This is a genomic window from Pseudomonas sp. LPB4.O (assembly GCF_038383825.1).
Lineage (GTDB): Bacteria > Pseudomonadota > Gammaproteobacteria > Pseudomonadales > Pseudomonadaceae > Aquipseudomonas > Aquipseudomonas putida.
On the sequence record NZ_CP151298.1, the window covers coordinates 2,747,356 to 2,859,571 of the forward strand.

At 64.0% G+C, this 112,216-nt stretch carries 100 protein-coding genes and 1 riboswitch (2 of these 101 running past the window's edge); of the genes, 49 read left to right on the plus strand and 51 right to left on the minus strand.

Features of this window, described 5'->3' with window-relative positions; genetic code table 11:
- Positions 1–604 carry the 5' portion of a LysR family transcriptional regulator gene (locus MRBLPB4O_RS12285; RefSeq protein ID WP_341798647.1) on the minus strand. 326 nt of this gene lie to the left of the window's left edge, so the window shows 604 of its 930 coding nt (coding positions 1–604); its start codon is at positions 602–604; its stop codon lies beyond the left edge, outside the window.
- A 146-nt stretch (positions 605–750) separates the two neighbouring features.
- Between MRBLPB4O_RS12285 and MRBLPB4O_RS12290 the strand changes: the two genes are divergently transcribed.
- Genes MRBLPB4O_RS12290 through MRBLPB4O_RS12305 form a run of 4 tightly spaced genes read left to right on the plus strand, consistent with a single transcriptional unit; the run spans position 751 to position 4,538 of the window.
- On the plus strand, positions 751–1,578 hold the full coding sequence (locus MRBLPB4O_RS12290; RefSeq protein WP_341798648.1) for an amidohydrolase family protein: 828 nt from the start codon (positions 751–753) through the stop codon (positions 1,576–1,578).
- 40 nt (positions 1,579–1,618) lie between these two features.
- Entirely contained in the window at positions 1,619–2,968 is a 1,350-nt protein-coding gene (locus tag MRBLPB4O_RS12295) for an MFS transporter (RefSeq protein WP_049275925.1), read from the plus strand.
- Complete coding sequence (locus tag MRBLPB4O_RS12300) at positions 2,965–3,705, plus strand: SDR family NAD(P)-dependent oxidoreductase (protein ID WP_341798649.1); 741 nt, start codon at positions 2,965–2,967, stop codon at positions 3,703–3,705. Before MRBLPB4O_RS12295 ends, MRBLPB4O_RS12300 begins: the two co-directional genes overlap by 4 nt.
- On the plus strand, positions 3,702–4,538 hold the full coding sequence (locus MRBLPB4O_RS12305; protein ID WP_341798650.1) for a TIM barrel protein: 837 nt from the start codon (positions 3,702–3,704) through the stop codon (positions 4,536–4,538). The genes MRBLPB4O_RS12300 and MRBLPB4O_RS12305 overlap by 4 nt, the downstream gene beginning before the upstream one ends.
- Here the strand turns inward: MRBLPB4O_RS12305 and MRBLPB4O_RS12310 are convergent.
- Both MRBLPB4O_RS12310 and MRBLPB4O_RS12315 read right to left on the minus strand, forming a co-directional pair.
- Positions 4,529–4,945, minus strand: coding sequence for a RidA family protein (locus tag MRBLPB4O_RS12310; protein ID WP_341798651.1), 417 nt, complete (start codon positions 4,943–4,945; stop codon positions 4,529–4,531). The two genes, MRBLPB4O_RS12305 and MRBLPB4O_RS12310, sit on opposite strands and share 10 nt — an antisense overlap.
- Positions 4,945–6,264, minus strand: a complete 1,320-nt coding sequence (locus MRBLPB4O_RS12315) for an NAD(P)/FAD-dependent oxidoreductase (RefSeq protein ID WP_341798652.1) — start codon at positions 6,262–6,264, stop codon at positions 4,945–4,947. Before MRBLPB4O_RS12315 ends, MRBLPB4O_RS12310 begins: the two co-directional genes overlap by 1 nt.
- Before the next feature lie 532 nt (positions 6,265–6,796).
- Here MRBLPB4O_RS12315 and MRBLPB4O_RS12320 point away from each other — a divergent pair.
- Both MRBLPB4O_RS12320 and argE read left to right on the plus strand, forming a co-directional pair.
- Positions 6,797–7,474 (plus strand): DUF1028 domain-containing protein, encoded by a 678-nt coding sequence (locus tag MRBLPB4O_RS12320; RefSeq protein WP_341798653.1) that lies wholly within the window; start codon positions 6,797–6,799, stop codon positions 7,472–7,474.
- Positions 7,467–8,633 carry an acetylornithine deacetylase gene (argE, locus tag MRBLPB4O_RS12325; protein WP_341798654.1) on the plus strand — a complete coding sequence of 389 codons (1,167 nt, stop codon included), beginning with the start codon at positions 7,467–7,469 and terminating at the stop codon, positions 8,631–8,633. The genes MRBLPB4O_RS12320 and argE overlap by 8 nt, the downstream gene beginning before the upstream one ends.
- Positions 8,634–8,699: 66 nt before the next feature.
- Here the strand turns inward: argE and MRBLPB4O_RS12330 are convergent, their stop codons facing one another.
- The 3 genes from MRBLPB4O_RS12330 to MRBLPB4O_RS12340 form a co-directional block, all read right to left on the minus strand.
- A complete protein-coding gene (locus MRBLPB4O_RS12330) occupies positions 8,700–9,968 on the minus strand; it encodes a carbohydrate porin (RefSeq protein ID WP_016499341.1) in 1,269 nt (422 codons plus the stop codon).
- Between the two features lie 109 nt (positions 9,969–10,077).
- Complete coding sequence (locus MRBLPB4O_RS12335) at positions 10,078–12,495, minus strand: glucose/quinate/shikimate family membrane-bound PQQ-dependent dehydrogenase (protein ID WP_341798655.1); 2,418 nt, start codon at positions 12,493–12,495, stop codon at positions 10,078–10,080.
- Between the two features lie 220 nt (positions 12,496–12,715).
- A complete protein-coding gene (locus MRBLPB4O_RS12340; RefSeq protein ID WP_016499343.1) occupies positions 12,716–13,066 on the minus strand; it encodes a hypothetical protein in 351 nt (116 codons plus the stop codon).
- 116 nt (positions 13,067–13,182) lie between these two features.
- On the opposite strand from MRBLPB4O_RS12340, the gene MRBLPB4O_RS12345 reads away from it, so the two are divergent.
- The 3 genes from MRBLPB4O_RS12345 (at position 13,183) to MRBLPB4O_RS12355 (ending at position 15,875) form a co-directional block, all read left to right on the plus strand.
- Entirely contained in the window at positions 13,183–14,088 is a 906-nt protein-coding gene (locus tag MRBLPB4O_RS12345; protein WP_341798656.1) for a LysR family transcriptional regulator, read from the plus strand.
- A 105-nt stretch (positions 14,089–14,193) separates the two neighbouring features.
- Entirely contained in the window at positions 14,194–15,393 is a 1,200-nt protein-coding gene (locus MRBLPB4O_RS12350) for an MFS transporter (protein ID WP_341798657.1), read from the plus strand.
- A 311-nt stretch (positions 15,394–15,704) separates the two neighbouring features.
- The gene (locus tag MRBLPB4O_RS12355) at positions 15,705–15,875 is read left to right on the plus strand and encodes a hypothetical protein (RefSeq protein WP_341798658.1); all 171 of its coding nucleotides are present in this window, start codon (positions 15,705–15,707) and stop codon (positions 15,873–15,875) included.
- A gap of 45 nt (positions 15,876–15,920) precedes the next feature.
- On the opposite strand, the gene MRBLPB4O_RS12360 is transcribed toward MRBLPB4O_RS12355, so the two are convergent.
- Positions 15,921–16,532 carry a LysE family transporter gene (locus tag MRBLPB4O_RS12360; RefSeq protein WP_341798659.1) on the minus strand — a complete coding sequence of 204 codons (612 nt, stop codon included), beginning with the start codon at positions 16,530–16,532 and terminating at the stop codon, positions 15,921–15,923.
- A gap of 103 nt (positions 16,533–16,635) precedes the next feature.
- Between MRBLPB4O_RS12360 and MRBLPB4O_RS12365 the strand changes: the two genes are divergently transcribed.
- Positions 16,636–17,610, plus strand: coding sequence for a helix-turn-helix domain-containing protein (locus tag MRBLPB4O_RS12365; RefSeq protein ID WP_341798660.1), 975 nt, complete (start codon positions 16,636–16,638; stop codon positions 17,608–17,610).
- A gap of 13 nt (positions 17,611–17,623) precedes the next feature.
- Here MRBLPB4O_RS12365 and MRBLPB4O_RS12370 read toward each other — a convergent pair whose 3' ends face one another.
- The 7 genes from MRBLPB4O_RS12370 to MRBLPB4O_RS12400 all read right to left on the minus strand — a co-directional run bounded on the left by MRBLPB4O_RS12370 (position 17,624) and on the right by MRBLPB4O_RS12400 (position 25,460).
- Complete coding sequence (locus tag MRBLPB4O_RS12370) at positions 17,624–18,475, minus strand: CAP domain-containing protein (RefSeq protein WP_016499348.1); 852 nt, start codon at positions 18,473–18,475, stop codon at positions 17,624–17,626.
- A 206-nt stretch (positions 18,476–18,681) separates the two neighbouring features.
- Positions 18,682–19,293 (minus strand): cell wall hydrolase, encoded by a 612-nt coding sequence (locus MRBLPB4O_RS12375; RefSeq protein ID WP_341798661.1) that lies wholly within the window; start codon positions 19,291–19,293, stop codon positions 18,682–18,684.
- Positions 19,294–19,326: 33 nt separating this feature from the next.
- Positions 19,327–20,244 (minus strand): AEC family transporter, encoded by a 918-nt coding sequence (locus MRBLPB4O_RS12380; RefSeq protein WP_341798662.1) that lies wholly within the window; start codon positions 20,242–20,244, stop codon positions 19,327–19,329.
- 178 nt (positions 20,245–20,422) lie between these two features.
- Positions 20,423–21,286, minus strand: coding sequence for a LysR family transcriptional regulator (locus MRBLPB4O_RS12385; protein WP_341798663.1), 864 nt, complete (start codon positions 21,284–21,286; stop codon positions 20,423–20,425).
- 70 nt (positions 21,287–21,356) lie between these two features.
- Positions 21,357–22,205: an ABC transporter permease subunit gene (locus MRBLPB4O_RS12390; RefSeq protein ID WP_341798664.1), complete on the minus strand. Its 849-nt coding sequence runs from the start codon at positions 22,203–22,205 to the stop codon at positions 21,357–21,359.
- On the minus strand, positions 22,202–23,218 hold the full coding sequence (locus MRBLPB4O_RS12395) for an ABC transporter substrate-binding protein (protein WP_341798665.1): 1,017 nt from the start codon (positions 23,216–23,218) through the stop codon (positions 22,202–22,204). The genes MRBLPB4O_RS12390 and MRBLPB4O_RS12395 overlap by 4 nt, the downstream gene beginning before the upstream one ends.
- Before the next feature lie 97 nt (positions 23,219–23,315).
- On the minus strand, positions 23,316–25,460 hold the full coding sequence (locus tag MRBLPB4O_RS12400) for a methyl-accepting chemotaxis protein (protein ID WP_341798666.1): 2,145 nt from the start codon (positions 25,458–25,460) through the stop codon (positions 23,316–23,318).
- A 219-nt stretch (positions 25,461–25,679) separates the two neighbouring features.
- Here MRBLPB4O_RS12400 and MRBLPB4O_RS12405 point away from each other — a divergent pair, with 219 nt between their 5' ends.
- A complete protein-coding gene (locus tag MRBLPB4O_RS12405) occupies positions 25,680–26,999 on the plus strand; it encodes a Na+/H+ antiporter NhaC family protein (RefSeq protein ID WP_341798667.1) in 1,320 nt (439 codons plus the stop codon).
- Between the two features lie 12 nt (positions 27,000–27,011).
- Here MRBLPB4O_RS12405 and MRBLPB4O_RS12410 read toward each other — a convergent pair whose 3' ends face one another.
- The 3 genes from MRBLPB4O_RS12410 to MRBLPB4O_RS12420 form a co-directional block, all read right to left on the minus strand.
- Entirely contained in the window at positions 27,012–28,019 is a 1,008-nt protein-coding gene (locus MRBLPB4O_RS12410; RefSeq protein ID WP_341798668.1) for a FecR family protein, read from the minus strand.
- 364 nt (positions 28,020–28,383) lie between these two features.
- Complete coding sequence (locus MRBLPB4O_RS12415; protein WP_341798669.1) at positions 28,384–30,153, minus strand: acyl-CoA dehydrogenase C-terminal domain-containing protein; 1,770 nt, start codon at positions 30,151–30,153, stop codon at positions 28,384–28,386.
- A gap of 167 nt (positions 30,154–30,320) precedes the next feature.
- Positions 30,321–31,943: an acyl-CoA synthetase gene (locus MRBLPB4O_RS12420; protein ID WP_341798670.1), complete on the minus strand. Its 1,623-nt coding sequence runs from the start codon at positions 31,941–31,943 to the stop codon at positions 30,321–30,323.
- Positions 31,944–32,137: 194 nt separating this feature from the next.
- Between MRBLPB4O_RS12420 and MRBLPB4O_RS12425 the strand changes: the two genes are divergently transcribed.
- The 6 genes from MRBLPB4O_RS12425 to MRBLPB4O_RS12450 all read left to right on the plus strand — a co-directional run bounded on the left by MRBLPB4O_RS12425 (position 32,138) and on the right by MRBLPB4O_RS12450 (position 38,510).
- Positions 32,138–33,544: an ATP-binding protein gene (locus tag MRBLPB4O_RS12425; RefSeq protein ID WP_341798671.1), complete on the plus strand. Its 1,407-nt coding sequence runs from the start codon at positions 32,138–32,140 to the stop codon at positions 33,542–33,544.
- Between the two features lie 8 nt (positions 33,545–33,552).
- Positions 33,553–34,185, plus strand: a complete 633-nt coding sequence (locus MRBLPB4O_RS12430) for a response regulator (RefSeq protein ID WP_041168009.1) — start codon at positions 33,553–33,555, stop codon at positions 34,183–34,185.
- 244 nt (positions 34,186–34,429) lie between these two features.
- Positions 34,430–34,903, plus strand: a complete 474-nt coding sequence (locus tag MRBLPB4O_RS12435; RefSeq protein ID WP_016499362.1) for a MarR family transcriptional regulator — start codon at positions 34,430–34,432, stop codon at positions 34,901–34,903.
- Between the two features lie 30 nt (positions 34,904–34,933).
- Positions 34,934–36,127: an HlyD family efflux transporter periplasmic adaptor subunit gene (locus MRBLPB4O_RS12440; RefSeq protein ID WP_341798672.1), complete on the plus strand. Its 1,194-nt coding sequence runs from the start codon at positions 34,934–34,936 to the stop codon at positions 36,125–36,127.
- Positions 36,124–37,659, plus strand: coding sequence for a DHA2 family efflux MFS transporter permease subunit (locus MRBLPB4O_RS12445; protein WP_341798673.1), 1,536 nt, complete (start codon positions 36,124–36,126; stop codon positions 37,657–37,659). The genes MRBLPB4O_RS12440 and MRBLPB4O_RS12445 overlap by 4 nt, the downstream gene beginning before the upstream one ends.
- A 104-nt stretch (positions 37,660–37,763) precedes the next feature.
- Positions 37,764–38,510: an SDR family oxidoreductase gene (locus tag MRBLPB4O_RS12450; protein ID WP_341798674.1), complete on the plus strand. Its 747-nt coding sequence runs from the start codon at positions 37,764–37,766 to the stop codon at positions 38,508–38,510.
- Positions 38,511–38,519: 9 nt separating this feature from the next.
- On the opposite strand, the gene MRBLPB4O_RS12455 is transcribed toward MRBLPB4O_RS12450, so the two are convergent.
- From MRBLPB4O_RS12455 to MRBLPB4O_RS12475, 5 genes are all read right to left on the minus strand, one after another.
- The gene (locus tag MRBLPB4O_RS12455; protein WP_341798675.1) at positions 38,520–40,586 is read right to left on the minus strand and encodes a PAS domain-containing protein; all 2,067 of its coding nucleotides are present in this window, start codon (positions 40,584–40,586) and stop codon (positions 38,520–38,522) included.
- A gap of 63 nt (positions 40,587–40,649) precedes the next feature.
- Positions 40,650–42,305 carry an ATP-binding protein gene (locus tag MRBLPB4O_RS12460; protein WP_341798676.1) on the minus strand — a complete coding sequence of 552 codons (1,656 nt, stop codon included), beginning with the start codon at positions 42,303–42,305 and terminating at the stop codon, positions 40,650–40,652.
- A 57-nt stretch (positions 42,306–42,362) separates the two neighbouring features.
- Complete coding sequence (gene mapR / locus MRBLPB4O_RS12465) at positions 42,363–43,772, minus strand: GntR family transcriptional regulator MpaR (RefSeq protein WP_016499368.1); 1,410 nt, start codon at positions 43,770–43,772, stop codon at positions 42,363–42,365.
- A gap of 50 nt (positions 43,773–43,822) precedes the next feature.
- On the minus strand, positions 43,823–45,226 hold the full coding sequence (ccoG, locus tag MRBLPB4O_RS12470; protein WP_156858827.1) for a cytochrome c oxidase accessory protein CcoG: 1,404 nt from the start codon (positions 45,224–45,226) through the stop codon (positions 43,823–43,825).
- Between the two features lie 121 nt (positions 45,227–45,347).
- Positions 45,348–45,587: a DUF3203 family protein gene (locus tag MRBLPB4O_RS12475; protein ID WP_341798677.1), complete on the minus strand. Its 240-nt coding sequence runs from the start codon at positions 45,585–45,587 to the stop codon at positions 45,348–45,350.
- A 153-nt stretch (positions 45,588–45,740) separates the two neighbouring features.
- On the opposite strand from MRBLPB4O_RS12475, the gene MRBLPB4O_RS12480 reads away from it, so the two are divergent.
- The gene (locus MRBLPB4O_RS12480; RefSeq protein ID WP_341798678.1) at positions 45,741–46,259 is read left to right on the plus strand and encodes an MgtC/SapB family protein; all 519 of its coding nucleotides are present in this window, start codon (positions 45,741–45,743) and stop codon (positions 46,257–46,259) included.
- A gap of 529 nt (positions 46,260–46,788) precedes the next feature.
- Here the strand turns inward: MRBLPB4O_RS12480 and MRBLPB4O_RS12485 are convergent.
- The 3 genes from MRBLPB4O_RS12485 to MRBLPB4O_RS12495 all read right to left on the minus strand — a co-directional run bounded on the left by MRBLPB4O_RS12485 (position 46,789) and on the right by MRBLPB4O_RS12495 (position 49,086).
- Entirely contained in the window at positions 46,789–47,688 is a 900-nt protein-coding gene (locus MRBLPB4O_RS12485; protein ID WP_341798679.1) for a hydroxymethylglutaryl-CoA lyase, read from the minus strand.
- Between the two features lie 19 nt (positions 47,689–47,707).
- The gene (locus MRBLPB4O_RS12490) at positions 47,708–48,106 is read right to left on the minus strand and encodes a MerR family DNA-binding transcriptional regulator (RefSeq protein ID WP_016487404.1); all 399 of its coding nucleotides are present in this window, start codon (positions 48,104–48,106) and stop codon (positions 47,708–47,710) included.
- 101 nt (positions 48,107–48,207) lie between these two features.
- Positions 48,208–49,086 carry a helix-turn-helix domain-containing protein gene (locus tag MRBLPB4O_RS12495; protein WP_341798680.1) on the minus strand — a complete coding sequence of 293 codons (879 nt, stop codon included), beginning with the start codon at positions 49,084–49,086 and terminating at the stop codon, positions 48,208–48,210.
- A 172-nt stretch (positions 49,087–49,258) separates the two neighbouring features.
- On the opposite strand from MRBLPB4O_RS12495, the gene pobA reads away from it, so the two are divergent.
- A complete protein-coding gene (gene pobA / locus MRBLPB4O_RS12500) occupies positions 49,259–50,446 on the plus strand; it encodes a 4-hydroxybenzoate 3-monooxygenase (protein ID WP_341798681.1) in 1,188 nt (395 codons plus the stop codon).
- Between the two features lie 135 nt (positions 50,447–50,581).
- On the opposite strand, the gene MRBLPB4O_RS12505 is transcribed toward pobA, so the two are convergent.
- Positions 50,582–51,232: an ankyrin repeat domain-containing protein gene (locus MRBLPB4O_RS12505; RefSeq protein ID WP_341798682.1), complete on the minus strand. Its 651-nt coding sequence runs from the start codon at positions 51,230–51,232 to the stop codon at positions 50,582–50,584.
- A 115-nt stretch (positions 51,233–51,347) separates the two neighbouring features.
- Between MRBLPB4O_RS12505 and ggt the strand changes: the two genes are divergently transcribed.
- Positions 51,348–53,138, plus strand: a complete 1,791-nt coding sequence (gene ggt / locus MRBLPB4O_RS12510; RefSeq protein WP_341798683.1) for a gamma-glutamyltransferase — start codon at positions 51,348–51,350, stop codon at positions 53,136–53,138.
- A 44-nt stretch (positions 53,139–53,182) separates the two neighbouring features.
- Positions 53,183–54,064: a LysR substrate-binding domain-containing protein gene (locus MRBLPB4O_RS12515; RefSeq protein WP_341798684.1), complete on the plus strand. Its 882-nt coding sequence runs from the start codon at positions 53,183–53,185 to the stop codon at positions 54,062–54,064.
- Between the two features lie 87 nt (positions 54,065–54,151).
- Here the strand turns inward: MRBLPB4O_RS12515 and MRBLPB4O_RS12520 are convergent, their stop codons facing one another.
- Positions 54,152–55,060, minus strand: a complete 909-nt coding sequence (locus MRBLPB4O_RS12520) for an arginine deiminase-related protein (protein ID WP_341798685.1) — start codon at positions 55,058–55,060, stop codon at positions 54,152–54,154.
- A 71-nt stretch (positions 55,061–55,131) separates the two neighbouring features.
- A complete protein-coding gene (locus tag MRBLPB4O_RS12525) occupies positions 55,132–56,184 on the minus strand; it encodes an ornithine cyclodeaminase (protein WP_049276789.1) in 1,053 nt (350 codons plus the stop codon).
- A 191-nt stretch (positions 56,185–56,375) separates the two neighbouring features.
- Here MRBLPB4O_RS12525 and MRBLPB4O_RS12530 point away from each other — a divergent pair, with 191 nt between their 5' ends.
- Together MRBLPB4O_RS12530 and MRBLPB4O_RS12535 are read left to right on the plus strand one after the other, a co-directional pair.
- Entirely contained in the window at positions 56,376–56,798 is a 423-nt protein-coding gene (locus MRBLPB4O_RS12530) for an Lrp/AsnC family transcriptional regulator (protein ID WP_016499380.1), read from the plus strand.
- 343 nt (positions 56,799–57,141) lie between these two features.
- Positions 57,142–58,560 carry an amino acid permease gene (locus MRBLPB4O_RS12535; RefSeq protein ID WP_341798686.1) on the plus strand — a complete coding sequence of 473 codons (1,419 nt, stop codon included), beginning with the start codon at positions 57,142–57,144 and terminating at the stop codon, positions 58,558–58,560.
- A gap of 111 nt (positions 58,561–58,671) precedes the next feature.
- Here the strand turns inward: MRBLPB4O_RS12535 and MRBLPB4O_RS12540 are convergent, their stop codons facing one another.
- From MRBLPB4O_RS12540 to MRBLPB4O_RS12555, 4 genes are all read right to left on the minus strand, one after another.
- Complete coding sequence (locus MRBLPB4O_RS12540; RefSeq protein WP_028613046.1) at positions 58,672–59,271, minus strand: START domain-containing protein; 600 nt, start codon at positions 59,269–59,271, stop codon at positions 58,672–58,674.
- Positions 59,272–59,361: 90 nt separating this feature from the next.
- Positions 59,362–60,198, minus strand: a complete 837-nt coding sequence (locus MRBLPB4O_RS12545; protein ID WP_016499386.1) for a bifunctional allantoicase/(S)-ureidoglycine aminohydrolase — start codon at positions 60,196–60,198, stop codon at positions 59,362–59,364.
- Positions 60,199–60,304: 106 nt separating this feature from the next.
- Complete coding sequence (locus tag MRBLPB4O_RS12550) at positions 60,305–61,696, minus strand: LLM class flavin-dependent oxidoreductase (protein WP_341798687.1); 1,392 nt, start codon at positions 61,694–61,696, stop codon at positions 60,305–60,307.
- A 15-nt stretch (positions 61,697–61,711) separates the two neighbouring features.
- Positions 61,712–62,692, minus strand: a complete 981-nt coding sequence (locus tag MRBLPB4O_RS12555; RefSeq protein ID WP_341798688.1) for an aliphatic sulfonate ABC transporter substrate-binding protein — start codon at positions 62,690–62,692, stop codon at positions 61,712–61,714.
- Between the two features lie 195 nt (positions 62,693–62,887).
- On the opposite strand from MRBLPB4O_RS12555, the gene MRBLPB4O_RS12560 reads away from it, so the two are divergent.
- Positions 62,888–63,769: a hypothetical protein gene (locus tag MRBLPB4O_RS12560; protein WP_341798689.1), complete on the plus strand. Its 882-nt coding sequence runs from the start codon at positions 62,888–62,890 to the stop codon at positions 63,767–63,769.
- Here MRBLPB4O_RS12560 and MRBLPB4O_RS12565 read toward each other — a convergent pair.
- A complete protein-coding gene (locus tag MRBLPB4O_RS12565; protein WP_341798690.1) occupies positions 63,766–64,650 on the minus strand; it encodes a DMT family transporter in 885 nt (294 codons plus the stop codon). The two genes, MRBLPB4O_RS12560 and MRBLPB4O_RS12565, sit on opposite strands and share 4 nt — an antisense overlap.
- Before the next feature lie 170 nt (positions 64,651–64,820).
- Between MRBLPB4O_RS12565 and MRBLPB4O_RS12570 the strand changes: the two genes are divergently transcribed.
- Positions 64,821–65,492, plus strand: coding sequence for a TetR/AcrR family transcriptional regulator (locus MRBLPB4O_RS12570; RefSeq protein WP_016499391.1), 672 nt, complete (start codon positions 64,821–64,823; stop codon positions 65,490–65,492).
- Between the two features lie 7 nt (positions 65,493–65,499).
- Here the strand turns inward: MRBLPB4O_RS12570 and MRBLPB4O_RS12575 are convergent, their stop codons facing one another.
- Positions 65,500–66,507 carry a GlxA family transcriptional regulator gene (locus MRBLPB4O_RS12575; RefSeq protein WP_341798691.1) on the minus strand — a complete coding sequence of 336 codons (1,008 nt, stop codon included), beginning with the start codon at positions 66,505–66,507 and terminating at the stop codon, positions 65,500–65,502.
- A gap of 159 nt (positions 66,508–66,666) precedes the next feature.
- On the opposite strand from MRBLPB4O_RS12575, the gene MRBLPB4O_RS12580 reads away from it, so the two are divergent.
- Together MRBLPB4O_RS12580 and MRBLPB4O_RS12585 are read left to right on the plus strand one after the other, a co-directional pair.
- Positions 66,667–67,137: an FAD/FMN-containing dehydrogenase gene (locus tag MRBLPB4O_RS12580; RefSeq protein ID WP_341798692.1), complete on the plus strand. Its 471-nt coding sequence runs from the start codon at positions 66,667–66,669 to the stop codon at positions 67,135–67,137.
- Between the two features lie 112 nt (positions 67,138–67,249).
- On the plus strand, positions 67,250–67,462 hold the full coding sequence (locus tag MRBLPB4O_RS12585; protein ID WP_016499394.1) for a PLDc N-terminal domain-containing protein: 213 nt from the start codon (positions 67,250–67,252) through the stop codon (positions 67,460–67,462).
- A 44-nt stretch (positions 67,463–67,506) separates the two neighbouring features.
- On the opposite strand, the gene MRBLPB4O_RS12590 is transcribed toward MRBLPB4O_RS12585, so the two are convergent.
- Complete coding sequence (locus MRBLPB4O_RS12590) at positions 67,507–67,833, minus strand: hypothetical protein (protein WP_341798693.1); 327 nt, start codon at positions 67,831–67,833, stop codon at positions 67,507–67,509.
- 189 nt (positions 67,834–68,022) lie between these two features.
- On the opposite strand from MRBLPB4O_RS12590, the gene MRBLPB4O_RS12595 reads away from it, so the two are divergent.
- Positions 68,023–68,433: a RidA family protein gene (locus MRBLPB4O_RS12595; RefSeq protein ID WP_341798694.1), complete on the plus strand. Its 411-nt coding sequence runs from the start codon at positions 68,023–68,025 to the stop codon at positions 68,431–68,433.
- A 100-nt stretch (positions 68,434–68,533) separates the two neighbouring features.
- Positions 68,534–69,406, plus strand: coding sequence for a DMT family transporter (locus MRBLPB4O_RS12600; RefSeq protein WP_341798695.1), 873 nt, complete (start codon positions 68,534–68,536; stop codon positions 69,404–69,406).
- On the opposite strand, the gene MRBLPB4O_RS12605 is transcribed toward MRBLPB4O_RS12600, so the two are convergent.
- Together MRBLPB4O_RS12605 and MRBLPB4O_RS12610 are read right to left on the minus strand one after the other, a co-directional pair.
- Positions 69,403–70,122, minus strand: coding sequence for a TorF family putative porin (locus MRBLPB4O_RS12605; RefSeq protein ID WP_341798696.1), 720 nt, complete (start codon positions 70,120–70,122; stop codon positions 69,403–69,405). The two genes, MRBLPB4O_RS12600 and MRBLPB4O_RS12605, sit on opposite strands and share 4 nt — an antisense overlap.
- Positions 70,123–70,203: 81 nt before the next feature.
- Positions 70,204–70,455, minus strand: a complete 252-nt coding sequence (locus MRBLPB4O_RS12610; RefSeq protein ID WP_341798697.1) for a hypothetical protein — start codon at positions 70,453–70,455, stop codon at positions 70,204–70,206.
- A gap of 205 nt (positions 70,456–70,660) precedes the next feature.
- Here MRBLPB4O_RS12610 and MRBLPB4O_RS12615 point away from each other — a divergent pair, with 205 nt between their 5' ends.
- Together MRBLPB4O_RS12615 and MRBLPB4O_RS12620 are read left to right on the plus strand one after the other, a co-directional pair.
- Positions 70,661–72,040, plus strand: coding sequence for a DUF3300 domain-containing protein (locus tag MRBLPB4O_RS12615; RefSeq protein ID WP_341798698.1), 1,380 nt, complete (start codon positions 70,661–70,663; stop codon positions 72,038–72,040).
- Positions 72,037–72,930 (plus strand): DUF2950 domain-containing protein, encoded by an 894-nt coding sequence (locus MRBLPB4O_RS12620; protein WP_341798699.1) that lies wholly within the window; start codon positions 72,037–72,039, stop codon positions 72,928–72,930. The genes MRBLPB4O_RS12615 and MRBLPB4O_RS12620 overlap by 4 nt, the downstream gene beginning before the upstream one ends.
- 9 nt (positions 72,931–72,939) lie before the next feature.
- On the opposite strand, the gene MRBLPB4O_RS12625 is transcribed toward MRBLPB4O_RS12620, so the two are convergent.
- The 4 genes from MRBLPB4O_RS12625 to MRBLPB4O_RS12640 form a co-directional block, all read right to left on the minus strand.
- Complete coding sequence (locus tag MRBLPB4O_RS12625) at positions 72,940–73,896, minus strand: helix-turn-helix domain-containing protein (protein WP_341798700.1); 957 nt, start codon at positions 73,894–73,896, stop codon at positions 72,940–72,942.
- Between the two features lie 147 nt (positions 73,897–74,043).
- Complete coding sequence (locus tag MRBLPB4O_RS12630; RefSeq protein ID WP_341798701.1) at positions 74,044–76,128, minus strand: hydantoinase/oxoprolinase family protein; 2,085 nt, start codon at positions 76,126–76,128, stop codon at positions 74,044–74,046.
- Entirely contained in the window at positions 76,121–77,887 is a 1,767-nt protein-coding gene (locus tag MRBLPB4O_RS12635) for a hydantoinase B/oxoprolinase family protein (protein ID WP_341798702.1), read from the minus strand. Before MRBLPB4O_RS12635 ends, MRBLPB4O_RS12630 begins: the two co-directional genes overlap by 8 nt.
- Before the next feature lie 225 nt (positions 77,888–78,112).
- Complete coding sequence (locus MRBLPB4O_RS12640) at positions 78,113–78,967, minus strand: LysR family transcriptional regulator (RefSeq protein ID WP_341798703.1); 855 nt, start codon at positions 78,965–78,967, stop codon at positions 78,113–78,115.
- 92 nt (positions 78,968–79,059) lie between these two features.
- Between MRBLPB4O_RS12640 and MRBLPB4O_RS12645 the strand changes: the two genes are divergently transcribed.
- Positions 79,060–79,488, plus strand: a complete 429-nt coding sequence (locus MRBLPB4O_RS12645) for a multidrug/biocide efflux PACE transporter (protein WP_341798704.1) — start codon at positions 79,060–79,062, stop codon at positions 79,486–79,488.
- A gap of 138 nt (positions 79,489–79,626) precedes the next feature.
- Here the strand turns inward: MRBLPB4O_RS12645 and MRBLPB4O_RS12650 are convergent, their stop codons facing one another.
- The 4 genes from MRBLPB4O_RS12650 to MRBLPB4O_RS12665 form a co-directional block, all read right to left on the minus strand.
- Positions 79,627–80,646: a branched-chain amino acid aminotransferase gene (locus MRBLPB4O_RS12650; protein WP_341798705.1), complete on the minus strand. Its 1,020-nt coding sequence runs from the start codon at positions 80,644–80,646 to the stop codon at positions 79,627–79,629.
- Between the two features lie 233 nt (positions 80,647–80,879).
- Positions 80,880–82,457 (minus strand): ATP-binding cassette domain-containing protein, encoded by a 1,578-nt coding sequence (locus MRBLPB4O_RS12655; RefSeq protein ID WP_341798706.1) that lies wholly within the window; start codon positions 82,455–82,457, stop codon positions 80,880–80,882.
- 226 nt (positions 82,458–82,683) lie between these two features.
- Positions 82,684–83,043 (minus strand): hypothetical protein, encoded by a 360-nt coding sequence (locus tag MRBLPB4O_RS12660; RefSeq protein ID WP_341798707.1) that lies wholly within the window; start codon positions 83,041–83,043, stop codon positions 82,684–82,686.
- Positions 83,040–83,417, minus strand: coding sequence for a glyoxalase superfamily protein (locus MRBLPB4O_RS12665; RefSeq protein WP_341798708.1), 378 nt, complete (start codon positions 83,415–83,417; stop codon positions 83,040–83,042). The genes MRBLPB4O_RS12660 and MRBLPB4O_RS12665 overlap by 4 nt, the downstream gene beginning before the upstream one ends.
- Positions 83,418–83,518: 101 nt before the next feature.
- Positions 83,519–83,735, plus strand: a riboswitch (cobalamin riboswitch).
- 99 nt (positions 83,736–83,834) lie between these two features.
- Between MRBLPB4O_RS12665 and cobW the strand changes: the two genes are divergently transcribed.
- The 4 genes from cobW (at position 83,835) to MRBLPB4O_RS12685 (ending at position 90,359) form a co-directional block, all read left to right on the plus strand.
- Positions 83,835–84,902, plus strand: a complete 1,068-nt coding sequence (cobW, locus tag MRBLPB4O_RS12670) for a cobalamin biosynthesis protein CobW (protein WP_016487376.1) — start codon at positions 83,835–83,837, stop codon at positions 84,900–84,902.
- 3 nt (positions 84,903–84,905) lie between these two features.
- The gene (gene cobN, locus MRBLPB4O_RS12675) at positions 84,906–88,667 is read left to right on the plus strand and encodes a cobaltochelatase subunit CobN (RefSeq protein WP_341798709.1); all 3,762 of its coding nucleotides are present in this window, start codon (positions 84,906–84,908) and stop codon (positions 88,665–88,667) included.
- Between the two features lies 1 nt (position 88,668).
- Positions 88,669–89,691 carry an AAA family ATPase gene (locus MRBLPB4O_RS12680; protein ID WP_341798710.1) on the plus strand — a complete coding sequence of 341 codons (1,023 nt, stop codon included), beginning with the start codon at positions 88,669–88,671 and terminating at the stop codon, positions 89,689–89,691.
- A 101-nt stretch (positions 89,692–89,792) separates the two neighbouring features.
- Positions 89,793–90,359, plus strand: a complete 567-nt coding sequence (locus tag MRBLPB4O_RS12685; protein ID WP_341798879.1) for a VWA domain-containing protein — start codon at positions 89,793–89,795, stop codon at positions 90,357–90,359.
- Between the two features lie 106 nt (positions 90,360–90,465).
- Here MRBLPB4O_RS12685 and MRBLPB4O_RS12690 read toward each other — a convergent pair whose 3' ends face one another.
- Positions 90,466–90,732, minus strand: coding sequence for a hypothetical protein (locus MRBLPB4O_RS12690; RefSeq protein ID WP_258651723.1), 267 nt, complete (start codon positions 90,730–90,732; stop codon positions 90,466–90,468).
- A 341-nt stretch (positions 90,733–91,073) separates the two neighbouring features.
- Between MRBLPB4O_RS12690 and MRBLPB4O_RS12695 the strand changes: the two genes are divergently transcribed.
- Entirely contained in the window at positions 91,074–92,399 is a 1,326-nt protein-coding gene (locus MRBLPB4O_RS12695) for a sigma-54 dependent transcriptional regulator (RefSeq protein WP_341798711.1), read from the plus strand.
- 16 nt (positions 92,400–92,415) lie between these two features.
- On the opposite strand, the gene MRBLPB4O_RS12700 is transcribed toward MRBLPB4O_RS12695, so the two are convergent.
- Both MRBLPB4O_RS12700 and MRBLPB4O_RS12705 read right to left on the minus strand, forming a co-directional pair.
- Positions 92,416–94,416: a U32 family peptidase gene (locus tag MRBLPB4O_RS12700; protein ID WP_341798712.1), complete on the minus strand. Its 2,001-nt coding sequence runs from the start codon at positions 94,414–94,416 to the stop codon at positions 92,416–92,418.
- Between the two features lie 205 nt (positions 94,417–94,621).
- Positions 94,622–95,002: a RidA family protein gene (locus MRBLPB4O_RS12705; protein WP_016499416.1), complete on the minus strand. Its 381-nt coding sequence runs from the start codon at positions 95,000–95,002 to the stop codon at positions 94,622–94,624.
- A 137-nt stretch (positions 95,003–95,139) separates the two neighbouring features.
- Here MRBLPB4O_RS12705 and MRBLPB4O_RS12710 point away from each other — a divergent pair, with 137 nt between their 5' ends.
- Positions 95,140–95,832, plus strand: coding sequence for a tRNA (adenine(22)-N(1))-methyltransferase TrmK (locus MRBLPB4O_RS12710; RefSeq protein ID WP_341798713.1), 693 nt, complete (start codon positions 95,140–95,142; stop codon positions 95,830–95,832).
- Between the two features lies 1 nt (position 95,833).
- Here the strand turns inward: MRBLPB4O_RS12710 and MRBLPB4O_RS12715 are convergent, their stop codons facing one another.
- Positions 95,834–96,094, minus strand: coding sequence for a DUF2790 domain-containing protein (locus MRBLPB4O_RS12715; RefSeq protein WP_016499435.1), 261 nt, complete (start codon positions 96,092–96,094; stop codon positions 95,834–95,836).
- A 126-nt stretch (positions 96,095–96,220) separates the two neighbouring features.
- On the opposite strand from MRBLPB4O_RS12715, the gene MRBLPB4O_RS12720 reads away from it, so the two are divergent.
- Complete coding sequence (locus tag MRBLPB4O_RS12720) at positions 96,221–97,153, plus strand: LysR family transcriptional regulator (protein ID WP_016499436.1); 933 nt, start codon at positions 96,221–96,223, stop codon at positions 97,151–97,153.
- A gap of 74 nt (positions 97,154–97,227) precedes the next feature.
- Here the strand turns inward: MRBLPB4O_RS12720 and MRBLPB4O_RS12725 are convergent, their stop codons facing one another.
- Positions 97,228–98,379, minus strand: coding sequence for an acyl-CoA dehydrogenase family protein (locus MRBLPB4O_RS12725; RefSeq protein WP_341798714.1), 1,152 nt, complete (start codon positions 98,377–98,379; stop codon positions 97,228–97,230).
- 16 nt (positions 98,380–98,395) lie between these two features.
- Positions 98,396–99,466, minus strand: coding sequence for an enoyl-CoA hydratase/isomerase family protein (locus MRBLPB4O_RS12730; RefSeq protein ID WP_341798715.1), 1,071 nt, complete (start codon positions 99,464–99,466; stop codon positions 98,396–98,398).
- A 255-nt stretch (positions 99,467–99,721) separates the two neighbouring features.
- Here MRBLPB4O_RS12730 and mdcA point away from each other — a divergent pair, with 255 nt between their 5' ends.
- From mdcA to mnxG, 10 genes are all read left to right on the plus strand, one after another.
- Positions 99,722–101,383 (plus strand): malonate decarboxylase subunit alpha, encoded by a 1,662-nt coding sequence (gene mdcA / locus MRBLPB4O_RS12735; RefSeq protein ID WP_341798716.1) that lies wholly within the window; start codon positions 99,722–99,724, stop codon positions 101,381–101,383.
- Positions 101,383–102,282, plus strand: coding sequence for a triphosphoribosyl-dephospho-CoA synthase (locus MRBLPB4O_RS12740; protein ID WP_341798717.1), 900 nt, complete (start codon positions 101,383–101,385; stop codon positions 102,280–102,282). Before mdcA ends, MRBLPB4O_RS12740 begins: the two co-directional genes overlap by 1 nt.
- A 1-nt stretch (position 102,283) precedes the next feature.
- Complete coding sequence (locus MRBLPB4O_RS12745) at positions 102,284–102,583, plus strand: malonate decarboxylase subunit delta (protein ID WP_028613842.1); 300 nt, start codon at positions 102,284–102,286, stop codon at positions 102,581–102,583.
- Positions 102,576–103,424 (plus strand): biotin-independent malonate decarboxylase subunit beta, encoded by an 849-nt coding sequence (locus MRBLPB4O_RS12750; protein ID WP_341798718.1) that lies wholly within the window; start codon positions 102,576–102,578, stop codon positions 103,422–103,424. The genes MRBLPB4O_RS12745 and MRBLPB4O_RS12750 overlap by 8 nt, the downstream gene beginning before the upstream one ends.
- The gene (gene mdcE / locus MRBLPB4O_RS12755; protein WP_341798719.1) at positions 103,421–104,212 is read left to right on the plus strand and encodes a biotin-independent malonate decarboxylase subunit gamma; all 792 of its coding nucleotides are present in this window, start codon (positions 103,421–103,423) and stop codon (positions 104,210–104,212) included. Before MRBLPB4O_RS12750 ends, mdcE begins: the two co-directional genes overlap by 4 nt.
- Before the next feature lies 1 nt (position 104,213).
- Positions 104,214–104,828: a malonate decarboxylase holo-ACP synthase gene (locus MRBLPB4O_RS12760; protein WP_341798720.1), complete on the plus strand. Its 615-nt coding sequence runs from the start codon at positions 104,214–104,216 to the stop codon at positions 104,826–104,828.
- Positions 104,825–105,745, plus strand: a complete 921-nt coding sequence (mdcH, locus tag MRBLPB4O_RS12765; RefSeq protein WP_341798721.1) for a malonate decarboxylase subunit epsilon — start codon at positions 104,825–104,827, stop codon at positions 105,743–105,745. Before MRBLPB4O_RS12760 ends, mdcH begins: the two co-directional genes overlap by 4 nt.
- Positions 105,746–105,821: 76 nt before the next feature.
- A complete protein-coding gene (madL, locus tag MRBLPB4O_RS12770; protein WP_341798722.1) occupies positions 105,822–106,244 on the plus strand; it encodes a malonate transporter subunit MadL in 423 nt (140 codons plus the stop codon).
- Between the two features lie 2 nt (positions 106,245–106,246).
- Positions 106,247–107,011 (plus strand): malonate transporter subunit MadM, encoded by a 765-nt coding sequence (madM, locus tag MRBLPB4O_RS12775; protein ID WP_341798723.1) that lies wholly within the window; start codon positions 106,247–106,249, stop codon positions 107,009–107,011.
- A 448-nt stretch (positions 107,012–107,459) separates the two neighbouring features.
- Positions 107,460–112,216 carry the 5' portion of a manganese-oxidizing multicopper oxidase MnxG gene (mnxG, locus tag MRBLPB4O_RS12780; protein WP_341798724.1) on the plus strand. The gene runs 1,093 nt beyond the window's last position, so only the first 4,757 of its 5,850 coding nucleotides appear in the window; it begins with the start codon at positions 107,460–107,462; the stop codon falls past the right edge of the window.

The following is a 112,216-nucleotide window of genomic DNA, read 5'->3' on the forward strand; positions in this document are numbered from 1 at the left end:
CTTCCAGTTGTTGCAAGGTCAGCGAGGTATGCCCGGCCAACGCGTGCTCGGGTGGCATCACCACCACCATGCGCCCGCGCATGAAGGCCTGCGAATGCAGGTGATCGTGTACCACAGGCAGGGCGGCAATCGACAGGTCGACCTTTTTCGACAGGATCTGGTTGGGCATCTCGCCCATCAGCGAGGTTTGCCACTCGATGTTCAGCGAAGGCGCCTCACGCTTGAGCTGGGCCAGGGCAATCGGGATCACCACCGTCGACAGCGAGGCGCTGCACGAGATGCGCAGCTTGCGGTGGCCGCCCGCGCCCAGTGACAGGGCGCATTCGTTGACCTCTAGCGCTGCCTGGTACACCCGCTCGACTTCGCGGAACAGCACCTGCGCCTCGGCCGTGGGCACCAGGCGGTTGTTGATGCGCTCGAACAGGCGGTAGCTCAAACGCCCCTCGATGTACTGGATCAGCTTGCTGACGGCCGGCTGCGACACGTACAGCAGCTTGGCCGCCGCGCTGATCGAGCCGGTCAGCATCACCGCACGGAACACTTCCATGTGCCGCAGCTTGAACACCATGGGGCTTGCGTCTGCGCCTTCGTTGCCAAGCAGCATATCTATTACCTTCGGTTATGGTCTTTGCCATCTGGGTATGAGCGCCAAACCTGGCCACGCAGTATCGTTAACCCAGCCAAATTGCCCTTGCGGCGCACAATAACAAGATCTGAAGGCAAGCGCAGTGGCGCTGCCGGGAGTGCTGCGTGAACATCTTTGACGAACCGAAGATCGATTGCCATAACCATTTGTTTGACCCCGCCCGTTTCCCTTACCACCCCGACGCACCCTATGCCCCCTCCGGCCAGGAAGTCGCCACCCAGGAACAGTTCACCCGGGTGATGGACACCTATGGCGTGCAACATGCCTTGCTGGTGGGCCCCAACAGCGGCTACCACACCGACAACCGCTGCCTGCTGCATGCCTTGGCCACCGGGCAAGGGCGGTTCAAGGGCGTGGCGGTGGTCGAGGTGGATATCCAGCTCGATGCGCTGGCTGCGCTGCAGGCGCAAGGGGTGGTCGGTGTCGCCTTCAATCCCGCGCTGTACGGGGTAGCCAGCCTCAAGGACGTTGACGGCCTGTTGGGCAAGCTTGCCGAGCTCGACCTGTTCGCCCAGGTGCAGGTGTGCGAAGACCAACTGCTTGAACTGCGTAGCCTGCTTCAGGGCTCGCGTGCACGCTTGCTGATCGACCATTGCGGCCGGCCGGACGTGGCGGCTGGCGTGCAGCAGCCGGGCTTCCAGGCGCTACTGCAACTGGCTGACAGTGGCCGCGCCAGCGTCAAGCTGTCTGGCATGCAGAAGTTCGCGGCGGCCGATGCGTTGCTGGAGCAAAGCCGTGCCTACGTGCACGCCTTGCTCGAAGCCTTCGGCGCGGATGCCTGCGTGTGGGGCTCGGATTGGCCGTTCATTCGCCAGCGCTCGCGGGTGGACTACGGCCCGTTGCTGAAACTGGCCGAGCGCCTGATGCCGGATGCCCGGCTGCGCCAGGCAGTGATGTGGGACACCCCACGACGTCTGTTCGGGTTCGCCTAGAACCCCGTTTTGCCATTCCAATAACAAGAGAGCAACCGTCATGAACACTGAACAGAACGCCAGCCTCGGGGTGTTTGACACCCCGGCACGCGCGCAGCAACGCACCCGCACCCGCTTCATGATCCTGGCGCTGATATCGGGCGGCACCATGATCAACTACCTCGACCGCAGCGTGATGGGCATTGCCGCGCCCAGCATCAGTGCCGACCTGGGCCTGAACGCGGCGATGATGGGGGTGATTTTTTCTGCCTTCTCGTGGACCTACGCTGCCGCGCAGATCCCCGGTGGCATCCTCATCGACCGGTTGGGCACCAAGCTCACCTACTGGCTGGCACTGACGTTGTGGTCGCTGTTCACCGGCCTGCAAGGGCTGGCTCAGGGCTTTCTGTCGTTGCTGGGCATGCGCTTTCTGGTGGGCATGACCGAAGCACCGTGTTTCCCTACCAACAGCCGGGTAGTGGCTACCTGGTTCCCGCAGAGTGAGCGGGCCAGGGCGACCGGTATCTACACCTTTGCCGAATACACCGGGCTGGCGTTCCTGACGCCGCTGTTGTTCTGGGTGCTGCATGCCTATGGCTGGCGCTTTCTGCTGCTGGCCGTGGGCCTGATGGGCATCCTCTATGGCCTGGTGTGGTGGCGCAAGTACCACGAGCCGCACGAGTCGACCACCGCCAACCAGGCCGAACTCGACTACATCGCCGCCGGTGGCGGGGTGGTCGATGGCGGGCAGAAAGCCACCCAGTTCCGTTGGTCGCAGATCCCGGCGCTGCTCAAGCACCGCAACATGCTGGGCATCTGCCTGGGGCAGTTCGCCTGCAACTCTACCAACGTGTTCTTCCTCACATGGTTCCCCACCTACCTGGTGACCGAGCGGCATATGCCCTGGCTCAAGGTCGGCTGGGTGGCGGTGCTGCCGTTCATTGCCGCTTCGCTGGGCACACTGGTCGGCGGCTGGCTGTCTGACGCCTTGCTGCGCCGTGGCTATTCGCTGAACGTGGCGCGCAAGCTGCCGGTAATTGCCGGGCTGCTTACTGCTTCGGTGATCGTGCTGGCCAACTACGTCGAGTCCGACGCGCTGGTCATCACCATCCTGTGCATCGCCTATTTCGCCCAGGGCATGTCGGCGCTGGCCTGGATGATCGTGTCCGATATCGCCCCCAAAGGTTTGCTGGGCCTCAGTGGTGGCCTGTTCAACCTGTTTGCCAACGCGGCGGGCATCGTTACCCCCCTTACCATCGGTATCATCGTTTCGATGACTGGCTCGTTCGTCTGGGCCCTGGCGTTCGTGTCGTCGATCACCGTGCTGGGGGCGCTGTGCTACCTGTTCATGGTCAGCGACCTGCGTCGCTTGCCGGAAATTCCTTCTGTCGAAAATGGAGCTAAACAATGAGCCAGTACCTGCAAGGCCAGACCGCAATCGTGACCGGTGGCATGCGTGGCATCGGCCTGGCAATCGCCCAGCGCCTGCATACGGCCGGCGCCCAAGTGGTGATCTGGGACCTCGCTGTCGACGGCTGGGACAGCGTGGAAAACGGCTTTGAACCGGTGCTGCGCCAGGCGGTCGATGTGTCGTCGCTGGCCTCGGTCGAGGCGGCTTTTGCCGAGACGCTGGCGCGCTTGGGCCAAATACAGATACTGGTCAACAATGCCGGCATCAACGGCCCGGTGGTGGCGTCGTGGGATTACCCGCCAGAGGCCTGGGACAAAGTCATCGCCATCGACCTGAACGGTGTGTTCTATTGCTGCCGCACCGCCATCCCGCACATGCGTGAACGTGGCTACGGGCGCATCGTCAATATCGCCTCCATGGCCGGCAAGGATGGCGTGCAGTACATCTCGGCGTATTCGGCCGCCAAGGCCGGGGTCATCGCCTTCACCAAGGCGGCGGCCAAGGAGCTGGCGCAGGACGGTGTGCTGCTCAACTGCGTGGCACCGGCCATGGTCGAGACGCCGCTGATGGCCGAGATGACAGCGGAACACATTGCCGCGAGCAAGGCCAAGATCCCCATGGGGCGCTTCCTCAAGGCCGAGGAGATCGCCAATATGGTCAGCTGGATTGCCGGGCCCGAGTGCAGCTTTACCACCGGCTTTGTCTTCGACCTCAGTGGTGGGAGGGCGACCTATTGACTGGCCTGGGCGTGGCGCACCTGACGGCGCTGCAACTGGCGCCGGCGAGGCTGGTACGCGAGGCCCGCCGCGCCGGGTTCAGTGCGGTGGGGCTGCGCCTGCACCCGGTGATGGCGGGTGCACTGGCCTACCCGGTTGCGGCCGGTAGCCAGGCAATGCGAGAGCTGCGGGCGGTGCTGGATGGGGAAGGCGTGCGGGTGACGGACATCGAGTTCGTCTCGCTGACGGCGCAAACCCGGGTGGCTGATTACCAGGCGCTGTTAGCTGCAGGTGCCGAGCTGGGCGCGTTGAGCCTGACAGTGTCCGGCGACGATGAGGATGAGGATGTTGCGCGGCTGACCGGCAACTTTGCAGCGCTGTGTGAAATGGCGCGTGGCCATGGCCTGCGTGTGGACCTGGAGTTCATGCGCTGGCGGCCGGTGGGCACTTTGCAACAGGCTTGCGCGGTGGTGACGGGGGCGGGGCAGGCCAACAGTGGCGTGCTGGTCGATGCCTTGCACCTGTTCCGCTCCGGTGGCCAGGTGGCCGACATCGGCGCAGTCGACCCGCATTTGCTGCGTGCGGTGCAACTGTGTGATGCACCGATGCTGGCGCCTGCAGAAGCGCTGATTATCCCGGAAGCGCGCGAGGGCCGCTTGCTGCCGGGCGAAGGGCAGCTGCCGCTGGCAGCGTTGCTGGCGGCGTTGCCGGAGGACGTGGACATCAGTGTGGAGGTGCCGTGCGCCGGCTTGCCCGCCGAGCAGCGGCTGCAAGCGGCGGCACAGGTAACCCACGCCTGGCTGCACGGCAGGCGACCTGTGTCACCCGCTGTGCAGGTTGCCGGTCACGCCTGATCCGGGACCACGGCGATCACGTCGATCTCCATCAGCCACTCGGCCTGAGCCAATCCGGCGACCACCAGCCCGGTGGAGATCGGGAACACGCCCTTCAGCCACTTGCCCACTTCCTTGTACACCGGCTCGCGGAAGCGTGGGTCGGTGATATAGGTGGTGGTCTTGACGATGTGCGACAGGTCGGAGCCCGCTTCTTCAAGCAGTTGCTTGACGTTCTTCATCGCCTGTTCGGTCTGCGCCTGGGGGTTACCCAGGCCCACCAGCTTGCCTTCGAAGTCGGTGCCGACCTGGCCGCGCACATAGATGGTATTACCGGCCCGCACGGCCTGGCACAGGTCGTTGTCCAGGGTCTGGTTGGGGTAGGTTTCCTTGGTGTTGAACATGCGGATGCGAGTATGGGTAGGCATCAGTGGGCTCCGAGGGTGCTGACGTTGCTGATCGTGTTGGTTTGCTGTTCATCCGCCTCGCGCTGTTCGCGGTCGCGGTAGGCCAGGTAGGTGCGTTGCGTGGCAATGTGGCCGGCGACGTGCTTGGCGTCGTGCCACACGCCCCAGATGAACGACGAACCACGGCGCGACAACCACGGCAGGCCCAGGAAGTACACGCCAGGCTCGCGGGCTACGCCGCGCTGGTGCTGGGGCTTGCCGTTGGCGTCGAAGGTGTCCACCTGCAGCCAGCTGAAGTCCACGCCGTAACCGGTGGCCCAGATGATGCTGGTGACGCCGGCCTTGGCCAGGTCCAGCTCGCGCAGCGGGTTGCTCATGCAGGCCGGGTCTGGCAGGCGTGTGCGGGCCTCGGGTTCTTTCGGCAAGTCCAGGCCGTTGCTTTCGATGTAGGCGTCGGCGGCATCCAGCAGGGCCAGGTAGTTTTCATCGCCGCGGTTGATGTTCTCCACCAGGTTGTCCTGGAAACGCGCCACGCCGTTCTCGAACGACTGGGTAAGGCCGACCAGGGTCATGCCTTGATGGGCGAGGGCACGGAAGTCCACGGTGTGGCCGCCACGGGCGCCGCTGACGGCGATGGTGACGTGCTCGCGACCGGGCTTGGCGATTTCTGCATCCCACTCACCCAGCACACCCAGCCACCAGCAGAAATCGCGGTTGCGGTAGGCCCGTGGCGGGCGGTCGTGGGCACCGACCGACAGGTACACCTGGCGGCCTGCGCGCATCAGTTCTTCGGCAATCTGCACGCCGGAGGAGCCTGCGCCCACCACCAGCACTGCGCCCTCAGGCAACTGCCCAGGGTTGAAGTAGGCGGCGGAGTGGATCTGGTGCAGGTTGCTGTCTTTCGGGGCGATGGCCGGGATCACCGGCTTCTGGAACGGGCCGGTGGCAGCGACCACACGGTTGGCGCGGATCACCCCTTCATTGGTTTCGATGGTGAAGCCAGGGCGGTCGCTGTTGCGCACCACGCGCTTCACTTCGATGCCGGTGCGTACTGGCAGGTTGTACTTGCGTACGTACTGCTCGAAGTAGTCGGCCACTTGGTCCTTGCCCGCGAAGGCGTCGGCGTCGAGGTTGAATTCCAGGCCTGGGAAGCGGTCGTGCCAGACCGGGCCGTTGGCCACCAGCGAGTCCCAGCGGCCGGTGCGCCAGGCCTCGGCGATGCGGTTGCGCTCCAGCACCAGGTGCGGCACTCCAAGCTTGTTCAGGTGTTCGCTCATGGCCACGCCGGCCTGGCCGGCGCCGACGACGAGCGTGTCGATTTCGAGGTTGTTCAGTGTCATGTCCGAGCCCTTGTTCAGGCGGTTTTTGTAAGGTCGGTTTGGAGGACCGCCGTTGCCTGGAGCCAGACTAGGGATGCTGCACAAATGGCGAAAATAGTATTTAGCTGGTGCTTGCCGATAAAACGGCGAAGGCCGTGGATTTTGTGGTGTGTAGTGTGTGTTGGCCCAGTGCATGTCTTGGTTAATGGGGTGGTGCAGAGATCGAGCGCCGCCCGCGCGGCGCTTCGCAGCACAAGGCTGCTCCTACATTTGTTTCAGGCCAATGATGCCTGCACCAACGCGCGCGACCGCCTTGTTTACTCGACACGACATTGAGGTGAACACCAAAGGGCCGCGCGCCTCGACCTCAGGATTAATTGGCCCGAAACAAATGTAGGAGCAGCCTTGTGCTGCGAAGCGCCGCGCGGGCGGCGCGCGATCTGGGCCACAGCAAAGTTTTTTCCTGCCTAACCCCTCGGAAAATGTTGGTTTCGTGGGCTAGAAGGTTGCGCCCAGAATGCCCTGCATCGCACAGGACAACAGGAGCATTACCATGACCTTCTCCATCATTGGGCGCTGCCAGGAAACCGGCCAGGTCGGCATCGCCATCAGTTCGTCGAGCATCGCCGTGGGCGCCCGTTGCCCTTGGGTACGTGCGGGTGTTGGCGCTGTTTCCACCCAGAACATCACCTTGCCGGCACTGGGCCCGCAGATTCTCGATGCCCTGGAGCAGGGCCAGTTGCCGCCTGCGGCTGCGCTGGACCGCGTACTGAGCGCCAATGGCTGGAGCGAGTACCGCCAGGTCACAGTGATCGACAGCCAAGGCCAGGTGGCACTGTTCACCGGTCGCGAGGCATTGGGCACGCACAATGCCGTGGCCGGTGAGCAATGCGCGGCGGCGGGTAACCTGTTGTCCTCGACCCGGGTGATCGAAGCGATGGTCCTGGCCTTTGAAGAGGCCAGTGGGCACCTGGCGGACCGCTTGCTGGCTGCCATGCATGCGGCGATGGCCGCAGGTGGCGAGGCCGGGCCGGTGCACTCGGCAGCGTTGAAGATCGCTGGCGAGCTAACCTGGCCATTGGTGGACCTGCGCGTGGACTGGGCCGATACCGACCCGATCGGTGTGCTTGATGGCCTGTGGCAGGCGTACCGCCCGCAGATGCAGGATTACGTTACCCGCGCGCTGAACCCGACGGCCGCGCCCAGCTACGGGGTGCCGGGCGATGAGTGATTTTGCCAGCCGCGCGCTGCTGGCCCGGCTGGTCGGCTTTGCCACGGTCAGCCGGGACTCCAACCTTGAGCTGATCGGCTTTATCCGTGATTACCTGGCCGAGCAGGGGGTGGAAAGCGAACTGTTCCACAACCCGGAGCGCACCAAAGCCAACCTGTTCGCCACCATCGGCCCCCAGAGCGTTGGCGGCGTGGTGCTGTCGGGGCACACCGATGTGGTGCCGGTGGACGGCCAGGCCTGGACCGTCGAGCCGTTTGCCCTGAGCGAACGTAACGGGCGCCTGTATGGCCGCGGCACGGCTGACATGAAAGGCTTCATCGCCTCGGTGCTGGCAGCCGTGCCCGCGTTCCTTGCCCAGCCGTTGCACACGCCGGTGCACCTGGCATTCTCCTATGACGAGGAAGTGGGTTGCCTGGGTGTCCGCTCGATGCTGGCCGCGCTCGAACAGCGCCCGCACAAGCCACGCCTGTGCCTGATTGGCGAACCTACCGGGCTCAAACCGGTGCTGGGGCACAAGGGCAAACTGGCGATGCGCTGCCAGGTGCAGGGTGCGGCCTGCCATTCGGCGTATGCGCCGTACGGGGTGAATGCCATCGAGTATGCGGCGAAGCTGATCGGCAAGTTGGGTGACATCGGTGACGCGCTGGCATTGCCGGCGCATCACGACGCGCGCTTCGACCCACCGTTCTCCACGGTGCAGACCGGGGTGATCAAAGGGGGTAGGGCGCTGAATATCGTGCCGGCAGAGTGTGAGTTCGATTTCGAAGTGCGCGCGCTGCCAGGGTTCGAAGCGCAGGCAGTGGCCGACCAGTTGCAGACCTATGCAGAGGCCGAGCTGCTGCCCCGCATGCGCAAGGTCGATGCCGCCAGTGACATTCGCCTGCAACCGTTGAGTGCGTACCCTGGGCTTGCGACATCGGCAGACAGCGAGGCGGCGCGGCTGGTGGCGCTGCTCAGTGGCACGGATGAATTCGGTACGGTGGCGTTTGGCACCGAAGGCGGGTTGTTCGACCAGGCCGGGATCCCGACCGTGGTATGCGGGCCTGGCAGCATGGACCAGGGGCACAAGCCGGATGAATTCGTCAGTGTCGAGCAGTTACGGGGGTGTGATGCCATGCTGCTGAGGTTGGTGGATTACCTGCGGCAGGCTCACGTCTGACAGGGTAAAGAACGTATGCAGGAGCGACCTTGTGTCGCTCCTGCAGGGATCGGTGTCTGCTTCAGGTTAGAAGCTGGCCTTGACCTGCAGGCCAACCACCAACGCGTTGTCGATCTTCTTCCCCGAGAACGCCCCCGGCTCGATGATGTACTGCACATCCGGGCGCAGGTTCAACCATGGCGTCGCCTGGTAGCCATAGCTCAGTTCGATCAACTGCTCGGCGCTGTCGATGTCGGGGAACTGCTGGCCAGCGTTGAAGGCAGCGTCTTCCAGCACATCACGGCTACGCGGGTTGGGCACGGCACGGCCGTAACCCAGCGCCACCGTATCTTTCGGGCGGCCTTCGAACGGCTTGTACAGCACCACGCCGGCGCCATACCACTTGGTGAACGGCGAGGCGGCCTTGCTGGATGCCGAGTACTGGCCGAAGGCATGCAGGCTGCGGCCTGGCGAGCTTTGGTCGTTCCATACGGCCTGGTCGATCAGCAGGTAGTGGCCGCCACGGCCGGATACTTCGTCATCGCTGCCGATGCGTTTCACGTCGGAGCTGTCGTAGTAGTAGCCCAGCTTGTACTCGCCGGGCAGTTCACCCTGCAGCTTGTACACCAGCTCCACTGGTACCACGGTGCCGGTGGTGTGCTTGGGGCCCAGGTGCCAGGCGCGGCTGGAGTTGCCATTGCTTTCGGGGTCGACGTTGAACGCCGCCACGCGCAATTGCCAGGCAGGCGACAGGTCGTACTTCACCCGCACGCCCAGGTGAGCGTTGGGGTAGTTGGTCCAGCCGCTGCCACCGGACATGTTCAGCGGGTGGCCGCAGAAGCCGGCGTTCATGAAGTTGCACAGGATGCCGCTGTCCAGGCCGCCCAGGTCGTTACCCATGGCCATGTAGCCCAGCTTGACGTTGAGCGCCGGGGTGAACAGGGTGCGCTCGTAGCTCAGCTCGGTCAGGCGGGTGTACAGGCCACCGAAGTTTTCCTGGATCGGCAGGCGGTTGCCCACCAGGTCTTCCGAGGCACTGTTACCACGGCGGTCGTTGATGGTCAGCTGGACCTTGCCGCCGTTGTCCAGGCCATACAGTTTCGACAGGTCGAACTGCACGCCCAGCTTCAGGTTCTGCGAATAGCGCGCCGAGCGGTGCAGGCCGCCGTGGGCGTTGTAGGCGGTTTCGCCGCTGTAGTCGCCGGTGAACTTCACGCCGTCGTCTTCAAGCTGGTGGCGCAGGCCGCCCCAGTCGCCGGTCAGGGTACTGCGGGTCATCAGGTCGCCGTCGGCCAGGGCGGTGGTGCTGGCCAAGGCCAGCAGCAGGGTAGGGGTAATGCGAATTGCGGATGGCATTGCTGTGTCTCGGGTTGTTATTCAGGGCCATTCACGGATGAACCCGCGCCCGCATGGCCAGTGCTGACCTTGTGGGAGCGGGTTCACCCGCGAGGGGGGCGACGCGCTCTTACGGCAAGGCGTAAGAAATCACGTAGTCGCCGCGGTCAGTCGACTGGCGGGCGCCGCCAGCAGTGATGACCACGTACTGCTTGCCGGTCTTCGGCGAAACATAGGTCATCGGGCCGCCCTGGCTGCCCACTGGCAGGCGAGCCTTCCAGATTTCGTTACCGTTGCTGCTGTCGTAGGCGCGCAGGTAGAAGTCCTGGGTGCCGGCGATGAACACCAGGCCGCCTTGGGTCGACAGGGTGCCGCCCAGGGTTGGCAGGCCGATCTTGATCGGCAGGTGCATGCGGATACCGAGCGGCCCGGTGTCTTCAACGGTGCCCACCGGTACTTGCCAGGCCACCTGGCGGGTCTTCATGTCGATGGCGGTGAGGGTGCCGAACGGTGGTGCCTGGCACGGGATGCCGGCTACCGACAGGAAGCGGTTCTTGTTCACCGCATACGGGGTGCCCTTGAGCGGTACTGCGCCCATGCCGGTGTTCAGCGCTTCGCCACCGGAAGATGCACCACCTTTGTTCTGCGACGGAATCATCTGGATCCACAGGCCCAGGCGCATGTCGTTGACGAAGATGAAGCCATGAACCGGGTCGGTGGAAATGCTGCCCCAGTTCATGCCGCCCAGCGAACCCGGGAAGCTCAGCGACAGGTCGGTGCCCGGCGCGGTGTACAGGCCGTCGTAGCGCATTTTCTTGAAGTCGATGCGGCACAGCAGCTGGTCATACGGGGTGGCGCCCCACATGTCCGACTCGGTCAGGGTTTGCGCGCCGATTTGCGGCATGCCCACCGATTTCGGCTGGGTTGGGGAGTACGGCTCGTTCGGGATGTTGCTTGGCTTGACCGGTACTTCGTCGACCTGGGTCAGCGGCTTGCCGGTGGCGCGGTCGAGCACGTAAATCTGCCCGGCCTTGGTGCCGATCACCACCGCAGGAACCGACTGGCCGTCGTCCTTGGTAAAGTCGATCAGGCTCGGCTGCATCGGCAGGTCGAAGTCCCACAGGTCGTTGTGCACGGTCTGGAACACCCACTTCTGGTTGCCGGTGGTGGCGTCCAGGGCCAGCACCGAAGCGCCGTAGGTGTGGTCCAGCTTGCTGCGCTCTACACCGTAGATGTCGGTGGACGACGAACCCATCGGCAGGAACACGGTGTTCATTGCCGGGTCGTAGGACATCGGTGCCCAGCTGTTCGGGGTGCTGCGCACGTAGGTGCTGTCGCCCTGCGGTGCCTGGCGGTCTTCCGGGTTGCCTGGGTCGAAGGCCCAGCGCATTTCACCGGTGATCACGTCGAAACCACGGATCACGCCGCCTGGCATGTCGGTCTGGACGTTGTCGGCAACACGGCCGCCGACCACCACGGTGGTACCGGCCATCAGCGGTGCGGAGGAGAGCTGGTAATAGGAGTCCGGCACATTGCCCAGGCCGGTCATCAGGTTGACCTGGCCGTTGTTGCCGAAGCCCTGGCAGAACTCGCCATTGTCGGCGTCGACGGCAATCAGGCGGCCATCGATGGTGTTGGTCAGCAGACGACGCTGGCAGTTGGCACCGGCCGGCACGCTACCGCCGGCGACCGGCGAGCTGTTCGGCTGGGTCGGCTGGGCGATGGCAGCAGTGGCGTCGAAATAGGCCATGCCACGGCAACGCTGCCAGACCTTGGACTGGGCGTTGATTTCGTTTTTCCACAGCTCTTTGCCGGTATCGGCATCGAGGGCGATCAGGTTGTTGTGCGGGGTGCAGATGAACACCTTGTTGCCGATCTGCAACGGGGTCAGCTGGTCCTCGGCACCATTGCCGTCGCTGATGGCCACGTCACCGGTGTGATAGGTCCAGGCTACTTTCAGCTTGTTGACGTTGTCGCGGTTGATCTGGTCCAGCGCGGCGAAGCGGCTGCCACCTTCGGTGTTGCCGTAGTGGGCCCAGTCCTTCTGCTCTTTGCCAGCCTCGACCGGGGTCATGCCCGGGCCTTTGCCGGTAGGGGCGACGCTTGGGTGGGCGACGAACATGTTGCCGGCGGCGATCACCAGTGCAACGGCCATCACCCCGGCAACACCGTAGGCACCACGGCCGGCACTGGCACCGTTGGCACGGGCCAGCAGCGGGTAGACCAGCGCCACGACCATGCCGATCGCAGCAAACATGAACAGGCGCGAGAACAGTGGCCAGAACACCAGGCCGGTGTCGATCAGCGCCCAGATCGCGGTACCGACCAGGAACGCTGCGTACAGCCAGGCACCGGCCTTCTTGCGGCGGGCGATGAGGACACCGGCGATGGCCATGGCCAGGCCGCCGATCAGGAAGTACAAGGAACCGCCCAGGCCGGCCAGCTTGATGCCGCCAGCAGCCAGGAGGAGGCCGAGCAGGGCGATGATCACGCCCAGGCCGATCAGGATGATGTTTGTGGCGCCAGAAGCGCGCGGTGTTTCGTTCATGCCAGGGATCTCAGCAGGTGGAATGCGCGCAGTCTAAGCCCTTAGCTTGCTAATTAACAAGTTGGTACATAATTTTATGAGGCTGATTGTCGCAGGGCTGATCGTGCGATGGTGTGGCTAAAAGTGTAGATCAGGCGCTGAAAAATGCATTAAACGGGGTGTTCATGCGCGTTATGTAATATGCATTCATACTTTGGTCGAGTACAAAAGTGGCCAGGTATCACGCTGGCCACGGGGTGGAGCTGGTGTAGAACACTGCCAGCCAGATGGTGGCTGTGCCGGGGGCGGTCCACTCCACGCGGTGGCGGGAGTGGGGCGGGATGTCCAGGCAATCGCCCGGCGCCAGCAAGCGGGTGTGGTGCTCGTGCTCGAAACGCAGGCCAGCAGCACCGCTGAGCAGCACGATCCACTCGCCTTCGGCCTGGTCGTACCAGAAACCGGGCGGGCTGGCCTGGCCGCTGGAGACAATACGTTCCACACGCACGCCAGGGCGGCTGAGCAGCTCGTCGACACGTTCGGCACTGGTGGGGTCGCAGGGAGGCAGGGCAGTCAGCAGGTTATTCGGTGTCATGGAAAGCCTCGCTTTGAAGGTGTGTTGCCACTATGGACGCAAATACCCTGCAGCGCGCTTCTTGACCCGCCCGGCTGTTTGTAAGACCTTTCCGAGATTTGGATGACGGGCAGCAAATGGACAAACTCCAGGCGATGAAGATGTTCGTGGCCACTGTCGATGCCCAAGGCTTTTCTGCCGCTGCGCGCAGGCTTGGGCTGGCGACTTCGTCGGTAACGCGCCTGGTTGATGCGCTGGAAACGGCGCTGGGCACCACGTTGCTCAACCGCTCGACTCGTCAGGTCAGCCTGACCGAAGCCGGCGCCCGTTACTATGAGCGTGCGCGGGGCATTTTCGAGGCGCTGGATGAGGCCGATGCCAGTGTTGCCGACCGTGGCGAGGAGCCTGTCGGCGTGTTGCGCCTGTGCCTGCCGGTGGAGTTCGGCAGGCGGGTCATCGCCCCGCATCTGGGGCCGTTTCTGGCACGGCACCCGGCGCTGGAGCTGGACATCGACCTCAGCGACCGCCTGGATGACCTGCTGGACGGGCGCTATGACCTGTCGATTCGCCTGGGCGACCCGTCGGCCAATGACGAATTGGTGTGTCGCCAGCTCGGCCGCTTCGAACGTTGGCTGGTGGCCAGCCCGGCTTACCTGGCCGGGCGAGATACGCTGCAGCACCCCCGGCAGTTGCTGGAGCACGCCTGCCTGCGTTTTCGCTACGGGCAGAAAGCGCGCCCCTGGCGCCTGGAGCTTGGCCAGGAAAGCCTGGAGTTGAACGTAAGCGGGCCGCTGCGCAGTGCCAATGCCGACATGTTGCGCGAAGCCGCACTGGCGGGCAGTGGCATCGCGCTGCTGGCCGACTGGCTGGTGCGCGAGGATGTGCTGGCCGGGCGCCTGCTGCGGGTGTTCCCAGGTTGGCGAGCCAGCCCTGGCACGGCCAATGACAGCATCAACGCCCTGTACCTGCCCAACCACCGTGGTTCGCGGCGGGTGAATGCGTTTATCGATTTTTGCGAAGGTTTGTTAGACCGGCACGGCTAGCGTTGCGCTGTGCGCAAAGGCGCGTTGCGCCAGGGTTGGATTCCCGGCATTGACGCGCCTGGTTAAGGTAGCCGGCATATTCCATCCCTTGTCGAGGAACCTCGCATGAATCCCTCCCTTGCCGCCGCGCAACCTGCAGCAACCGGCCTGAGCCGGGCACTGGTCGTGCTGCTGGCGTTCTGCTGCGGCGCGATCGTGGCCAACATCTACTACGCCCAGCCCATCGTCGGTTTGATCGCCCCGGACCTTGGGTTGTCCACCGAGCATGCCAGCCTGATCGTTTCACTCACCCAGCTGGGTTATGCCCTGGGCCTGCTGTTGCTGGTGCCGCTGGCTGACCTGCTGGAGAACCGCCGCTTGATGGTCGCCACCGCAGTGCTGGCGTGTGTCAGCCTGCTGCTGGCAGGGACCAGCAGCAGCGGCCAGGGTCAGTTGTTCCTGGGCTATGCGCTATTGATCGGGTTCAGTTCGGTGGCGGTGCAGATGCTCATTCCGCTCGCGGCGCACCTGGCGCCGGAGCAGCAGCGTGGCCGGGTGGTGGGTAACATCATGGGCGGGTTGCTGCTGGGGATCCTGCTGGCGCGGCCGTTGTCCAGCCTGGTGGCCGACCACTTCGGCTGGCGCGCGGTGTTCATTGGCGCTGCCGGGGTGATGCTGGCGATCATCCTGCTACTGGCGCTGACCCTGCCGCAGCGGCGGCCTGAACACAAGGCCAGCTATGCCGGGTTGATGCTGTCGTTGCTCACACTGTTGCGCCGCTATCCGCTGCTGCGCCAGCGCTCGTTGTACCAGGCACTGATGTTCGCAGCGTTCAGCCTTTACTGGACGGCGGTGCCCATGGCGCTGGCGGGTGAGCACGGCCTGTCGCAAAGCCAGATTGCCGTGTTCGCCCTGGTGGGCGCGGTGGGCGCCGTTGCCGCGCCCTTGGCTGGCCGCCTGGCAGATGCCGGGCACGCACGGGCCGGCTCGCTGCTGGCGCTACTGCTGGCCCCGGCGGCCTTGTTGCTGGGCTTGACGGCGCCGGGCTACAGCGTGATCGGCCTGGGCCTGACCGGCGTGCTGCTGGACTTTGCAGTGCAGATGAACATGGTCATTGGCCAGCGCGAAGTGTATGCACTGGACCCGGCCAGCCGCGGGCGGCTGAACGCGGTGTACATGACCAGCATCTTCCTGGGTGGGGCGCTGGGGTCGGCAGTGGCCAGTACGCTGTTCAGCCTGTTCGGCTGGCAAGGTGTGGCGCTGGTGGGGGCAGGGCTGCCTGGCCTGGCATTGATCGCTTTTATGGCCAAAGCTTCCCGATCCTGACCGGTATGCGCTCCTTGTATGTTGTGCCTAGCCTGATGAGAGAGGTTATTCTCGTCAGGCTATAGAAGCACTTCCGGGGAGGCCGATCGCTCCTGAAGGCAGGGTTTGCCCCTGACCTACAAGGAAATGGCAAGCCTGAGCGATTGAGCCATTGCCGCAAAATTGCCATGGGTGATATCCGCACCGGTGAGCAGACCATCCTCGATCACCTGATCTAGTCGCTGAACCGCGCCAAGGAGGCACTGGTTTCAAGCCATGCAAAGTACGTGTAGGAGCAGCCTTGTGCTGCGAAGAGGCCATAGCTGGCGAAGATGATCTTTTGCCTTGCCGGCCTCTTCGCAGCACAAGGCTGCTCCTACAAGGGCATGGCACGCCTGAGCGATTGGGCCATTGCCGGCAAAATTGCCATGGGTGATATCCGCACCGGTGAACCATTTGATACGGCCAAGCTTTTCAGCTCTGAGTACCTTAGAAAAGCTTGACCGCCAACAGAGTATCTACAAAGACCGTGCATATCTGTCCAGGTGCTATCGGCCAAGCGGCAGCGCCACGCCAATAAAGGCAAACAGGCTGCCGCAGCAGCGATTGAAACCTTTGCCACCCTTGGCCAGCCACGGCCGTATGCGAAACGCCAGGCGGGCCAGCACATACTCGACCAGAAACTCCACACTGGCAAAGGTCGCCGCCATCACCACGAACTGCAGCATCAGCCCGCGTTGCGGGTCGATGAATTGCGGCAGGAAGGCACCATAGAACAGCAGTACTTTGGGGTTGGCGATGGCCGACAACAAGCCTTGGCGGAACAAACCCGCATTGCCGAGCCGTGCACTGCGCTCGGTCAATTCCAGATGCAGGCCCGGGCTGCGCCACAGCTGGATACCCAGCCAGACCAGGTAAGCGCCGCCTACCCACTTGAGCACGCTCAACACCGAAGCCGAGGTTTGCAGCAACGCGCTGAGGCCAAACATGGCCAGGGCGATAAGCGCGCTGAAGCCAAACACGCCGCCCACAATGGTGAACAACGTACGGCGGCCGCCATACAGGGCGCCGTGGGTCAGGGCCAGCAGGCTGTTGGGGCCTGGTGTCAGCGACAGGCCGATGCTGGCGAGCAGGTAGATGAGCCAGGTGTCGAATGCCATGGTGCAACGCCTTGTTGATTTCAAGGGTGCCAGTCTAGGGCGCAGTGCCCAGTCAGCAAGGGTATGATCTGGACATTGAATAGTCGTTTCTGGACACAATGCCATGTTGCCTGATATCCGCCTGCTGATCTTGCCGTTACCGGATTTCGCCCTGCTGCCATTCGGCGGCTTTCTCGACAAATTGCGTTTCAGCGCCGACGACGAAGACTACAGCCAGCAGCGCTATTGCAGCTGGATTGTGGCCGGGCTCACGCTCGACCCGGTACCGTCGAGCAGCGGTGCAGTGGTGCAGGTCGAGGCGGTGGCCGGCCAGCTGGAACTGGCCAGTTTCGACTACCTGGTGGTGTTCGGCGGCCGCAATGCCATGGCTACAGCTGCGTTGGCGCCGCGCTACCAAACCTTGCTCAGGCAGGCCGGCAAAGCCGGGGTCGAGCTGGTGGGGGTCGACAATGGCGCCTTCCTGTTGGCCGCGTGCGGGTTGTTACGGGGGCACAAGGTGGTCGTGCACTGGCGTCACGAAGCCGAGTTTCGCGCCGCGTTCCCACAGTTGCAGGTGCTGCGCGATCAACTGTATTGCATCGACGCAAACCGTATCACCTGTGCTGGCGGCACGGCGGCCATCGACCTGGCGGTGGCGCTGTTGTCACAAGCCTGTGGGCGGAGCCGGGCGCTCAAAGGGCTCGCCGACATGCTGGTGGACGAAACCCGCGACAGCCGCCATGCCTTGCGCTCGCTGGAACTGGGCGCCGGCCAGGGGCGCCAGGTGCAGCGGGCACAGGCCCTGATGCGTCACCACCTGGGCACCCCGCTGGCGGTCGAGCAACTGGCCGCTGAACTGGGCATCAGCCGGCGCCAGCTGGACCGGCAGTTCCACGCCAGCCACGGCATGAGCGCCAAGGCCTGGTGGCTGGAGATGCGCTTGCAGCAGGCGCGCTGGCGCTTGCTCAACTCAAGCCACAGCCTGGCGCAGATTGCCGATGAGGTGGGGCTGGGCGATGCCAGCTACCTGGGTAAATGTGTGCGGCGGCGGTTTGGTTGTTCAGCCCTTGAGTTGCGGGCAGGCAACCCCCCAACCTGAAGCCGCTGCAAAGTTACTGCGGCGTCCCGAATAACCCCGTCCAGTAAATCCCTGCGTCACTCTTCGGGTCCACGGCATAGGCGGCACCCAGCTCACGGAAATCCGGGTTCATCAACGTGGCGCAATGCCCCGGGCTCTCCAGCCAGCCATCAACCACCTTGTGTGCGGTGTCACGCCCGGCGGCGATGTTTTCACCGACTTGCTGGTACAGGTAGCCAGCCAGCTCCGCCCGGTCGCCGGGGGTGCGGCCATCCTTGTCGATGTGGTCGAAGAAGTTCTGGTTGGCCATGGCCCGCGTGTGGTTGGCGGCGGCCCCGGCCAGTACCGTGCTCCAGCTCAGTGCGGGGGCTGCGGCGTACGGCTGGCCGCCGCATTGGCGCGGCACCTTGCGGGCAGCGTTGATCTCTTGCAGTACCTTCTGCCCCTCGGCCTGCCAGTCGCCCAGGCGGCCGCTGAGCAGCGGCCGGGCCAGCACGATGCGCCAGTCGCGGCCCTCCTGGCTGACGCCGATATCGACGAACTGCGGGTCTAGCACCACTTGGCAGAAGCTTTCTTCGATGGCATGCATGGCCGCGCGCGCATCGCGTGGCCCCGACAGGCTGATGGCCTGCACGTTGACCATAGGGTAGGCAGCGCGGGTCATGGCCTGCTGCAGGTCACGGGTGCCCTCTGGCGACAGTGCCAGGCGGGTGTCGCTGTTGAGCGGCGGCAGCTCCAGCGACGCTTCGCCACCGCAGGGCTGGGCCTTGCTGCGGTAGACATTGATCGAATCGATCAGTTGCGCCTCTTCGCCGGTGACAGCCAGTGCCCCGGTCGAGACGACCAGGCCCAGCGACAAGGCGGCAACGGATGACAGGACGCGCATGTGGATCTCCCTATGACTGGCAGCGTCGTGGTATGCGCTGCTCATCCTACACAAGCCGGGGGCTTTTGGCCCTAGCGGGTGCAAAGCAATGAAAACGCCGGCAATCGTTGCTGGCGGCAAAAGAGGGAGTAGACCACTGGTCGCTGGAAAAGTGCGATGAGTTGCTAATCATTCGTATCGAGCCAGGGCTTTCAGCCGTTTTGGCATCAACGGGCCACCGCCGGGTTCGGCTTGTAGAACAGGAAGTGCGTGGTCTGCGCAGTCTTGCGGTAGGCCTTGGCCCAGTCGGGGTGGACCGTACGGTCGTGGAAGTACAGCGCACCGCCGGTGGGGTCTTTCAACTGCTGGTTGAGCGCCTTGCGTGCGATCTCCTTGGCCACATCGTAGCGTTGCGCTTCCTCGACCTGGTCCGGGCGCCCGTCGCACCACCAGGAAAACTGGCAGGCCTTGGTCTCGACGCCCTGCTTGACCACGCCGCAGATGGTGTCGGGGAAACCATCATGCTCCAGGCGGTTGAGCACCACGCTGGCCACCGCCGCCATGTCTTCGGCATCGGCACCCTTGGCTTCCCAGTAGAGGGTGCGGGCCAGGCAGGTGATGCTGTCGTCCAGTGGCGCCTGGCCGGCCGGGTCGACTGCCTGCGTTTCGCTTGAGGTCAGTTTTTCTGTTTTCTTTGGCGGCGGGGCATCGTTGACCACCTTTTTTTCCAGTACTTCGGCCTTGTCTTCGGCCACTGCGGCCTTGGCCGTGTCGGCTGCGTGCAAGGGGCCTGCGAGCAGGGCCGAGGTCAAGCCGATCACTATCCAGACAGGGCGCATGGCGAGGCATCCGAGTGGGGGCTGATTGCCAGTCTAGCCAAGCGTAAGCATTAGTACCAAAGGCAGGGTGGCGGCGGCCGCGACGGTCTGCAGGGCAATGATGGTGGCCATCAGCGGGGCGTTGCCACCCATTTGCCTGGCCATTACATAGGAGGACGAAGCAGTGGGCAGGGCCTGGAACAGCACCGCCACCACGGCTGCCTGGCCACTCAGGCCCAGCACGCGGCACAGGCCCCATGTGGTCAGGGGCATGACCAGGAACTTGAACGCCGACGCCGCCATCAGTGGGCGCACCTGCTGGCCCAGGCTGGCCCCACCCAGCGCTGCGCCCACACATAGCAGGCCCATTGGCAGGGCGGCCTGGCCCAGCGCCTTGACCGTGGGTTCGATGCCCGGCGGTAAGCCCAGCCCCGTTACCCGCAGCAGCAGGCCGCCGGCACAGCCGACGATCAACGGGTTGGCGAAGATTGCCCGCAGCACCGTGGCCGGTGAGCTGTGGCGGGCGGTGAAACGCGCGAACACCAGCACGCAGAGCAGGTTGACCAAGGGAACGATGGCGGCATTGGCCACTGCTGCAAGGGCAATCCCGGCGCTGCCGTAGAGGCCGGCGGCCAGGGTAGCGCCGATGTAGTTGTTGAAGCGGATACCGCCCTGGAAGACCGAGGTGAAGTCCGCGCCGTCGTGGTTGATTGCGCCCTGGTACAGCACCAGCAGCACGGCGCCGGCCAGGGTGGAGAGCATCAGCACGCCGACCATGCCCATCACCGGTACGCCATCGAGGTTGGCCGTGGCCAGGCCGTGCAAGAACAGCGAAGGTAGCAGTACGTAGTAGCTCAGGCGCTCGGCGCCGGGCCAGAAACTCTCGGCCAGAAAGCCGCGCAGGCGCAGGAAAGTACCCAGGGTAATCAGCAGGATGATCGGTAGCAGGGTGGTCAGCAGCAAGTGAAGCATGGTCGACGTTCCGTGGTCGGGTACGCGCAAAGACTACTGCTGAGGACTGATCTGTAAAAACGTTGTTTTCTGCACTGACTGTTGAGAAAAAATGCATGGTTTAGGCATTAGGCGGTCTCTGTGGGAGCGGGCGCGCCCGCTCCCACAGAGATCCCGCCAGGACAGTCAGTAATTGCAACTACGCCTCAAGCGCAGTCTTCAACACCGCGCTCAAATGCCGCCGTTGGCTTTTCTCATGCTCCAGCAACACCACACGGCGGGTCAGTTGCGGTTCGCCAAACGGCAGGCAGGTGGCCGGCGGCAGGCGTTTCAGGTCGTCGTCTGCCATGGGGATGATCGCCACACCCAGGCCCATGACGGCCATGCTTGCCAACGCTTCCTGGCTGTCCAGTTCCATCTGTTCGCTCACTTGCAAATGCTGGCGGCGCAGTTCCTGCTCGATCTGCCGCCCGGCCCAGGCACGCTTGTCGAAGCGCAGGAACGGTTGACTGGCGAGCAGCTCCGGTACGCTGTACCCGGGCAGTTCGGGGCTGGCGATGGCCCAGAAGCGGTCCTCGAACAGCGGTGTGAAATCCAGGCTTTGTGGGTATGGGCTGACCGGCTCAGTGGTGATTGCCGCGTCCAGCTCACCGTCCTCCACGCGGCGTGCCAGCTCCGCCGACATGCCCGAGGCCACGCTGATGTGCAACTGTGGGTGGTTGGCCTTGATCCATACCAGCGCCTTGGGCAAGCGCCGCGCCAGCACGGTATGGATCGCCCCCAGGCGCAGGCGGCCGCGCAGGCTCGGGCCGCTGGCCACAGCGTCGGCCAGTTCGTCGTAGGCAGCCAGGATGCTCTCCGCGCGGGCCACCGCCAACTGGCCTGCTTCGGTCAGCACCACATGCCTGCGGCTGCGGTCGAACAGGGGTGCCTGCAACTCGTCTTCAAGGGTCTTGATGTGCAGGCTCACCGCCGAAGGGGTGAGGCTGAGCAGATCGGCGGCGCGGGCAAAGGTGCCGTGGCGGGCGATGGTTACCAGGGTACGCAAGGCTTTGAGAGACATGCGGGCAGGTCCAGGGTTGAACGGTCAGTGCTGCATTGTCAGGCCCGGTCCTTTCGCAGCACAAGGCTGCTCAGCGCACATTACGCCCATACGCCTGGCTGATCCGGTCGATCACCATGGCCAGGGCGACGATCGCCAGCCCGGCCTCCACACCCTGGCCGACATTCAAGGTCTGGATCCCCGCCAGCACATCCTCACCCAACCCGCGGGCACCGATCATCGATGCCACCACCACCATCGACAAGGCCATCATTACCGACTGGTTGAGCCCGGCCATGATGCTTGGCAGCGCCAGCGGCAGGGCAATGCGCCGCAGCCGCTGCCAGCGGGTTGCCCCCAGGCCGTGTGCGGCCTGCAGCAACGAAGGGTCGATCTGGCTCAGGCCCAGTTCGGTCAACCGCACCAGTGGCGGCAGGGCGTAGATCAGCGTGGCGAACACGGCGGGGACCTTGCCCAGGCCGAACAGCATCAGCACCGGGATCAGGTAAACGAAGGCCGGCAGCGTCTGCATCACATCCAGTACCGGTAACAGCAGCCGCCTCGCCAGTGGCCGGGAAGCCAGTAGTATGCCCAGCGGCACGCCCACCAGCACGCACAGGCCGGTACTCACCAGCACCAAGGCCAAGGTTTGCAGCAGCTTGTCCCACAGCCCGAGCATCCCGATCAAGGCCAGCAGCGCTACCAGCACCGCGCTGCGCAGCAGGCTGCGGCTGGCGTGCCAGGCAAGCAGGCCAACCAGTAGCAACAGCAACCACCAGGGCAGCAGGCGCAGCAGGTTCTCCAGGCCGACCAGTAGTTGCAGCAGCTGGTCAGAGACCGCGCGCAAGTGATCGCCGTAATTCAGCACCAGCCAGTCGACCAGCCTGTTTACGCTGTCAGCGAAAGAAAACTGCAGGGCTTGGGGAAAGCCGTTGCTCACAGGCTGCCCTCGACCTTGGTGGCAACCTCGGCAGGCAGCCAGGCTTTCCACACCTCTGGGTTGTCACGCAGGAAGGTGAGGGCGGCCTCGCGCGGTGGCGTGCGCTTTTCGCTCATGACGGCCAGCGCCTTGTTGAGCCGATCGATCGGCAGGTCGACCTGCTCGAACACCGCGACGAGGTCCGGGTAGCCATCACGGAAGGCCTTCGATACACCAATCGACAGCTTCGCGGGGAGTGAGCGGCTGCCCTTTGGGCTGGGGTTTCCGGCATCGGTCAGCGTGGCCCACGCCTCGGCATCGAACACTGGCTCTTGCAGGCGGATGAGTTTGTATCGCCCCATCAACGGTGTCGGGTTCCAGTAATAGAACAGCACCGGCTGGCCACGGCGGATGGCCGAGCCGATTTCCGCATCCATCGCTGCACCGGAGCCACTGCGGAAGTTGGTATACAGCTCATCCAGGCCATACGCCTTGAGTTTCTGACTGTTGACCGTTTCCGATGTCCAGCCGCTGGGGCTGTTCAGAAAACGGCCCTTGTCGGGTGACTCGGGGTCGCGAAATACCTGCGGGTAGCGCTTGAGGTCGTCGACGCTGCGCAGTTCGGGCGCCAAAGGCTTCAACTTGCGAGCAGCGTCGCCTTCGATCACGTACGCGGGTACCCACCAGCCTTCTTCTGCATGCTTGACCGTGTCGCCCAGTGCGAATACCTGGCCTGCCTGCTCGGCCTTGACCCAGGCAGGGCTGCGTCCGGCCCACTCTTCGGCGATCACCTGGAGGTCGTTGCGGGCCAGGGCCACTTCCATACTGACGGTGCTGCCGGGGAGGGTATCGGTGGTGTAGCCATACCCGCGCTCCACGATCAGCCGCAGGATTTCGGTGGTGAGGGCACCGCTTTCCCAGCCGATGGCACCGAAATGGATCGGTGGGCGTTGCTCTGCCGATACAGCGTTGTGGGTGTTGGCCAGGCCTACGGCTAGCATCAGGCCGGCCAGCAGCGTTGAAAACTTGTTCATCCAGACCTCGTCGTTTGCCGCGCCTTGGGGGTGGGGGCAAGTGTAGACGACGAGGTGTTGGCGGGGCTCAGGGCCGCGCGGGGCGGCCCCGGTTGCCTCAGACGCGGAACTGGTCCATCAGCGCCTGCTGCTGGTTGGCCAGGCTGTTCAGGGACTGGCTGACTCGCGCCGACTCGTTGGCCTGCCCCGACAGCGATTCGGTGACATCGCGGATGGTTGCCACGTTGCTGTTGATCTCTTCGGCCACCGCGCTTTGCTCTTCGGCGGCCGAGGCGATCTGCAGGTTCATGTCGGTGATCACCGTCACCGCCTGGCCGATACGCTGCAACGCAGTCACGGCCTGGCCAACCTGTTCGACACCGCCCTGGGCCTGACGGTGGCTGTTGTCCATGGCACCGACCACTTCGCGGGTGCCGTCCTGCAAGGCCTCGATCACCTGGCGGGTTTCTTCTACCGACTCCTGGGTGCGTCGGGCCAGGTTGCGCACTTCATCGGCAACCACGGCAAAGCCACGGCCGGCTTCACCCGCGCGGGCTGCCTCGATGGCGGCGTTCAGCGCCAACAGGTTGGTCTGTTCGGCAATCGAGCGGATCACTTCCAGCACCGAACCGATCTTTTCGCTGTTCTGCGCCAGGCCTTCGACTTCGGCCATGGCGTTGCTCATGTCGGCGGCCAGGGCATCGATGCTTTGGGTGGTGCGGTCGATGACTGCCAGGCCTTCGCGGGTGGCCTGGTCGGCATCACGGGCGGCCTGGGCGGCCTGCGAAGCACTGCGCGCCACGTCCTGGGCCGTAGCGCTCATTTCGTGCGAGGCCGTGGCCACCTGGTCGACCTGGCGGTATTGCTGCTCCATGCCGGCGCTGGTTTGCGTGGCAATTGCCGAGGACTGGTCGGCGGTGCCTCGTGCAGCCTGCACCGAGCGTTTGACCTCGGCGATGGTCGGCTGCAACTTGTCGAGGAAGCGGTTGAACCAGCCGGCCAGCTCGCCCAGCTCGTCCTGCTTCTGGTAGGTCAGGCGGCGGGTCAGGTCGCCTTCGCCGCTGGCAATGTCCTTGAGCATGGCGGCCACGCCGAGGATCGGCCGGGTAACGCCGCGGGCCATCAGCCACACCATCAGCAGGCCGGCAATGGCTGCCGCCAGGCCCAGGCCCAGCTCCAGCAGGGTACCACTGGTGTTCAGCGCGTCCAGTTCCTGCTTTAGTGTTTCGGCAGGCCCGGTCAGGGCATTTTCCGGCACATCCAGCAGCACGCCCCAGGGTTGCGCGTCGGGGATCGGCCGGAACGCGGCCAGCACCTTCAGACGCTGCTGGTCGTGCAGGATGGTCATCTTGCCATCGGCCAGCTTGCGTACCAGTTCGGCGCCCTTGGCCGAGTCCACCTGGTCGAAGCGCTGGGCCAGCTTGCTGGCATCGGCGCTGTAGCCGGCCAGCAGGCCGACCGGGCTGAGGATACCGACCGTGGTGCGGCCCTCGTACAGGCTGCGGCTGGCCTCTTGGCTCAGGGCCTGCAGGCTGTTGAGGTTAATATCGATGGACAGGGTGGCAATAATCTTGCCGTTGACCGCCAGCGGGAAGACGATGCTGGTCATCAGCACCTGCTGGCCATCGATGTCATAGAAGTAGGGCTCTACCACGCACACCTTGCCGGTCGTACGCGGGCACACCCACCAGGTGTTGGCCGGCTGGCCGCTGGGGCCTATCTCGGTGTTGGCCATGTCGTGTTCAGGCAGCGCCATGGCGGTCAGCTGGCCGGCGCGCGGCTGCGACCAGTACAGGGCAAAGCGCCCGGTTTCGTTGCTGCCCAACTCTGCCTTGCCGGCGAACAGGCTGTCCTTGGCGTCCAGCGCGTTGGGCTCGAACACCAGCGACAGGCCGAGCAGGTCGGGGTTGGCCTGCAGGGCGGTGCGCACCTGGCGGGTCATGTCTTCACGCAGGTCAAACGCGTCGAGGTAGCGCTTTTCTGCCTGTTCGCGCAGGAATAGCACCTGGCGGGCGAAGCCGGCGCCGTACTGGTAAGCATCCATGAACTGGCGACGGATGTTCAGCGCTTGCACTTCACCCTGCGACTCGATGCGTGATTGCGCCGCCTCGGTCAGCATCTGCATGCTGCTGGCCTTGACCAGGTCCGAGCTATGGTCCATCCGGTACAACGACAGGCCGACGAGCAAGGTGACGATGCCAGCCAGGCAAAGGCCGGCGAGCAGGGTGATCTTCCACTGGATGGAAAGTTGGCGCAAAGGCATGGGGGCGGATCCCTTTTTTGGGCACTAAGGGTTATGGCTTTGGGGCTGGGTTGGGCGGGGAGCCCAACAGCTTATCGGCCCAGTCAATTTTTTCTTTATTCAAACATTCAATTTAAATCCGGCCTTCTGTGAAATCCGCCGCAACATGGCGCTTTTGACATCTGCCGCGCACTGCTTCAGAGTGCGCGCTTTTTTCTGTCGTAATGAGGTAAGCCAACCATGAATGCAGTGATCGCCGCGGTCGGCATCATGCTGATACTCAGCCTGTCCCGCGTGCACGTGGTCATCGCCCTGATCATTGGTGCCCTGGTCGGTGGGCTGGTGGGCGGCCTGGGCATCGAAGGCACGCTCAAGGCGTTCAACGGTGGCCTGGGCGGTGGCGCCACGGTTGCCTTGTCCTATGCGCTGCTGGGCGCTTTTGCGGTGGCCATTGCCAAGTCCGGCCTGGCCCATGCCTTGGCTGACCGTGCACTGGCCATGATCGATCGCCAGGGCCACGCCAATGGCGGCAAGGTCAAATGGCTGATGATCGGCCTGATGCTGGTGGTGGCGGTGTCGTCGCAGAACATCCTGCCCATCCACATTGCCTTCATTCCGCTTCTGGTCCCGCCGTTGCTGTATGTATTGACCCGCCTGCGCATCGACCGCCGGCTGATCGCCTGCGTGATCACCTTCGGCCTGATCACCCCGTACATGTTCCTGCCGGTGGGCTTCGGCAACATTTTCCTCAACGAAATCCTGCTGGCCAACGTTGCCCGTGCCGGTGTCGAAGTGAGCGGTGTCAACGTCACCCACGCCATGGCCATACCGGCTGCGGGCATGTTGGTCGGCTTGCTGCTGGCAGTGTTCATCAGCTACCGCAAGAAGCGTGACTACGACCTGGCGCGCATCGAGCAGGTGGAGCAGGTGAGCGTGCAGTACAACCCGCTGACGCTGCTGGTGGCGGGGCTGGCAATTGCCGCAGCGTTCATCGTCCAGTTGTTGCTGGACTCGATGATCATCGGTGCCATGGTCGGTTTCCTGATTTTCTCGCTGTCAGGCATCGTCAAGTGGAAGGACACCGACGGCCTGTTCACCGAGGGCATGAAGATGATGGCGATGATCGGCTTCATCATGATTGCCGCCTCGGGCTTTGCCGACGTGATGAAGGCGACCGGTGAGGTGAAGAGCCTGGTGGAAACCTCGGCCCAGTGGATCGAGCACAGCAAGGGCATCGGTGCCTTGCTGATGCTGCTGGTGGGTTTGCTGGTGACCATGGGCATCGGCTCGTCGTTCTCCACCGTGCCGATCCTGGCCGCGATCTTTGTGCCACTGTGCGTGCAGCTGGGCTTCGACCCGCTGGCCACCGTTTGCATCGTCGGTACTGCCGGTGCCTTGGGTGACGCAGGCTCGCCGGCCTCGGACTCAACCCTGGGGCCGACCTCGGGCCTGAACGTGGATGGCCAGCACCACCATATCTGGGACACCGTGGTACCGACCTTCATCCACTACAACCTGCCATTGCTGGCGTTTGGGTGGGTGGCGGCGATGACGCTGTAAGGGGCGAGGGGGTCAGCCCTTGTCGGGCGGCGGCGAGATGCGGTTGAGCACGGTGCTGCCGTCCTTGCTGCGGGTGAGGTAGATCGGCAGCACCTTGGGCAGGTTGTTGACCAGGCGCGCGACCTCACGGGTGTTGTAGATACCACTGATGCGAATGCGGCCGGTGCCGGCATCTGCCAGTTGCAGCGGCGCATCGAGGTAGCGGTTGATCACCGGCAGCGCCTGCTCCAGGCTCAGGTTGTCGAGCACCAGCTTGCCGCTGCGCCAGGCCAGGCTGTTGCCGTAGTCGTCGCTCTGTTCAAGCTGCGGCTCGAAGTCGCCCTTGTGATAACTGGCCTGCATCCCAGGGCCCAGACGGTAGCCACCGGTGGTGCCGTCGCTGGACACCAGCACCGAGCCTTCCACCAGCGTAACCTTGACCTGGTCCTGGTATTTCCACACGTTGAATTGGGTGCCAGTGACTCGGGTCTGGCCACGGCCTGCATGCACGATGAACGGGTGGCTGCTGTCGTGCTGCACCTTGAAGAACGCCTCGCCGCGCTTGAGCGTGACCTGGCGCTGGTCCTTGTAGTTGAGGTAGGTCAGCTCTGTGTGGAGGTTGAGCTGTACCATGCTGCCGTCGCTCAACTCCACGGTCTGCATGCGGTCGCCGGCTTCGAAATGCTGGTAGTGGTTGGGCAGCCAGCCTTGTTCCCAGCCCAGCCAGCCGGCCAGCGGCAGCACGGCCAGGGCGATGGCGGCGGCATATGCCAGCGGGCGCCAGTTGCGAGGGCGGGCAGATTGACGGGTGGCCGGGTTGAAGTCGACGACGGTGGCGTTGCGTGGCAACAGGTCGGCGGTTTGCCAGATCTCCAGCATTGCCTGGTATTCCTCGGCATGCCGCGGGTCCGCCGCCAGCCAGCGGGCAAACGCCTCGCGCTCGGACGCCGTGCAATCATCGGCGTGCAGGCGCATGCACCAGTGCGCGGCGGCGTCGGTGATGGCATCGTCAGGGCTGGTGTTGAGGCGGTCGTGATTCATTGCGGCTCCGGATTTTGCGTATTCTACCCTTGCTGGAGGGCTCCCGAGAACCGATGTAATGGCGAATGACTATCAGTTGTGGCTGTTTTTCGTCAGATTTGCACGGTTTTTCAGCGTTTGAGAACCCTTCGCGGGCGGCAAGGGAGGCTGAAATCCTTGGCGCTGCCTTGCAGCCCATCGTGACACAAGGCCGCTCCACAGGTAATCGCGTACCTCTTGTGGGGCAGCTGTCTTGTACGAAATCACAAAGCTTGCGCGATCACTGTGGGAGCGGGCTTGCCCCGCGAACACGGGCGAAGCCCGTGCCATGCACCGCGTTGTCTGCTTCGCGGGCATGCCCGCTCCCACAGGTAATGCGCAGGCTTCAGAACTGCGCCGCCTCCAGCCCATAAAGGCTGCCGCTGCCTGCCCTGATACTGGCTTCCAGCCCCAGACCACGCGGCAGCATACGCTGGAAGAAGAACGCCGCACATGCAAGCTTGGCCCCATGAAACGCGTCATCTTCCTCACGCCTGGCCAAGGCCACCGCCGCCATCCGCGCCCACATGTAGGCATACGCCGTCAGCCCGAACAGCTGCAGGTACTCCACCGCCACCGCACTGACCAGGTTGGCATCCTCGCCTGCCCGTGCCCGCAGCCAGGCGCTGGTAGCCTCCAGCCGCGCCAGGCTCGCCTGCAAGGCCTCGCGGTGCAGCGGTGCATCCACACTGAAAGCACGTACTTCGGCGGCGAAGCTGGCCAGTGCCTGGCCACCGTCCCCCAGTACCTTGCGCCCCAGCAGGTCGAGCGCCTGGATACCGTTGGTACCTTCATAGATTTGCGCAATGCGCACATCGCGCACCCGCTGCTCCTGCCCCCATTCGCGGATGTAACCATGGCCACCGTATACCTGCTGGCCGAGCACGCAGCTTTCCAGGCCGTTGTCGGTGAAGAAGGCCTTGGCCACTGGGGTCAATAGTGCCACCAGGCGCTGGGCGTGCTCACGTTCACCGGCGTCTTCGGCGTAACGCGTCAGGTCCAGTTGCTGGCCGACATAGGCGGCAAACGCCCGGCCACCTTCGGTGAGGGTGCGCATGGTCAGCAGCATGCGCCGTACATCACCGTGGTGGATGATCGGGTCGGCAGCCTTGTCCTGCGCCTGTGGGCCAGTGGCGGCGCGGCTCTGCAGGCGCTCGTTGGCGTACCGGGCGGCGCTCTGGTAGGACGCCTCGGCACAACCGATGCCCTGGATGCCGATGGACAGGCGCTCGTAGTTCATCATGGTGAACATGGCCGCCAGGCCCTTGTTCGGCTCGCCCACCAGGTAACCCTCGGCATCGTCGAAGTTCATCACGCAGGTGGCCGAAGCCTTGATGCCCATCTTGTGCTCGATCGAGCCGCAGTGGGCGGCATTGCGCGCGCCCAGTCTGCCATCGGCCTCGACCCGGTATTTGGGCACAAGGAACAGCGAGATGCCTTTGGCGCCGGCGGGCGCATCCGGCAGCTTGGCCAGCACCAGGTGGATGATGTTCTCGGTCAGGTCCTGCTCGCCGCCGGTGATGAAAATCTTGCTGCCGCTGATGCGATAGCTGCCGTCGGCCTGGGGTTCGGCGCGGCTGCGGATCAGCCCCAGGTCGGTGCCGGCGTGTGGCTCGGTCAGGCACATGGTGCCGGCCCAGCGGCCTTCGTACAGAGGCGGCAAGTAAGTTGCCTTGAGCGTTTCGCTGGCGTGGGCATCGATTGCCAGGCAACTGCCGGCGCTCAACGCCGAATACAGGCTGAAGCTGCAGTCGGCGGCGTAGAGCATTTCTTCGAACAACACCCCTAGCATTTTCGGCATGCCCATGCCGCCAAATGCCGGGTTGCCGCCCAGGCCGACCCAGCCGCCGTCGCGGTAGGTCTGCCAGGCTTCGCGAAAACCGTCTGGCGTGGTGACCTGGCCGGCGTCGAAGCGCACACCTTGCTCGTCGCCGTTACGGCTGAGCGGGGCGATCAGCTGGCCAGTGATTTTGGCTGCTTCTTCCAGGATCGCGTCGGCGGTGTCGGCATCGATGCGCTCGGCCAGGGCGGGCAGGCGGGCCCACAGGGCCGGGGCGTTGAACACGTCATGCAGGACGAAGCGCATGTCGCGCAGGGGGGCGGAGTAAGTGGTCATCAGGGGCTCTTGAAGTGAAGAGGATATCTGTGAAGGTTGCGCCGTACCCGTGTAGGAGCAGCCTTGTGCTGCGAAGGGCCGGCAGGGCTGAAGGTAGTCTTCGCCGGTGAGGGCCTCTTCGCAGCACAAGGCTGCTCCTACAGAGAAACGTCGAGGCCGTTACGGCTTCAGAGGGCCTTGGCCCGGTCGCGCAGGACGTACTTCTGGATCTTGCCGGTGGAGGTCTTGGGCAACTCGCCAAACACCACCGTCTTCGGCACCTTGAACCCGGCCAGGTGCTCGCGGCACCAGCCGGTGATGTCGGCTTCGCGGGTGTCCTCCCGGCCTGGCTTCAGGGCAACGAACGCGCACGGGGTTTCTCCCCACTTTTCATCCGGGCGCGCCACCACGGCGGCTTCAAGTACTGCCGGGTGTTTATACAGGGCGTCCTCGACTTCAATGGTGGAGATGTTCTCGCCACCGGAAATGATGATGTCCTTGAGGCGGTCCTTGATCTCGACATAGCCGTCGGCATGCCACACGGCCAGGTCACCGGTGTGGAACCAGCCGCCACGGAACGCTTCGGCGGTGGCTTCGGGGTTTTTCAGGTAGCCCTTCATCACGGTGTTGCCGCGCATGAAGATCTCGCCCAGCGTGTTGCCATCGCGTGCCACCGGCTCGAGTGTCTGCGGGTCGGCCACCATCAACCCGTCCAGGGTCGGGTAGCGCACGCCCTGACGTGACTTGATTCGCGCACGCTCTTCCAGCGACAGTTCGTTCCACTCGTCATGCCAGGCACACACGGTCACCGGGCCATAGACTTCGGTCAGGCCGTAGGTGTGGGTGACGTGGATGCCCATCTCTTCCACGGCGCCAATGACCTTGGCCGGTGGCGCGGCGCCGGCGACCATGGCCTGTACCGGGTGCTCGATGGCGGCTTTGGCTGCCTCGGGCATGTTGACCAGGGCGTTGAGCACAATCGGGGCGCCGCACAGGTGGGTGACCCGGTGTTCGCGGATCAGGTTCAGGATCTTCTGCGGGTCGACCCGGCGCAGGAACACGTGCGTGCCGGCCAGGGCGGTGATGGTCCAGGGGTAGCACCAGCCGTTGCAGTGGAACATGGGCAAGGTCCACAGGTACACCGGGCGGTGGCCCATGGCCCAGGTCATCTGGTTGCCCAGGGCGTTAAGGTAGGCGCCGCGGTGGTGGTAGACCACGCCCTTGGGGTTGCCGGTGGTGCCGGAGGTGTAGTTGAGCGAAATGGCCTGCCACTCGTCATCCGGCCATTCCCAGGCAAATTCCGGGTCGCCTTCGGCGAGCAGGGCTTCATAGTCCAGCGCGCTGACCGCACGGCCTTCGCCGTACTCCGGGTCATCCACATCCACCACCAGGGGCGGGTGTTCGAGCAACGCCAGGGCGGCCTCGATCACCGCATGGAACTCGCGGTCGGTAATCAGCACCTTGGCTTCACCATGCTGCAGCATGAAGGCGATGGCCTCGGCGTCCAGGCGCACGTTCAGGGTGTTGAGCACGGCGCCGGTCATGGGCACACCGAAGTGCACTTCGAGCATCGCCGGGGTGTTGGGCAGCATCACCGCCACCGTGTCGCCACGCCCTATGCCACGGCCCGCAAGGGCGCTGGCCAGGCGCCTGCAGCGTTGGTAGGTTTCTTGCCAGTTGCGGCGGATGGCACCGTGGATCACCGCCGGGTAGTTGCCGTACACGGCGGCGGTGCGTTCGATGAAACTTAGCGGGGTGAGGGCGATATGGTTGACGGCAGCGGGCATCAGGCCCTGGGCATAGATCGACATGCGGTAATCCTGTAAGGGAGGCAGGCGCAGCTTGTACGCTTGGCCCCCGATGGCTGATTGTTAGCTCTGTTCAGGGTGCAGGGACGCGGACGGTGGGCCGCTCCCTCTGTCGCAGTTTTACGCGAGTCGCTATGGTAGTAGGAATATCGACTATAGCAATATAGTAAAACTACTATAACAACGAGCCGCCTACCGTGGACCAGACTGCTTACCCCTTGCTTGCCAAAGACCCACAACCCAGCCTTTTGCTGGCAGCCGACGCCAAGCCACTGGCACTCAACGCGGCCCTGCAAGCGTGGATTGACGAAGGCCCGGCGCTGACCAGCTGGCTGCCGGCCAACTGCGCCTCGCTGGTGCGTGCGTGCCTGCGCCAGCATCGGGCGATTGCCGACGTCGAGGTGCAAGTGGGGGAGCGCACCGTGCTGTGGTCTTTCATTCCGGATGACCAGGGCCAACAGGTGCTCGGGCGCTGTCGTGACGCCAGCGAAGAGCGCCGTGGTGCACGCGAGGCCAGCCGCGCCCGGCGCCTGTACCGGCTGATCATTGAAAACACCACCGACCTGATCTCCCGGCACAGCCCGGATGGCCGTTTCCTGGATGCCTCGCCGGCAGCGTTCCGCCTGCTCGGCCTGTGGCCCGAGCAATTGCGTGGCATAGCCGTGCATACTTTGCTGCACCCGCGTGAGCGCCGCCAGGTGCTGCGCCAGGCGGCCGCTGCCCTGGACCAGGATGGCTATCACACCATGACCTGCCGGGTGCGCCAGGCCTGTGGCGGCTATCGCTGGTTTGAAATTGCCAGCCGGGCCATCCGCGAGACCTACACCGGCTCGGTGGTGGAGGTGGTCAGCGTGTCCCGCGACATCACCTTGCGCATCGAAGCCCAGGAAAGCCTGGCGCACAGTGCACGGTTGGCCACCCTCGGCGAGCTGGCTTCAGGCATTGCCCACGAGATCAACCAGCCACTGGCGGCGGTGGTCAACTACGCCAACGCCAGTCAGCGTTACCTGCAGGGCCTGGAGGGTGATCCCCAGGCCCGCGAGCGGGTAGGGCAGGGCCTGCTGCGTATCCGCGAGCAGGCCACCCACGCCGCTGAAGTGATCCGCCGCCTGCGCGCCTTCCTGCGCAAAGGGCCACGGCGCCTGCAGGCGCTGGACGTGGCCGAAGTGGCCGGCGAAGCCATGCGGCTGTGCGCCTGGGAGGCCGCGCGCGACCAGGTGCTGGTCGAGCTGCGCGTGAGTGCGCAGCTGCCTTCGGTGTATGCCGACCGGGTATTGCTGGAACAGGTGCTGCTTAACCTGCTGCGCAATGCCATCGATGCCAACCGTGAGCTGCACGGCGACCAGCCGTCACGTATCCTGCTCGGCGCCGCGCGGGACGGCGATGGTGTGCTGGTCGAGGTGGCCGACCAGGGCCCGGGTGTAGCGCCCGAGCGCCTGGATGAAATCTTCACACCGTTCACCACCAGCAAGGCCGATGGCCTGGGCCTGGGTTTAAGCATGAGCCGCAGCCTGATCGAAGGCTTTGGCGGCAGCCTGTGGGCGCGCGCGGGTGATAACGGCGGTTTGGTACTGTGCTGCCGGCTGGCAGTCAGCAGGGCGTAAAGGGGGCGGTGGTGCAAGCAAAAGTGTATGTGGTTGATGACGACCAGGGTATGCGCGACTCGACAGTCTGGCTGTTACAGTCGGTGGGCCTGCAAGCCTTGCCGTTCGCCAGCGGGCAAGCGTTTCTCGATGCATGCGTCGACGATGGGCCCGCCTGTGTGCTGCTGGATGTGCGTATGCCGGGGCTGGGCGGGTTGGCCGTGCAGCAGGCGATGCGCGAGCGCGGCCTGGCGCTGCCGGTGATCTTCGTCAGCGGCCATGCCGATGTGCCGATCGTGGTGCGGGCATTCAAGGCTGGCGCCTGTGATTTCATCGAAAAGCCTTACAACGACCAGTTGCTGCTCGACAGCGTGCAGGCGGCGCTGGAGCACGCCGGGCGGGCGCGGCAGGGCGACCAGGCGCTGGCCTTGGTGCAAGTGCGTATCGACGGCCTGACGCCGCGTGAGCGCGACGTTTTCGTGCCGTTGGCCCAAGGGTTGAGCAACCGCGAGATTGCTGAGCAACTGGGCATCAGTGTGAAGACCGTCGACCTTTACCGCGGCCGGGTGATGAAGCGGCTGCAGGCGGGCAGCCTGGCAGAGCTGGTGGGCATGGCGATTGCCTGCGGGGCGGTTGAGGCGCTGGGCCTGCGGGCGCAATAACCGCCCTGACGCAGGCCCTTGTAGGAGCGGCCTTGTGCCGCGATGGGCCGCAAGGCGGCCCCAAAAATTGCTGCCCTGGCACAAAACTGGGGCCGCTTCGCGCCCCATCGCGGCACAAGGCCACTCCTACAAAGGGCCGCATTTCAGGCATAAAGCATGAAATTTTCCATAGCTAGCTAATCAAAGCTTTGACATTCACTGCCTAGGCAGTAATATTTTCACACAATTGCCCGAGCAGCCTCCGATGGCCCACTTCTCCCCCGAAAACTTCCAGACCTGCGCCATCGGCATGCTCCTTGGCCGTGCGGCGATCCTGAAGGACCGCATTCTCGACTGGCACCTCGAATCAGAGGGCGTCACCGCCGCGCAGTTCAAGGTGCTGATCATCGTCACCCAGTACCAGGTGGATACCCCGGCCGAGCTGTGCCGCTACCTGGGCCTGGACAGCGGTTCGATGACCCGCATGCTGGATCGGCTAGAGCAGAAGGAGCTGATTGTGCGCAACCGCTGCGCCGACGACCGCCGCCTGGTGCGCCTGGCGCTCACCGCCGATGGCCAGCGCCTGGCCGACCGCCTCCCGGAAATTGGCGCTGCCGCCATGAACGAGTTGTGCGGCGTGCTGGCGCCTGATGAGCTCAAGGCCCTGGAAGGCCTGCTGGCCAAGGTCCTGCTCGGTGCTGGCGACCCGTTGACGATCCGCCGCTTTGGCGACCGTTGAACCCTGTCACGAATTATCCAAGGTATTGTCATGGCTACCTCCGCAGATACCCCGACTCCCTCCGCCGCGCCCGAGCCGTCGCGCAAGCGCAAGGCCTGGCTGCTTGGCCTGCTGCTGTTGCTGGTACTTGCCGGTGCATGCACCTGGGCCTGGTACAGCCTGGTGGGGCGCTGGCACGAAAGCACCGACGATGCCTACGTCAACGGCAACGTGGTGGAGATCACCCCGCTAGTGACCGGCACCGTCACCAGCATCGGTGCCGATGACGGCGACCTGGTCCATGCCGGCCAGGTGTTGCTGCAATTCGACCCGGCCGACAGCGAGGTGGCCTTGCAGTCTGCCGAAGCCAAGCTGGCACGCAGCGTGCGTCAGGTGCGCGGGCTGTACAGCAATGTCGACTCGCTCAAGGCCCAGCTGGAAACCCGCCAGGCCGAACTGCGCAAAGCCCAGCAGGACTTCAACCGGCGCAAGGTGCTGGCCGATAGCGGGGCGATTGCTGCAGAAGAGCTGTCCCACGCCCGCGATGACCTGAGTGTCGCCCAGGCCGCTGTCAACAGCGCACGTCAGCAGCTCAGTACCAGCAGCGCGCTGGTCGACGACACCGTGGTTTCCTCGCACCCCGAGGTCATGGCCGCCGCCGCCGACCTGCGCCAGGCTTACCTCGACCACGCTCGCACCACCTTGGTGGCGCCGGTTACCGGTTACGTTGCCAAACGTACTGTGCAACTGGGCCAGCGCCTGCAGCCAGGCACCGCGACCATGGCGGTGATCCCGTTGGACCAGGTGTGGATCGACGCCAACTTCAAGGAAACCCAGCTGCGTGAGATGCGCATCGGCCAGCCGGTGCAGATCAGCGCCGACCTCTACGGCAGCGAGGTCAAGTACAGCGGCACGGTCGACAGCCTTGGTGCTGGTACCGGCAGTGCCTTCGCCCTGTTGCCGGCACAGAATGCCACCGGCAACTGGATCAAGATCGTCCAGCGCGTCCCCGTGCGTATTCACCTGAGCCCCGATCAGCTCAAGGACCACCCACTGCGTATTGGCCTGTCCACCGTAGTAGAAGTCGACCTGCATGACCAGAGCGGCCCGGCCCTGGCCCAGCAGCCCCCACAGCAGGCCAGCTACACCACCCAGGTGTATGACCGTCAGTTGGTCGAGGCCGACAACCTGATCGCCCGGTTGATCCACGACAACAGCGCAACCGGCAAGACGGCCCAGCGATGAGCGACAACGCCGCTGCCCAGTTCACGCCGCCGAGCCTGCTGCTGACCACCATCGGGCTGTCGCTGGCGACGTTCATGCAGGTGCTCGACACCACCATCGCCAACGTGGCATTGCCGACCATTTCCGGCAACCTGGGGGTGAGTTACGAGCAGGGCACCTGGGTCATTACCTCGTTCGCGGTGAGCAATGCCATCGCCTTGCCGTTGACTGGCTGGCTCAGCCGGCGGTTTGGCGAAGTGAAACTGTTCATCTGGGCCACGTTGTTGTTCGTGCTGGCGTCGTTCCTGTGCGGTATCGCCCAGTCGATGCCCGAACTGGTCGGTTTCCGCATATTGCAGGGCGTGGTCGCCGGGCCGTTGTACCCGATGACCCAGACCTTGCTGATTGCGGTCTACCCCCCGGCCAAGCGGGGGATGGCCCTGGCGCTGCTGGCGATGGTCACGGTGGTGGCGCCCATTGCCGGGCCGATCCTGGGGGGCTGGATCACCGACAGTTACAGTTGGCCGTGGATCTTCTTCATCAACGTGCCCATTGGCCTGTTTGCCGCCGCTGTGGTGCGCCAGCAGATGCGTACCCGGCCTGTGGTCACCAGCCGCCAGCCGATGGACTACATCGGCTTGCTGACGCTGATTGTCGGTGTCGGGGCGTTGCAGGTCGTGCTCGACAAAGGCAACGACCTGGACTGGTTCGAGTCGTCGTTCATCATTATCGGTAGCCTGATTTCGGTGGTGTTCCTGGCGGTGTTCGTGATCTGGGAACTGACCGACCGCCACCCGGTGGTCAACCTGCGCCTGTTCGTGCACCGCAACTTCCGCGTCGGCACCATCGTGCTGGTCGGCGGTTATGCGGGGTTCTTCGGTATCAACCTCATCCTGCCGCAATGGTTGCAGACGCAGATGGGCTACACCGCCACCTGGGCGGGCTTGGCGGTGGCGCCGATCGGCTTGCTGCCGGTGATCATGTCGCCGTTCGTGGGCAAGTACGCGCACCGCTTCGATCTGCGTGTGCTGGCGGGGCTGGCGTTCCTGGCGATCGGCACCAGTTGCTACATGCGTGCCGGGTTCACCAGCGAGGTGGACTTCCAGCATGTGGCCTTGGTGCAGCTGTTCATGGGCATTGGCGTGGCGTTGTTCTTCATGCCGACCTTGAGCATCCTGCTGTCCGACCTGCCGCCGCACCAGATTGCCGACGGTTCGGGGCTTGCGACCTTCCTGCGTACCTTGGGCGGGAGTTTTGCGGCGTCGTTGACGACGTGGATCTGGATTCGCCGGGCGGACCAGCATCATGCTTATCTCAGCGAAAACATCAGCCAGTTCGACCCGGCGACGCGGCATACGCTTGAGCAGTTGGGCGGGGCCAGCCCGCAGAGTTATGCGCAGCTGGAGCAGATACTCAACGGGCAGGCTTACATGATGTCGACAGTGGACTACTTCACCCTGATGACCTGGGTGTTTGCCGGGTTGATCCTGCTGGTGTGGTTCGCCAAGCCACCGTTCACTGCCAAGGCCGGGCCGGCATCGGCGGGGCATTGAGCTAAATCACACGGTCACGGTTGTGTGAGCTGACCTCGGTCATTCCCATCTGTAGCCTTTTCGCCTATTGTCGATCCTCCCTTTCCCAAGCGATTGGCATAATCATGGAGAACGTCATCGTCATCACCGGCGGCAGCCGCGGTATCGGTGCCGCCACGGCGCTGTTGGCGGCCCGCGAGGGCTACCGCATCTGCATCAACTACCACGCCGACGACCAGGCCGCCGAAACCCTCCTCGGCCAGGTCCGCGCCCTGGGCGCCGAGGCTATCGCCGTGCGCGCCGACGTCAGCGTCGAGGATGAGATCATCCACCTGTTTCGGCGCGTAGACGAAGAGCTCGGCCCGGTCACCGCACTGGTCAACAACGCCGGCACCATCGGCCAGCAGAGCCGTGTCGAGGAAATGTCCGAGTTCCGCCTGCTGAAGATCATGAAAACCAATGTCGTCGGCCCCATGCTCTGCGCCAGGCACGCCTTGTTGCGCATGGCGCATCGGCATGGTGGGCACGGCGGGGCCATTGTCAACGTGTCATCGATGGCTGCGCGCCTGGGCTCGCCCAACGAATATGTCGACTATGCCGCCTCCAAGGGCGCGCTCGACACCTTCACCATCGGCCTGGCAAAAGAAGTGGCAGGCGAGGGCGTGCGGGTCAATGGCGTACGCCCGGGCTACATCCACACAGGGTTCCATGCCTTGTCCGGCGACCCCGACCGGGTCAGCAAGCTTGAGCCCGGTTTGCCCATGGGGCGCGGCGGGCGCCCCGAGGAAGTGGCCGAAGCCATTCTCTGGCTGCTCTCGGACAAAGCGTCCTATTCCACCGGCAGTTTCATTGACCTGAGCGGCGGGCGCTGAGCGCGCCCGTCAATCCCCCAGCAGCTCACGTACCCGCTCGGCGAGTGTGTCCAGTTCAAACGGCTTGGTCAGCACCGAGCTACCCTGCAACAGCTGGCCGTCGCTGAGCGCCGCGCTCTCATCGTAACCGGTGATGAACAGCACCTTGAGGTCTGGGTAGCGCACACGGCAGCGCTCGGCCACCTGGCGGCCATTTAGGCCACCCGGCAGCCCGATATCGCTCAGCAGCAGGTCTGGCCGCTCGCCGCTTTGCAGGTGGGCGAGGGCGGTCGGGCCATTCTCGAAGGCGTCCACCCGATAACCCAGCTCATCCAGCACTTCGCCCACCACCAGGCGCAAGGCGGTCTGGTCTTCGATCAACAGAATGCGCTTCGCAGCCGTGCTGCTTCTTTGCAATGGCGTGCGCTGCGGTTTACCGGCAGGGGCCTTGGGTTGCTCGTCGTGGCGGGGTAGCAGCAGCTCGATGCGGGTGCCTTCGCCAAGCACCGACAGCACGCGTAATTGCCCACCCGACTGACGCACGAAGCCGTAGGTCATGGACAGACCCAGCCCGGTTCCCTGGCCCATCGGTTTGGTGGTGAAGAACGGGTCGACTGCGCGCTCGGCCACTTCAGCCGACATGCCCTTGCCGTTGTCGACGATACTCAGCCGCACGTACTCGCCGCCTGGCAGCCCCCCTGCCAGGGCCTGCTCGTCGTCAAGCACCAGGTTATCGCCAATGATCTCGATCACACCATCCGCAGGCATGGCATCGCGGGCGTTGATGCAGATGTTGAGCAGGGCGCTTTCCAGTTGAGGCGGGTCGATGAAGGTCGGCCACAGCTGGCTGGCGAAGCGGCTGCTCAGGCTAATGGCAGGGCCGATGGTGCGCCGCAGAAGGTCCTCCATGCCGGCAACCAACGTGGCCACTTGTGTGGAGCAGGGTTGCAGAGTCTGCTGGCGAGAGAACGCCAGCAGCCGGTGCACCAGCGAAGAGGCCCGCTGCGCCGAGCCGCTGGACAGCTCCAGCAAGGGTTCCAGGGCGTCGAAGCGAGACTGGTCCAGGCGTTGCCGCATCAGTTCCTGGGCCCCAAGGATGACGCCCAGCAGATTATTGAAGTCGTGGGCAATGCCGCCACTGAGCTGGCCTACGGCCTCCATCTTCTGTGCCTGACGCAGCGCTTCTTCGGCCTTGGTCAGGCGTTCCTGCTCTTGCACCCGTTCACTGATGTCATAAGCAAACAGAAACGCGCCTTGTATCTCGCCTTTTGAGTCGCGCAAGGCGTTGAAGCGCAATTCGTAATGGCGCAGCATGGGAGGCTTGCCGAAGGTGCCAGTTTCGATGAACTGCTCGCCAGCCAGGGCGCGCTGCCACATTGGCAGAATAGGTGTCTGGCCAGCGCCTCCGTCTTCAAACAGCCCGGGCAGGTAGTCGCCGATTTCCGGTGTCCTTCCGTACAGCAGGTGGAAGTCATGCTTGGCCTGGCGGTTCACAGCCAGCCAGCGCAGGCCCTTGTCCACCACATGCACATTGACCACGCTGTGATCGACCAATTCGGCAAACAAGCGTCGCTCCGCCAGTGCGGCATTCACCCGTTGTTCCAGTTCTTCGTTGAGGCGCTGCAGGGCCTGCTCTGCACGCCGGCGTTCGGTGACATCCTTGAACAGCACGGCTACCTGGCGTTTCTCTGCAGGCTCTACGCGAAACGTGGTCACCGACAGCACATGGCCGGTGGCGACCAGCTCCTGCTCGAAGTGCAGCGGTTCCCCTGTGCGAAGCACAGCGCCATAGCGGGCCACCCAGTCATCGGCCTCATCAGGCACCATTTCGCGCAGTTTCTGCCCGGCCACGTCGGGGATGCCGGCGTGCTTGGCATAGGCCGCATTGGCTAGCACATGCACATAGTCACTCAGCGGGCCATGTGGGCCGTCAAAGAACTCGATGATGCAAAAGCCTTCGTCCATGGTGTCGAACAACGACCGGTAAAAGTCCTGATCCTGGTCTTGATAGCTGGCGAGCTGTGCTTCCAGCAGCGCATTGCGCCGTTGCAGGGCTTCGACTTGTTGACGCAGTGTGAGCGGGTCGCGGGATGGCATGCCGACGTCCGACGAAAAAGGATGCGCAGACTTTAACGTGTTCACCCGCAGGCGGATAGGCGGTCAACGTTGCGGCGGGGCAATCCCCAGCAGGCGGTCAATTCGCTGGCCAAGGCTCTGCAGGTTGAACGGTTTGCACAGCACCTCGGTGCGCCTGTCCGGGCGGCCACTGATCGGGATGTCGGCAGTGTCATAGCCGGTAAGCAGCAGAACGGGCGCTTTGGCCACTAGCGTTTGAAACGCTTCTGCCAGCTGATATCCGTCGATTCCACCGGGCAGGCCGACATTCGTGATCAGCAAGTCCGGAGGTACGCCCGCATGCATAGCCTCAAGCGCCGGGCGGCCACGGTCGAAAGCCTGTACTTCATGGCCCAGTTCAGTCAGTACTTCGACAAGCACAAGGCGCATGGCTGGCTGGTCTTCCACCAGCATGATTCGCTGCACGCGGGGGGCAGAAAGCTCGACGCCGGTGGTGAGTGGCACAGGCTGGCTGCAGGCAGCGATGCTTTCCTCCAGAGGGAAGTACAGGTGAACGCAGGTGCCTTGCCCGGGCACGCTTTCGATCTGCAACTGCCCGCCGGACTGGCGGACAAAGCCATAGACCATGGACAACCCCAAGCCGGTACCTTGACCGAGTGGCTTGGTGGTGAAGAAAGGGTCCAGGGCGCGCTGGCGCACCGTGCTGGACATACCCATGCCGGTATCGGCAACGCGAATGTGCAAGTACCGCCCCGCAGGCAGGCCCAAGTGACCGGCCTCAGCTACGGCGAGGTCGCTGTTTGCACAAGCGATGCTGAGCGTACCGCCCAGGGGCATGGCATCGCGGGCATTGATGCACAGGTTCAGCAGAGCATTTTCCAGCTGCTGCGGGTCGACGTGAATTGACCATTGCCCGGCCAGTGTTCGGTCGTGAAAGTCAATGTGCTGGCCTATAGAGCTGACGATCAGGTCTTGCATGCCCGCTACCAGGCATTGCACGTCAACCGGTTGCGGCAACAGCGTCTGCTGGCGCGAGAAGGCCAGCAGGCGCTTTACCAGCGCAGCGGCGCGCAAGGCAGTACTGCGGCAGAGTTCGAGCATGCGGGCGGTGTCGGCATGGCGTTGTTGGTCCAGGCGCTGTTCGGCCATTTCCACTGCGCCGAGCAGGCTGCCCAGCAGGTTGTTGAAGTCGTGGGCGATGCCGCCGGTCAACTGACCGACCGCTTCCATTTTCTGCGACTGGCGCAGAGCCTCCTCGGCCTGGTGCAGGCGTTGCTGTTCGGCGATGCGCTCGGTGATGTCATAGGCAAACATGTATCCGCCCTGGATCCGCTGCTGCGCATCGCGCAACGGGTGGTAGCGGATTTCGTAATGGCGCGGCGCATCAGGCGGACCGAAGGTGACGGTATCGACGAACGCTTCGCCGGCCAGCACACGCGGCCAAACCGGGGCCAACCGGTTCATGATATCGGGCTGATTGGTCAGGAACTGCGGGACGTAATCGCCGATCTGCGGCAAGAAGCCGCGGTGGCGCTGGAAGGTTTCGCGAGCCGTTCGGTTGATGGCCACCAGACGCATCTTGCGGTCGGCGGCAAACACGTTGGCGAGGCTGTTGTCGAGCAGTTCACCGAGCAGCTTGTTGTGTGCATGGGCGCTGTCTTCGCGTTCTGCCAGGCATGCTTCCAGTTCTGCGACGCGCGCCTGCAGTTGGGTGATCGATGGACGCGAATCTGGCTGCATGACCCAAGCCCCATGAACGGATCGGGCAACTATAGTCGCCCTTCAGGCTTGTAGCGATCAGAACGAGCGAATGATTCGCCCGAGCGTCTCCATGGCCCGTTCGGCACCGTCATGCCAGGGGCTGCCGTAGTTGAGGCGGATGCAGTTGCCGAAGCGGCGGGTGGGCGAAAAGATCGGCCCCGGGGCGATGCTGATGCCCTGGGCCAGGGCCATGTGGAACAGCTTGAGGGCATCCATCTGCTCGGGCAGTTCCAACCACAGGAAGTAGCCCCCCGAGGGCTGGCTGACCCGTGTCTGCGCCGGGAAGTGGCGGGCGATGGCGGCCAGCATGTTGGCCTGCTGGCCTTCAAGGGCGTAGCGTAGTTTGCGCAGGTGGCGGTCATAGCCACCGTGTTGCAGGTAGTCGGCTATCGCTGCCTGGGCCGGCATCGAGGCACACAGCGAAGTCATCAGTTTCAGCCGCTCGATCTTCTGCGCAAAGCGCCCGGCCGCCACCCAGCCGATGCGGTAACCGGGTGCCAGGCTTTTGGCGAACGAGCCGCAGTGCATGACCAGGCCTTGGGTGTCGAAGGCCTTGGCCGGTTTGGGCGCCTGCTGCGAGTAGTACAGCTCGGCGTACACGTCGTCTTCGATCAACGGCACCTGGTGACGCGCCAGCAGTTCCACCAGCGCCTGCTTCTTGGCCTCCGGCATGCTGGCGCCTACCGGGTTCTGGAAATTGGTCATGCACCACACGGCCTTTACCGGGTGCTTTTCCAGCGTCTGTGCCAGTACCCCCAAGTCCATGCCTTCGCGCGGGTGCACGGGGATTTCCACAGCCTTGAGCTTGAGCCGCTCCAGCACTTGCAGGCAGGCATAGAAGGCGGGGGCCTCGATGGCCACCAGGTCGCCCGGTTGGGTAACTGCCTGCAGGCACAGGTTCAAGGCTTCCAGTGCACCGTTGGTGATCAGCAGCTCTTCCATCGGCAGCATCAGCCCACCGACCATGTAGCGCAGGGCAATCTGCCGGCGCAGCTGCGGGTTGCCGGGCGACAGGTCGGTCACCACCATGCGCGGGTCCATGCTGCGGCTGGCGCTGGCCAGCGAGCGCGACAGGCGCTGCAGCGGAAACAGTTCGGGGCTGGGGAAGGCTGAGCCGAACGGTATGGTGTTGGGGTCCTTGATCGAGTCGAGGATCGAGAACACCAGGCCGCTGACGTCCACGTCCGTCGACTCACTGACCGGCTGCAATGCCTGCGGCTCGCTGAACTGGCGCGGGGCGTGGGCGTTGACGAAATAGCCCGAGCGTGGCCGGGCACGGATCAGCCCGCGCCGCTCCAGCAGGTAGTAGGCCTGGAACACGGTGGACGGGCTGACCCCGTGGGTCTGGCTGGCGTAGCGTACCGAAGGCACGCGTTGGCCGGGGCCCAGGACCCCGGAGCGGATCAGTTCGGCAATGTCGTCGGCGAAGCGTTCGTAGCGTTTCATTCTGGCCTTCTGTCGAAGCCTGGCAGGCAAGGTGGAGTCAGTGTAAGGGATCAGCGGTTCATCGGTGCGACGAAGCGGCTTTGGGCCACGCTGCGAATGGCTGGGTCGTCGCGCTCGCTGATTTCGAAGCTCAGCGTTTGCGAGCTGCTGGCCGGGCGCTCGGCCAGCATCGCGACCGATACCGGCAGTTCGCTCATTTCGCCGGCCGGGATCACCAATGCGGTGGTGCCCTGCAAGGTGAAACCGTCAGCGTCCAGCAGGCGCAGCGCATAGTGCTGGGTGCGCTCGGTCTTGTTGATGACCTTGAGTAGGTAGATGTTCTCGATCTGGCCCTGGGCGTTTTCCCGGAACAGGCCGCGGTCCTTGATCACATCCAGCGAAACCATGGGGCGCATCTGCAAGGCCACCACCAGTGCTGCGATCATCACCCCGAGCGCAGCGACGTAGCCCAGCAGGCGCGGGCGCAGCCAGTGGGTGGTGCCGCCCTGCAAACTGTGTTCGGACTTGTAACCGATCAACCCGCGGGCGTAACCCATCTTGTCCATCACCCCGTCGCAGGCGTCGATGCACGCCGCGCATCCGATACAGGCCATTTGCAAACCATCGCGGATATCGATGCCGGTAGGGCACACTTGCACGCATAGCGTGCAGTCGATGCAGTCGCCCAGGCCTTGCGCGCCAACGTCACTGCCTTTCTTGCGCGGGCCACGGGCTTCACCACGGCGCGGGTCATAGGCAACCGCCAGGGTGTCCTTGTCGAACATCACAGCCTGGAAGCGCGCATACGGGCACATGTGCAGGCACACCGCTTCGCGCAGCAGGCCTGCGTTTATGTAGGTGGCAGCGGTGAAGAACAGTACCCAGAACAGCGCCACGCCGCCCAGTTGCAACGTGAACAGTTCTGCGGCCAGTGGGCGGATTGGCGTGAAGTAGCCGACAAAGGTCAGCCCGGTGACTACACCGATGGCCAGCCACAGGCTGTGTTTCAGGGTACGGCGCGCCAGTTTGTTCAGGCTCCAGGGCGCGGCGGCAAGCTTGATGCGCTGGTTGCGGTCACCTTCTATGACCTTTTCGCACCACATGAATAGCCAGGTCCAGGTGCTTTGTGGGCAGCTGTAGCCGCACCACACGCGGCCGGCGTACACGGTGATGGCGAACAGGCCGAAGGCGCAAATGATCAGCAGCGCCGACAGCAGGATGAAATCCTGTGGCCAGAAGGTGGCGCCAAAGATGTGGAATTTGCTTTCACCCAAGTCCCACAGCACGGCTTGGCGGCCGTTCCAGTTCAGCCAGGCGGTGCCAAAAAAAAGCACGAACAGGGCCCCGGCAAAACCGATGCGCAGGCTACGGTACAGCCCGGTAAAGCTGCGGGTGTGAATGCCGCTGTCGATGCGTCGCGGTTGTTGGCTGGCTGGGGCGGCGGCGATCTCTGTAAAAGGGATTCTGTTATTCATGGTTCGGTGCTCATCAGGCCTCGATCAGGCATGAGCACTATGGCCCTGAGGCTGTTATCAGCACAGGCTCAGATTTTGCGATAAAAACCGTATCAGATTACCCGGTTGGCCCCGCCAGGCCTTAGATCACCGAGCCTGGCACACTGGCCTTCAGGTGCCTGCGGCTATCCACCGCACCCACCACGGTCAGTGCATCGGCCTCGGCTTCGGTGATGGGCACGCGTTGGCCTGCGAGCAAGGCCACCGACATGTGCAGTTGTTCGTCGGTGATGATTTCGACATCGGGGCCATCACCCTCGATGCGCAGGTCTTCGCCGATCAAGGTGCAGCGCTGGGTGGCTTCGTCGATTTCAATGGGCATGGTGTGGTGCTCCTGCTGGTGGTTACAGGGTGGACCACAGTGAGGGGCTGGTTGCTGCATCAACAGGCTGAGCGGCACTTTGCCCTGTGTACAGCGGTCAACCCTTGCATAGGCCGGCGCCGGCCAAACAAAGCTCAGCAGGGGGCAACTGTAATGGACGTCATCTGGCAAGCAATCCAGGCTGAATTCGCCGATGTTACCGATGAGCGCGAAGTCACGCGCATTCTCGTGCGCCTGCTGATGGCAGCCATACTTGGCGCTGTGTTGGGCTTTGAACGTGAACACAAAGGCAAGTCTGCCGGGGTGCGCACCCACATGCTGGTCTCGCTGGGTGCAGCCCTGTTTGTGTTGGCGCCTAGCACGGCCGGGGCTGACGAACAGGCGCTAAGCAGGGTAATCCAGGGTATCGTTGCCGGTATCGGCTTTCTGGGTGCGGGTACCATCCTCAAAGGTAACGGCAAGGACCCCAGCCATGTGAAAGGCCTGACGACCGCTGCAGGGCTATGGATGACTGCTGCTATCGGCACGGCTGCCGGGATGGGCCGCGAAGCCACGGCGCTGATCAGCACGGTACTGGCCCTGCTGGTGCTGGGGACGATGCCGTTGCTGGTAGAGAAGGTCGAAGGTCAGAGTGAGGAAAAGCAGGAAGAGGAGGAGGGCAGGAAGCACTAAGGGGAGCCTAAGCTCCCCCCAAAGCGTTGCTGCTTGCTCTTTTCTTATTATTGAGACCGGCTTTTTGTTGTTTTTGTCAGCCTGCCTTGGTGTTGCGAGCGACCCCCATGCGGGGTCAAGAGCAAACGTATTTTTTTGAGCGCTGACCTGCTTTCATCATTGATCCGAACCTGGCTGTAGCTACCTTGAGGTAGTTTTATTGTTCTGTGCCAGACCGCGGGGCGTACCCCTGAAAAGCGTGTCGACTCCAAAAAGATCTGCTTGCTACGCCTCTGCCGTGTTGTTCTTGTTATGTCAGAGCCGTTACCTGTTGTTTTTATTGGTTGTCACATTTTTTTTGTTCTTGTACGAAAGATATAGCAGGGTGCGTGCCAACTTTTTAAAATCCTTTAAATACAGGCGCTTAACGATTTTGGTCCCAGCCAGCCAGCCTGAGATTCTGTCGATTTGTTTCCCTGTTACCCGATTTTTTGCTGTGAAACGTGGGGCCGGTAACACTTCACCCACACGTATGTGACACCCGTATGACTTACTGCGCGTTGCGCGCCCGCGCTACCCGCGACCCATTGCCGCGGCCGAGCACATCGCTGATGCGTTGGCCGGCGGCAATCAGCCGGTCCAGGTCGATACCGGTAGCAATGCCCAGCCCCTGGAGCAGGTACACCACATCTTCCGTGGCGATGTTGCCGGTAGCGCCTTTGGCATAAGGGCAGCCACCCAGCCCGGCCACCGAGCTGTCGAACACATTGATACCTTCGAGGAGGCTGGCATAGACGTTGGCCAATGCCTGGCCATAGGTATCATGGAAGTGCCCGGCCAGTTGCTCGCGCGGTACCAGGGCCGAAACCACCTCGAAGAGGCGCCGGGTATCGCCGGCGGTACCTGTACCAATGGTGTCGCCCAGCGAGACCTCGTAACAGCCCATGTCATGCAGGGCGCGGGCCACCGGGGCCACCTGTTCGGCGCTGACCTTGCCTTCATAGGGGCAGCCGAGTACGCACGACACATAGCCGCGCACGCGTACGCCATGGCTGCGCGCGGCATTCATGATCGGTTCGAAGCGCTTGAGGCTGTCGCTGATCGAGCAGTTGATGTTGCGCTGCGAGAACGCTTCAGAGGCAGCTGCGAACACCGCCACTTCCTTCACCCCTGCAGCCAGCGCGTCCTCGAAGCCGCGCAGGTTTGGCGCCAGCGCCGCATACGTCACACCGGGGCGCTGCTGGATACCGGCGAACACCTCGGCGGAACCGGCCATCTGTGGCACCCACTTGGGCGAGACGAAACTCCCCACCTCGATGTAGGCCAGGCCCGCTGCGGTGAGGTCGTCTACCAGGCGCACTTTGTCGGCAACGCTGATGGGCTGGGCTTCGTTCTGCAAACCGTCGCGGGGGCCTACTTCGACCAGACGGACTTCTTTGGGCAAGGGCATGGCGGGTTTCCTGTGGCGTTCAGCGGTTGTCTTTGTTGTTCAGGGTGGCGGCCAGGGCTTGTTCACAGCGCTCCTGGGCGGTGTCCAGTTCCAGCTGCATCTGGTGGATGTCGAGCATCTGCTGTTCCAGCTGGGCGCGCCGTTCGGCGATTTTCGCCAGCATGCTGTTGAGCTGTTTGAGGTTGCCGCTGGTGGGGTCGTACAGCTCGATAAGCTCGCGGCACTCGGCCAGCGAAAAGCCGATGCGCTTGCCGCGCAGGATGAGCTTCAGGCTGACCTTGTCGCGCGCCGTGTAGATACGTTCCAGGCCTCGGCGTTCGGGGCTCAGCAGGCCCTGCTCCTCATAGAAACGGATGGCACGGGTGGTGATGTCCAGCTCGCGGGACAGGTCGGAGATGCTGTAGGTCTGGGTGCTCATGCTGGGGCTCGGCGTGGGGTATGCGGTTATCCTGACTGCAGGTTGACGTATACGTCAAGCAGGGGCTGAAGATGCGTGTTGCCGGTGCAGGTAACCACATTTCATTCCGGCTGCACCGCCCGACGATAGCCATTGGGCGTCTGCCCACTCAAGCGCTTGAACCACCGGGCAAAGTACGTCGGGTCGGTGAACCCCAGGCTGTCCGACAGCTGCCCGATACTCATCCGCGTGTAAATCAGGTTGCGCCGCGCCTCCAGCAACAAACGCTGGTGCAGCACCTGCAGCGCAGTCTGCCCACTCAGCGCCCGGCACAACTGGTTCAGTTGCAGGCTCGGAATATTCAGCCGCGCGGCGAAGTCCTCCATCGACAGGTGCTCGCGGTAATGCGCTTCGACCAGTCGCAGGTACTGCCCCAACAACTGGCGGTCACGCTCATCCCGATTTCGCGGCGCTTGCCCCAGCTGCTGGCGGCGGGTGATCCACACCATCAGCGCGGTCACCAGCGCTTCGAGCATGGCCGCCCGCGCGGGGGCATTGCCCTGGTATTCCTGCTGCAAGGTGCTGATCAGGCTGCGCAGGTGCACGCGGTCCTGGCCCAGCGGGTAACACGCCGGTTTCGCAAGCACCGTCAGGGGCGCGCCCAGGCGCTGTTCCAGGTTCGCCACCAGTGCGGTGCCAAAGGTCAGCACATACCCCTGGATATCGGCACTGAAGCGAAAGCCATGCACGGTCATCGGCGGCACCACCTGGATCGCCGCCTCGCCGAGGGCACTGCGCACGCCTTCGACCTCAACCTGGGCCTGGCCGCGCTGTACGTAAAGGAGCTGGAACAGTTCGGCATGCTGATGCGGCTTGATTTCCCAGTGGTGCAAACGGCTACGCGCCGGGATGGACTCGCAGTGCAGCAGGTCGGTGCCGGGCCAGGCCGTGTTTTCACCATACAGCTTGAACAACGGGACGCCGGGGAGGGTGGATTTCATGCGGGCAAGCCTGTCCGTTAATCGAACGATTTTTGTAAAAGTGCAGGTTATTCATGGAATAGCACACTTAATGGGCATTTTTTGCCAGTAAAAATGCAGGGGCAAACCCTAACAGCAGATGCCGCCCCACTGCCAGTCCAGGGCCGGCATCGTCCGAACAGAGACAACAACAATGAAAACTCAGGTTGCAATTATTGGCGCAGGCCCGTCTGGCCTGCTGCTGGGCCAACTGCTGCACAAGGCCGGTATCGATAACGTCATCGTAGAGCGCCAGACGCCCGAGTATGTACTTGGCCGCATCCGCGCCGGTGTGCTGGAGCAAGGCACGGTCGATCTGCTGCGCGAAGCAGGTGTAGCCGAGCGTATGGATCGTGAAGGCCTTGTGCACGAAGGTGTCGAGCTGCTGGTTGGCGGGCGCCGTCAACGCCTGGATCTCAAAGCCCTGACAGGTGGCAAGACGGTGATGGTGTACGGCCAGACCGAAGTCACCCGTGACCTGATGCAGGCCCGTGAAGCCACAGGTGCACCGATCATCTATTCCGCCGGCAATGTCCAGCCGCATGAGCTTAAGGGCGAGAAGCCGTATCTGACCTTCGAAAAAGATGGCCGCGTGCACCGGGTGGACTGCGACTATATCGCTGGCTGTGACGGCTTCCATGGCGTTTCGCGACAGAGCATCCCCGAGGGCGTGCTGAAGCAGTACGAGCGGGTTTATCCATTTGGCTGGCTGGGCCTGCTGTCGGACACACCGCCGGTCAATCACGAGCTGATCTATGCCCACCACGAACGAGGCTTCGCGTTGTGCAGCCAACGTTCGCAGACACGCAGCCGCTACTACCTGCAGGTACCTTTGCAGGACCGCGTCGAAGCGTGGTCTGACGAGCGTTTCTGGGACGAACTCAAAGCCCGCTTGCCCGCTGAAGTAGCGGCCGATCTGGTGACTGGCCCAGCGCTGGAAAAAAGCATTGCGCCGCTGCGCAGCCTGGTGGTCGAACCCATGCAGTATGGCCACCTGTTCCTGGTGGGTGACGCTGCGCACATCGTCCCACCCACCGGTGCCAAAGGCCTGAACCTGGCAGCCTCGGACGTCAACTATCTCTACCGCATTCTGGTCAAGGTGTACCGCGAAGGTCGTACCGACCTGCTTCAGCAATATTCGCCGCTGGCCCTGCGCCGGGTATGGAAAGGCGAGCGTTTCAGCTGGTTCATGACCCAGCTGCTGCATGACTTCGGTAGCCATAAGGATGCCTGGGACCAGAAGATGCAGGAGGCTGACCGCGAGTACTTCCTGAACTCCCCGGCGGGCTTGCTGAACATTGCCGAGAACTATGTGGGGCTGCCGTACGAAGAAGTGGGCTGAGGTTCTGTGCTGCCTGGCCTGGCCCCATCGCCGGCAAGCCAGGTCCCACAGGCACTGCACATGACTTGAATACGATGCGGCCAATGTGTGGTTTGCCGGCGATCACGGGCGAAGCCCGTGTCATGCAAACCTTGCCTACTGGGCCAGCAACGCCTCCATCTCCCGATACCCTCGCTGGCGCGCGTGCTCCAGCGCGGTGACCCCATCCTTGTCGGCAATCTGCCGGTCCGCCCCCGCCGCCAGCAGCCGGCGCACAATCTCCACATGCCGCGGTCCGCCATCCCCCAGGATCACTGCCTCCATAAGCGCGGTCCAGTGCAGGCGGTTCAGGTGGTTCACGTCCACCCCGGCATCGATCAGCATCTGCACGGTCTCGACATGCCCACGCTCGGCCGCCGGGATCAACGCAGTCCCCCCGTAGCGGTTGGTGCTCCTGAGGTTGGCACCGTGGCTCAGGGTCAGCCGCAGGATATCGTTCAGGCCTCGGGCGCCGGCATACAGATAAGGGCTGTCATCGATATTGTCTTTGGCGTTCACGTCGGCACCGGCCTGGATCAGTGCTTGCGCCGCCGCCACCTGGTTGCCGTGGGTGGCCACCAGCAGGGCAGTGCGCCCTTGCTCATCACGGCTTTCCAGCCGGGCCCCTTCTGCCAGCAACTGTTGCAGGGTGCGCACGTCGTCCTGGCGGGCGGCGTTGTGCAGGCGGTTGTCCATGGTGGTGTTCTCGGCGTGGGCGGCAAGGCTGGTGAGCAGGGCGAACAGCATGGTTGTCAGTGATCTACACATGGGGTGGCTCCTGATTGACCTGCCTGCATCCTAGAAAAAACGCACAAAGTCTTGAAGTTAAGTTTGCGCATGACCGACAGTGGTCTGCTGAATAGACAAAGCAGGAAGCAAAACGATGAAGTTCTCCACACCGCTGATGAGCGCGCTGTGCCTGGCGATCGCGAGTGGGTGGGCCTGTGCCGAGCAAGTGTTGCCCGCGCCCCCCGAACTGGCCTCCGGCTACCGCACTGGCCTGCAGCCGGTGCGCGCCAGCCGGCATATGGCCGCCGCTGCCAACCCGCTGGCCACCGAAGCGGGGCGGGCGATGCTGCGTGACGGTGGCAGCGCCATCGACGCGGCCATCGCCATGCAAATGGTGCTGACCTTGGTAGAGCCGCAATCCAGCGGCATCGGTGGTGGGGCTTTTATCCTCTACTGGGACGGCAAACGTGTTCAGGCTTTCGACGGCCGCGAGGCAGCCCCGGCGCAGGTAACGGAACAACTGTTCTTGCAAGCCAATGGATCACCGATGCCGTTCAGGTCGGCGCAGATCGGCGGGCGCTCAGTGGGTGTGCCGGGGGTACTGCGCGCGCTGAAACTGGCTCACGAGCAGCACGGCAAGCTGCCTTGGCAGCAACTCTTTGCCCCGGCCATCGCGTTGGCACGTAACGGTTTCCCCGTTTCCGAACGCCTTCACACCTTGGTGGCGGGCGACCCGTATATCGCCCGGTCACCGGCCATGGCGCGCTACTTCCTGGATAAAAACGGCAAGCCGCTGCCGGTGGGCACGAGGTTGCGCAACCCCGAACTTGCGCAAACGTTCGAGCAGATTGCCGCGCACGGGCCCCAGGCGTTCTACACCGGTGAAATCGCCGGGGCCATCGTGGCCAAGGTGCGCAGCCATACCAATGCCGGTTACCTGTCGTTGCAGGACCTTGAGCAGTACACCGCCAAAGAGCGCGAGCCGGTGTGCGGCACCTACAAAGCCTGGCGTATCTGCGGCATGCCGCCGCCCTCGTCGGGTGGGGTGACGGTATTGCAGACGCTGGGCATGCTTGAAGCCGTGCAGCGCGCCACGCCACAACGCGACCTGGCGGCGCTGCGGCCGCTGGCGAGCGCATCCCTGGCAGGCCTGGAGGCACCGCCGCTGGCCGTGCACCTGATCGCCGAGGCCGAGCGCCTGGCCTACGCCGACCGCGCTCAGTACCTGGCCGACAGTGATTACGTGCCGGTCCCGGTCAAGGCCCTGACCGACCCCGCCTACCTGGCCCGCCGAGCAGCGCAGATCGGCGAGCACAGCATGAAGCGCGCTCGCCCTGGCCAGCCGCAAGGCGCCGACCTGGCCCTGGCACCCGATCGCTCGCCTTTGCGCATTTCCACTTCGCACCTCAGCGCAGTGGATGACAATGGTCAGGCACTGGCCATGACCACCTCGGTGGAGGCCGCGTTCGGTTCGCACCTGATGGTCAAGGGCTTCCTGCTCAACAACCATCTGACGGACTTCTCGTTCATCCCCCGGGAGCACGGCAAGCCTGTGGCCAATCGGGTGCAGCCGGGCAAGCGGCCACTGTCAGCGATGGCGCCGACGCTGGTGTTTTCGCGAGCCTCTGGCGAGTTTGTGGCCAGCCTTGGTTCGCCAGGGGGCTCGCAGATCATTGGCTACGTAAACAAGGCGCTGATCGGCTTGCTGGATTGGCAGCTCGACCCGCAGCAGGCGGCCGGCCTGCCCAACTTCGGCAGCCGCAATGCCGGCACTGAAGTGGAAGCCGGGCTGGCCAGCCAATCGCTGATCCGCCAATTGGCAGCCTGGGGCCATGAGGTCACGCCGATGACCATGACCAGCGGCATGCAGATCATCCAGCGCAGCGGCGATGGCTGGTCCGGTGGCGCCGACCCTCGGCGGGAAGGTGTGGCCCTTGGCGACTAGCCGTGATAGAACGCAGTCTTGCCATTCAGCAGTTGAATACCAAGATGCCTATCAGCGTGAAATCGAATAGAGCCCTGTTCGACCTCGACCTGCTACGCGCCATTGTGGTGGTGGCCGATTGCGGTAGCTTCACCACGGCGGCGGCGCGCCTGCACTCGACCCAGTCGACCATCAGCCAGAAGGTACGCCGCCTGGAAGACATGGTCGGCCATCGCCTGTTGGTGCGGGGTAACCGCGATGTGCTACCGACCGACGCCGGGCAGACCTTGCTCGGCTACGCGCGGCACATGCTGGCGCTGAATGACCAGATGCTCGAAGCCCTGGCCGGGGCGATGGTTGGCACCACCGTACGCCTGGGCGTGCCCGAGGACTTCGTTGGCGGGCGCACCACCAATGCGCTGTCGGCGTTCAGCCGGCTGCACCCGCAAGTGAAACTGGAAGTGACCAGCGGCCTGTGCCGCGACCTCAGCCAGGCCTACGACAACGGTGAACTCGACCTGGTGCTGCTCAAGCAGCGGCGCAACACCCGGGAGGGCGTGGCTTGCTGGCCCGAGCGCCTGCAATGGATCGACAGTGCGCGCACCCCCGCCTTTGAGCTGGACCCGATCCCGCTGGTTACCTTCCCGCCGCGCGGCTTGTACCGCGAGGACATGATCAACGCTATCGAAAGCATGGGCCGGCGCTGGCGCATCAGTTTCACCAGTTCCAGCCTCAGCGGTATCCAGGCGGCAGTTGCCGATGGCATGGGCATCAGCCTGCTGCCACCAAGGGCGGCCACGGGTGAGCACCGGGTGCTGGGGGCCGGGCAGGGGCTACCGGAGGTCGACAGCTATGAAATCGTCATCGTCCACCGGCCGACGGCGGATGTGATGGTCAAGGCGTTGGCCGAGGTCATGACGCAACTGCTGGCGGGCGGCGGGATCTGACACGGCCTTACGAACTGACGCGGTCTTTGTGGGGGCGCCCCGGCAGGGCCGCTCCCACAGGAGATCGAGTCGGCCGAGGGTGGATGGTCAGGCGCAAGCCGCCGCCAGGCGTGGCGACAGGTGAATGCCGGCAATCATGCAGCGCACCGAGCCGCCGGCCATCTCAATGGTCGGCACGTCCAGTGGCACCAGCCGCGCCGAACGCTCGATGCGCCGGCGTTGCTCGCTGGTCAGGCTGTCGAAGGCCTTGCGTGACAGCGCCAGAATACGCCCGTCACGCCCGGACAGTTCGATGGCATTGCCGGCAAACTGGCTGATCTGCTGGTTGCTCAGGTCAATCACATCGCGGCCCGATTCGATCAGGCGCATGCGCACTTCCTCGGCCCGCGCCTTGTTGGTGAACGTGCCAAAACCCACTAGTGCAAACTCGGTCGCCACGCACATCAGTACGTTGGTGTGGTAGATCGGCGTGCCTTGCTCGTCGGCAGTGTCGAATACCATCGGCTCGAAGTTGAAGTGCGTGCTGAAGCGCTCCAGGGCAATCGGGTCGGCACGGTTGGAGCGCGCGGTGTAAGCCACCCGCGACAGGTGGTCGAATACCATGGCGCCGGTCCCTTCGAGGAACAGCTCGTCCTGCTCCAGCCCTGAATAATCGATTACATCCTGCACGCGGTACTCATGCTTGAGCATCTCGATCACATCGGCGCGCCGCTCGCGGCGGCGGTTGCGCGAGTACATCGAGTAGATCGCGATATGTCCTCCGGGGTGGGTCGAGAACCAGTTGTTGGGGAACACCGAGTCTGGGGTGTTGTGCTCGCCAAAATCGTCGAACAGGTGTACGCGCACGCCTTCGGCCTCGAGGCGGCCGACGGCCTGGGTGACTTCATCACGGGCAACCTCTGCGAGCGCCTGTGCGGCGAGGCTGGGGTTGCTGCGCTGAAATGAGTTGTCGGCTGCGGTTTCCGGGTTGGGGGTGAATGCATGTGGCCTGACCATGACCACTGCTGCAGGTGCTTGAATCGAACGCGCTGGGAATGCCATCTGGAAGTACCGGGTAGGAAGCGGGGTTAGGCAACGCGTCGGATGCGGCTTTTGGCAGCGCGGCCGCGGGTGTGGCTGAACAGGTCTTTCGGGTCGTCTTCCACCCATGGCACCAGGTCGATCTTCGTGCCCATGCCGCGCTTTTCGGCCTGCTGTAGTACGTAACGTAGTACGGTGTAGTCCTCCAGGGCGAAGCCTACCGAGTCGAATACGGTGACCTGGCTGTCAGACTGACGCCCTTCGGTTTCGCCGCGCAGCACACGCCACAGGTCAACCACCGGGAAGTCAGCGGGCAGCTGCTGGATGTCACCTTCTATACGGGTTTGCGGCTCGTACTCGACGAACACCCGGGCGTTGCGCAGCACATCGGCGTGCAGTTCGGTCTTGCCCGGGCAGTCACCCCCCACGGCATTCAGGTGCATGCCGGGTTCGAGCATGTCTGGGGTGATGATGGTGGCGTAGGCCTTGTCGGCAGTGACCGTGGTGATGATGTCCACGCCTTTCACCGCTTCGGCCACCGAGCCGGCCCGGCGAATGGTGAGGCCGCTGTATTCCTTGAGGTTGGCAATCAGCTTGGCGGTGGCCAGCGGGTCGGTGTCGTAGGCGACGATTTCTTCGATGCCCAGGTGCTTGTGGAAGGCCAGCGCCTGGAATTCGCTTTGCGCGCCGTTGCCGATCAGCGCCATCTTGCGCGAGTTCGGTCGGGCCAGTGCCTGGGCTGCCATCAGCGAGGTAGCCGCAGTGCGCAGGGCGGTGGCAATGGTCAGTTCGGACAGCAACACCGGGTAGCCGGTTTCGACATCGGCCAATACGCCGAAGGCCATCACGGTATGCAGGTCACGCGCGGTGTTGGCCGGGTGGCCGTTGACGTATTTGAAGGCGTAGCGGCTGTTGTCGGCGACCGGCATCAGTTCGATCACACCCACTTCCGAATGGCTGGCAACCCGTGCGGATTTATCAAACTCCTGCCAGCGTTTGAAGTCTTCACGAATGGCTGCAGCCAGTTCACCTATGAACGGCGCTACGCCAATGTCGTGCACCAAGTCCGACATCGTTGGAACATCAATGAAATACGTCATGCTCTTGCACCTTGTTATTGTGCGCTGCCCTGTGGATATTGCAGGGTGAGCGCTTAGGATTATCGAAGTGTCGCCGGCTCGAACATTTTGATGAAAGGTTGCGTCAACAGGAAGAATGCAGGTTGCCAGTTTCGCCAACTTTCTAGACAATCTGCCACCCCAAAGTAGCAATCTGATTATTTGGCAGGCATATGGACACTATCGATCGGGAACTGATTGCGCTGTTGCGGGACAATGCACGTACCCCCGTGCTGACCTTGGCAAAAAAACTCAAGGTGGCCAGGGCAACGGTGCAAAACCGCATCACCCGCCTCGAAGAGCAGGGCGTGATCATCGGCTACACGGTACGCTTGCGCTCCGATGCGCTGGATCAGGGCGTGCGGGCGATCACCAGCATCGGCATCAGCGGCCACCACGCCGCAGAGGTCAAGCACGCGCTGCGTGGGCACCCCAACGTGGTGGCCATTCACACCACCAATGGCCGCTGGGACCTGATGGCAGAGCTGCGCGCCGACACCCTTGAAGCGTTCGACAGGGCGCTGAACACCATTCGCTCCATCCCGCACATCGAGAATACCGAGACCAGCATCCTGCTCTCCACCTACAAGATGTGACCGCTGGGTCAGGCATTTTGACAGGCGCATTGCGCAAACTGCCACCCAGGCTTTCCACAGTGCAAAAAATCCCTTTGGCTGTGCGCATTCTGTAGCGTTCCGCTTGGCCCGGGCCACTGGCAGAATGAAACTGTTTTCGTGCAACGGTACAAGGCGCACCACCCAAGGTGCGTTTCAAACAATAAAAAAGCCCGCAGCGAAGTTGCGTCGGGCGTAAGTGTGCGTTTTCGTTATTACCTGCGCTTTTATCATTTTCAATGACAGGGAGCTTGCACCTTAGTGCCAATTAAATGGTGCGGCGCGGGGCGCTGAAGTTTTACCAAAAAAGAATAAGAGGTCGACTATGCATCAAACGTGCAATGCGCAAAGCGCTGCTCCGCAAGAGGGCCGAGCGCTCAAGCGACGGCTGGAAAACCGACACATACAGCTTATTTCGATCAGTGGCGCAATTGGTACCGGTTTGTTCATGGGCTCGGGCAAGATCATTGCGCTGTCTGGCACTTCAATCATCCTCGTCTACGCCATCATCGGTTTTTTTGTGTTCTGCATCATGCGCGCCATGGGCGAGATGCTGCTGGCCAACCTGCAGATGGAATCGTTCGCCGACCTGGTGCACAACTACCTGGGGCCACGGGCCGGTTACATTCTCAGCTGGTCGTACTGGCTCAGCTGGGTGGTGGCGGCGGTGGGCGACGTGGTGGTGGTCGCAGGGTTCGTGCAGTACTGGTACCCCGATGTGCCTACCTGGCTACCGGCTTTCGCCACCATGTTCCTGTTGCTGGGCCTGAACATGCTGGCGGTGAAGGCCTTTGGTGAGGTGGAGTTCTGGTTCGGCCTGATCAAGATCGTCGCCATCGTGCTGCTGGTGGTAACCGGCCTGGTGATGGTCGCCACTTCCTATACCTCGCCGGGCGGGGTGACGGCGTCGTTCAGCCACCTGGTGGCGCCTGGCGTGGTCATGCCGCATGGCATCCTTGGCTTCCTCGCCGGGTTCCAGATCGCTATCTTCTCCTTCGTCGGCACCGAGCTTATCGGCACCGCAGCGGCGGAGGCCAAAGACCCCGAGAAGACCCTGCCGAAGGCAATCAATACCATCCCCGTGCGTATCCTGCTTTTCTACATCTGTTCGCTGGTGTGCATCATCAGTGTGGTGTCCTGGGCCAATGTGCCGGCCAACCGCAGCCCGTTCGTTGAATTGTTCCTGCTTGGCGGGTTGCCCGCTGCTGCTGGCATCATCAACTTCGTGGTGCTGACCTCTGCGGCCTCGTCGGCCAACAGTGGCGTCTACTCGGGCTCGCGCATGCTCTACGGCCTGTCGCACCAACAACAGGCGCCGACGGCGTTCGGGCGCCTGTCCGGCTCGGGGACGCCGGTGCGGGCGCTGGTGTTTTCCGGGGTGTGCATGGCGATTGCGTTGACGTTGCTGTTCGTGATCCCGGAAGTGATGACCGTGTTCACCCTGGTGTCGACCATTTCCGCGGTGATGATCATCGTTACCTGGTCGCTGATCCTGCTGTCCTATTTCGCTTACCGCCGACAGAATCCGCAGGCGCATGAGCAGTCCAGGTTCAAGCTGCCCGGCGGCAAGGTCACCGCCGCGCTGGCGCAGCTGTTCCTGATTTTCGTGCTGTGCCTGCTGGCGCTGGAACCGGACACCCGCACGGCGTTGTACGTGATGCCGTTGTGGTATGCGGGCCTGTTGCTGGCCTATCGACGCAGGACCAAGGCTTCTGCGCAACCGCAGACAGCGACTGCTACATAGGACCATGGGGCTGCTGCGCAGCCCATCGTTGGCAAGCCAGCTCCCACTTGGACTGCGCGAGTCGCAAGATTTGCGCTGTACCTGTGGGCGCTGGCTTGCCGGCGAGACACCTCAAGGCTGGCGTTCAGCAACCGCCCGCAACGTCCGCAACGTTACCACCGGTGCATCCACCACGAACCGGTTGGCCAGCCAGCCGGGCACATCGCCAGCAGGGTCGGCCTGCAACTGGTAGGTCACCTCCGTCTCGCGTTCGCCCAGTGGTTTCATACGCCACTCACCGCTCAGATGCTGCACCCGGATCAGGCCTTCAACCTTGGGGATCCTGTCGGGCTCGGCGCTCAGGCGCCGCAGCAAGGTGCCGTCGTCCAGGCGTTCGCTGGTTACTTTCAGCACAATGTCCCGCGGCATCGTCGGCCACGGCAGGTTGGTGGTCAGGTACACCCAGGTATTGGCGCCATCCACCTCCAGCAGGCGCATCTGGTCGCAGGCGTACAGCCATTTGCAGGCTACGCGCAGGTTCTCTTGCAGGTCGGTGAGGGTGCGTACGCTCGCTTTCATGGTGCTCACACCACGAAATTGCTGGTAGGACGAGTCATCCGCGCCGCGCAGGTACACGCGTATGCCTTCGCGGTCATAAGCCAGGTTCCAGTCATCGGCAGCCAGGGCAGGGGCGCACAGCAGCAGGGCGGCGAGCAGCAGGCAGCGGTTCATGGCTGGTACCGCGCGGGGGATGGATGTTTAAGTATGCGCGGCAAACAGAAAGCCCGCCAGGTTGGCGGGCTTGCGGGCATCAGCCTGAGCTTAGCGCTTAGGGTTCAGCGTCAGGTGCACGTGACGGTTCACGTCTTTGTACAGCAGGTAGCTGAAGTTGCCTGGGCCGCCGGCGTAGCAGGCTTGCGGGCAGAAGGCGCGCAGCCACATGAAGTCGCCGGCTTCCACTTCGACCCAGTCCTGGTTCAGGCGGTACACCGCCTTGCCTTCCAGCACGTACAGGCCGTGTTCCATCACGTGGGTTTCAGCGAACGGGATCACGCCGCCCGGCTGGAAGGTGACGATGTTCACGTGCATGTCGTGGCGCATGTCGGCCATGTCGACGAAGCGGGTGGTTTTCCAGCGGCCTTCGGTGCCCGGCATCTCGATGACGGTGGCGTTGTCGCGGTGGGTGACGAACGACTCCGGTACGTCCAGGCCTTCAACTTTCTGGTAGTGCTTGCGCAGCCAGTGGAAGGTGACGTTGGACTTGCTGTTGTTGCGCAGGCTCCACTCGGCGCCCGGGGCCAGGAAGGCGTAGCCGCCTGGTACCAGGGTGTGGTGCTTGCCTTCAACGGTGATGTCCAGCTCGCCTTCGACGATGAACACCACGGCTTCGGCGTTAGGATCCAGCTCAGGGCGCTCGCTGCCGCCTTCCGGGGCCAGCTCGACGATGTACTGGGAGAAGGTTTCGGCAAAACCGGTCAGCGGGCGGGCGATGACCCACATGCGCATCTTGTCCCAGAACGGCAGGTGGCTGGTGACGATGTCACGCATCACGCCCTTGGGGATGACGGCATAGGCTTCGGTGAACATGGCACGGTCAGTCAGCAGCTCGGTTTGAGCTGGGTGCCCACCGTGGGGGGCGAAGTACGAATGGTTCGACATGGACAATCTCGACTTGTTGTTCTCTCCCCGTGCCGTGAACCGCACCGGCCGGTGCGGCGCAGGGGATGTGGCAACAGAATAGGGTCGAGCGCGCGCTATCCACAAATTAAATGTTGGAATACCCGGTATTTGATCGCTGAATGTCTACCTGGCGTCCGGCGTGCTGTTCCGGCAGCCGATCGCCTTGGCCGAACAGTTTGTGGCGCAGGGTGCCTTCGGCGTAGCCTGACGGGTAGCGGCCGCGGCGTTGCAGCTCGGGCACCAACAACTCGACCACGTTGGCCAGGTCGTCCGGCTGCACGGCGTAGGTCAGGTTGAAACCGTCGATGCCGGTCTTGTCCAGCCAGCTTTCCAGCTGGTCGGCGACCTCGCTGGCAGCGCCTACCAGTACCGGGCCGCGACCACCCAGGCCAACGAACTCGGCGGCCTCGCGTACAGTCCAGCGGCGGTTCGGGTCGGCGGCGGTAAACGCGGCCAGGGCGGCGCGGCCGGCGTCGTTTTCGACGTATTCGATGGGCGCATCGGGGTCGAGGCCGCCAAAATCGATGCCGGTCCAGCCCGACAGCAGCGCCAGGGCAGCATCCAGGTCGACATAGCGACGGTATTCGGCGAAGCGGGCCTCGGCCTCTTCCTTTGTAGGGGCGACGATCAACAACGCCTGGGCATAGATCAGCACTTCATCACGACCTCGCCCGGCGGCTTCGCTGGCCTGGCGAATGCCGTCGGCGTAACGGCGCAACACGGTGGGGGTCGGGCCGCTGATGAACACGCATTCGGCGTGGCGCGCGGCAAACTGCTGGCCGCGTGCCGAAGCGCCGGCCTGGAACAGCACCGGCGTGCGCTGCGGTGACGGCTGGCACAGGTGCATGCCTGGTACCTGGAAGTGCTCGCCCACATGGTTGATAGGGTGCACCCGGGTTGGCTCGATGTAGCGCCCGCTGTCGCGCTCCAGCAGCACCGCGTCGTCGTCCCAGCTCTTCTCCCACAGCTTGTACAGCACCTGCAGGTATTCCTCGGCCAGGTCGTAGCGCTGGTCGTGGCCCAGCTGACGCGCCAGTCCAAGGTTGCGGGCGGCGCTGTCGAGGTAGCCGGTGACGATGTTCCAGCCGACCCGGCCATTGCTCAGGTGGTCGAGTGTGGACATGCGCCGGGCGAAGGGGTAGGGGTGCTCGTAGGTGAGCGAAAAGGTGACGCCAAACCCCAAGTGCTCAGTGACGCCGGCCATGGCTGGCACCAGCAGCAGCGGGTCGTTCACCGGTACCTGCACGCCACCGCGCAAGGCAGCATCAGGGCCACCCTGGTAGACGTCGTAGATGCCCAGCACATCGGCAATGAACAGGGCGTCAAACAGGCCGCGTTCCAGCAGGCGGGCCAGGTCGGTCCAGTAGCTCAGGCGGTTGAAGGCCACACTGGTATTGCGTGGGTGGCGCCACAGGCCGGGGGACTGATGGCTGGCGGCGTTCATGCTGAACGCGTTGAAGCGGATCGGGCGGGGCATGTCAGTGCGCTCCGGTCAAGGCAACACGGAAGCCGGGTAGACCGCGTCGGCCACCTGCAACTTGTGTGGAATCAGGCCCAGGCCCTGGAAGGTGTCAGCCAGTTTTTGTTGTTCGGCGACGATCTGCGGGGTGATGGCCACGGCGTTGTAGTTACGGCGCTCGCTGGCCACCTCAAGCACGTTGGCGTTGATGCCCAGCTGCGGGGCGAGCAGTGCGGCGACCTCGGCAGGCTTGGCGTTGGCCCACTGGCTGACTTTGCCCAGTTCGGTAAAGAAGGTTTTCAACAGCGCACGGTGCTGGTCGGCATAGCTGGCGGTGGACAGGTAGAAGGTGCGGTTGTTGGACAGGCCGCTGCCGTCACGCAGGTTTTTCAGGCCTGGCTGGCTTTCTGCCGCAGCGAGGAACGGGTCCCACAGGGTCACGGCCTGCACGCTACCCGACTGCAAGGCGGCCACGGCATCGGCGGCATTGTTCACGTAGGCGGGGGTGATGTCCTGGTAACTCAGGCCGGCCTGTTCCAGCGCGACGGCCAGCAGGTACTGGGCATTCCAGCCGCGGCCGGTGGCTACGCGTTTGCCTTTCAGGTCCTGCACCCCGGCCACATGGTCCTGCTCGCGTACCACCAGGCCGATGCCGCGTGGATAAGGCTGCTCGGCGGCCAGGTACACCACCGGTTTGCCGGCCGCCTGGGCGAACACCGAAGGTGCGTCGGCGGCGTGGCCGAGGTCGATGGCGCCGGTGCTCAGGGCTTCGAGCAACTGCGGGCCGGCGGCAAATTCGTGCCAGCTGACCTTGACGCCTTGCGGGGCCAGGGCCTTTTCCAGCGCGCCGCTGCCTTTGAGGATGTTGATGCTGTTGAACTTCTGGTAACCGATGCGCAGGGTCTTGGCGTCGTTGGCCAATGCTTCGGACCAGGGCAGCAGGGCACTGGCGACACTGGCCAGCAGGCCGCCGATCAGCAGGCGACGAAGCGGGGAGAAGGTACGGATTGACATGGGTTTGCTCCTTGAAACCGGGTGGGAAGCGATGCGCCCAGACTAAGGAGGTGGCGTTTGGCTTTCAATTTTTATATTCCGTTTCGTTAGATTGTTTTGTTATTTTTATATCCTTTTGTTTTTTAACGCTTTGCCTTCTTCGACATTTTTTTCACATTCGCTTGCTAGCATCCCCGGCATTCCAAGGAGCCCTACATGCCGCAATTCCTGCGCAAGCGCAGCACCCGCATCGCCCTTACCGCCACTACCGGCGTGCTCACCGCCACCTTGGGTTTCTTTGCATGGCAGAGCTTCTACCCGGTCCAGGCCGCCTCCGGCTGGGATGTCGAGGTGCTGCATCGTGATGTGGCCAAGGCCGCATCGCTTTTGCCGCAAGCGGATGGCAGCCTGCTGGTCAGCCGCGAGCTGGATGATGGCCGCGGCAGCATCCTCAAGATCACCGCGACCGGCGACCGTGTCGTGGTGGTCGACAATCTTTCCAAGCCCGATGGCATGGTCGCGGCACAAGGCGGATGGGTGTTCAGCCAGGAAGGCGGTCAGGCGCCTGTGAGCCTGGCCCGCGATGGCCAGGTTACCCACCTGTTCGACGGTGAAAGCGTGCAGGGCCTGTGGAATGACGGCAACCACCTGTATGCCATCGAAGACCGCAAGGGCAATGGCCGCCTGATGCGTTATGACTGGGCCAGCGGCCAGCTTGATGTGCTGCGTTCCGGCCTGACCGAAACCGAAGGCCTCGCCCGCTGCAACGACGGCCGCTTGCTCTACACCGAAAAAGCCAATGGCAAGGTTCGCGCCCTGTCTGATGATGGCAAGGACCCGGTGGTGGTCGACGGGCTGCGCAACCCCACCTTCCTGTTCTGTGACCAGCGTGGCCTGTGGGTCAGCGAAGACAACACTCACCGCGCACGTTTGTTGCTGATCGGTGCCGACGGGGTCCAGCACACCATGCTGACCTTCCTCAAGGCGCCGCAGTCGATCGTGGCGGACGGCAAGGGCGGCTACCTGTTGGCCGAAGGCGGGCGTAACCGCGTGCTGCACCTGACGCCGCCACCAGCGCACGACACCGCCCAGCGTTAGCTGGGCAGGCGCCGCTTGCGCGCTGGCAGCAGGCCCAGCACCAGCATGCAGCCGAGCAGAATCACCAGGCCACCCGCCGCCTGTAACAGGCTGAGGGCTTCATTGAGAAACAAGGCGCCCACCAGTACCGCCACCAGCGTGACCACGAATTCCACGCTGATGGCACGGGTGGCGCCGATCCGTGCCACCAGGCCGAAGTACAACACGTAGGTGGTGGCGCTCATCACTGCGCCGCTGATCAGCAGGTAAAGCCAGTCGCCTGCTTGTGGCAAGCTGGGCACCGGTACCACCAGCAATAGCGGCAGGGTCAGCAGCCCGCCAGCCAGGAACGCGCCGCAGGTGACCGTCCACGGGTCCTGGCCGCGCAGATGCAGGCTGGCGTAGTTGCTGCCGTAGGCGGCACTGATGGCGCCAAGCAGCGAGGCGATGCAGCCGTGGATGAAGTCGTCATCGACCGCGCGGGCCGGAAAACCGACCAACATGGCGATGCCGGCAATGCCCAGCAGCAGCCCGGCCAGGCCTTGCGGGGTTATTTTCTCCAGCCCCCAGACCCGCCCGATCAGCATCGAGAACAGCGGAATGGTGGCGACAAAAATCGCCGCCATCGCCGTACCGATGCGTGGGGTGGCGTACGACATGCCGATCAGTTGCCCGGCCACCGTGGTCGCGCCTACCACCAGCAAGGGCAACAGCAGCGGGCGCAGGCGCAGTGGGCGGCCCAGCAGGGCTGCGAGGGCCGCCAGGGTGCCGCTGGCAATCAGTGCCCGCAGGCTGACCGCGCCCACCCAGCCAAAGGCATGCACCACTTTGAGCAACACCAGGAACGAAAAGCCCCAGGCGATGGCCAGGAACATATAGGCGGCGAGGTCGCGCGGTTGCATGAGGCAGGATCCATCCAGGGCAGGGGCAGGCAGGCTAGCGGGTTGCACGGCGCGATATCAAGGCCGGCCACCCGCAATGCATTATGGCTACCCGACCAACAGCGTGCTTCCCTGCATGGCTGCGCTCGCGGATAATCCCCCGTATTCCAATAAATCGCCTGTGAGTGGGTATGAGTGATTCCGTAGTGAGCCTTGGCCAGCCTGAAACTGAAGGGGGGCGCAAAACGCGCAAGAACAACCCCGAGAAAACACGCGAAGACATCCTCCAGGCAGCCATCAACGAGTTCGTCCAGCAAGGGCTGGCCGGCGCGCGCGTCGACGCCATCGCCGAGCGCACCGCTACCTCCAAACGCATGATCTACTACTACTTCGGCAGCAAGGAGCAGCTGTACTGCGAATGCCTGGTGAAGTTGTACGGCGATATCCGCAAAACCGAGCAAAGCCTGGACCTGGAGTCGTTACCGGCTGAGCAGGCGATCCGCCGGCTGGTCGAGTTCACCTTCGATCACCATGACCGCAACGTCGATTTCGTGCGGATCATCTGCACCGAAAACATCCATTATGGCGAGTACGTCAAGCAGTCGCCGGCGATTCGCGAAATGAGCAGCCTGGTGCTCGAAGCCCTGGGCAACACCCTGCGCCGTGGCGTGCAGGAAGGCGTGTTTCGCGCCGGCATCGAGGTGATCGACCTGCACATGCTGATGAGCTCGTTCTGCTTCTACCGGGTGTCGAACCGCCACACCTTTGGCGAGATCTTCCAGATCGACCTGTCTGATGACCAGGTCAAACTGCGCCACAAAGCCATGATCTGTGACGCCGTCTTGCGCTATATCTGCGCCTGAACGCCGCTTACTCGCCCAGCCGTTGCTCGCGTGACGGCGGGTAGCCGAAGTACGCCGCATAGCACTTGCTGAAGTGCGACACAGAAACAAACCCGCAGGCCACTGCCACTTCCATCACTGACAAGTCCGAATACTGCAGCAGCCGGCGGCTTTTGGTGATGCGCAGCTCCATGTAGTAGCGCCGTGGCGAGGTGCCCAGCTGAGCCTGGAACAGGCGGTCGATCTGCCGGCGCGAGCGCCCGCTGTAGGCGGCCAGCTGGTCGAGGCTGAGGGTTTCCTCCAGGTTGTTCTCCATCAGCTCGACGATGGTGCGCAGGTGCAGGCTCATGGACTTCTTCGCCCCTGGGCCAACCTGGCGGTAGCGGGCGCCGGAGAACGACAGGATTTCCTCCACGCCTTCGGCCAGCCCGTCGCCATACAGCCGGCGTACCAGGCCCAGCATCAGCTCCATGGCACCATTGGGGCTGGCGGCGCTGAGGCGGTCGCGGTCGAGGGTGAAGCTGGCAGGGGTGATGCGGGTTTGCGGGCTGCGCTCGGACAGGCTGGCGCGCTGCTCGGGGTGGATACTGCAGCCATAGTCGTCCAGCACCCCGGCGCGGCCAAGGAACCAGGCACCGTTCCACAGCCCGCCCAGGGCCATGCCGTGGGCGGCGCAGTCGTCCAGCAGGCGGTCGAGTTCAGGGTACTTCAGCGGGGTGCGCAAGCCGCCGCAGATCACCAGCAGGTCCAGATCTTTCAGCGCCCCGGCGGACAGCTCGGTGGCCACCAGTTCCAAACCCAGGTCGCTGGTCACCCGGTCGCCATCCATCGACAGCGGGGTGAACTGGAAACTGTCGGCGCGCAGCAGGTTGGCCGTGACCAGCACGTCCATGGCCACGGTGAAGCTGGCCATCGAGAAATGTTCGAGCAGGACGAAATCAACCCGATAGGGGGCCTGGGCATTGGCGCTGGTGGATTTCAGCCGCAGCATGTTGCTGGTGCTGGTCTTCTTGCTGAACTGACGTGGCGTGGGCACTCTGGACTCCGCTTCCTGGCTGGCTCGCAGAGTGTGGCGGGTGGCCGGAGGAAAGACAATGTTCCGGGTGGGTGTGTCGTATTTCAGGTCGTGTTCAGGCAACCTGTCTGGCTTGGCCTATTGCCGCCATGTTGCCCCCTGTCACTGAGGACGCCCTTGATGAAGCACGCCATTGCCCTGTTGTTCAGCCTGCTGCCGCTGCTGGCCAATGCCCTGGAACCGGGCGAGAAGCTGGCCCCGTGGACGCTGCTCGACCAGCACGACCAGGCCTACAGCCTCGATACCCGCACGCACATCCTGCTGGTAGCCCGCGACATGGACGGTGCCAAGCTGGTCAAAGCGGCGCTGGGCGAGCAGCCCCGGGGCTACCTGGAAGCGCGTGATGCGGTGTTCGTTGCCGACATCCAGCGCATGCCGGCACTGATCAGCAAGCTATTCGCCATTCCGGCCATGCGCGATTACAACTACCGGGTGCTGCTCGACCGGGAAGGGCGCGTGGCCAGCCGTTATTCCGGGCAGGATGGCCAGGTGCAGTGGTTGCAACTGCGGGAGGGTGTACTGGTGAGCCAGCATTCTTTTGCCGATGCCGCGGCGTTGAAGGCGGCGCTGGAGAACGCGCCGCAGCATTGAGGGCGGTCGCGCTCCTACAACGGTTCGCAATGCCATACTGGTAGCCAAATCAATCTGAACCCTCAACGCTGTCGGTAACCCAATGCATTACATGCCAAACGGGAGAGCGCTCATGGAAATAGGAACGATCTGGATCATCATCGCAGCCTTGGTCATCCTGCTGGAAATCTGGGCCATCTGGCACATCATCGGCAGTGACCGGCGCGCCGAGCGCAAGATGCTGTGGATTGTGTTTGTCGTCTACGCACCATTCCCGGGGCTGTTGTTCTGGGCCTGGCGCGGGCCGCGGGCGGTGAAGGGCAGGGCGGTCCTGCAGGAAAAATGAGGGCTTCCGGCATCTGGCGTGGGGGCGCCTGATGCCGTCGATGTTCACTTGGGCAGGATCTGGAAGCGAATGGCTGGGCCCAGCCCATCAACCATCATGCAGCCGTAGAATTTCACGGTCGACAATACCCGCAGCTGTTTGAGCGCTTCGTGGATGTAATCGTGCAGCAGTTTTTCAGCTTCGCGCTTGCGGTCTGCGAGGGTGGTGCTTTTAAGCGTGATCATGCCGAGCAGGGTGGTTTCGATCTGCTCGACGGTGTCCAGGCCGAGCTTCTCGCGCAGGTGCAGGCGTGCCTGCGCGGCATCGGCTTCATCGTGGGCAGGGTTGTGCGGCTTGATGGTATAGGCCAGCTGAAAATCATAATTGCTCATGCGCTTTTCCTTGTGACGTACAGGCCTCCATGCCGGGTCTTGCAATCTACTGCCTGCCGGCCGCGGCGCAAACATACGCGTGGTTCAAGCATGGCAATGGATTGTGCGAAATGTCCTACCCCGCGCTTGACCTCGAGTTAACTTAAGGTCCGATACTGCGCCACTCTTCCAACCGAGTGAGGGCTTGTCGTGACCCAATCAACCGCATTTCAGTTGAGCAACCCTGAAGGCCTGTACGATCCCAGTGGCAATGCCTATTCCCATGTCGCCGAAGTGCGCGCTGACAGCCGCTTGCTGTTCATCGCCGGCCAGGGCGGGGAAGACAGCAACGGCCAGTTGCCCCCGCTGTTCGCCGAACAGGCCCGCCAGGCGCTGGCCAACCTTGAACTGGCCCTGGCGTCCAAAGGCGCCAGCCTGGCCCAGGTGTTCAAGCTGACACTGCTGATTGTCGAGCACTCCGAAACGCGCCTGCGCCAATGGGTGGCTGAGGCCGACAGGGCCTGGGGCCCGCACATGAAACCGGCCTGCACGCTGATCCCGGTACCCCGGCTGGCGCTGGATGGCATGCTGGTGGAAATCGAAGCGGTGGCAGCGCTTTAGCGCTGAGTGATGCGGCGGTGGCCCCTTGGAAACACTTTGTTGTATATCGGTACACGCATGGCCGCTATAACAACAATATTCCCTCAGAGGTGACCACACCATGAGCACCGGCACCACCACACTGACCGACCGCAAGGCCAAGGCCTGGTTCTGGCCGGCGCTCTTCAGCCTCATGGCCTTCGCCGCCAACTCGGTGTTCTGCCGGCTGGCGCTGAAGGACGGGGCCATCGACCCGGCTTTGTTTACCGTGGTGCGCCTGGCCAGTGGGGCGTTGTTTCTGCTGCTGTTGATCCGCCTGCGTAAACCTGCGCTTGGCATTGGCGGCAGTTGGCGCGGTGGCTTGGCCCTGTTCCTCTACGCATTCCTTTTTTCTGCGGCATACCTGCAGCTGGGTGCAGGTGCGGGGGCATTGCTGCTGTTCGGCGCAGTGCAGATCACCATGTTCGGCTTTGCCTGGTACAAAGGTGAGCGCATCACCGCCCGCATGCTGCTGGGCATGTTGATTGCTTTTGCCGGCCTGTTGGTGCTGTTGTTGCCCGGTGCAGCGGCGCCACCCTTGGCCAGTGCCTTGCTGATGGCCCTGTCTGGTATGGCCTGGGGCGTGTACACGTTGCTGGGCAGGGGCTCGCCCAGGCCGCTGGCCGATACGGCAGGCAATTTTGCCCGCAGCCTGCCTTGCCTGGCGCTGCTGCTACCGGTGCTGTTGCTGGGCGCCGGCCCGCACCTCACGCTGCTGGGTTTGTTGTATGCCTTGGGCTCCGGGGTGCTGGCCTCAGGTGCGGGCTACGCCGTGTGGTACGGCGTGGTCAGGCAGGTGAGTGCGCAGCAAGCAGCGACCATGCAGCTTAGTGTGCCTGTGATTGCCGCACTGGGCGGTGTTGTCCTGATTGGCGAACCGCTGTCGTTGCGCTTGCTGATCGCGTGTGTGGTGGTGTTGGGCGGTATAGCCCTGGCGCTGGCACCACGGCGTTAGAAGAAACTGCGCTGCGCCTTGAGCGTGACCACACTGTCGCAATAGGTGTTGATGCCCGAATAGGCATCGCAACCGCCGCCACTGAGATTGGAGTTGCTGTAGATCAGGTTAAGGTCGATGCCCAGCCAGGGCCGCGACAGTTCCAGCGACCAGTCGGAAAAGGCATTTACCTGGCTGCCGTCGCCAATGGTGAACGGCGTGCCCAGGCGATGATGGGCCAGCTTGACGGTGAGGTCGACATCGAACAGGGGCAGTTCGCCGAAGTCGGCGAACAGGGTGCCGGTGCGGTTATCCGGGTTGTCGCGCAGCGCGCCACCGAAGCGATTGCCCAACAGCGAGATGCCACCGTACAGGGCATAGCTGTCGGGGCCTGCAATAGTCGGCTGGCTGTAATGGATCAACCCCACTTCATAGCCCAGGCTGTTGTCGAATTGGTGCTTGTAGCCCAGGTAGCTGTCCAGGCGCAGGGTCGAGTTGGGGGTGACGCCCATGCTCGGGGCGTACTGGCCCAGGTACCACCCACTGGGGTGGCTGAAGTCGAGACCACCGTGGAATGCGCCGACGGCACTGGGTGAGATAAGGCCTTGGGCCATGCTGCGCGAGGGTGTGGTGCCGAGTGTGAAGTCGAAGTCGCCCAGTTCGCGTTTTATCTGCTGGGCCATCAACACTGGGCTGAACAGCAGTGCAGCACTCAGCAACAGAAAGGGCCTGGTCATGGTCTCCGTCCTGGAAGGCTTGCGGTTGAGCGGTAGAGGATACCTGCGCAGGTGGAAGGAGGGAACCTTTGCCTGGCCCGCTCAGCCTTTGGTCGAAGGGTCTGCGTCGGCGGCTTCGGTCACCACGGGCAGGTTGCCGGCATGTTGTATCACCCGGCGTTGCTGCTCGTAGTCGTCCAGCGACAGGCCGCGGCGCTGCAACGCTTCCAGTTGCAGTTGGCGGGTTTCTTCAGCGCTGTAGGTGCGCAGTTCAGGGTGATTGGCACAGCCAGCCAGTACGGCAATGCTGGTAGCGGCCAGGGCAGTGAGGAAAAGGCGGGCCTTGGTGTTCATCGAGCAGCTCCGGAATGCAGGGGATTCGCCAGGTTCGAATCGATGGAGCTAGCTTATTTAGCGGGGGCGATCAGTAGAAATTGCCTTGTTCGATAGTCACTATTGACGCAAGCATCAGTGCTAAAAGTTTGCACGCTCGCCGCTGGTCAAAAGCACCGCCATTGCTACCCTTAACCCACGCGATCTGACCTGTTGGGGATAAGCGATGCGCATGCCATTGTTTGCTTTGCTGTCGGCGCTGATGTGCCTGAACGCCGCGCCCGGCCCTGCGCTGGCGCAAGACGTACCAGCCCCCGACCCAGCTCCGCAAACCGGCACGGTCGCGGCCAAGACCCCGGTGTTCACTCAAGAGCAGCTGGACCAGATGCTGGCGCCGGTTGCGTTGTACCCCGATCCGCTGCTGGCGCAGGTATTGATGGCCGCCACTTACCCGGGGCAGGTGAGCGAAGCTGTGACCTGGTCCAAGGCCAACCCCAACGCGTCGGGCGATGACGCCGTCAAACAGGTCGCGAAGCAGCCGTGGGACCCGAGCGTACAAGCGCTGGTCGCCTTCCCGCAGCTGCTGGCGACTTTGGGCCAGGACCCGGCGTGGGTGCAGCGCCTGGGTGATGCGTTCCTGGCGCAGCCCGACGATGTCATGGGCGCGGTACAGCGCCTGCGTCACCAGGCACAGGCGGCCGGCAACCTGCAAAGCAACCAGTACCAGAACGTGACGGTGCAGGCTGCCCCGGCAACACAGGCTTCCAGCAGCGCCCCATCCACCATCATCATTCAGCCTGCCGAGCCGCAAGTGGTGTACGTGCCCAGTTACAACCCCACCACCACCTATGGTACCTGGGCCTACCCGGCCTCGCCGCCCGTGTACTACCCGCCGCCGCCGATGTACTACGCCGGTTCCGCGCTGGTGGCCGGCCTGGCCTTCGGTACCGGCGTGGCGGTCGTCGCCTCGTTGTGGGGCGACTGCGACTGGGGCAACAATGACATCGACATAGACGTCAACCGTTACAACAACATCAACGCCAACAACCGCATCACCAACAACCAGAACAAATGGCAGCACAATGCCGCCAACCGCGAAGGGGTGCCTTACCGCGATGCGCGCAGCCGCCAGCAGTATGGCCGCCAACTGGACGGCGCCACCCAGCGCACCGCCTTCCGTGGCGACGACGCCCAGCGGGCGCAGGCCCGGGACAAGGCCCGGGCCTCGATGGACCGCGCCGGCATGGAACGGCCGGCCGCCGACAACCGCCAGGCACGCCAGCAAATGCGCGAGGCGCAGGCCGGCAATTCGATCGGCAACCGCATGCAACCCCGTGGCGACAATGCCAGAGCAACTGACCGTCGCCAGGAACCACGCAATGCCCAAGGCCGGCAGGTGGCACAGAACCGTCCGGCCAACAGCGCCGGCCGGGCGCGTAACAATGCCTTCGACGGCGTGGGTTCGCCGTCGCGCACCAGCCTGCAGGCCAACCGCGGTCGTACCAGCCAGTCGTTTGCCCAGCGGCCCAATGCATCACGCGCCGCCGGCCACCAGATCTCCCGGCCCAGTGCGCCAATGCGTCGCGGCGCAGGAGGCCGTCGATGAAATGTTCAGCCTTTGCAGCAGTGCTGCTTGCGGCAGGCTTGGCATGGGCTTGCGTGTCGGCTGCCCAGGAAGCCTTCCCGACACCGGAGCAGGCCGTGGAGTCCTTCGTCGCGGCCCTGGGCGTGCAGAAGGCTGATGAAGCCCGCCTGGCCCAGTTGCTGGGTGATGACTGGCGCACCTACATTCCGCGTGGCGGTGTGCAACGCAGCGACGTGGACACGTTTCTGCAGCAGTATCACGCGCAGCACAGTATCGACAGGGCAGGCGAGGGCAAGGCCATCCTGGCGGTGGGCAACGCTCACTGGACCTTGCCCATACCCTTGACCAAAAGCAGCCAGGGCTGGCGCTTCGACCTCAAGGCCGGCAGCGCCGAAATCCGCGCCCGGCGCATCGGCCGCAACGAGCTCGGCGTTCTGCAGTCGCTGCTGGCCTATCACGATGCGCAAATGGACTACGCCACCCAGGACCACAACGGCAACGGTGCCCTGGAGTACGCGCAGAAAATCTTCAGTGAGCCTGGCAAGCATGACGGCTTGTACTGGGACGACGATGGCGACGGCCAAGTCAGCCCGCTGGGGCCGCTGTTCGGCCAGGATGTGGTTGGCGATGACTGGTATGGCTACCACTTCCGCATCCTTGACGGACAAGGCCCATCCGCCCCCGGTGGCGCCTACAGCTACCTGATCGGCAACCAGATGAGCCGTGGCTTCGCCATGGTCGCCTGGCCGGCCAGGTACGACGACACCGGGGTGATGAGCTTCATGATCAGCCACGACGGCCAGGTGTTCGAAAAAGACCTCGGGCCACACGGCGACAGGCTGGCCAAGGAGATGAAGCGCTTCGACCCGGATGACAGCTGGAAGGTGGTGGATGTGGCAGCGGGGGATTGAGCCCGCAAATCACTGCAATCGTGCAGCCCTGACTTCTCGCGCCGTGCACCCGTAGTGCTGGCGAAACGCCCGGGTGAATTGCGCCTGGTCGGTAAAACCCCAACGGAATGCCAACTCGCCGATGGCCAGGTGGCAATGCGGGTCGCGCAGTTGGCGGTGCACGGCTTCCAGCCGCTGTTGGCGCACCCACTCGCCAAGGGTGTAGGGTGTGATCGCGAACAGCTTGTGCAGGTAGCGCAGTGACAGCCCGCAGGCGCTGGCGATGGTTTGTGGCGACAGTTCGGGGTCGCCCAGATGTTGCTGCACATACTGCTCGACCCGTGTCAGGTGCAGGGTGCTGAGGTTATTGCCTTCACTGCCCAGTACTCGCTCATCCTGCTGCAGGGCCAGCAGCAGCGTGGCCGAAGCCTGTTCCAGCAGTAAATGCCGGGCAGCGGCCGGGCTGGCGTCGAAATGGCGGGCACACAGGTCCAGTTGCTCTACAAAGATGCGCCCCAGGCCCTGGCTGGCATCGAAGCAATGCCGGGTATAGCGCTTGTGCCCGAGCAGGTTGGCCTTGAGTTCCCGCTCGGGCAGCTTGAGCACCCACAGGTCGTTCTGCGTGCCGTAATGGAAGCGGTAAGGCGCATCGCCGCGCTCGACGATGAACCCGCCCGGGCTGCAACTGAGCGGGTGGCCTTCCTGTTCGAAGTGCACTTCGCTGCTGCGCGGCACGGTCACCAGGTAGAACGCCTCATGGTCCTGGCCAACGTGCGCCTTGCTGCGCGAGTAGCCCAGCGGGCTGGAGCGCAGGCGGGAAAGGCTGAGTGGCGTGCTGGGCGTGCTCCAGCGCTGCAGGTGGCCATCGAATGGCTGCTCGCTGGCAAACTCCAGGCTCAACGGGAAATAGGTTTCACTGATGGCTTCGGCCCAGCGCGCCTGGCGCTCCGGCTGTGCCCAGCCGTGGGTCGAGATTTCTGTGGGCATGGTGGGTCCTTTTTCAAAGAGGGCAGCATTGAAAAAAGGAACTGCAGGCAAGCTACTCAAGCAGCTCTTGTTATTGTGCAAACCGCCCGGCAGCGCAAGGCTGCCGGGCGGCTTCAGGCCCATGATCGGCGCACGCCGACCGTTTGATCAAGCCCCGCGTGTCACCCGGTAGGTGGCCGAAGGCTCCAGGCGCGCCTGCCAGCCGGGGGGCAGGACGATGTTGGTGGTGTCTTCCTCGATGACGCACGGGCCATGCACCGTCTGCCCCGGCAGCAGGCGGTTGCCGTTGAACACCGGCGTGGGCTGCCATTCGCCCTCGGCACTGAACAGCATCGGGCGGACACCTTCCGGGGCAGGCGCGGGTGGTTGGGCCGGCCCCTGCAGCTCGGGTTGTGGCGGACGCGGCAGGTGACCAATTACCGAACACTCCAGGTTCACCAGCTCCACCGGGCTGTCGGGCTCGCTGTACGAGTACAGGGTCTGGTGGCGGCTGTGGAAGCGGCTGATCAGTGCGGCCAGGCCCGCGTCATCCAGTGCATGCTGCTGCAGCTCCACGCTGCATTCATGGATTTGCCCCAGATAGCGCATTTCCAGGGTGTAGTGGCAGCTGCTGGCCTGGTCGCCAAAACCGTCTTCACGCAAGTTTGCCAGGCCTTGTTGACGCAGCTCGGCAAGGGCCTGGTTGAGCTGCGCCAGGTTCACGTGCCCGGCGTCCAGCCGCATCGACAGGCTGGTGAGCTGGTCGTAGCGCACGTCGGACAGGATCTGGCCGAACGCGCACAGGCCTGAGGCCACCTTGGGGATCAACACGGTCTGCATGCCGATTTCTTCGGCCAGGCGCACCACGTGCATGCCCGCTGCGCCACCAGCGCCGATCAGGGCGAAGTCGCGCGGGTCGTGGCCGCGTTCGATGGACACGCGGCGAATGCCGTTGACCATGTTCAGGTTGACCAGGGTGGTGATGCCGAATGCTGCGCGTTCCACGCTGATACCTAACGGTTCGGCGATCTTGCTGCGGATAGCGTCCAGTGCGGCCTGGCGGTTCAGGCGGATGCTGCCGCCCAGTAGTGCGCCGTCGGGCAGGTAGCCCAGCGCCAGGTTGGCGTCGGTTACCGTGGGTTCGCTACCCCCTTTGCCATAGCACACCGGCCCAGGCATGGCACCAGCGCTGCGCGGGCCGACCTGGAGCATGCCGAGCTCGTCCAGGTGGGCAATGGAGCCGCCGCCGGCGCCCAGGGTCTCCACCTGGATCATTGGCACGCCGATGCGCTGGCGCAGGAAGTCGACGTCCTTGCTGAAGTTGGTATGGCCGGCGTTGGTCAGGGTGATGTCGAACGACGTGCCGCCCATGTCCACGGTGATGACGTTATCGATACCGAACGGCCTCGCCACCGCCAGCCCCGCCTGTGGCGCCGAGGCGGGGCCGGAGTTGATCGCATTGACGGCGCGCTCGCGCATCAGGTGCCCGGGCGCCAGGCCACCGTTGGACTGGAAATAGCGCACTGGCTGCTGCGCGCCAAGCTCCTGGAACAGGCTGTCGATGCGCGCCACATAGCGCGCCATCACGGGGCTGAGGTAAGCGTTGACCACGGTGGTGGAGGTGCGGGTGTACTCGCGAATCTGTGGGAACACCTCGCAGCCGGTGCAGACGAACACCCCGGGCAGGGCGGCCCGTACCAGCTCGGCGGCCCGCTGCTCGTGGCTGGGGTTGCGCACCGACCACAGGAAGGAAATGGCCACGGCCTGCACGCCTTCGGCACGGAAGTAGTCGATGGCGTCATGAATGGCGCGCTCGTCCAGCGGGCTGTGCTCACGTCCATCTCCGAGGATGCGGCCACCTACCGGGCGGCGCAGATGGCGCGGGGCAAGCATGTGTGCCGGCGGATAATGAGCGTCGTAGCGGTGGCCTTCCTCCTTGTGACCCAGGCGGATTTCCAGGCTGTCCTCGTGCCCGTCGGTGCACAGCAGGCCCACCTTGACCCCGGTGCGCTCGATCAGCGCGTTGAGGGCCACCGTGGTGCCGTTGATGCACAGGTCGCAGTTGGCGATCAGCTCGGCCGGGCTGCGCCCGGTGGCGTCGGCGATCTGCGCCAGGCCGGCGCGAATGGCCAAGGTGCCATCCTGCGGCGTGGACGGGGCCTTGAACAGCTGCACGCCGCCGTCGCGGTCGGCCAGGATGAAATCGGTGAAGGTGCCGCCGGCATCGATGCCCAGGCGATATTGATTACGCATGATGGTTCTCCGGGCAGCGCGGGGCGCGGGCAAGGCGGGTTGCGGTTTCGTCGAGGCGGCCATCGTCATCGAGGACCACGCCATACTCCAGGGCTGCCCCTTGTGGCGAGACCAGGCCGTTGCGCACATCCTCCAGTACGGCGGTGACCGGGCGGCGCAGCGGGTCGCCGTAGCCACCGCCCCCCGGGTTGATGTTGATGATGCGTTCACCGGGTTGCAGGGTGAGCATCGGGTTTTGCGTATAGTGGTCTTCGCTACCGTCGACGTGGCGGTGGATCAGCCGGCCCAGCTTGGGTTCGAGCAGGGCATTGCGTGCCCCGGCGGCACCGGCGGTGGGCAGCTGGCGGCCTTCGCCGAAGCCGACCACAGTCATGGCGTGGTCAAGCGGTTCGATCTCCAGGCGGGTGCCCGAACCACCGCGCAATTCACCGGCGCCACCACTGTCGGCCATCAGGCTGTAACGGTGGATCAGCACCGGATAGGCGTGTTCGAGCAGTTCGATGTCGCCGCTCATCAGTGCCCCGAAGCAGCACAGCGGGCCGCAGGCGTGCCAGCCATCCATCACCTGGTTGGCACCGGCACCGGAAATGATCGAGGCCAGCACCATCGTCACGTACTCGCTGTTGCCGTTGCGCGGGTCGTGGCCGGCGATGTTGATGCCGCTGGTGTGCCCCCAGGAGGCCGTTACCCGCTGTGGTGAGGCTTGCTCCAGCGCGGTGCGCACGGCATCGGCCAGTGTTTCCATCGGCGTGGTGGTGCAGTTGACATGGGGCGCCGGTTCTTCGGCGTTGCACAGGGTACCCCTGGGCCCGACATCGACCGTGACGCAGCGGTACAGGCCTTCGTTGTAGGGCGGTGCCACCTGGGCGAACATCATCAGCCCCAGGTATACGCCCGATACCGAGTTGCCCTCGTAGGAGTTGATGAAGTACGGCACTTGCGGCGGGCTGTCGATACGCACGTGGGCCTGGTCACCACGTATCTGCACATGGGCGGTGATGGCCAGTTCGCCAAGGCCGTGGCCGGCATCTTCAAGAACGGCGGTGCCGCTGTAGTCACCGTCCGGCACATCGCGCAACAGCGCGCGCATGTGCCGGTCGGCCATGTTCTTCAGCTCGGCAATGCAGGCACGCACTTGGGCCACGCCGTACTTGTCCAGCAGCTCCAGCAAGTGCCGCTCGCCGACCTTGCAGGCGCCGTACTGGGCATTGAGGTCGCCTTCCTGATAGGGGCGGGCGCGCATGTTGGTGAGCATGAAGTTGATCACGTCTTCGCGGCGCTTGCCCTTTTCCCACAGTTTGACCGGTGGGATGCGCAGCCCTTCGGCGTAGATCTCCTTGGCGTCGGGGTTGTAGCCGGCGGGTACAGGGCCGCCGATGTCGGTCAGGTGGCCTTTGCACACGGTCCAGAACACCAGTTCGCCCTGGTAGTACACCGGCTTGTACATGCAGCAGTCGAGAATATGGCTGCCCTTGTAGGCGGGGTCGTTGTGGTAGATCACGTCGCCTTCGGCGATGTCGTCGCCGAAGAATCCGGCCACGCATTTCATGGCCGGAATCAGCGAGCCCAGGTGGATGGGGATGTCCTGGCCTTGCAGGATCATCTCCGGCAGGTGGTCGAACAGCGAGTTGGAGTAATCGTGGGCCAGGTTGAACACACTGGAGCGCCCGGTCTTTTCCAGGGTCAGGGTCATTTCGCGCTGCGCTGTCTCCAGCGCACCCCGGACAACCGCAAGGGTGATCGGATCTACTGTCTGCATAGGTCACCAACGTTTGTTCTTGTGCTTTAGGTGCGTGCCGCGGCGGGGCGGCGCGTGGTAACAGGCTACGGGGCAGGGCGGGGGGAAGGCTTGTCGCTGGGTGTACTGGTTGTTGTGTTCTGGCGCACTACGGGGTCGCTCCCACAAGAGAACGCGACCCCCTGCAGGAGCGGCCCTGTGCCGCGATGGACTACGCGGCAGCGCCAGATTCTGGCAGGTTAAGACCTACTGCCCCAGCATCTGCCGCACCAGCCATTGCCCCGCCGGCCCAAGCGCCCGCCGGCTTGACCACGCCACATCCATATCCACCCGGCGCGGGTAACCCGCTATCTGCAACTCCACTAGCTCGTTGCCAAACCGCGCCACCAGCGCCCTGGGCAGTTCGGCCCAGCCAAACCCGCGCACGGCAAATTCCAGCAGGGTGAGGTAATCCGGTGCCGACCAGGCCTGGCCGCGGCCGCGGTGCAGGCTGGGGGCATAGGTCTTGATGTACAGCTGCCGCGCGTTTTCAAGGTGTTGCGTTTGCACCGTTTTCAGGCCCGCCAACGGGTGCCCGCTGGCCACATACACACCGAACTCCGCCTGCTCGGGCAAGCGCGCCACGGCAACGTCGGCGGGGTAGCTAGGCTGAGTGGCCAAAATGCCGACGTGGGCCAGGCCCTGCTGGATCATATCGATCACATCAGCGTCTTCCGCCGGGCCGCAGCGCAATTCGGTGTGCGGGTACTGCTGGGCGAAGCGGGCCATCACGGCGCCCTGGAAGGTGACGCTGTAGCTGTCCGACATCACCACCGAGACCAGCGCCTCGACGTTTTGCGCCAGCCTTACCGCCAGGGCATCGAGCTGGGCGCTGGCGTCCAGGATCGCTTCGACATGGCTTAGCACCTGTCGGCCCGCTTCGTTCAGCGTGGGGTGGCGGCCACCGCGATCAAACAGCGGGCAGCCGATATCGGCTTCGAAATTGGCGATGGCGATGCTGATCGTGGACTGGCTTTTGCGCAATTTGCGTGCCGCCGCAGAAAACGAACCCAGCGATGCGGCTTCGACAAAGGCGACCAGAGCTTCGGGTGAGTAGCGCATGGTATTGATAAAACCGATGGTAGCTATGTCGCGAGTATCAGTTCTATCAAAGAAAATAGGAAGCACGACTCACGCAATGGATGGAATTTGCAATGAAAACGGTCTCTTTCACCGAACGCCTGGTACACGCCGTAGGCTATGAAGTATTCGCGGTGTTGCTGTGCGCACCGCTGTTGTCCTGGGTGATGGGCAAATCGCTGGCGACGGCGGGGGCATTGGCAATAACCCTATCGGTGATCGCCATGTTGTGGAACATGGTCTACAACGCGCTGGTCGATCGCTGGGTGCAGACTGAACGCATCCACTGGAAGGCCGGTGCGCGCTTTGTGCACGGCCTGGGCTTCGAGGCCGGGCTGGTGGTGTGGTGCCTGCCGGTGGCGGCGTGGATGCTGGATATTTCGCTGCTGCAGGCGTTCATGGTGGAGCTGGGTTTCTTCGTGATCATCCTGCCCTACACCGTGCTGTACAACTGGGCGTTCGACAAAGCCCGGCATCTGCTGATGCAGCGTCGCGTGGCATGAGTAGCCGGCCCCAATTGCGAATGCTCACGCGTTCCCTGTGGGAGTGGGCACGCCCGCTCCCACAGGGTCATCAACTCTGTCAAAAAAACGGGGCATGCCATCGCTGGCATGCCCCCGTTTTCATACAGCTGATGCGCCTCAGGCGACCTTGACGATCCAGCCTGCCGGTGCTTCAACATCACCGCTCTGGATGCCGGTCAGCTCGTTGTAGAGCTTCTGGGTAACCGGGCCAACCTTTTCCAGGTCGTGGAACACGTGCAGCTTGCCGTTGTACTCGATACCGCCGATCGGGGTGATCACTGCAGCAGTACCGCAAGCGCCGGCTTCGATGAAGCGGTCCAGCTTGCTGATTTCGACATCGCCTTCGATCACGGTCAGGCCCAGGCGCGATTGCGCCAGTTCCATCAGCGACAGACGGGTGATGCCTGGCAGCACCGAGGCCGATTTCGGGGTAACGAACTCGTTTTTGGCGGTGATGCCGAAGAAGTTGGCCGAACCGACTTCCTCGATCTTGGTATGGGTCAGCGGATCGAGGTAGATGGCGTCGGCGAAGTTGGCCTTCTTGGCTTCAGCGCCTGGCTGCAGGCTGGCGGCGTAGTTGCCACCGACCTTGGCTGCGCCGGTGCCTTGTGGGGCGGCGCGGTCGAAGCTGGAGATCTGGAAGTTGTGCGGCTTCATGCCGCCCTTGAAGTACGAGCCAACCGGAATGGCGAAGACCGAGAAGATGAACTCAGGGGCGGTGCGCACGCCAATGTTGTCGCCGGTGCCGATCACGAACGGGCGCAGGTACAGGGCGCCTTTGCCGTGCGGTGGCACGAACTTTTCGTTGGCCTTGACCACTTGCTTGCAGGCTTCGATGAACACATCGGTCGGCACAGGCGGCATCAGCAGGCGGGCGCAGCTGCGCTGCATGCGGGCGGCGTTCTGGTCGGGGCGGAACAGGTTGATCGAGCCGTCCTTGCAACGGTAGGCCTTGAGGCCTTCGAAGCATTGCTGGCCGTAGTGCAGGGCCGTGGAGCCTTCACTGATGTGCAGCACGTTGTCGTCGGTCAGGGTGCCCTTGTCCCACTCGCCATTGCGCCATACGGACAGGTAGCGTTTGTCGGTTTTGATGTAGTCGAAACCCAGCTTGTCCCAGTTAATGCTTTCGTTGCTCATGACACCCTCATTGTCTTGCAAGTGCCCGATCGCTCGGGCTGCTGTTATATGCGCACCACGCCACCATAATACATCCGTCGCGGATCGGGAACGGCCAGTCACGAATTGATAGCCTGCGATGCATTATTCTCGGTCCGCGGTCGTTGTAGGAGCAGCCTTGTGCTGCGAAGAGGCCGGTCCATTGGATGCAATTGTGTCGCCAGTACCGGCCCTTTCGCAGCACAAGGCTGCTCCTACAAGTGCAGGTAGCCATGCAGGGCCAGGTTTTCCAGCAAAACCGCGTCATGGGACGCCACTATCAGCGCCCCGCGAAACTGCCCGAGCATGCGCTCCAGGGCTGCCAGTGACGGCAGGTCAAGGTGGTTGCCGGGCTCATCCAGCAGCAACAGGTCGAGTGGCCGCTCGCGGTACAGCACGGCGGCCAGCGCTGCCTTCATCCGCTCGCCGCCGCTGAGCAGGCTGCTGGGCAGCTCGATACGGGCCGCATCCAGGCCCAGTTGTGCCAGGCGGCTGCGCAATTCGCCCTGGGCCAGCACCGGGTTGGCTTGGCGCAGGTGTTCAAGCACGCTGCTGTGGCCTGCCAGGGTGCTGCAGTGCTGGTCGAGCAGGGCTGTTTCGCCACTGCGGCGCAAAGTGTCGGGAGATGCCGGTAATTCCCCGTTCAGCAGCCTTAGCAGCGTGGACTTGCCACTGCCATTGGCGCCGACCAGGCCCAGCCGCTGGCCCAGGCACAAGCGCAGGTCAAGCGGTTTTCGGGTGCCATGGGGCAAGCGAAGTGCCTGCAGGGCCAACACTTCGCGGCCCGCATGACGCTGGGGCGTGGGGGCATGCAAAGTAATTGCAGTGGCTTGCTCGACCTCACGGGCGGCGTCATGCACTTTGCCCAGTAGTGCCTGCCGGGCATCGCGATGATCACGCCGCTGCTTGCCCGCCGTGGCCTGGCTGCGTTCCTGCTGGCGGTCGACCAGGATCTTGGCCTGGTTGGCATGCCTGGCTTGACGCCCGGCCCGGGCCTGATGGCGTTCCAGGTCTTCGCGCTGGCGCTGCAATTCACGGGCCTGGCGTTGTTGCTCCTGCTTCAGCCGGGCAAGTTGCTGCTGGGCTTGCGCCACCTGGCTGGCTTTTTGTGCTGCATAGAAGCTGTAGTTGCCGCCATAGGCCTGCAACCCCAGGCTGGACAGTTCGACAATGCGCGCCATGTGCGCCAGCAGGCTGCGGTCGTGACTGATTACCAGCAAACCTCGGTCCCAGCCCTCGATCATGCTCAGCAGCTGGGCACGGGCGTCGCTGTCCAGGTGGTTACTCGGTTCGTCGAGGATCAGGTAGTCGGCACCGCTGAGCCATGCGCCTGCCAGCGCCACGCGCATGGCCTGGCCGCCGCTCAGGCTGCGTGCGGGCTGGCGCCAGTCAAGGTGACCCAGGCCGTTGCGCTGCAGGTGCATCTGCAATTGCTCGCGGATATCCCAGCGCTCGCCAACGGTGTCGAAATCCTGGGGGTTGATGCTGCCTTGCTCGATGCGCTCGAGCGCCGCAACCACCGCCCCCACCTGCGCCAGCTCGGCAAGTGTGGCGCTGCGCTCGATTACCTGCTGGTTCAGCAGATGGACAGGCCCACGGCGCCTGCACAGGCCGCTGCTCGGTGCACGCTGGCCGGCAAGAACCTGCCCTAGCAGGCTCTTGCCCACGCCATTGCGCCCGACCAGGCCGGTACGCTGTTGGTCGAAGGTTTCGTTGAGGTCGGTAAACAGTAGCCGGCCATCAGGCAAGGCCAAGGAGACGCTGTCCAGCGTCAGGATCGACGTGTTCGTCATGCACAACTCCACAAATGCCGCGACATCTCCGGAGCAAACCGGAGGCTGAAGACTGGCCGTCGAATGGACGGCGGCATTAATGGCGCATTGGACGAATACCTCGTACTGGGGGAGTGCGTAGCCTAACGGCCCGTTGGGGGCAGGTAAAGTACCGCCCGACGTGTATGGGTTTCCTGCACCGGCGATGCGCCGCGTGAGCGGCGCCCGATCTTGACTGGCCTTGGGCTCAGCGCCCCCTCAAGCGCTTGGCCCAGTCGCCTCCGTGGCTCTGTTTGCAGGCCTCTTCGCTGTCAAACCGTACATGCCAGGCCGGGTGATCCAGTTGTATGCCGGCGTGGTCCAACGCCTGACGGGTCAGCGCAAGCATGCGTGCCTTTGCTTCACCCGCCACAGCAGCGACTTTCTCGGCCTCTTGTTCAAACACCCAAGTAATACGCAGGCTTGCCGGAAAGTTCTCAGGATCCAGGCGATGGGTGAGCCAGGTGAAGCCGACGATTTCTGCCTTGGCGGTTTCACAGGCGTCCGTCAGGCACGCTACCAACTCCCGCTCCAGGCGGGCCATTTCGCGTTTGCCCAGCGCCTTCACAGGTTGGCCTCGTCATCGATCTGCTGGCAGAAGCGCAGGCGGTTGCCGAACGGGTCGCACACCTGCATCTGCAGGCCCCAGTCCAGGCGCTCTGTTTCGGGCCGGGCGTAACCGTACTGTTTGCCTTGCAGTTCATGCTCCAGCGCCCGCAGGTCGTCGAGGCGGGCAAACACTGTAGAGCCGGGGCAGGCATCGCCATGGTGCTCGGTAAGGTGCAGGATCAGGCCATCGCGGTGAATCTGCATGTACAACGGCAGGTCCGGGCTGAAGCGGTGCTCCCAGTCCAGGCTGAAACCGAGGAAATCCATGTAGAACTCCCTGGCCTTGTCGACCGAGAAGATGCGCAGTACCGGGATGGCGGGGGCGAGGGGCATGGGGCGTCCTTGACAGTGGGCAAAGTCGCCACTGTACCGCAGTGCTGCCAAGAGTTGTCGGCAAGCCCCGCAGCAATGGTTGACCACCCGCCAGCCACTGCGTAGCCTTGCCACTTCGAGGTTCTTCGGCCAGGCCGGAGCTAAGACGGGAACGCGGTAGAAGCCGCGGCTGCCCCCGCAACTGTAAGCACCGACAACGGATCGACACAGCCACTGCGCCAACGCGCGGGAAGGCGTCATCCCGCCAGCCCGCGGTTCAACTGAACGGGGGATGGAACGGTGCAAGCCAGGAGACCTGCCTCGCAACGTTTTCGACTTTCAACCGGGCGGGGTGATCCGGTGGCGAACAAGCCCGGCCGGCCTGGCCCGCGGCTGTCGTCCTGCATGCCCGCGCCACTCTGCCAAGGGCAATGCGACATGAAAACACTGGCCAAGCTCCCAGTTACCATCGTTACCGGCTTCCTCGGCTCGGGCAAGACCACCTTGCTGCGCCACATGCTCGACAACGCCCAGGGCCGCCGCATTGCGGTCATCGTCAACGAATTCGGCGAACTGGGCATCGACGGCGAAATCCTCAAGCAGTGCAGCATCGGTTGCACCGAAGAAGAAGCCAGCGGCCGCGTCTATGAACTGGCCAACGGCTGCCTGTGCTGCACCGTGCAGGAAGAGTTCTTCCCGGTCATGCGCGAGCTGGTGGCTCGTCGCGGCGACCTGGACCACATCCTGATCGAAACCAGCGGCCTGGCCCTGCCCAAGCCGCTGGTGCAAGCCTTCCAGTGGCCGGAAATCCGCAACGCCTGCACTGTCGACGCAGTCATCACCGTGGTCGACAGCCCGGCCGTGGCCGCCGGCACGTTCGCCGCCTACCCGGACCAGGTCGATGCCCAGCGCAAGCTCGACCCTAATTTGGACCACGAATCGCCACTGCATGAGCTGTTCGCCGATCAGCTGGCCAGCGCCGACCTGGTGGTACTGAACAAGGCCGACCTGATAGACGCCGAAGGCCTGGCCAAGGTCCGCGCCGAGGTGGCCGAAGAACTGCCGCCGGCGGTCAAGGTGGTCGAGGCCAGCAGCGGCAAGCTGCCACTGGAGGTGCTGCTGGGCGTGGGCGCCGAGTCCGAGGCACACATCGATGGCCGCCGCACCCACCACGATTCGCACCACGACGGCGATGATCATGACGACCATGATCACGACGCTTTCGATTCCATTTCCATCGACCTGCCAGAGGCCGACGAAAGCCTGCTGCTCGACGCCCTCACCCAGCTGGTGGTGGAGTTCGGCATCCTGCGCGCCAAAGGCTTCGCGGCCATCCCGGGCAAGCCGATGCGCCTGCTGGTACAAGGCGTGGGTACCCGTTTCGACAAGCACTTCGACCGCGCCTGGCGTGCCGACGAGCCGCGCATCACCCGCCTGGTGCTGATCGGCCAGGAACTGGACGCTGCCCAGCTGGAAGCGCGCCTGCGCCAGGCCTTGGGCGCCTGACCCGTGCACCTGCTGCGGACCCAGCCCGGCGGCTTCGTGCCGGACGACAGTATTGCCGATCTCGGCCAGACACCCGCCGAGCTGGTGATTCTCTGCAGCGGCGATTCGCACCTGGCGTTGCTCGCCGATACCGCCGAGCAATTGCCTGAAGGCTTCCCCAGCCTGCGCCTGGCCAACCCTATGCAGGTGCAGAACCACGCTTCGGTCGACCTGTATGTCGACCAGGTGCTGCGCCATGCCAAGGTCATCCTGGTGTCGCTGCACGGCGGCGTCGGCTACTGGCGCTATGGTGTCGAGCAACTGGTCGAGCTGGCCGCCCGTGGCGTGCAGCTGATACTGGTGCCGGGCGATGATCGCCCGGACCCGGAGCTGACCCGCCTGGGCACCGTCACGGGCGACCAGGCCGAGCGCCTCTGGCACTACTTGCGCCAGGGCGGCAAGGCCAATGCCATCAACCTGTACAACTGCCTGGCCAACCAGTGGCTGGGCCGCGATTATGCCTGGGACGAGCCGCAACCCTTGCCGCGCACCGCTGTGTATCACCCGGCCAAGGGCAGTGTGGCACTGGAAGAATGGTACCCGCACTGGCACCCGGATTACCCGGTGGCGCCGCTGCTGTTCTACCGCTCCCACTTGCAGGCGGCCAACACCGCGTTCATCGACGTGTTCTGCCAGCGGCTGCAAGCCGCTGGCTTGAACCCGTTGCCGATTGCCGTGGCCAGCCTCAAGGAAAGCGCCTGTCTGGAGCAGGTTGAGGCCTGGCTGGACGAAGTCGGTGCCGAAGTGCTGGTCAATACCACCGGTTTTGCCCTGTCCAGCCCCGAACGGCCCAACCTGCGCCCGTTCCGCCGTGACATTCCGGTGCTGCAGGCCATCTGCGCGCAGGACAACCAGCCCGGCTGGGAAGCCAGCGAACAGGGGCTGGGTGCGCGCGACCTGGCCATGCACATCGCCTTGCCCGAACTGGACGGGCGCATCATTACCCGCCCGGTCAGTTTCAAGGACATGGCCTGGCGCAGCGAGCGCAGCCAGTCCGACGTGGTGTGCTACCGCGCCCACCCCGAGCGCATGGACTTCGTCGCCGAGCTGGCCCGCCGCTGGGTCGAGCTGGCGCGCCTGCCCAATGCCCAGAAACGCGTGGCCCTGGTAATGGCCAACTACCCGACCCGCGATGGCCGCATTGGCAACGGCGTCGGCCTGGACACGCCCGCTGCCGCACTGAACATTCTCAAGGCGCTGCAGACTGAAGGCTATCCGCTGGCCGATTTGCCGGGCAGCGGCACGCAACTGATTCACCAGCTGCTCGGCGGCGTGACCAACGACCTTGACCACCTCGACCAGCGCCCTTGCGCCCAGAGCCTGAGCCTGGCCGACTACCAGGCCGCCTTCGAGCGCTTGCCCGAGGCCAATCGCCAGGCAGTGCTGGAGCGCTGGGGGCCGCCCGAGCAGGACCCGATGTACCGCAGCGGCCGGCTGATGGTGGCCGGCTTGCGCTTTGGCCTGACCTTCGTCGGCATCCAGCCCGCCCGGGGCTACCAGGTAGACCCCAGCGCGGTGTATCACGACCCCGACCTGGTGCCGCCGCACGGCTACCTGGCGTTTCACTTCTGGCTGCGCCACGCGTTCGCCGCCGACGCGGTGATCCATGTCGGCAAGCACGGCAACCTCGAATGGCTGCCCGGCAAGGGCGTCGGCTTGTCGGCGCAGTGCTGGCCGGACGCGCTGCTTGGCCCGCTGCCGAACATCTACCCGTTCATTGTCAACGACCCGGGCGAGGGCGCCCAGGCCAAGCGCCGTACCCAAGCCGTGATCATCGACCACTTGATGCCGCCGCTGACCCGCGCCGAAACCTACGGCCCGTTGCGCCACCTGGAGCAACTGGCCGACGAGTTCTACGAAGCGCAGCTACTCGACCCGCGGCGTGCACGCGAGTTGCAGCGCGACATCCTCGAGCTGGTCAAGGTCAACCACATCGACCGTGAGCTGCAACTGGAAGGGCAGCTGGACGATGCCTCCGTCTGGCTGCCGCGCCTGGACACCTATCTGTGCGACCTGAAGGAATCGCAGATTCGCGATGGCCTGCACGTGTTTGGCCAATCGCCAGAAGGGCGGCTGCGCCTGGACACGCTGCTGGCGCTGTTGCGGGTCGAGCGTGGCGACGGTCGTGGTGGTAATGCCAGCCTGCTGCGGGCCTTGGCCAAGGCCTTGGTGCCAGGCTTTGACCCGCTCGATTGTGAGCTTGGGCTCCCCTGGCAGGGCGAACGCCCTGAGCAGCTTCTGGCCATGAGCAGTGAACCCTGGCGCACCTGTGGCGATACCCGCGAGCGCCTGGAGCTTTTGGCGCAGCAGGTGATCGAGCAAGCGCTGGGCGGCACCCTGCAGTTGCCTGAACCGAGCGAATGGCAGCCGGTGCACGACGTGGTGCAGGCCTTGCGCGAAGCGGTGGCGCCCAGCCTGGATGCCTGCGGCGCTGCTGAAATGAGTGGCCTGCTGGCGGCGCTGGCCGGGCGATTCGTGCCTGCCGGCCCCAGCGGCGCGCCCAGCCGTGGGCGCCTCGACGTGCTGCCCACCGGCCGCAACTTCTATACCGTGGACGTGCGCAACCTGCCTACCACCACGGCCTGGCGCCTGGGCTTCGCCTCGGCCAGCCTGATCCTCGAGCGCCACCTGCAGGACCATGGCGATCACCTGCGCCAGCTTGGCCTGTCGGTGTGGGGCACGGCGACCATGCGTACTGGCGGCGACGACATCGCCCAGGCCATGGCGCTGATGGGCGTGCGGCCGGTGTGGGCGACCGGCAGCCAGCGCGTTGACGATTTTGAAATACTGCCGCTGGGCCTGCTCGACCGCCCGCGGGTGGATGTGACCTTGCGCGTTTCGGGCTTTTTCCGCGATGCCTTCGGCAACCTTATCCGCCTGTTCGATGCGGCCGTGCAGGCGGTGGCCGCGCTGGACGAGCCCGATGATCTCAACCCGTTGGCCGCCCGTGTACGCAGCGAGCGTGCCACGCTGCAAGCGCAAGGGGTAGACGCCGAGCAGGCCGCGCGCCAGGCAGGCTGGCGGGTGTTCGGCGCCAAGCCCGGCGCGTATGGCGCCGGGGTGCAGAACGCTATCGACGGGCGCCTGTGGCACAGCCGCGACGATCTGGCCGAGGTCTACCTCAACCATGGTGGCTACGCCTACGGCGGCAGCGACGACGGCACCCCGGCCCGCGCCCAGTTCGCCCAACGCCTGGCCACGGTGCAGGCGGTGCTGCAGAACCAGGACAACCACGAGCATGACCTGCTCGATTCGAACGATTACTACCAGTTCCAGGGTGGCATGCTGGCGGCGTCAGAAACCTTGTCCGGGGCGCCGGTGGCCAGCTACCACGGCGATCACAGCCAGGCAGACCGACCCCGCATCCGTACCCTCAAGGAAGAGCTGAACCGGGTGATCCGCGCCCGCGCGCTCAACCCCAAGTGGATAGACGGGGTCAAGCGCCACGGCTACAAGGGCGCCTTCGAGATGGCGGCGACGGTCGACAACCTGTTCGCCTTTGATGCCACCACCCACCTGATCGACGACCATCATTACCAAGGGCTGGCCGATGCCTACGTGCTCGACCCGGCTACCCGCGATTTCATGCGCGAGCACAACCCCGAGGCCCTGCGCGACCTTACCGAGCGCCTGCTGGAGGCCCAGCAGCGCGGGCTGTGGCAGGCGCCGGGCGACTACCGCGAAGCCCTTGAGGAACAACTGCTCGACGGCGAGGAACAGGCTTGAAATGAGTGAACCCGTGCAATTTCCGCTGGCCGCTGTGGTCGGTGCCGACGACCTTAAGCTGGCACTGTGCCTGACCGCCATCGACCCGAAAATCGGCGGCGTGCTGATCGAAGGGCCGCGTGGCATGGCCAAGAGCACCCTGGCCCGTGGGCTGGCCGACCTGCTTGGCGAAGGCCCGTTTGTCACCTTGCCACTGGGCGCCAGTGAAGAACGGCTGGTCGGCACCCTCGACCTGGATGCCGCGCTGGGGCAGGGCAAGGCGCAGTTTTCCCCGGGCGTGCTGGCCCAGGCCGACGGTGGCGTGCTGTATGTCGATGAGGTCAACCTGCTGCCCGACACGCTGGTCGACCTGTTGCTCGATGTGGCTGCCAGTGGCACCAACCGCATCGAGCGCGACGGCATCTCGCACCGGCACAGCGCCCGTTTCGTGCTGATTGGCACCATGAACCCGGAAGAGGGCGAACTGCGCCCGCAGTTGCTCGACCGTTTTGGCCTGAACGTGGCCCTTGAGGGCCTGCCTGAGCCTGAGGCCCGTCAGCAGATCATCCGCCGGCGCCTGGCCTTCGACAGTGACCCGCAGGCTTTCTGCACGCAATGGGCTGCGGCCCAGGCGCAGTTGCGCGAGCGCTGCCAGGCGGCGCGCCATGCCCTGGCCGGTATTGCCCTGGATGACCAGGCGCTGGCCTGGATTACCGAGCGCTGCTACGCCGCCGGCGTCGACGGGTTGCGCGCCGACCTGGTGTGGTTGCGTGCGGCACGCGCCCACTGCGCCTGGCGCGGCGGTGCGGCCATCGAAGAAGTGGATGTCGAAGCGGTGGCCGAGTTCGCCTTGCGCCATCGCCGCCGCGTTGCGCCCCAGGCCAACCCGCCGTCGGCGCCGCAGCCGCCTGAGCAGCAGTCCGGCCAGCAAAGCGCTGGCAACGCGGGTGAACAGGGCGGGCAGGGCGACTGGGGGGCATTGCCGGCGCAACCCGTGGCCAGCGGCGCACGCCGCGAGGTACCTAACTGGGCAAAAAAGCCCTGAGCATCCCCCAGTCACCTGCAAAAGGGGTGGATGCCAAAGCGGGCGCAGGCAAGCAGAACGGCGCCAGCCGTGGCCGCGCGTGCAGTGCAGCAAGCGGCCGGGTGGCCTGGCTGCCGACCTTGCTCAAAGGGCGGCCACGGCTACGCCAGGACCTGTGCTGGCAACAACGCCAGGGCAAACCGGCAGAGTTGTGGCTGGTGATCGTCGACGCTTCGGCCTCGACCCGCCGCCATCAGGCGTTGGCACACACCAAAGGGCTGCTGGCGGCACTGTTCGACCAGGCCTACCGCCAGCGCGCCCGCCTGGCCTTGCTGACCGCCAGCGGGCGCACACCGCAGTGGCAGCGCCACGGCCTGAAGGCTTCGGCGGCCTTGCAGCCCTGGCTGCAGGCCCTGGGCGCCGGTGGTGGTACACCGCTGATCGCCGCACTGGAACAGGCCCGGCATTGGCTACAGGCGCGCCAGCGCGCCCATCCGGATGAAGCGGTACGTTGCCTGGTGTTTACCGATGGTCGCCTTCAGCACTGGAACGCCTTACAACCCATGCCCTGTACAACGTTGGTGGTGGATATGGAGTTGGCGGCGGTGCGTATTGGGCGCGCGCAACGCCTGGCCGAACAACTGCAGGCCGATTACCAGCACTTGCAGCAGTTCAAAGCGGTGGACTGAACAGCCTGGATGCGACACTGTGTCGCAATAGTGTAAGTTGCCAGAACAGCAACTTTGCATTTGAACAAGTGCGTGGCATTGCACGCACTTGGTTTGCAAGGGGATGTTACTTTGGCATCGACCACGGTTGCAGGTCGTAACCTTTTTCGCACAGTTCGGCGCGCACTTCTTCGATCAGGCTGGCCCACTGGGCAGGGTCGGAGTAGATGCTCGAAGACACTCGCTTGCTGCCGATGCGGGTGTTGGTCCGGTCGATCACTGCCAGGCTCAGCTCACCAGTACCGTTGGGTGCATCCCAGGCTACGCACTGGAAAGGTTCGAAGGCGTGGTCGGCAATCAGCAGTGCTTCGTTGACACGGAGCGGGGCGTTCATGGTTCGGTCTCTCTATGGTCCCAAACATCGAAGTGATTCCGCGTTGCTTTAAAGTCGCCTCAATGGTCGCGAAGTGCAGCGCGGGGTTATGTGTACTGATGCTCGTTGTCCGTGGGCAAGTCACACATTAGGTGTAAAATTTTTTGTCAGGCTTGAATCCGTTCTTCCCTGCGCCGCCATGTGATGTCGATAAAGTGCGAAAATTCCCGTGGCACTTTGTAAAAAAATGCGTCAGCAGACAGACGGTAGTGGGCACCGTCAACTTCGTTGCTACTGTTAAACGGGCGCCACAACTTGCTGTTTTACTTCATAAAACCAAAAACTGGCGCCAAGGAACGGTCATGCTGCAGCCTGCCGCCCAACGTCGTTTGCTCATCGTCGACCCCTGCGATGACTGCCACCAATTGTTGCCTGGCCTGAGTAGCGCAGGCTGGGATGTGGACAGTTGCGTGCTCGGTGCCGCGCTCGATCACCCTTGTGATGTGGGTTTGTTGCGCTTGCAGGCTTCGCACCTGAGGCACCCGGACGCGGTCAAGGACATGATCAAGCGCAGTAACACCGAATGGATCGCGGTGTTAAGCGCCGAACAGTTGCGCATGCCGGCCGTCGGCGATTTTGTCTGCGAATGGTTCTTCGACTTCCACACCCTGCCATTCGATGTCTCCCGCGTGCAGGTCACCCTTGGCCGGGCGTTCGGCATGGCGCGCCTGCGTGGCAAAGGGGCCGCCAAGGTGGACGACGCGACCCACGAACTGCTTGGCGAAAGCCGGCCGATCCGCGAGTTGCGCAAGTTGCTGGGCAAGTTGGCACCCACCGAGTCGCCCGTGCTGATCCGTGGTGAAAGCGGCACGGGCAAGGAACTGGTGGCCCGCACCCTGCACCGGCAGTCGCAACGCAGTGAGCAGCCGTTCGTCGCCATCAACTGCGGGGCAATCCCCGAGCACCTGATCCAGTCCGAACTGTTCGGCCATGAGAAGGGCGCTTTCACCGGTGCCCATCAGCGCAAGACCGGGCGCATTGAAGCCGCCCACGGTGGCACGTTGTTTCTGGATGAAATTGGTGACTTGCCGCTGGAATTGCAGGCCAATCTGCTGCGTTTTCTACAAGAAAAGCACATTGAGCGGGTGGGCGGCAGCCAGCCGATTCCGGTGGATGCGCGGGTTTTGGCCGCCACCCACGTGGACCTGGAAAGAGCCATCGAACAGGGGCGTTTTCGCGAAGACCTGTATTACCGCTTGAACGTATTGCAGGTGGTGACCGCGCCCCTGCGGGACCGACATGGTGACTTGTCGATGCTGGCCAGCCATTTTGCCCATTTCTACAGCCTGGAAACCGGGCGCCGGCCGCGTTCATTCAGCGACCATGCCCTGGCGGCCATGGGCCGGCATGACTGGCCGGGCAATGTACGCGAGCTCGCCAACCGGGTGCGCCGCGGCCTGGTACTCGCCGAAGGCCGGCAGATCGAGGCGCAGGACCTGGGCCTGCAGACGTTGGACCAAGGGCAGCAGCCGCTGGGCACGCTAGAGGAATACAAGCAGCGGGCCGAGCGCCAGGCCTTGTGCGATGTGCTTAACCGGCATAGCGATAACATGAGCGTAGCGGCGAAGGTGCTGGGGATCTCCCGGCCCACCTTCTACCGCTTGCTGCACAAGCATCAGATACGCTGACTGAACTGTTCGAGGGTCAGTGTGGCGCGCGCACGATGGTTTTCAGCAGGTCTTCCGGGCTGATGTGCCCCACCACCTGGGCCACCGCACTGCCTGGGGTTGGCAGGTCGATGATGTGGCTTTTCATCTTGCCGACCACATGCATTTCGCACGGTTTGCAGTCGAACTTCAGGGTCAGCACTTCATCACCCTGAATCAGCTGCATCGGTGCCACCTTGGTGCGCACGCCGGTCACGCCCTTGGCCTGCTTGGGGCACAGGTTGAAGGAGAAGCGCAGGCAGTGCTTGGTGATCATCACCGGCACCTCACCGTGTTCTTCATGGGCCTCGTAGGCCGCGTCGATCAGCTGCACGCCATGGCGATGGTAGAAATCGCGGGCCTTCTGGTTGTACACGTTGGCCAGGAAGGAAAGGTGCGACTCGGGGTACACCGGTGGCGGCGTGGTCTCGGCCTTGCGCCCGCCACGCGGGTGCGCCTTGATACGCGCCTCGGTCAGCGCCTCGATGGCTTCCCGGCGCAGGGCCTTGAGCTGCGAGTTGGGGATGAAGTACGCCTGCGGCGCGTCCAGCTCGATGCTGCTGGCGTGGTACATCGTGGTACCCAGCTGGCCGAGCAGGTCATGCAACTGGTCCAGGGCCTGCTGCGGCTTGTTGGCCTCGCCGAACGGGCCGTCCAGGGCCACCTGCACGCTGACGCCTTCCTCACTGCTGAGGGTAAGCATCAAGCGCTGCTCGCGCAGTACAGCATGCCATTCCACACCAACACGGCGCTCGGAAGAGGTGCGTTGCAGGGCCTGCTGCCAGTTGTGGTCGAGGTTGCGCGACAGCGGGTGGTTGGGCCGCAGCTTGTGCAGGCCTTCGGGCATTTCGTTGGGCTCGACGCGGTAGCGGTAGCGCTTCTGGCCGTCTTCCTCGAACTCGCCACGTGGTTCGGCGATGTTGGCGCGGAAACCCACCACTTCACGTTTGACCAGCACATTCAGGCCGTCGCCGTTGGTCAGTGGTACTTCGGTCACCACTTGCATGTCACGCTTGCCGACCTTTTCCACCACACCCACCGGCAGGCCTGTGAAGGTTGGCGAGTCGAAGGCACCGATGTCGACCTTGCGGTCGGTCACGAAATAGTCGGTGCTGCCGCGGTGGAAGGTCTTGTCCGGGTCGGGCAAGAAGAAGTGTTCAGTCCGGCCGCTGGACGCACGGGCATATGCCGGGCGGCCTTCGAGGATGGCGTCGAGCTCTTTGCGGTAGTGGGCGGTGATGTTCTTCACATAGCCCATGTCCTTGTAGCGGCCCTCGATCTTGAACGAGCGCACGCCAGCATCCACCAGGTCGGCCAGGTTGGCGGTCTGGTTGTTGTCCTTCATCGACAGCAGGTGCTTCTCGAACGCAACCACGCGACCCTGGTCATCCTTCAGGGTGTAGGGCAGGCGGCAGGCTTGGGAACAGTCGCCACGGTTGGCGCTTCGGCCAGTCTGCGCGTGGGAGATGTTGCACTGGCCGGAGAAGGCCACGCACAGCGCACCGTGGATGAAGAACTCGATGGCGGCGTCGGTTTCGGCGGCGATGGCGCGGATTTGCTGCAGGTTCAGCTCACGGGCCAGTACCAGCTGGGAGAAACCGGCCTGGTCGAGGAACTTGGCCCGTTCCAGGGTGCGGATGTCGGTCTGGGTGCTGGCGTGCAGCTCGATCGGCGGGATGTCCAGCTCCATCACCCCCAGGTCTTGCACGATCAGCGCGTCGACGCCGGCATCGTACAGCTGATGGATCAGCTTGCGCGCGGGTTCCAGCTCGTTGTCGTGCAGGATGGTGTTGATGGTGGTGAACACGCGCGCATGGTAGCGGCGGGCGAACTCGACCAGTTCGGCGATCTCGCTGACCTCGTTGCAGGCGTTATGGCGTGCGCCAAAGCTTGGGCCGCCGATGTAGATGGCGTCAGCGCCGTGCAGGATCGCTTCGCGAGCGATGGCCACGTCACGGGCAGGGCTGAGCAGTTCCAGGTGATTCTTTGGAAGGGACATGTCGTTATATTTTCGGGCTGCCACGGTTTAGGCGGGCATTGTAGCGGCGAAACGGGCTGGCGGCATCATCGGGGTGCCAGGAGGTGTATTGCTTTTACCGGCCCTATCGCCGGCAAGCCAGCTCCCACAGCAATTGCATAGGGCTTGAGGCCGATGCGGTCGAGGTGGGAGCTGGCTTGCCGGCGATAGGGCCCTTGCAGGTAGCTCAGCGTTTGGCGGCCATTGCGGTCACTTCTACGCGCATGCCTTCAAATGCCAACGAAGCCACACCCACGGCCGCACGCACCGGCCATGGCTTGCTGAAGAAGCGCTGGTACACCTCGTTGAACGCGGCGCGGTCGGCCATGTCGGTGAGGTAGATGGTGAGGTGCAGCACGCGGTCCATGCCGCTGCCGGCCTTTTCCAGCGCTACTTTCAGCGCCTGCAGGGTGCATTCGCTTTGCTCGACGATGCCGCCCAGCTCCAGGCTGCCATCGGCGTGGGTCGGAATCTGGGTGGTGACCAGCACGCCGTTGAACTCGGCGACGTCGGACGAAATCGACTCGGCGTCCGGGTCCGGGGTGTAGATGATGTCTGCATGTGCCATGGTGTGTTTTGCCTTGCGACGGAAGGAAAGCGGCAAGCCTACGCGAGCAGGCGGGTCGGGTCGAGGGCGCCCAGGTGTTTGAAATGCGCGGCGTTCGCCGTCAGAATCGCGCCCCATTGCAAAGCCAGGGGCACATTTTGAACGAACAGACTTTGTCCAGGCGCCTGGAGCGCGTGGCTGCACATGTGCCGCAGGGCGCCCGCTTGGCCGACATCGGCTCGGATCATGGTTATCTGCCGGTAGCGTTGATGCTGCGGGGGGTGATCGAGGCCGGGGTGGCGGGCGAGGTGGCGCAGACGCCGTTTGCCTCGGCGCAGCGCAATGTGCGCAGAAACGGCCTGCAAGACCGGTTAACCGTGCGCCTGGCCGATGGCCTGGCGGCGGTCGAACCGCAAGACCGCATCTCGGTGGTCAGCATCTGCGGTATGGGTGGCGACACCATGTGCGAGATCCTCGAGGCCGGCAAGCAGCGCCTTGGCGGCGTCACGCGGCTGGTACTGCAGCCCAATGGCGGTGAGCGCGAGCTCCGCCAGTGGCTGGCGGGCAATGGCTACCAGATCGTCAGCGAAGAGCTGCTGCGGGAAAACCGCTTCGACTACGAAATCATCGTCGCCGAGCCGGGCAGGGTGGTGTATAGCGCTGAACAGCTGTACTTCGGCCCGATGTTGATGCAGGAGAAAAGCGAGGCATTTCTGGTCAAGTGGCGGCGCATGCTGCGGCAGAAGCAGCAGACCCTGGCCAATTTCCAACGGGCCCGCGATGCGGTGCCTCAGGCGAAAATCGACGATTTCAATCAGCAGGTGGGCTGGATCACCCAGGTACTCGCCTGACTCACTGCTGCGAGCAGTTGCCCATTTCGCGGTAGTCTATTTCGCGTTTCTGGCCCTGGTGGTCGACGTACACCATGTGCGCAGTGCCTACCTGGCAGTCGGCAGCGTTGCTGGCCGGGGTGATGGAGATCACTTTGGCCACATCCAGCGGCATGCCGTACTCATAATTGCTGCTGGTTGGCTGCGTACTGCCCGCATCGGCAAAGGCACCGAACGAGGCGAGGGTGGCGGCCACAGCAAGGACAGCGATCGAACGTTTCATGACAGGCTCCATTTGTTGAATGTATGACTAATGATGTATTCATTGGTCATCCACAATAAATGGGCCAGTCCGTGATAGATTCCTGCCTGTAACGCAAGAATAAGACTGAACAAGGAGCACACCCTCATGGACATGCTGCATGCCATGCGTACCTTCGCCCGTGTGGTGGAGTGTGGCAGCTTCGCTGCGGCCGCCAATGCGTTGGATATTTCCGCGGCACAGGTTTCGCGTATTGTTGCCGAGCTGGAGAACCAGCTGCAGACCCGCCTGTTGCACCGCACCACCCGGCGCCTGCGCATGAGCGAGGCGGGTGAGCGGTTTCTGGAGCGTGCGCGGCAGATCATGCTGCTGACCGAAGAGGCGGTGGGTGAAGCCCGCGGTGCGCACCTCACCCCTCGCGGCCATCTGCGCTTGCATTGCCCGCACGGCCTGGGCCTGTTGCTGATGCCGCTGGTGGCCGGCTACAACGCGCTGTGCCCGGAGGTGGTGATCGAGTTGACGCTGTCCCAGCGCAATCCTGACCCGCTGGCCGAAGGGCATGACGTGGTGATCACCGTGGACGGTGCGCTGCCGGACTCCCAGCTGATTGCGGTCCCGCTTGGCAATATCTTCAGTATCCCGTGCGCGGCGCCCAGCTATCTGGAGCGGCATGGCGTGCCTGAGCGACCCGAGGACCTGCATGCGCACCGCTGCCTGCGCATGGCGTATCCCATGTATGAAGGCGACTGGGTATTCCCCCAGGGGGTGGACCAGTGCGTGATCGCACCCAGTGACAACTTCTCCACCAACGTTGCCGACGCCATGCTGGTGGCCAGTGAGTTGGGCATGGGCATCGGCCTGCTACCGTTCTATACGGCCAGCCAGTCGATCGAGCAAGGGCGTTTGTGCAGGCTGCTGGCGCCGTACCGTTTGCGCGAGAGTGCGCTGTATGCGATGTACCCGTCACGGCATTATCTGGACGCCAAGGTGCGGACGTGGATCGATTACCTCAAGGAGCAGTTGCCAGCGGTGTTCGAGGGGCATGCGCAGGTGGTGGATGATTCGCGGTACTGGCGCTGAATCGCAGATCGGCTTCCTTGTGGGAGCGGCCTTGTGTCGCGATTGGGCCGCACCCACAGACGGGGACCGCCGTACTACAGCGGGTAGTGCTTCAGCTCGCGTGCAATCAGCATGCGCTGGATCTCGCTCGACCCCTCATAGATCTGCGTAATCCGCGCATCCCGGTAATAGCGCTCCACCGGGTAATCCTCCAAATAGCCATACCCACCATGCACCTGGATCGCCATCGAGCACACCCGCTCGGCCATTTCCGAAGCGAATAATTTGGCCTGCGACGCCTCCGACAGGCACGGCTTGCCAGCGCTGCGCAGGCGGGCGGCATGCAGGATCAGCAAACGTGCGGCGTTTACCTGTACCTGCATGTCGGCCAGCAGGTTGGCGATGCTCTGGTGCTCGTTGATCGGCTTGCCGAATTGCACCCTGTCGCGCGAGTAGACCAGCGCCGCCTCGAACGCCGCGCGGGCAATGCCCAACGCCTGGGCGGCGATGCCGATACGCCCGCCTTCAAGGTTGGACAGGGCGATGGCCAAGCCCTTGCCACGCTCGCCAAGGAGGTTGGCAGCGGGGATGCGGCAGTTGTCGAAGGTGACCGCGCAGGTGTCGGAGGCGCGGATGCCCATCTTGTGCTCGCTGCGGTCGACCTTGAAACCCGGGTTGTCGGTGGGCACCAGAAACGCCGAGAGGCCCTTCTTGCCCAGCTCTGGGTCGGTCACCGCGAAGACGATGGCCAGGCCGGCGCGGCGGGCGTTGCTGACGAACTGCTTGGCGCCATTGATTACCCACTCGCCGTTGACCAGCTCGGCGCGGGTGCGCAGGTTGTGCGCCTCGGAGCCGGCCTGCGGCTCGGTCAGGCAGAAGCAGCCGATGACATCGCCGCTGGCCAGGCGCGGTAGCCATTGCTGTTGTTGCTCGGCAGTACCGTAGGCCAGCAGCGGCCCGCAGCCTACCGAGTTGTGAATGCTCATCATCGCCCCGGTGGCGCCGCAGCCTGCGGCGATTTCTTCCACGGCCAGGGCGTAGGCGACGTAGTCGGTATAGCTGCCGCCGAAGTCCTCCGGCACCACCATGCCCAGCAGGCCCAGTTCGCCCATCTTGCGCACCACGCCGTCATCGATCCAGCCGGCCTTTTCCCAGGCCTGGGCGTGCGGGGCGATCTCGCCACGGGCAAAGTCCCGGGCCATGTCGCGGATCATGATCTGCTCTTCGCTCAGTTCCAGGTCTTGCATCTGTGTACTCCCGGGCTCACAGGCCTTCAAAGAATTGGTCAACCTGCTGCGGTTGCAGCGCGGCCAGGGTCGGCGGGTTCCAGCGAGGCTGTTTGTCCTTGTCGATGATCAGGGCGCGCACGCCTTCGATGATGTCGCCGTGCCGGAACCACTGGCGGTCCAGGTGCAGCTCCATGGCAAAGCAGTCTTCCAGCCCAAGGTGGCGACCGCGGCGCAACATCTCCAGGGTAACCGCCATGGCCAACGGTGAGCGGCTTTCCAGCTGGTCGGCGGCGGCCACGGCCCAGGCATGGCTGTCACCGATACTGACCGCACGCAATTGCTCGACGATGGCTTGCAGGTTGGGCAGGGCGAAGAAGTGGTCGATGACCGGGCGCAGCTTTTCCAGTGGGGCATCTTCCAGCGCCTGGGTACCGAGCGTGGCCAGCAGGTTCTGCAGGTCCTTCAGCGGGTTGTCGCCAAAGTTCAGTTGGTTCAGGCCCTGGTCAAGGGCGGTGAGCTGGTCACTGGCCAGGTACCAGTCGGCCAGGCCGCAGTACAGGGCGTCGGCCGCCTGAATCTGGGTGCCGCTGACGCCCAGGTAGATGCCCAGTTCGCCGGGGATACGTGACAGGAAGTAGCTACCGCCCACATCGGGGAAGTAGCCGATACCGACTTCGGGCATGCCCAGCCGGCTGCGCTCGGTGACCACGCGCAGATCACAGCCCTGGGCCAGGCCCATGCCGCCGCCGAGTGTGAAGCCGTCCATCAGTACCAGCACGGGCTTGCGATAGCGGTGGATGAGCAGGTCGAGGGCGTATTCCTCGACGAAGAAGGTTTCATGCAGCGTGTCGCCAGCTTTGAAACTGTCGTGCAGCGACCGGATATCGCCCCCGGCACAGAAGCCTTTGGGGCCCTCGCCGCGCAGCACCACGGCGCGCACTTGCGAGTCTTCGGCCCACTGGTCCAGGTGCTGGCGCAGGCTACGGACCATGTCCAGGGTCAGGGCATTGAGGCCGGCGGGGCGGTTCAGGGTCAGGTGGCCTACCTGGTTGCGGACCTCGGCCAGTACATGCTCGGTTGCCGAGGTATTAGCTTGCGCAGTCATTGCGTTCTCCCTGCTTTGTTATTGATTTTCCAAGTGAAGTCTGGAGTTCGCTGGAGGATCGCAGGATCCTGTCATGCGAATTTGCCTTGCACAATCGACAATTATGCAGGGGCATCGTGCATTTTTGCTTTAGGCCACCGATCCGGCTAGGCAATTCATTAACCTGACAGTAACAAATGCGCCGGCAGCTTGATTGATCCGCCAGGCAACGCAGCCCTAAGGTGACCTCCACGACAGCGAACCTGTGGAGCCACCATGACAATAACTCAGAATCCACCGCCGCAATGGTCGCGGCGGCGCGCCGAAAAGCAGCGCCGCCTTGATCGGGTACGTCACCTCGCCGACGGCGTGGTGCTGCCCACCGAGCGTATCGTCGAAGCCCTCGAACTGCTGCTGGCCCCGGGCGACCGGGTGGTGCTGGAGGGCAACAACCAAAAGCAGGCCGACTTCCTTTCACGCTCGCTGGCCAAGGTCGACCCCGGGCGCCTGCATGACTTGCACATGATCATGCCCAGCGTCAGCCGCGCCGAGCACCTGGACCTGTTCGAGCGTGGCATCGCGCGCAAGCTCGACTTCTCCTTCGCCGGCCCGCAGAGCCTGCGCATCAGCCAGTTGCTGGAAGATGGCCTGCTCGAAGTCGGTGCCATCCACACCTATATCGAGCTGTACTCGCGGCTGCTGGTCGACCTGATCCCCAACGTCACTCTGGTGGCCGGCTTCATGGCCGACCGTGACGGCAACCTGTACACCGGCCCCAGCACCGAAGACACCCCGGCACTGGTGGAGCCGGCCGCGTTCAGCGACGGTATCGTCATCGCCCAGGTCAACCAGCTGGTGGACCGCGTGGACGACCTGCCACGGGTCGACATCCCGGCGTCCTGGGTCGATTTCGTGGTGGTCGCCGACCAGCCCTTCTATATAGAACCGCTGTTCACCCGGGACCCGCGCCACATCAAGCCGGTGCATGTGCTGATGGCGATGATGGCCATTCGCGGCATCTACGAAAAACACCAAGTGCAGTCGCTGAACCATGGCATCGGCTTCAATACCGCCGCCATCGAGCTGATCTTGCCCACCTACGGCGAGTCTCTGGGCCTGAAGGGCAAGATTTGCCGCAACTGGACGCTCAACCCGCACCCGACCTTGATCCCGGCCATCGAGACTGGCTGGGTGCAGAGCGTGCATTGCTTCGGCACCGAGCTGGGCATGGAGGACTACATCGCCCAGCGCCCGGACGTGTTCTTCACCGGCCGCGATGGCTCGCTGCGTTCCAACCGCATGATGTGCCAACTGGCGGGGCAATACGCCGTCGACCTGTTCATCGGCGCCACCTTGCAAGTAGATGGCGATGGCCATTCCTCGACCGTGACCCGCGGCCGCCTGGCCGGCTTTGGCGGTGCACCGAACATGGGCCACGACCCGCGTGGCCGGCGCCACGCTACCCCGGCCTGGCTCGACATGACCGTGCCGGAAACCCTGCTGGAGCGCGGGCGCAAGCTGGTGGTGCAAATGGTCGAGACCTACCAGGAAGGCGGCAAGCCCACTTTCGTGGAAACCCTCGATGCCGTGGAAGTGGCCAGGAAGGCCGGGATTCCGCTGGCGCCGGTAATGATTTACGGCGATGACGTCACCCACCTGCTGACCGAGGAGGGCATTGCCTACCTGTACAAGGCCCGCAGCCTGGAAGAACGCCAGCAGATGATTGCCGCCGTGGCCGGGGTTACCGCCATCGGCCTGCGCCACGACCCGAAAGACACCCTGCGTATGCGCCAGCAAGGGCTGATCGCGCTGCCTGAGGACCTCGGCATCCGCCGCACCGACGCCAGCCGCGAGCTGCTGGCCGCGCGCAGCATTGCCGACCTGGTCGAGTGGTCCGGCGGCCTCTACAACCCGCCTGCACGGTTCAGGAGCTGGTGATGAAAGCACTCTTTCTCGAACTCCCCCAGGTTCCTGTGGGAGCGGGTTCACCCGCGAAGAGGCCAGCCCAGGCAACCGAAATTCCCCTGGCCGACCACCTCGCCGACCTGGCCGTTGAAGCCCTGATCGACGAAGCCGACCTGTCCCCCAAACCCGGCCTGGTCGACCGCCGCAGCAACGGCGCCCACCACGACATGACCCTGGCCCTGATGCACGCCTCGGCCCTGGCCCTGTGGCCATGCCTGCGCAACATGGCCGAAGCCGCCCGGTCCATCGGTCAGGTTGGCCAGCCCCTGCGCGCCACACTGGGCCAGCTCGGCCGCGAAGGCGAGGCCGCGATGCTTGCCGCCACCCACGGGGTCAATACTCACCGCGGCGCCATCTGGGCACTGGGCCTGCTGGTCGCGTCCACGGCCCTCGATGCCCAGGCAGACGCCTGCACCCTGGCCGCCCGCGCCGGGCGTATAGCCCTGTTCGACGACCCGGCCATGCCGCACGAGCACAGCCACGGCTTGCAGGTCCGCCACCGCTACGGCACCGGCGGCGCCCGCGAACAGGCACAGCAAGGCTTCCCCGCCGTCATCGGCCACGGCCTGCCACAACTGCAGCGCAGCCGCGCCGCCGGTGCCAGCGAGCAGCACGCCCGGCTCGACGCGTTACTGGCGATCATGAGCGTGCTCAGCGATACCTGCGTGCTCTGGCGCAGCGGCCCGGCCGGGCTGGCTGCCGTCCAGCAAGGTGCCCACGCCGTACTTGCCGAAGGCGGCAGCGCCACACTGGCGGGGCGCCGCCAACTGCGCCAGCTGGACCGGCAACTGCTGCAACTGAACGCCTCACCGGGCGGCGCCGCCGACTTGCTGGCCGCCTGCCTGTTCCTCGACAAAGCCGGGAGCCTGTGACATGGAAACCCTGAATTTTCAATTCCCCGCCGCCGAACCGGGCCGCGGCCGCACCCTGGTGGGCTGCGTCAGCTCCGGCGACCTCGAGGTGCTGATCGAGCCCGGCACTGCCGGCAGCCTGCACATCCAGGTAGTGACTTCGGTCAACGGCAGCGGCGCCCGTTGGGCGCAACTGTTCCAGCGCCTGTTCGAGGGCCGTGCGTGGCCGGCTGTGAACATCGACATCCATGATTTCGGCGCCACCCCGGGCGTGGTGCGACTGCGCCTGGAGCAAGGCTTCGAGGAGATTGCCCATGACTGACACCGAACGTTTGCTGCGCAGCCGCAGCTTTGTAGAACTGGGCGCCCGCCAGCGCGCCCGCGCCGTGCTTGACCCGGGCAGCTTCCGTGAACTGCTGGGCCCGTTCGACCGGCTGATGTCGCCGTGGTTGCCGCGCCAGGGCATCGTGCCGCAGGCCGATGATGGTGTGGTTATCGCCAAGGGCCGGCTGAACGGGCGCCATGCCGTGGTCGCCGCCATCGAAGGCGGCTTTCAGGGGGGCAGCATGGGCGAGGTGGGTGGGGCCAAAATCGCGGGTGCCCTGGAACTGGCCATTGAAGATAACCGCAACGGCATCCCCACTTGCGCCGTGTTGCTGCTGGAAACCGGTGGTGTGCGCCTGCAGGAAGCCAACCTCGGCCTGGCGGCGATTGCCGAAATCCAGGCGGCCATTGTCGAACTGCGGGCCTTGCAGCCGGTTCTCGGCCTGATCGCAGGTTCGGTGGGATGCTTTGGCGGCATGTCCATTGCCGCGGGCCTGTGCAGCCACCTGCTGGTTACCCGCGAAGCGCGCCTGGGCCTGAACGGCCCGCAGGTGATCGAACAGGAGGCCGGCATCGGCGAATACGACGCCAAGGACCGCCCCTTCATCTGGAGCCTGACCGGTGGCGAACAACGCCACGCCAGCGGGTTGGTGGACGGCTACGTGGCCGATGACATCGATGCGCTGCGCGAACGCTTGCTGCAACTGCTGGACGCACCCTCCAAAGACCGCGCCAGCCAGCACGCCTGGTTCCTCGACCGCCTGGCCCGGCTGGGCGATGACTGCCCGCAACTGGATGCCGCAGCCGTGCGCGCCCTTTACCAAGGAGAAGCCCAATGAACCGTGCCTTGAACTGGCTGCCGGGCCTGGCCGGCGGGCAAGCTTTGCCAGGTTACCCCGCATCGTTGCGGGTGATCGACGGCGAACTGGACAACCGCCTGGCGCGCTTCATCGCCGTGGTGCCGGATGCCCACAATCCATTCCCCCGTGCCCGCTCGGGTGAAGTCGGCCTGCTTGAAGGCTGGGGCCTGGCCAAGGCGGTGAGCGAGGCGGTGGCGGCTGACCGCAACGGCCGGAAGCGTGCCATTGTCGCGGTGATCGATGTGCCCAGCCAGGCCTATGGCCGCCGCGAGGAAGCGTTGGGCATTCACCAGGCATTGGCCGGTGCCGTGCAGGCCTACGCCGAGGCGCGGTTGGCCGGGCACCCGGTGATCGGTCTGCTGGTTGGCAAGGCCATGTCCGGCGCCTTCCTGGCCCACGGCTACCAGGCCCAGCGGCTGATCGCCCTGGACGACACCGGGGTCATGGTGCACGCCATGGGCAAGGCGGCTGCGGCGCGGATTACCCTGCGCAGCGTCGAGCAACTGGAGGCGTTGGCCGCCGAAGTGCCGCCCATGGCCTACGACCTGGCCAGCTACGCCTCGCTGGGCCTGCTGTGGCGCCGCCTGACAGTAGACAACGCACAGGCACCGAGCGCCGCCGACATTGCGCAGGTACGTGCCTGCCTGGCAGAAGCGGTACGCGATATTGGTAGCACCACCGACCTGTCGTCGCGGCTGGCGGGGGAAAACCGCAGTGCCTCGCGCCAGGTACGCGAACAGCTGCGCCGCCAGTGGCAGGGCGCCTGAGATGAACTCGCCAAGGCCGCACGACCTGCTGTGGGGGATGCCCGTGTCGGGCTTGCCCGCCGATGCGCCGCAGTGGGCACAGGACGTACTGGCAAGCGGTCGACCGGTGGTGGTGCGCCGTGCCTCTTGTGAGGATGGCTGGGTAGCGGTTGGGGTACGTGGTCAGGGCCGGGCGCAGCGCTTGGGTGCGTTGATGCGCCTGGCCGATGTCCAGCGTCAGCAAGGCCCCGAAGCGCTGCGGGTGCACGTACAAAGCCCATGGCCTGCGCTACAGGCACTGGCCTCGGTCACCCCGGTATTGCAGGCCAGCGGCCTGGCCTGGGGGCCGACGGGCGGGGTGGGGTACCAGATTGCGACCGGCATTGAAGTGGTACATGCCGACAGTGACCTGGACCTGCTGCTGCGCACACCGCAACCGCTTGCCCGCGCCCAGGCGCGAGAGCTGCTGGATATCCTCGACTGCGCGCCGTGCCGTATCGATGTGCAGCTGGAAACCCCGGCAGGTGCCATTGCCTTACGCGAATGGGCCGGTTTTGCTCACCGTGTGCTGCTCAAGTCGCCCCATGGCCCGCGCCTGGTCAGCGACCCTTGGGCAATGATGGAGCGTGCCGCATGAGCAGCCTGTTCGCCTTTCCCGGCCAAGGCGCCCAGCAGGTGGGCATGCTACAGCGCTTGCCTGAGGGCGCCGGGCAGCTGCTGGAGGAGGCCAGCGATACCCTCGGCCAAGCCGCGCTGGCGCTGGACAGCCGGCAAGCGCTGCAGTCTACCCGCGCTGTTCAGCTGTGCCTGCTGCTGAGCGGTGTGGCCTGGGCGCGCTGGCTGATGCAGCGCAGCCCAGCGCCGGATTACGTGGCGGGGTTGTCGATTGGCGCCTATCCCGCAGCGGTTACGGCGGGCGCCCTGGGGTTTGCCGATGCGGTGCGCCTAGTCGCCCTGCGTGGCGAGCTGATGCAGTGCGCCTACCCGCAAGGCTACGGCATGACCGCACTCAGCGGCCTGGACCTGGCAAGTGTCGAGCGTTTGCTGAGCGAGGCGGGGGGCGAGGTGTTCGTCGCCAACCTCAACAGCGAAAACCAGATCGTCATCGCCGGTAGCGATACGGCGATGGCTGCGGTCGCCGCCAGGGCTCGCCGTCAAGGCCAGGGCGTGGCCCGACGCCTGGCAGTCAGCGTGCCGTCGCATTGCCCGTTGCTTGATGGCCCGGCAGAGGAATTGGCCAGTGCCTTCGCCTCGGTCGAGGTGCAGCGCCCACGCATTACCTACCTCAGCGCCAGCAGCGCGCGCCCGGTGTTCGACCCGCAGCGTCTGCGCGACGACCTGGCGGGCAACATGGCCAGGGTGGTCGACTGGCGTGCCACGTTGCGCAACGCCTTTGAGCGCGGCGTGCGCCTGCACCTGGAAATTCCGCCCGGCAGCGTGCTCAGCGGGCTGGCCCGGGCAGTGTTCGAACAGGGCAGGGTAGTGGCCGTGGAAGGCACCCGTTGGGACACCCTGGATGCGCTGCTGCGCCAGGAGGTGGCTGACCGGCGATGATGGCTGGCTAACGCAATAATGTGTGTTTACGAAGAACAACAACAAGCAACTTCGACACAACCTGAGGACAACAACAATGATCATCTATGGTGTGGCACTGCTGGCGGTCTGCACGCTTGTCGGCGTTATCGTCGGCGACTTCCTGGGCGTGTTGCTGGGCGTCAAATCCAATGTGGGCGGGGTCGGCATCGCCATGATCCTGCTGATCTGCGCACGGCTGTACATGCACCGCAACGGTGGCATGAGCAAGGAGTGCGAGTTTGGCGTGGGCTTCTGGGGCGCCATGTATATCCCGGTAGTGGTGGCCATGGCCGCCCAGCAGAACGTGGTCACCGCCCTGCACGGCGGGCCGGTGGCGCTGCTGGCGGCAGTGGGCGCGGTGCTGGTGTGCGGCGCTACCATCGCCCTGATCAGCCGCAGCCACCGTGGCGAGCCTTTGCCTACCCTTGAACCTAGCCCCGAAGCCCGCGCGCAGGTTGCCCCTGCAGGAGGTCGTTGAACATGTGGCCGATCATTGAAAATGCCCTGGAACACAACGGCCTGATCACCGCCTTTGCAGTGGTGGGCGCAATCATGTGGTTGTCGGTTGTACTGTCGAAGTACCTCACCTTCGGCCGGGTACACGGCTCGGCCATTGCCATCGTCATCGGCCTGGTGCTGGCCTGGGTAGGCGGCACCGTGACGGGCGGGCAGAAAGGCCTGGCCGACATGGCGCTGTTCTCCGGTATCGGCCTGATGGGCGGGGCCATGCTGCGAGACTTCGCCATTGTTGCCACGGCCTTCGAGGTGCAGGCCACCGAAGCGCGCAAAGCCGGGATGATTGGCTTGGTGGCGCTGTTGCTGGGTACGGTGCTGCCATTCATTGTGGGTGCGGCAGTGGCCTATGCCTTCGGCTACCGCGATGCGGTGAGCATGACCACCATCGGCGCGGGGGCGGTGACCTATATCGTCGGGCCGGTGACCGGAGCGGCGCTGGGTGCAAGTTCGGACGTGATGGCCCTGTCGATCGCCACCGGCCTGATCAAGGCGATCCTGGTGATGGTGTTCACCCCGGTGTCGGCGCGCCTGCTGGCGCTGGACAACCCGCGTTCGGCGATGGTCTTCGGCGGGTTGGCAGGGACGGTGTCAGGGGTGACGGCCGGGCTGGCGGCGACGGATCGGCGGCTGGTGCCGTATGGGGCGCTGACAGCTACTTTTCACACTGGCCTGGGCTGCTTGATGGGGCCCTCGATTCTGTATTTTTGTGTGCGGGGGTTGGTTGGGTGATGGCCACCGGGTGTTTGGCGCAGCATTTTTAGCGCCTGGGAGATCGAGCGCCGCCCGCGCGGCGCTTCGCAGCACAAGGCTGCTCCTACATTTGTTTCGGGCCAGTAATGCCTGTAGCAGAGCGCGCGACCGCCTTGTTGATCCGGCGCGATATTAAGGTGGACGCCAAGGGACCGCCCGCTAATGGCACAGGAATAATTGGCCCGAAACAAATGTAGGAGCAGCCTTGTGCTGCGAAGCGCCGCGCGGGCGGCGCTCGGTCTGACAGACGCAACAAATGTTAAGGCGGGCACCTGCAAGCCGCCCCCCAAATCGGGGAAAACCGCCGGGTGATCCTCCCCAATCCGATTCGGTTACCTACGCAACCATTTGAAAGTATTACGTATCTTCTCCTGGCATACACCTTGCTCCATCCCTCCGCAGAGTTCCCGTGTCCCGGAGGTGCAGCATGTCTACGCCACGCAAAGGCCCCCTTCTGTCATCACTCGTTCTTGCCTTGTTAGGTTGGGAATCGACCAGCGAGGCGGCCGTGCAGTGCCAGCGCACCTTGGTCGCCAATGTGGTGGCACTGGACCAGCCACTGATGTTCAACCGCCTTGGCGCGCAAAACGCCAATGGCATGATGTTCGCGCTTCGTGAAGATGTGGTGGACGACAAGCAAGTCCCCCTCAGCAAAGGCGGGGCCGCGGTACCGGGCAAGGTCACCCTGCGCCCGGACAAGCGCCCACGGCCGATTGTGCTGCGGGTAGCCGCCGGTGACTGCCTCACGGTCAACCTGACCAACCTGCTGGCCTACCAGGCCAACCCCAACAAGCACGGCATCGAGGCCGCAGAGCCCGAGGGTGAGGAGGAGGGGCCGGAGGTTGAAAACCAGGGCGGTGAAGGCGATGTCGCCGATGAACAGGTCGCCGAGCGTATGGTCGGCTTCCAGGTCAATGGCATGCAGGCGGTCAACAGCATCGCCGATATCTCCGCCTATACAGGGCGCAATGGCAACTTCTTCGCCAGCCCCGGCAGTACCCGCAGCTATACCTTGTATGCCGAGCGCGAAGGGGCATTCGCCGCCACCAGCAAAGCCGCCACGTTCGGCGGCGAAGGCACGGCGGGCAATGTTGCCAATGGCCTGTTCGGGCAGGTGGTGGTGGTACCCAAATTGGGCCGCACCTACCGCAACACCCTCACCGAAGAAGAAATGCGCCTGGCCACTACCGGCCGTACTGCCACCGGCCAGCCCGTGATCGACTACGAAGCCCGCTACCCCCAGGCAGAACCGTGGATCACCGAGGGCAAGGCCGGCAAACCGATCATCGCCATGGTCAATGGCAACGAGATCATCAACAGCGAAACCGATGCCATCGTCATGGGCCCCAACGCCGATGGCAGCTTCCCCAAGTCGACCTACCCGCTGGAAAGCATCGGCAAGCGCAACCCGGCGCTGCCCAACCGGTTGGAGGCGTTCCGTGATTTCGCCTCGCAGTTCGCCGACGAGGTCGCCGGCACCCAGGCCTTTCCCGGCTACTGGGCAGACCCGGTGATGGGGCACGTGCTGGAACCGGCGCGAGACTCGTTCATGATCAACTACGGCTCTGGCGGCATGGGCGCCGAAGTGGTGGCCAACCGCCTGGGGGTAGGCCCGATGCACGACTGCCTGTCGTGCGCTTACGAAGAGTTCTTCCTCAGCGCTCACACCGTCGGAGACATCGGCACCCTGGTGGATGTGCCGGCCAATGTGGGCCTGGAGCACATCCGCCCGGGTGAGGTCCCACCGGCCAGTGCTGTCGGGGTCAAGGCCAGCATGGCCCTGTACCCTTCGGAACCTGCCAACGTGCACCACAGCTATATCGGTGACTTCACCAAGTTCCGCAACACCCACAACGGCCACGAGCAGCATATATTTCACCTGCACGGCCACCAGTGGCTGTTCAACCCCAATGACGACAACTCCGACTATATCGATGCCCAGGGCATCGGCGCCGGCGTTGGCTACACCTACGAAATCGCCAACGGTGGGTCGGGTAACCGCAACCGGGTTGCCGGTGATGCTATCTACCATTGCCACTTCTACCCGCACTTTGCCCAGGGCATGTGGGCCATGTGGCGGGTACATGACGTGTTCGAAGAAGGCACCCGTCTTGAGGTGAGCGGGCAGGGCGAGAACGGCTTCCACAGCACACCGTTCGCCCTGCGCAGCGGCAAGCCTGCCGCTGGCGCCCGGGCATTGCCCGATGGCGAAATCGTTGCGGGTACGCCGATTCCGGCCATCGTGCCGCTGCCTGGCAAAGCCATGGCGCCGATGCCTGGCAAGGTCGTGGTGGTACCCAAACTGTCTGAGGAACTGGTCGCCGCCAGCGACGATGATGACGAAGCCGAGGACGAAGGCGATGACGACCACGCCAACCCGGCGCCGGTGCGCAAAGCCGTCGGCTCGCTGGCACTTATCGACCGCACCGATGCCAACCGCAACGCTGATGGCACCCTGAAAAACCCAGGCTACCCGTTCTGGATCGGCGGCATGGAAAGCAGCGTTGGCAACCGCCCGCCAACCCCGCCGCTGGACATGCTCGACCCAGCCCTGGCGCGCCAGTTGAAAGACAGCGGCAAAGCCCTGTGGGCCAACCTGGATGCAAACCAGGTCGATGGCTGGGACGGCGGCCTTGGCCGCCATGCACTCGACGGTGTTTCCACAGGTGGCGAGGCGCAAACGACCACCACCAAGCTGGACTTCACCAAGGTCGTGCACAAGGCCAAACCTATCTACCTGCCAGAAGAAGGCACCGATGTCGAACAGGCGGCCATGCAGTTCCACGCCATGGCCGAGCACCCAAGCTATGCCCTGATCCCCGGCAGCCAGCCGGTGGCCAAGGCGTTCCGCACCAATGGTGCCTTGCCGACTGCTGGCGCGCCGTTCTACGAGCCGTGCATGGATGACCGCGGCAAGCGCCTCACTCAGTCCTCCGGTGTGGGCGAGTTTTTCAGCGGCGAGAGCCTGACCGGCGTCAACTTCCGTGGCTCTTCCGCCTTTACCGCCGACCGTCCACGCATCTACAAGGGTGCCAACATCCAGTTCGACGCGGTGTACAACAAGGTCGGCTACCACTTCCCGCAGGCTCGCATCATCGCCTTGTGGGAAGATGCCTGGCCAGTGATTAACAAGCAGCGCCCGCCAGAGCCACTGGTGATGCGCATGAACACCTTCGACTGCACCATGTACCAGCACACCAACCTGATCCCGAACATCTACGAGATGGACGACTACCAGGTGCGCACCCCGACCGACGTGATCGGTCAGCACATCCACTTGCCGAAGTGGGACCTGACCGCTGCCGACGGTTCGGCCAACGGCTGGAACTACGAAGACGGCATTCTATCGCCCGGCAGCGTGGTCGAGCGGGTGCAAGCCATTCGTGCCTACAACGGCTGCACCGAGGGCGATAGCCGCGATGGCACCGCTGCCTGCCCGAAAGCCAGGCAGCACCCGTACTTTGGCCGCTTCGGCCGGGCCGACTGGCTGGGCGCACGTACGGCCATGCAGCGCTGGTTCGCTGACCCGCTGGTGAACGTGCATAACGTCGACCGTGGCCTGGGCACCATATTCACCCACGACCACCTTGGCCCGTCGACCCACCAGCAACTGGGCCTGTATGCCACCGTGCTGGCCGAACCGGCCGGCTCCACCTGGTACCATGCCGAAACCGGCGAGCAGCTGTACAACCCGGCCACGCGCCAGGATGGCGGCCCGACCTCGTGGCAGGCGGTAATCCAGACTGGCGACCACGATGGCGATGGCAAGAACGACAGCTACCGTGAGTTCTTCCTGGAATACAGTGACTTCCAGCATGCCTATGAAGCTGGGGTGTATGTAGGTGCAGGGCCGGACGGCATCCCCAATGCCCAGTCGTACCCGGCCACCGCAGACAGCTTCCGCTACGCCATCAACCCGCCAGTGCGCGGCAAGGCGTCGAACCTGCTGGAAGCCATTGTCGAGGAGCGCGGCGGTATCAACCCGGGCTGCCCAAGCCGTCCGTGCCCGCAGGCGATCTCGGTGGATGACCCGGGCATGTTCGTGGTCAACTATCGCAACGAGCCGCTGGCCCTGCGCGTGTACGACCCGAACAAGGTCGGCCCGGACGGCAAGCGTGGCATGCAGGCCGACGGCCTGGCCGGCGACCTCAGCTATGCCATGCAAACTCGAACCGACCGCGCCATTCCGGCAATGAACCTGTCACCCTCGGCGATAACCTCGGCAGTTGGCCCTACCGGCGGCACCACGCTGTTTCCGCCACACATCAACAAGGCTGGAGCCGAGCCGGGCGACCCTTTCACCCCGCTGCTGCGCACCTACTCCGGTGACAATGTACGCCTGCGCATGCACGCCGGTGGCCATGAAGAGGAGCACAACGTCACCCTGCATGGCGTGAAGTGGCTGCAAAACGGCACAGGCTTCGGTAGCAGTTCCAACTCGGGCTGGAAATCGTCGCAGATGATCGGCATCTCCGAGCAGATGGGCTTCATGGCACCGGTGTCGATGATCTCCAGTTCCGCCGCCACCAATGGCGACTACCTGTACTCGCTGGACGCCGCGCTGGAAGGCTACTGGAACGGTATCTGGGGCATCATGCGCAATTACACCGCGCAGCGTGCCGACCTGTTCCCGCTGCCCAACAACCCGCAACCGGTGGCCATGCGCAACACCGTGAACTTTGACGGCATCTGCCCGAAAACCACGGCCAACCCCAACGGCATTGGCACCCGCACCACGGTCAAGCGAAACTACGAAATCGTCGCAGCGCTGGCCAATGACATCCTCGAGAACCGTAATGGGGTCAGTATCAATGACCCGGCGGGCATCGGTCAGCATGTCGGCGGCACGCTGAAGGCCAACGGTGGCACACTGGTGTTCAACAGCCGTAAAACCGCGATCCCGCTGGTAAGTGGGGTAGACCCCGAAGATGGGGAACCCTTCACCATCGGGGGGCATAGTGCGCCGCTGCATGACCCGACCGCGATCCTGTACGTGCGCAAGGCCGACCTGGACGCCACCACCGGCAAGCTCAAGGCGGGTGTGCCGGTTGAGCCTCTGGTGCTGCGGGCCAACGCCGGCGACTGCATCAGCGTTACCCTCGAGAACCGCCTGCCACTGGTGATGCCAGACCTGCCGAGCACTGCAGTGATGCATAACGTGGTCAAGCGTGACCGCTTCGACAG

What these genes read in the sequence shown, in the direction of transcription:
- MRBLPB4O_RS12495 (WP_341798680.1), bottom strand. Translation starts at nt 49,086, where the DNA reads ATGAAATCCACCCTCCCCGGCGTCCCGTTGTTCAAGCTGTATGGTGAA.
- MRBLPB4O_RS12615 (WP_341798698.1), top strand. Translation starts at nt 70,661, where the DNA reads ATGCGCATGCCATTGTTTGCTTTGCTGTCGGCGCTGATGTGCCTGAAC.
- MRBLPB4O_RS12640 (WP_341798703.1), bottom strand. Translation starts at nt 78,967, where the DNA reads ATGCGCTACTCACCCGAAGCTCTGGTCGCCTTTGTCGAAGCCGCATCG.
- MRBLPB4O_RS12715 (WP_016499435.1), bottom strand. Translation starts at nt 96,094, where the DNA reads ATGAAACGTTCGATCGCTGTCCTTGCTGTGGCCGCCACCCTCGCCTCG.
- MRBLPB4O_RS12400 (WP_341798666.1), bottom strand. Translation starts at nt 25,460, where the DNA reads ATGCCTTTGCGCCAACTTTCCATCCAGTGGAAGATCACCCTGCTCGCC.
- MRBLPB4O_RS12480 (WP_341798678.1), top strand. Translation starts at nt 45,741, where the DNA reads ATGGACGTCATCTGGCAAGCAATCCAGGCTGAATTCGCCGATGTTACC.
- MRBLPB4O_RS12370 (WP_016499348.1), bottom strand. Translation starts at nt 18,475, where the DNA reads ATGCGCGTCCTGTCATCCGTTGCCGCCTTGTCGCTGGGCCTGGTCGTC.
- MRBLPB4O_RS12620 (WP_341798699.1), top strand. Translation starts at nt 72,037, where the DNA reads ATGAAATGTTCAGCCTTTGCAGCAGTGCTGCTTGCGGCAGGCTTGGCA.
- MRBLPB4O_RS12520 (WP_341798685.1), bottom strand. Translation starts at nt 55,060, where the DNA reads ATGGTCAGGCCACATGCATTCACCCCCAACCCGGAAACCGCAGCCGAC.
- MRBLPB4O_RS12460 (WP_341798676.1), bottom strand. Translation starts at nt 42,305, where the DNA reads ATGCAGCCAGATTCGCGTCCATCGATCACCCAACTGCAGGCGCGCGTC.
- MRBLPB4O_RS12455 (WP_341798675.1), bottom strand. Translation starts at nt 40,586, where the DNA reads ATGCCATCCCGCGACCCGCTCACACTGCGTCAACAAGTCGAAGCCCTG.
- MRBLPB4O_RS12605 (WP_341798696.1), bottom strand. Translation starts at nt 70,122, where the DNA reads ATGACCAGGCCCTTTCTGTTGCTGAGTGCTGCACTGCTGTTCAGCCCA.
- ccoG (WP_156858827.1), bottom strand. Translation starts at nt 45,226, where the DNA reads ATGAATAACAGAATCCCTTTTACAGAGATCGCCGCCGCCCCAGCCAGC.
- MRBLPB4O_RS12355 (WP_341798658.1), top strand. Translation starts at nt 15,705, where the DNA reads ATGATCTTTTGCCTTGCCGGCCTCTTCGCAGCACAAGGCTGCTCCTAC.
- MRBLPB4O_RS12750 (WP_341798718.1), top strand. Translation starts at nt 102,576, where the DNA reads ATGACTGACACCGAACGTTTGCTGCGCAGCCGCAGCTTTGTAGAACTG.
- MRBLPB4O_RS12665 (WP_341798708.1), bottom strand. Translation starts at nt 83,417, where the DNA reads ATGCCCCTCGCCCCCGCCATCCCGGTACTGCGCATCTTCTCGGTCGAC.
- MRBLPB4O_RS12295 (WP_049275925.1), top strand. Translation starts at nt 1,619, where the DNA reads ATGAACACTGAACAGAACGCCAGCCTCGGGGTGTTTGACACCCCGGCA.
- MRBLPB4O_RS12650 (WP_341798705.1), bottom strand. Translation starts at nt 80,646, where the DNA reads ATGAGCAACGAAAGCATTAACTGGGACAAGCTGGGTTTCGACTACATC.
- MRBLPB4O_RS12630 (WP_341798701.1), bottom strand. Translation starts at nt 76,128, where the DNA reads ATGCGTAATCAATATCGCCTGGGCATCGATGCCGGCGGCACCTTCACC.
- MRBLPB4O_RS12705 (WP_016499416.1), bottom strand. Translation starts at nt 95,002, where the DNA reads ATGGCACATGCAGACATCATCTACACCCCGGACCCGGACGCCGAGTCG.
- MRBLPB4O_RS12590 (WP_341798693.1), bottom strand. Translation starts at nt 67,833, where the DNA reads ATGAGCAATTATGATTTTCAGCTGGCCTATACCATCAAGCCGCACAAC.
- MRBLPB4O_RS12695 (WP_341798711.1), top strand. Translation starts at nt 91,074, where the DNA reads ATGCTGCAGCCTGCCGCCCAACGTCGTTTGCTCATCGTCGACCCCTGC.
- MRBLPB4O_RS12360 (WP_341798659.1), bottom strand. Translation starts at nt 16,532, where the DNA reads ATGGCATTCGACACCTGGCTCATCTACCTGCTCGCCAGCATCGGCCTG.
- MRBLPB4O_RS12405 (WP_341798667.1), top strand. Translation starts at nt 25,680, where the DNA reads ATGAATGCAGTGATCGCCGCGGTCGGCATCATGCTGATACTCAGCCTG.
- MRBLPB4O_RS12680 (WP_341798710.1), top strand. Translation starts at nt 88,669, where the DNA reads ATGAGTGAACCCGTGCAATTTCCGCTGGCCGCTGTGGTCGGTGCCGAC.
- MRBLPB4O_RS12635 (WP_341798702.1), bottom strand. Translation starts at nt 77,887, where the DNA reads ATGCAGACAGTAGATCCGATCACCCTTGCGGTTGTCCGGGGTGCGCTG.
- mdcH (WP_341798721.1), top strand. Translation starts at nt 104,825, where the DNA reads ATGAGCAGCCTGTTCGCCTTTCCCGGCCAAGGCGCCCAGCAGGTGGGC.
- MRBLPB4O_RS12760 (WP_341798720.1), top strand. Translation starts at nt 104,214, where the DNA reads ATGAACTCGCCAAGGCCGCACGACCTGCTGTGGGGGATGCCCGTGTCG.
- MRBLPB4O_RS12600 (WP_341798695.1), top strand. Translation starts at nt 68,534, where the DNA reads ATGAGCACCGGCACCACCACACTGACCGACCGCAAGGCCAAGGCCTGG.
- MRBLPB4O_RS12555 (WP_341798688.1), bottom strand. Translation starts at nt 62,692, where the DNA reads ATGTCAATCCGTACCTTCTCCCCGCTTCGTCGCCTGCTGATCGGCGGC.
- mdcE (WP_341798719.1), top strand. Translation starts at nt 103,421, where the DNA reads ATGAACCGTGCCTTGAACTGGCTGCCGGGCCTGGCCGGCGGGCAAGCT.
- MRBLPB4O_RS12550 (WP_341798687.1), bottom strand. Translation starts at nt 61,696, where the DNA reads ATGCCCCGCCCGATCCGCTTCAACGCGTTCAGCATGAACGCCGCCAGC.
- MRBLPB4O_RS12535 (WP_341798686.1), top strand. Translation starts at nt 57,142, where the DNA reads ATGCATCAAACGTGCAATGCGCAAAGCGCTGCTCCGCAAGAGGGCCGA.
- madM (WP_341798723.1), top strand. Translation starts at nt 106,247, where the DNA reads ATGTGGCCGATCATTGAAAATGCCCTGGAACACAACGGCCTGATCACC.
- MRBLPB4O_RS12545 (WP_016499386.1), bottom strand. Translation starts at nt 60,198, where the DNA reads ATGTCGAACCATTCGTACTTCGCCCCCCACGGTGGGCACCCAGCTCAA.
- MRBLPB4O_RS12730 (WP_341798715.1), bottom strand. Translation starts at nt 99,466, where the DNA reads ATGACTGCGCAAGCTAATACCTCGGCAACCGAGCATGTACTGGCCGAG.
- MRBLPB4O_RS12415 (WP_341798669.1), bottom strand. Translation starts at nt 30,153, where the DNA reads ATGACCACTTACTCCGCCCCCCTGCGCGACATGCGCTTCGTCCTGCAT.
- MRBLPB4O_RS12565 (WP_341798690.1), bottom strand. Translation starts at nt 64,650, where the DNA reads ATGCAACCGCGCGACCTCGCCGCCTATATGTTCCTGGCCATCGCCTGG.
- pobA (WP_341798681.1), top strand. Translation starts at nt 49,259, where the DNA reads ATGAAAACTCAGGTTGCAATTATTGGCGCAGGCCCGTCTGGCCTGCTG.
- MRBLPB4O_RS12745 (WP_028613842.1), top strand. Translation starts at nt 102,284, where the DNA reads ATGGAAACCCTGAATTTTCAATTCCCCGCCGCCGAACCGGGCCGCGGC.
- MRBLPB4O_RS12580 (WP_341798692.1), top strand. Translation starts at nt 66,667, where the DNA reads ATGAAGCACGCCATTGCCCTGTTGTTCAGCCTGCTGCCGCTGCTGGCC.
- MRBLPB4O_RS12350 (WP_341798657.1), top strand. Translation starts at nt 14,194, where the DNA reads ATGAATCCCTCCCTTGCCGCCGCGCAACCTGCAGCAACCGGCCTGAGC.
- MRBLPB4O_RS12335 (WP_341798655.1), bottom strand. Translation starts at nt 12,495, where the DNA reads ATGAACGAAACACCGCGCGCTTCTGGCGCCACAAACATCATCCTGATC.
- MRBLPB4O_RS12450 (WP_341798674.1), top strand. Translation starts at nt 37,764, where the DNA reads ATGGAGAACGTCATCGTCATCACCGGCGGCAGCCGCGGTATCGGTGCC.
- MRBLPB4O_RS12330 (WP_016499341.1), bottom strand. Translation starts at nt 9,968, where the DNA reads ATGCCATCCGCAATTCGCATTACCCCTACCCTGCTGCTGGCCTTGGCC.
- MRBLPB4O_RS12435 (WP_016499362.1), top strand. Translation starts at nt 34,430, where the DNA reads ATGGCCCACTTCTCCCCCGAAAACTTCCAGACCTGCGCCATCGGCATG.
- MRBLPB4O_RS12445 (WP_341798673.1), top strand. Translation starts at nt 36,124, where the DNA reads ATGAGCGACAACGCCGCTGCCCAGTTCACGCCGCCGAGCCTGCTGCTG.
- MRBLPB4O_RS12530 (WP_016499380.1), top strand. Translation starts at nt 56,376, where the DNA reads ATGGACACTATCGATCGGGAACTGATTGCGCTGTTGCGGGACAATGCA.
- MRBLPB4O_RS12690 (WP_258651723.1), bottom strand. Translation starts at nt 90,732, where the DNA reads ATGAACGCCCCGCTCCGTGTCAACGAAGCACTGCTGATTGCCGACCAC.
- MRBLPB4O_RS12610 (WP_341798697.1), bottom strand. Translation starts at nt 70,455, where the DNA reads ATGAACACCAAGGCCCGCCTTTTCCTCACTGCCCTGGCCGCTACCAGC.
- MRBLPB4O_RS12560 (WP_341798689.1), top strand. Translation starts at nt 62,888, where the DNA reads ATGCCGCAATTCCTGCGCAAGCGCAGCACCCGCATCGCCCTTACCGCC.
- MRBLPB4O_RS12375 (WP_341798661.1), bottom strand. Translation starts at nt 19,293, where the DNA reads ATGCGCCCTGTCTGGATAGTGATCGGCTTGACCTCGGCCCTGCTCGCA.
- MRBLPB4O_RS12490 (WP_016487404.1), bottom strand. Translation starts at nt 48,106, where the DNA reads ATGAGCACCCAGACCTACAGCATCTCCGACCTGTCCCGCGAGCTGGAC.
- MRBLPB4O_RS12300 (WP_341798649.1), top strand. Translation starts at nt 2,965, where the DNA reads ATGAGCCAGTACCTGCAAGGCCAGACCGCAATCGTGACCGGTGGCATG.
- MRBLPB4O_RS12740 (WP_341798717.1), top strand. Translation starts at nt 101,383, where the DNA reads ATGAAAGCACTCTTTCTCGAACTCCCCCAGGTTCCTGTGGGAGCGGGT.
- MRBLPB4O_RS12655 (WP_341798706.1), bottom strand. Translation starts at nt 82,457, where the DNA reads ATGACGAACACGTCGATCCTGACGCTGGACAGCGTCTCCTTGGCCTTG.
- MRBLPB4O_RS12410 (WP_341798668.1), bottom strand. Translation starts at nt 28,019, where the DNA reads ATGAATCACGACCGCCTCAACACCAGCCCTGACGATGCCATCACCGAC.
- MRBLPB4O_RS12440 (WP_341798672.1), top strand. Translation starts at nt 34,934, where the DNA reads ATGGCTACCTCCGCAGATACCCCGACTCCCTCCGCCGCGCCCGAGCCG.
- madL (WP_341798722.1), top strand. Translation starts at nt 105,822, where the DNA reads ATGATCATCTATGGTGTGGCACTGCTGGCGGTCTGCACGCTTGTCGGC.
- MRBLPB4O_RS12720 (WP_016499436.1), top strand. Translation starts at nt 96,221, where the DNA reads ATGGACATGCTGCATGCCATGCGTACCTTCGCCCGTGTGGTGGAGTGT.
- argE (WP_341798654.1), top strand. Translation starts at nt 7,467, where the DNA reads ATGAGTGATTTTGCCAGCCGCGCGCTGCTGGCCCGGCTGGTCGGCTTT.
- MRBLPB4O_RS12475 (WP_341798677.1), bottom strand. Translation starts at nt 45,587, where the DNA reads ATGCCCATTGAAATCGACGAAGCCACCCAGCGCTGCACCTTGATCGGC.
- MRBLPB4O_RS12525 (WP_049276789.1), bottom strand. Translation starts at nt 56,184, where the DNA reads ATGACGTATTTCATTGATGTTCCAACGATGTCGGACTTGGTGCACGAC.
- MRBLPB4O_RS12645 (WP_341798704.1), top strand. Translation starts at nt 79,060, where the DNA reads ATGAAAACGGTCTCTTTCACCGAACGCCTGGTACACGCCGTAGGCTAT.
- MRBLPB4O_RS12380 (WP_341798662.1), bottom strand. Translation starts at nt 20,244, where the DNA reads ATGCTTCACTTGCTGCTGACCACCCTGCTACCGATCATCCTGCTGATT.
- MRBLPB4O_RS12570 (WP_016499391.1), top strand. Translation starts at nt 64,821, where the DNA reads ATGAGTGATTCCGTAGTGAGCCTTGGCCAGCCTGAAACTGAAGGGGGG.
- cobW (WP_016487376.1), top strand. Translation starts at nt 83,835, where the DNA reads ATGAAAACACTGGCCAAGCTCCCAGTTACCATCGTTACCGGCTTCCTC.
- MRBLPB4O_RS12315 (WP_341798652.1), bottom strand. Translation starts at nt 6,264, where the DNA reads ATGACACTGAACAACCTCGAAATCGACACGCTCGTCGTCGGCGCCGGC.
- MRBLPB4O_RS12505 (WP_341798682.1), bottom strand. Translation starts at nt 51,232, where the DNA reads ATGTGTAGATCACTGACAACCATGCTGTTCGCCCTGCTCACCAGCCTT.
- mdcA (WP_341798716.1), top strand. Translation starts at nt 99,722, where the DNA reads ATGACAATAACTCAGAATCCACCGCCGCAATGGTCGCGGCGGCGCGCC.
- MRBLPB4O_RS12540 (WP_028613046.1), bottom strand. Translation starts at nt 59,271, where the DNA reads ATGAACCGCTGCCTGCTGCTCGCCGCCCTGCTGCTGTGCGCCCCTGCC.
- MRBLPB4O_RS12385 (WP_341798663.1), bottom strand. Translation starts at nt 21,286, where the DNA reads ATGTCTCTCAAAGCCTTGCGTACCCTGGTAACCATCGCCCGCCACGGC.
- MRBLPB4O_RS12625 (WP_341798700.1), bottom strand. Translation starts at nt 73,896, where the DNA reads ATGCCCACAGAAATCTCGACCCACGGCTGGGCACAGCCGGAGCGCCAG.
- ggt (WP_341798683.1), top strand. Translation starts at nt 51,348, where the DNA reads ATGAAGTTCTCCACACCGCTGATGAGCGCGCTGTGCCTGGCGATCGCG.
- MRBLPB4O_RS12395 (WP_341798665.1), bottom strand. Translation starts at nt 23,218, where the DNA reads ATGAACAAGTTTTCAACGCTGCTGGCCGGCCTGATGCTAGCCGTAGGC.
- MRBLPB4O_RS12420 (WP_341798670.1), bottom strand. Translation starts at nt 31,943, where the DNA reads ATGTCGATCTATGCCCAGGGCCTGATGCCCGCTGCCGTCAACCATATC.
- MRBLPB4O_RS12320 (WP_341798653.1), top strand. Translation starts at nt 6,797, where the DNA reads ATGACCTTCTCCATCATTGGGCGCTGCCAGGAAACCGGCCAGGTCGGC.
- MRBLPB4O_RS12700 (WP_341798712.1), bottom strand. Translation starts at nt 94,416, where the DNA reads ATGTCCCTTCCAAAGAATCACCTGGAACTGCTCAGCCCTGCCCGTGAC.
- MRBLPB4O_RS12515 (WP_341798684.1), top strand. Translation starts at nt 53,183, where the DNA reads ATGCCTATCAGCGTGAAATCGAATAGAGCCCTGTTCGACCTCGACCTG.
- MRBLPB4O_RS12340 (WP_016499343.1), bottom strand. Translation starts at nt 13,066, where the DNA reads ATGACACCGAATAACCTGCTGACTGCCCTGCCTCCCTGCGACCCCACC.
- MRBLPB4O_RS12485 (WP_341798679.1), bottom strand. Translation starts at nt 47,688, where the DNA reads ATGCCCTTGCCCAAAGAAGTCCGTCTGGTCGAAGTAGGCCCCCGCGAC.
- MRBLPB4O_RS12585 (WP_016499394.1), top strand. Translation starts at nt 67,250, where the DNA reads ATGGAAATAGGAACGATCTGGATCATCATCGCAGCCTTGGTCATCCTG.
- MRBLPB4O_RS12365 (WP_341798660.1), top strand. Translation starts at nt 16,636, where the DNA reads ATGTTGCCTGATATCCGCCTGCTGATCTTGCCGTTACCGGATTTCGCC.
- MRBLPB4O_RS12345 (WP_341798656.1), top strand. Translation starts at nt 13,183, where the DNA reads ATGGACAAACTCCAGGCGATGAAGATGTTCGTGGCCACTGTCGATGCC.
- mapR (WP_016499368.1), bottom strand. Translation starts at nt 43,772, where the DNA reads ATGAAACGCTACGAACGCTTCGCCGACGACATTGCCGAACTGATCCGC.
- MRBLPB4O_RS12725 (WP_341798714.1), bottom strand. Translation starts at nt 98,379, where the DNA reads ATGCAAGACCTGGAACTGAGCGAAGAGCAGATCATGATCCGCGACATG.
- MRBLPB4O_RS12310 (WP_341798651.1), bottom strand. Translation starts at nt 4,945, where the DNA reads ATGCCTACCCATACTCGCATCCGCATGTTCAACACCAAGGAAACCTAC.